114 protein-coding genes, 1 pseudogene and 1 riboswitch (2 of these 116 running past the window's edge) are annotated in these 111,514 nt (G+C 68.5%); of the genes and pseudogenes, 53 read left to right on the forward strand and 62 right to left on the reverse strand.

Translation table 11 applies throughout. The annotated features are described in order from the left end of the window. A protein-coding gene (locus tag FHU38_RS02535) for a DUF305 domain-containing protein (protein ID WP_167166113.1) crosses the window boundary here: on the forward strand, window positions 1-38 show its end. Its footprint begins 586 nt before the window's first position; the window shows 38 of its 624 coding nt (coding positions 587-624); the start codon falls outside the window, past its left edge; it ends in the stop codon at window positions 36-38. Between the two features lie 6 nt (window positions 39-44). Here the strand turns inward: FHU38_RS02535 and FHU38_RS02540 are convergent, their stop codons facing one another. After that, window positions 45-1,217, reverse strand: a complete 1,173-nt coding sequence (locus FHU38_RS02540; RefSeq protein ID WP_167166115.1) for a DivIVA domain-containing protein — start codon at window positions 1,215-1,217, stop codon at window positions 45-47. Window positions 1,218-1,556: 339 nt separating this feature from the next. Between FHU38_RS02540 and FHU38_RS02545 the strand changes: the two genes are divergently transcribed. Together FHU38_RS02545 and FHU38_RS02550 are read left to right on the forward strand one after the other, a co-directional pair. Next, on the forward strand, window positions 1,557-1,916 hold the full coding sequence (locus tag FHU38_RS02545; RefSeq protein ID WP_167166117.1) for a BlaI/MecI/CopY family transcriptional regulator: 360 nt from the start codon (window positions 1,557-1,559) through the stop codon (window positions 1,914-1,916). Beyond that, window positions 1,913-2,854: a M56 family metallopeptidase gene (locus FHU38_RS02550; RefSeq protein WP_167166119.1), complete on the forward strand. Its 942-nt coding sequence runs from the start codon at window positions 1,913-1,915 to the stop codon at window positions 2,852-2,854. Before FHU38_RS02545 ends, FHU38_RS02550 begins: the two co-directional genes overlap by 4 nt. Here FHU38_RS02550 and FHU38_RS02555 read toward each other — a convergent pair. Further along, window positions 2,830-3,312, reverse strand: coding sequence for a hypothetical protein (locus FHU38_RS02555; RefSeq protein WP_167166120.1), 483 nt, complete (start codon window positions 3,310-3,312; stop codon window positions 2,830-2,832). The two genes, FHU38_RS02550 and FHU38_RS02555, sit on opposite strands and share 25 nt — an antisense overlap. 136 nt (window positions 3,313-3,448) lie before the next feature. Between FHU38_RS02555 and FHU38_RS02560 the strand changes: the two genes are divergently transcribed. Both FHU38_RS02560 and FHU38_RS02565 read left to right on the forward strand, forming a co-directional pair. Next, window positions 3,449-4,171, forward strand: coding sequence for a DsbA family protein (locus tag FHU38_RS02560; RefSeq protein ID WP_167166122.1), 723 nt, complete (start codon window positions 3,449-3,451; stop codon window positions 4,169-4,171). Further along, complete coding sequence (locus FHU38_RS02565) at window positions 4,168-5,013, forward strand: cytochrome c biogenesis CcdA family protein (protein ID WP_167166124.1); 846 nt, start codon at window positions 4,168-4,170, stop codon at window positions 5,011-5,013. The genes FHU38_RS02560 and FHU38_RS02565 overlap by 4 nt, the downstream gene beginning before the upstream one ends. Here the strand turns inward: FHU38_RS02565 and FHU38_RS02570 are convergent, their stop codons facing one another. Then, window positions 5,014-5,592: a class I SAM-dependent methyltransferase gene (locus FHU38_RS02570; RefSeq protein ID WP_167166125.1), complete on the reverse strand. Its 579-nt coding sequence runs from the start codon at window positions 5,590-5,592 to the stop codon at window positions 5,014-5,016. Between the two features lie 123 nt (window positions 5,593-5,715). On the opposite strand from FHU38_RS02570, the gene FHU38_RS02575 reads away from it, so the two are divergent. Both FHU38_RS02575 and FHU38_RS02580 read left to right on the forward strand, forming a co-directional pair. Beyond that, window positions 5,716-7,074, forward strand: a complete 1,359-nt coding sequence (locus FHU38_RS02575) for an MBL fold metallo-hydrolase (RefSeq protein WP_167175396.1) — start codon at window positions 5,716-5,718, stop codon at window positions 7,072-7,074. 137 nt (window positions 7,075-7,211) lie between these two features. Further along, window positions 7,212-8,027, forward strand: coding sequence for a sulfite exporter TauE/SafE family protein (locus tag FHU38_RS02580; RefSeq protein WP_208415527.1), 816 nt, complete (start codon window positions 7,212-7,214; stop codon window positions 8,025-8,027). A 6-nt stretch (window positions 8,028-8,033) separates the two neighbouring features. Here the strand turns inward: FHU38_RS02580 and FHU38_RS02585 are convergent, their stop codons facing one another. Then, the gene (locus FHU38_RS02585) at window positions 8,034-8,651 is read right to left on the reverse strand and encodes a hypothetical protein (protein WP_167166127.1); all 618 of its coding nucleotides are present in this window, start codon (window positions 8,649-8,651) and stop codon (window positions 8,034-8,036) included. Window positions 8,652-8,740: 89 nt separating this feature from the next. After that, window positions 8,741-10,453, reverse strand: coding sequence for an IlvD/Edd family dehydratase (locus FHU38_RS02590; RefSeq protein WP_167166130.1), 1,713 nt, complete (start codon window positions 10,451-10,453; stop codon window positions 8,741-8,743). A gap of 278 nt (window positions 10,454-10,731) precedes the next feature. On the opposite strand from FHU38_RS02590, the gene FHU38_RS02595 reads away from it, so the two are divergent. From FHU38_RS02595 to FHU38_RS02605, 3 genes are all read left to right on the forward strand, one after another. Beyond that, the gene (locus FHU38_RS02595) at window positions 10,732-12,348 is read left to right on the forward strand and encodes an amidohydrolase (RefSeq protein WP_167166132.1); all 1,617 of its coding nucleotides are present in this window, start codon (window positions 10,732-10,734) and stop codon (window positions 12,346-12,348) included. Window positions 12,349-12,415: 67 nt separating this feature from the next. Further along, window positions 12,416-12,988, forward strand: coding sequence for a dihydrofolate reductase family protein (locus tag FHU38_RS02600; protein ID WP_167166133.1), 573 nt, complete (start codon window positions 12,416-12,418; stop codon window positions 12,986-12,988). A gap of 58 nt (window positions 12,989-13,046) precedes the next feature. Further along, window positions 13,047-13,760, forward strand: a complete 714-nt coding sequence (locus tag FHU38_RS02605) for a sugar isomerase domain-containing protein (RefSeq protein WP_167166135.1) — start codon at window positions 13,047-13,049, stop codon at window positions 13,758-13,760. 1 nt (window position 13,761) lies between these two features. Here the strand turns inward: FHU38_RS02605 and FHU38_RS02610 are convergent, their stop codons facing one another. From FHU38_RS02610 to FHU38_RS02620, 3 genes are all read right to left on the reverse strand, one after another. Beyond that, window positions 13,762-14,802 (reverse strand): MBL fold metallo-hydrolase, encoded by a 1,041-nt coding sequence (locus tag FHU38_RS02610; RefSeq protein ID WP_167166137.1) that lies wholly within the window; start codon window positions 14,800-14,802, stop codon window positions 13,762-13,764. Window positions 14,803-14,882: 80 nt separating this feature from the next. After that, entirely contained in the window at window positions 14,883-15,968 is a 1,086-nt protein-coding gene (locus tag FHU38_RS02615; protein ID WP_167175402.1) for a sigma-70 family RNA polymerase sigma factor, read from the reverse strand. A gap of 95 nt (window positions 15,969-16,063) precedes the next feature. Further along, window positions 16,064-16,462, reverse strand: coding sequence for a hypothetical protein (locus FHU38_RS02620; RefSeq protein ID WP_167166138.1), 399 nt, complete (start codon window positions 16,460-16,462; stop codon window positions 16,064-16,066). A gap of 155 nt (window positions 16,463-16,617) precedes the next feature. Between FHU38_RS02620 and FHU38_RS02625 the strand changes: the two genes are divergently transcribed. Then, on the forward strand, window positions 16,618-17,004 hold the full coding sequence (locus FHU38_RS02625; RefSeq protein WP_167166140.1) for a hypothetical protein: 387 nt from the start codon (window positions 16,618-16,620) through the stop codon (window positions 17,002-17,004). Further along, window positions 17,001-17,891 carry an amidohydrolase family protein gene (locus tag FHU38_RS02630; protein ID WP_167166142.1) on the forward strand — a complete coding sequence of 297 codons (891 nt, stop codon included), beginning with the start codon at window positions 17,001-17,003 and terminating at the stop codon, window positions 17,889-17,891. The genes FHU38_RS02625 and FHU38_RS02630 overlap by 4 nt, the downstream gene beginning before the upstream one ends. A gap of 308 nt (window positions 17,892-18,199) precedes the next feature. Here FHU38_RS02630 and FHU38_RS02635 read toward each other — a convergent pair whose 3' ends face one another. From FHU38_RS02635 to FHU38_RS02660, 6 genes are all read right to left on the reverse strand, one after another. Next, window positions 18,200-19,090, reverse strand: coding sequence for a PaaX family transcriptional regulator (locus FHU38_RS02635; protein WP_167166145.1), 891 nt, complete (start codon window positions 19,088-19,090; stop codon window positions 18,200-18,202). 260 nt (window positions 19,091-19,350) lie between these two features. After that, window positions 19,351-19,668, reverse strand: a complete 318-nt coding sequence (locus FHU38_RS02640; protein WP_167166146.1) for an STAS domain-containing protein — start codon at window positions 19,666-19,668, stop codon at window positions 19,351-19,353. Next, a complete protein-coding gene (locus FHU38_RS02645; RefSeq protein ID WP_167166148.1) occupies window positions 19,665-21,278 on the reverse strand; it encodes an ATP-binding SpoIIE family protein phosphatase in 1,614 nt (537 codons plus the stop codon). The genes FHU38_RS02640 and FHU38_RS02645 overlap by 4 nt, the downstream gene beginning before the upstream one ends. A 189-nt stretch (window positions 21,279-21,467) precedes the next feature. Beyond that, window positions 21,468-22,373: a non-homologous end-joining DNA ligase gene (gene ligD / locus FHU38_RS02650; protein ID WP_167166150.1), complete on the reverse strand. Its 906-nt coding sequence runs from the start codon at window positions 22,371-22,373 to the stop codon at window positions 21,468-21,470. After that, window positions 22,370-23,797, reverse strand: a complete 1,428-nt coding sequence (gene ligD, locus FHU38_RS02655) for a non-homologous end-joining DNA ligase (RefSeq protein ID WP_167166152.1) — start codon at window positions 23,795-23,797, stop codon at window positions 22,370-22,372. Before ligD (FHU38_RS02655) ends, ligD (FHU38_RS02650) begins: the two co-directional genes overlap by 4 nt. 47 nt (window positions 23,798-23,844) lie before the next feature. Then, window positions 23,845-27,087, reverse strand: a complete 3,243-nt coding sequence (locus FHU38_RS02660; protein WP_167166155.1) for a S8 family serine peptidase — start codon at window positions 27,085-27,087, stop codon at window positions 23,845-23,847. A gap of 169 nt (window positions 27,088-27,256) precedes the next feature. Here FHU38_RS02660 and FHU38_RS02665 point away from each other — a divergent pair, with 169 nt between their 5' ends. Then, complete coding sequence (locus FHU38_RS02665) at window positions 27,257-28,042, forward strand: metal-dependent hydrolase (protein WP_167166157.1); 786 nt, start codon at window positions 27,257-27,259, stop codon at window positions 28,040-28,042. Here FHU38_RS02665 and FHU38_RS02670 read toward each other — a convergent pair. The 15 genes from FHU38_RS02670 to paaI form a co-directional block, all read right to left on the reverse strand. Next, window positions 28,039-29,571 carry an amidase gene (locus tag FHU38_RS02670; RefSeq protein ID WP_167166159.1) on the reverse strand — a complete coding sequence of 511 codons (1,533 nt, stop codon included), beginning with the start codon at window positions 29,569-29,571 and terminating at the stop codon, window positions 28,039-28,041. The two genes, FHU38_RS02665 and FHU38_RS02670, sit on opposite strands and share 4 nt — an antisense overlap. Window positions 29,572-29,696: 125 nt before the next feature. Next, complete coding sequence (locus FHU38_RS02675; protein WP_167166161.1) at window positions 29,697-30,908, reverse strand: type III PLP-dependent enzyme; 1,212 nt, start codon at window positions 30,906-30,908, stop codon at window positions 29,697-29,699. Continuing rightward, the gene (locus tag FHU38_RS02680) at window positions 30,901-32,586 is read right to left on the reverse strand and encodes an IucA/IucC family protein (RefSeq protein WP_167166163.1); all 1,686 of its coding nucleotides are present in this window, start codon (window positions 32,584-32,586) and stop codon (window positions 30,901-30,903) included. The genes FHU38_RS02675 and FHU38_RS02680 overlap by 8 nt, the downstream gene beginning before the upstream one ends. Beyond that, a complete protein-coding gene (locus FHU38_RS02685) occupies window positions 32,583-34,121 on the reverse strand; it encodes an IucA/IucC family protein (protein ID WP_167166165.1) in 1,539 nt (512 codons plus the stop codon). The genes FHU38_RS02680 and FHU38_RS02685 overlap by 4 nt, the downstream gene beginning before the upstream one ends. Next, a complete protein-coding gene (locus FHU38_RS02690; protein ID WP_167166167.1) occupies window positions 34,115-35,728 on the reverse strand; it encodes an IucA/IucC family protein in 1,614 nt (537 codons plus the stop codon). The genes FHU38_RS02685 and FHU38_RS02690 overlap by 7 nt, the downstream gene beginning before the upstream one ends. Then, on the reverse strand, window positions 35,728-36,720 hold the full coding sequence (gene sbnB, locus FHU38_RS02695) for a 2,3-diaminopropionate biosynthesis protein SbnB (protein WP_313886646.1): 993 nt from the start codon (window positions 36,718-36,720) through the stop codon (window positions 35,728-35,730). Before sbnB ends, FHU38_RS02690 begins: the two co-directional genes overlap by 1 nt. Window positions 36,721-36,730: 10 nt before the next feature. After that, window positions 36,731-37,720 (reverse strand): 2,3-diaminopropionate biosynthesis protein SbnA, encoded by a 990-nt coding sequence (gene sbnA, locus FHU38_RS02700; RefSeq protein WP_167166169.1) that lies wholly within the window; start codon window positions 37,718-37,720, stop codon window positions 36,731-36,733. A gap of 205 nt (window positions 37,721-37,925) precedes the next feature. Continuing rightward, window positions 37,926-38,123 carry a hypothetical protein gene (locus FHU38_RS02705; RefSeq protein ID WP_167166171.1) on the reverse strand — a complete coding sequence of 66 codons (198 nt, stop codon included), beginning with the start codon at window positions 38,121-38,123 and terminating at the stop codon, window positions 37,926-37,928. A gap of 256 nt (window positions 38,124-38,379) precedes the next feature. Then, entirely contained in the window at window positions 38,380-38,580 is a 201-nt protein-coding gene (locus FHU38_RS02710; protein WP_167166173.1) for a hypothetical protein, read from the reverse strand. 243 nt (window positions 38,581-38,823) lie between these two features. After that, entirely contained in the window at window positions 38,824-39,024 is a 201-nt protein-coding gene (locus tag FHU38_RS02715; RefSeq protein WP_009156415.1) for a hypothetical protein, read from the reverse strand. 265 nt (window positions 39,025-39,289) lie between these two features. Beyond that, complete coding sequence (locus tag FHU38_RS02720; RefSeq protein ID WP_167166175.1) at window positions 39,290-39,490, reverse strand: hypothetical protein; 201 nt, start codon at window positions 39,488-39,490, stop codon at window positions 39,290-39,292. A gap of 251 nt (window positions 39,491-39,741) precedes the next feature. Continuing rightward, window positions 39,742-40,059, reverse strand: coding sequence for a hypothetical protein (locus FHU38_RS02725; RefSeq protein ID WP_167166177.1), 318 nt, complete (start codon window positions 40,057-40,059; stop codon window positions 39,742-39,744). Window positions 40,060-40,223: 164 nt separating this feature from the next. Beyond that, window positions 40,224-40,832: a TetR/AcrR family transcriptional regulator gene (locus FHU38_RS02730; protein WP_167166179.1), complete on the reverse strand. Its 609-nt coding sequence runs from the start codon at window positions 40,830-40,832 to the stop codon at window positions 40,224-40,226. A gap of 12 nt (window positions 40,833-40,844) precedes the next feature. Further along, window positions 40,845-42,134, reverse strand: a complete 1,290-nt coding sequence (gene paaK / locus FHU38_RS02735; protein WP_167166181.1) for a phenylacetate--CoA ligase PaaK — start codon at window positions 42,132-42,134, stop codon at window positions 40,845-40,847. After that, the gene (gene paaI / locus FHU38_RS02740) at window positions 42,134-42,520 is read right to left on the reverse strand and encodes a hydroxyphenylacetyl-CoA thioesterase PaaI (protein WP_167175408.1); all 387 of its coding nucleotides are present in this window, start codon (window positions 42,518-42,520) and stop codon (window positions 42,134-42,136) included. Before paaI ends, paaK begins: the two co-directional genes overlap by 1 nt. A 239-nt stretch (window positions 42,521-42,759) precedes the next feature. Here paaI and paaZ point away from each other — a divergent pair, with 239 nt between their 5' ends. The 6 genes from paaZ to paaE all read left to right on the forward strand — a co-directional run bounded on the left by paaZ (window position 42,760) and on the right by paaE (window position 48,600). Next, complete coding sequence (gene paaZ / locus FHU38_RS02745; protein WP_167166183.1) at window positions 42,760-44,790, forward strand: phenylacetic acid degradation bifunctional protein PaaZ; 2,031 nt, start codon at window positions 42,760-42,762, stop codon at window positions 44,788-44,790. Window positions 44,791-44,911: 121 nt separating this feature from the next. Continuing rightward, window positions 44,912-45,865, forward strand: coding sequence for a 1,2-phenylacetyl-CoA epoxidase subunit PaaA (paaA, locus tag FHU38_RS02750; protein ID WP_167166185.1), 954 nt, complete (start codon window positions 44,912-44,914; stop codon window positions 45,863-45,865). Then, on the forward strand, window positions 45,862-46,143 hold the full coding sequence (paaB, locus tag FHU38_RS02755) for a 1,2-phenylacetyl-CoA epoxidase subunit PaaB (RefSeq protein ID WP_009156406.1): 282 nt from the start codon (window positions 45,862-45,864) through the stop codon (window positions 46,141-46,143). Before paaA ends, paaB begins: the two co-directional genes overlap by 4 nt. Before the next feature lie 6 nt (window positions 46,144-46,149). Beyond that, window positions 46,150-47,016 carry a 1,2-phenylacetyl-CoA epoxidase subunit PaaC gene (paaC, locus tag FHU38_RS02760; RefSeq protein WP_167166187.1) on the forward strand — a complete coding sequence of 289 codons (867 nt, stop codon included), beginning with the start codon at window positions 46,150-46,152 and terminating at the stop codon, window positions 47,014-47,016. Further along, window positions 47,010-47,513 (forward strand): 1,2-phenylacetyl-CoA epoxidase subunit PaaD, encoded by a 504-nt coding sequence (gene paaD / locus FHU38_RS02765; protein WP_167166190.1) that lies wholly within the window; start codon window positions 47,010-47,012, stop codon window positions 47,511-47,513. The genes paaC and paaD overlap by 7 nt, the downstream gene beginning before the upstream one ends. Window position 47,514: 1 nt before the next feature. Then, window positions 47,515-48,600, forward strand: coding sequence for a 1,2-phenylacetyl-CoA epoxidase subunit PaaE (gene paaE / locus FHU38_RS02770; protein ID WP_167166192.1), 1,086 nt, complete (start codon window positions 47,515-47,517; stop codon window positions 48,598-48,600). 33 nt (window positions 48,601-48,633) lie between these two features. Here paaE and FHU38_RS02775 read toward each other — a convergent pair whose 3' ends face one another. Next, window positions 48,634-49,083: a MarR family winged helix-turn-helix transcriptional regulator gene (locus FHU38_RS02775; RefSeq protein WP_167166194.1), complete on the reverse strand. Its 450-nt coding sequence runs from the start codon at window positions 49,081-49,083 to the stop codon at window positions 48,634-48,636. Between the two features lie 110 nt (window positions 49,084-49,193). Between FHU38_RS02775 and FHU38_RS02780 the strand changes: the two genes are divergently transcribed. The 4 genes from FHU38_RS02780 (at window position 49,194) to FHU38_RS02795 (ending at window position 52,153) form a co-directional block, all read left to right on the forward strand. Then, the gene (locus FHU38_RS02780) at window positions 49,194-50,159 is read left to right on the forward strand and encodes a ring-cleaving dioxygenase (RefSeq protein ID WP_167166196.1); all 966 of its coding nucleotides are present in this window, start codon (window positions 49,194-49,196) and stop codon (window positions 50,157-50,159) included. Further along, window positions 50,156-50,779 carry an alpha/beta hydrolase gene (locus FHU38_RS02785; protein ID WP_167166198.1) on the forward strand — a complete coding sequence of 208 codons (624 nt, stop codon included), beginning with the start codon at window positions 50,156-50,158 and terminating at the stop codon, window positions 50,777-50,779. Before FHU38_RS02780 ends, FHU38_RS02785 begins: the two co-directional genes overlap by 4 nt. Before the next feature lie 249 nt (window positions 50,780-51,028). Beyond that, window positions 51,029-51,349, forward strand: a complete 321-nt coding sequence (locus tag FHU38_RS02790; RefSeq protein WP_009156399.1) for a hypothetical protein — start codon at window positions 51,029-51,031, stop codon at window positions 51,347-51,349. 75 nt (window positions 51,350-51,424) lie between these two features. After that, entirely contained in the window at window positions 51,425-52,153 is a 729-nt protein-coding gene (locus tag FHU38_RS02795; RefSeq protein WP_167175411.1) for an Abi-alpha family protein, read from the forward strand. On the opposite strand, the gene FHU38_RS02800 is transcribed toward FHU38_RS02795, so the two are convergent. The 3 genes from FHU38_RS02800 to ggh form a co-directional block, all read right to left on the reverse strand. Next, window positions 52,102-52,923 carry a mycofactocin-coupled SDR family oxidoreductase gene (locus tag FHU38_RS02800; protein ID WP_167166200.1) on the reverse strand — a complete coding sequence of 274 codons (822 nt, stop codon included), beginning with the start codon at window positions 52,921-52,923 and terminating at the stop codon, window positions 52,102-52,104. The two genes, FHU38_RS02795 and FHU38_RS02800, sit on opposite strands and share 52 nt — an antisense overlap. Before the next feature lie 30 nt (window positions 52,924-52,953). Continuing rightward, the gene (mftD, locus tag FHU38_RS02805; RefSeq protein ID WP_167166202.1) at window positions 52,954-54,183 is read right to left on the reverse strand and encodes a pre-mycofactocin synthase MftD; all 1,230 of its coding nucleotides are present in this window, start codon (window positions 54,181-54,183) and stop codon (window positions 52,954-52,956) included. A 66-nt stretch (window positions 54,184-54,249) separates the two neighbouring features. Beyond that, entirely contained in the window at window positions 54,250-55,665 is a 1,416-nt protein-coding gene (ggh, locus tag FHU38_RS02810) for a glucosylglycerate hydrolase (protein ID WP_243852185.1), read from the reverse strand. A 164-nt stretch (window positions 55,666-55,829) separates the two neighbouring features. Between ggh and FHU38_RS02815 the strand changes: the two are divergent. Then, a pseudogene (locus FHU38_RS02815) lies at window positions 55,830-56,872 on the forward strand (ROK family protein). Window positions 56,873-56,880: 8 nt separating this feature from the next. Here FHU38_RS02815 and FHU38_RS02820 read toward each other — a convergent pair. Next, a complete protein-coding gene (locus tag FHU38_RS02820) occupies window positions 56,881-57,603 on the reverse strand; it encodes an alpha/beta fold hydrolase (protein ID WP_167166203.1) in 723 nt (240 codons plus the stop codon). A 63-nt stretch (window positions 57,604-57,666) separates the two neighbouring features. Between FHU38_RS02820 and FHU38_RS02825 the strand changes: the two genes are divergently transcribed. From FHU38_RS02825 to FHU38_RS02835, 3 genes are all read left to right on the forward strand, one after another. Next, complete coding sequence (locus tag FHU38_RS02825) at window positions 57,667-58,338, forward strand: winged helix-turn-helix transcriptional regulator (RefSeq protein ID WP_313886647.1); 672 nt, start codon at window positions 57,667-57,669, stop codon at window positions 58,336-58,338. A gap of 79 nt (window positions 58,339-58,417) precedes the next feature. Beyond that, a complete protein-coding gene (locus FHU38_RS02830) occupies window positions 58,418-58,897 on the forward strand; it encodes a YciE/YciF ferroxidase family protein (protein ID WP_167166205.1) in 480 nt (159 codons plus the stop codon). Between the two features lie 15 nt (window positions 58,898-58,912). After that, window positions 58,913-59,422 (forward strand): mycothiol transferase, encoded by a 510-nt coding sequence (locus FHU38_RS02835; protein ID WP_167166206.1) that lies wholly within the window; start codon window positions 58,913-58,915, stop codon window positions 59,420-59,422. A gap of 15 nt (window positions 59,423-59,437) precedes the next feature. Here the strand turns inward: FHU38_RS02835 and FHU38_RS02840 are convergent, their stop codons facing one another. Further along, complete coding sequence (locus FHU38_RS02840) at window positions 59,438-59,827, reverse strand: cupin domain-containing protein (protein ID WP_167166208.1); 390 nt, start codon at window positions 59,825-59,827, stop codon at window positions 59,438-59,440. 52 nt (window positions 59,828-59,879) lie between these two features. Between FHU38_RS02840 and FHU38_RS02845 the strand changes: the two genes are divergently transcribed. The 6 genes from FHU38_RS02845 to thpD all read left to right on the forward strand — a co-directional run bounded on the left by FHU38_RS02845 (window position 59,880) and on the right by thpD (window position 65,026). Next, on the forward strand, window positions 59,880-60,926 hold the full coding sequence (locus tag FHU38_RS02845; protein ID WP_167166210.1) for a helix-turn-helix domain-containing protein: 1,047 nt from the start codon (window positions 59,880-59,882) through the stop codon (window positions 60,924-60,926). A gap of 4 nt (window positions 60,927-60,930) precedes the next feature. Next, on the forward strand, window positions 60,931-61,497 hold the full coding sequence (locus FHU38_RS02850) for an HhH-GPD-type base excision DNA repair protein (RefSeq protein ID WP_167166212.1): 567 nt from the start codon (window positions 60,931-60,933) through the stop codon (window positions 61,495-61,497). 258 nt (window positions 61,498-61,755) lie between these two features. Further along, window positions 61,756-62,307: a diaminobutyrate acetyltransferase gene (ectA, locus tag FHU38_RS02855; RefSeq protein WP_167166214.1), complete on the forward strand. Its 552-nt coding sequence runs from the start codon at window positions 61,756-61,758 to the stop codon at window positions 62,305-62,307. A gap of 46 nt (window positions 62,308-62,353) precedes the next feature. Further along, window positions 62,354-63,607, forward strand: a complete 1,254-nt coding sequence (gene ectB, locus FHU38_RS02860; protein WP_167166216.1) for a diaminobutyrate--2-oxoglutarate transaminase — start codon at window positions 62,354-62,356, stop codon at window positions 63,605-63,607. Window positions 63,608-63,640: 33 nt separating this feature from the next. Continuing rightward, window positions 63,641-64,042 (forward strand): ectoine synthase, encoded by a 402-nt coding sequence (locus FHU38_RS02865; RefSeq protein WP_167166218.1) that lies wholly within the window; start codon window positions 63,641-63,643, stop codon window positions 64,040-64,042. 81 nt (window positions 64,043-64,123) lie between these two features. Further along, window positions 64,124-65,026, forward strand: coding sequence for an ectoine hydroxylase (gene thpD, locus FHU38_RS02870; protein ID WP_167166220.1), 903 nt, complete (start codon window positions 64,124-64,126; stop codon window positions 65,024-65,026). A gap of 254 nt (window positions 65,027-65,280) precedes the next feature. Here the strand turns inward: thpD and FHU38_RS02875 are convergent, their stop codons facing one another. The 5 genes from FHU38_RS02875 to FHU38_RS02895 form a co-directional block, all read right to left on the reverse strand. After that, window positions 65,281-66,156 (reverse strand): hypothetical protein, encoded by an 876-nt coding sequence (locus FHU38_RS02875; RefSeq protein ID WP_390623223.1) that lies wholly within the window; start codon window positions 66,154-66,156, stop codon window positions 65,281-65,283. After that, window positions 66,153-66,644 (reverse strand): DUF6932 family protein, encoded by a 492-nt coding sequence (locus FHU38_RS02880; RefSeq protein ID WP_167166222.1) that lies wholly within the window; start codon window positions 66,642-66,644, stop codon window positions 66,153-66,155. The genes FHU38_RS02875 and FHU38_RS02880 overlap by 4 nt, the downstream gene beginning before the upstream one ends. 57 nt (window positions 66,645-66,701) lie before the next feature. After that, window positions 66,702-67,070, reverse strand: a complete 369-nt coding sequence (locus FHU38_RS02885; RefSeq protein ID WP_167166224.1) for a hypothetical protein — start codon at window positions 67,068-67,070, stop codon at window positions 66,702-66,704. Window positions 67,071-67,111: 41 nt separating this feature from the next. Next, window positions 67,112-67,774: an OmpA family protein gene (locus FHU38_RS02890; RefSeq protein ID WP_167166226.1), complete on the reverse strand. Its 663-nt coding sequence runs from the start codon at window positions 67,772-67,774 to the stop codon at window positions 67,112-67,114. 114 nt (window positions 67,775-67,888) lie between these two features. Further along, window positions 67,889-68,698, reverse strand: coding sequence for an SGNH/GDSL hydrolase family protein (locus FHU38_RS02895; RefSeq protein ID WP_167166228.1), 810 nt, complete (start codon window positions 68,696-68,698; stop codon window positions 67,889-67,891). Window positions 68,699-68,914: 216 nt separating this feature from the next. Here FHU38_RS02895 and FHU38_RS02900 point away from each other — a divergent pair, with 216 nt between their 5' ends. Continuing rightward, a complete protein-coding gene (locus tag FHU38_RS02900; protein ID WP_167166230.1) occupies window positions 68,915-69,601 on the forward strand; it encodes a DUF3159 domain-containing protein in 687 nt (228 codons plus the stop codon). Between the two features lie 37 nt (window positions 69,602-69,638). On the opposite strand, the gene FHU38_RS02905 is transcribed toward FHU38_RS02900, so the two are convergent. Beyond that, the gene (locus FHU38_RS02905) at window positions 69,639-70,574 is read right to left on the reverse strand and encodes an N-acetylglucosamine kinase (protein WP_167166232.1); all 936 of its coding nucleotides are present in this window, start codon (window positions 70,572-70,574) and stop codon (window positions 69,639-69,641) included. Next, the gene (locus FHU38_RS02910) at window positions 70,571-71,587 is read right to left on the reverse strand and encodes an SIS domain-containing protein (protein WP_208415890.1); all 1,017 of its coding nucleotides are present in this window, start codon (window positions 71,585-71,587) and stop codon (window positions 70,571-70,573) included. The genes FHU38_RS02905 and FHU38_RS02910 overlap by 4 nt, the downstream gene beginning before the upstream one ends. Window positions 71,588-71,752: 165 nt before the next feature. Here FHU38_RS02910 and FHU38_RS02915 point away from each other — a divergent pair, with 165 nt between their 5' ends. Then, window positions 71,753-72,487: a GntR family transcriptional regulator gene (locus tag FHU38_RS02915; protein ID WP_167166236.1), complete on the forward strand. Its 735-nt coding sequence runs from the start codon at window positions 71,753-71,755 to the stop codon at window positions 72,485-72,487. A gap of 338 nt (window positions 72,488-72,825) precedes the next feature. Next, window positions 72,826-73,590: a hypothetical protein gene (locus tag FHU38_RS02920; protein ID WP_167166238.1), complete on the forward strand. Its 765-nt coding sequence runs from the start codon at window positions 72,826-72,828 to the stop codon at window positions 73,588-73,590. Window positions 73,591-73,666: 76 nt separating this feature from the next. Here FHU38_RS02920 and thiE read toward each other — a convergent pair whose 3' ends face one another. After that, on the reverse strand, window positions 73,667-74,344 hold the full coding sequence (gene thiE, locus FHU38_RS02925) for a thiamine phosphate synthase (protein ID WP_167166240.1): 678 nt from the start codon (window positions 74,342-74,344) through the stop codon (window positions 73,667-73,669). Window positions 74,345-74,362: 18 nt separating this feature from the next. Then, window positions 74,363-74,468: riboswitch (TPP riboswitch) on the forward strand. On the opposite strand from thiE, the gene thiO reads away from it, so the two are divergent. The 4 genes from thiO (at window position 74,462) to FHU38_RS02945 (ending at window position 77,074) form a co-directional block, all read left to right on the forward strand. Beyond that, window positions 74,462-75,580 carry a glycine oxidase ThiO gene (gene thiO / locus FHU38_RS02930; RefSeq protein WP_167166242.1) on the forward strand — a complete coding sequence of 373 codons (1,119 nt, stop codon included), beginning with the start codon at window positions 74,462-74,464 and terminating at the stop codon, window positions 75,578-75,580. Its footprint overlaps the riboswitch before it by 7 nt. Beyond that, a complete protein-coding gene (thiS, locus tag FHU38_RS02935) occupies window positions 75,580-75,780 on the forward strand; it encodes a sulfur carrier protein ThiS (RefSeq protein ID WP_167166244.1) in 201 nt (66 codons plus the stop codon). Before thiO ends, thiS begins: the two co-directional genes overlap by 1 nt. Window positions 75,781-75,782: 2 nt before the next feature. Further along, window positions 75,783-76,550, forward strand: a complete 768-nt coding sequence (thiG, locus tag FHU38_RS02940) for a thiazole synthase (RefSeq protein WP_167166246.1) — start codon at window positions 75,783-75,785, stop codon at window positions 76,548-76,550. 92 nt (window positions 76,551-76,642) lie between these two features. After that, a complete protein-coding gene (locus FHU38_RS02945; protein WP_167166248.1) occupies window positions 76,643-77,074 on the forward strand; it encodes a MarR family winged helix-turn-helix transcriptional regulator in 432 nt (143 codons plus the stop codon). A gap of 141 nt (window positions 77,075-77,215) precedes the next feature. On the opposite strand, the gene thiD (FHU38_RS02950) is transcribed toward FHU38_RS02945, so the two are convergent. The 6 genes from thiD (FHU38_RS02950) to FHU38_RS02975 form a co-directional block, all read right to left on the reverse strand. Then, window positions 77,216-78,088: a bifunctional hydroxymethylpyrimidine kinase/phosphomethylpyrimidine kinase gene (gene thiD, locus FHU38_RS02950; RefSeq protein WP_167166250.1), complete on the reverse strand. Its 873-nt coding sequence runs from the start codon at window positions 78,086-78,088 to the stop codon at window positions 77,216-77,218. Between the two features lie 43 nt (window positions 78,089-78,131). Further along, window positions 78,132-79,838: a PstS family phosphate ABC transporter substrate-binding protein gene (locus tag FHU38_RS02955; protein WP_167166252.1), complete on the reverse strand. Its 1,707-nt coding sequence runs from the start codon at window positions 79,836-79,838 to the stop codon at window positions 78,132-78,134. Between the two features lie 153 nt (window positions 79,839-79,991). Continuing rightward, complete coding sequence (gene thiD / locus FHU38_RS02960) at window positions 79,992-80,822, reverse strand: bifunctional hydroxymethylpyrimidine kinase/phosphomethylpyrimidine kinase (RefSeq protein WP_167166254.1); 831 nt, start codon at window positions 80,820-80,822, stop codon at window positions 79,992-79,994. Beyond that, a complete protein-coding gene (gene thiC / locus FHU38_RS02965) occupies window positions 80,819-82,465 on the reverse strand; it encodes a phosphomethylpyrimidine synthase ThiC (protein WP_313886648.1) in 1,647 nt (548 codons plus the stop codon). The genes thiD (FHU38_RS02960) and thiC overlap by 4 nt, the downstream gene beginning before the upstream one ends. Before the next feature lie 161 nt (window positions 82,466-82,626). Beyond that, window positions 82,627-83,556: a S1C family serine protease gene (locus FHU38_RS02970; RefSeq protein ID WP_313886649.1), complete on the reverse strand. Its 930-nt coding sequence runs from the start codon at window positions 83,554-83,556 to the stop codon at window positions 82,627-82,629. 112 nt (window positions 83,557-83,668) lie between these two features. Continuing rightward, complete coding sequence (locus tag FHU38_RS02975; protein ID WP_167166256.1) at window positions 83,669-84,220, reverse strand: peptide deformylase; 552 nt, start codon at window positions 84,218-84,220, stop codon at window positions 83,669-83,671. A 131-nt stretch (window positions 84,221-84,351) separates the two neighbouring features. On the opposite strand from FHU38_RS02975, the gene FHU38_RS02980 reads away from it, so the two are divergent. Then, window positions 84,352-84,666 carry a DUF3263 domain-containing protein gene (locus FHU38_RS02980; protein ID WP_167166258.1) on the forward strand — a complete coding sequence of 105 codons (315 nt, stop codon included), beginning with the start codon at window positions 84,352-84,354 and terminating at the stop codon, window positions 84,664-84,666. Next, window positions 84,663-85,268 (forward strand): LytR C-terminal domain-containing protein, encoded by a 606-nt coding sequence (locus FHU38_RS02985; RefSeq protein ID WP_167166261.1) that lies wholly within the window; start codon window positions 84,663-84,665, stop codon window positions 85,266-85,268. The genes FHU38_RS02980 and FHU38_RS02985 overlap by 4 nt, the downstream gene beginning before the upstream one ends. A gap of 133 nt (window positions 85,269-85,401) precedes the next feature. Here the strand turns inward: FHU38_RS02985 and FHU38_RS02990 are convergent, their stop codons facing one another. The 5 genes from FHU38_RS02990 to moeA all read right to left on the reverse strand — a co-directional run bounded on the left by FHU38_RS02990 (window position 85,402) and on the right by moeA (window position 91,023). Beyond that, window positions 85,402-87,636: an AAA family ATPase gene (locus FHU38_RS02990; RefSeq protein ID WP_167166262.1), complete on the reverse strand. Its 2,235-nt coding sequence runs from the start codon at window positions 87,634-87,636 to the stop codon at window positions 85,402-85,404. 90 nt (window positions 87,637-87,726) lie between these two features. After that, window positions 87,727-88,704: a CDP-diacylglycerol--serine O-phosphatidyltransferase gene (pssA, locus tag FHU38_RS02995; RefSeq protein ID WP_167166263.1), complete on the reverse strand. Its 978-nt coding sequence runs from the start codon at window positions 88,702-88,704 to the stop codon at window positions 87,727-87,729. 11 nt (window positions 88,705-88,715) lie between these two features. After that, complete coding sequence (locus FHU38_RS03000) at window positions 88,716-89,405, reverse strand: phosphatidylserine decarboxylase (protein WP_167166264.1); 690 nt, start codon at window positions 89,403-89,405, stop codon at window positions 88,716-88,718. Window positions 89,406-89,545: 140 nt separating this feature from the next. Continuing rightward, window positions 89,546-89,806: a GlsB/YeaQ/YmgE family stress response membrane protein gene (locus tag FHU38_RS03005; protein ID WP_167166265.1), complete on the reverse strand. Its 261-nt coding sequence runs from the start codon at window positions 89,804-89,806 to the stop codon at window positions 89,546-89,548. A gap of 11 nt (window positions 89,807-89,817) precedes the next feature. After that, window positions 89,818-91,023 carry a molybdopterin molybdotransferase MoeA gene (gene moeA, locus FHU38_RS03010; RefSeq protein ID WP_167166266.1) on the reverse strand — a complete coding sequence of 402 codons (1,206 nt, stop codon included), beginning with the start codon at window positions 91,021-91,023 and terminating at the stop codon, window positions 89,818-89,820. 77 nt (window positions 91,024-91,100) lie between these two features. Here moeA and FHU38_RS03015 point away from each other — a divergent pair, with 77 nt between their 5' ends. The 6 genes from FHU38_RS03015 to FHU38_RS03040 all read left to right on the forward strand — a co-directional run bounded on the left by FHU38_RS03015 (window position 91,101) and on the right by FHU38_RS03040 (window position 96,938). After that, window positions 91,101-91,778, forward strand: a complete 678-nt coding sequence (locus FHU38_RS03015) for a TIGR00266 family protein (protein WP_167166268.1) — start codon at window positions 91,101-91,103, stop codon at window positions 91,776-91,778. A gap of 6 nt (window positions 91,779-91,784) precedes the next feature. Next, a complete protein-coding gene (locus tag FHU38_RS03020) occupies window positions 91,785-92,378 on the forward strand; it encodes an AIM24 family protein (RefSeq protein ID WP_167166271.1) in 594 nt (197 codons plus the stop codon). 142 nt (window positions 92,379-92,520) lie between these two features. After that, window positions 92,521-92,727, forward strand: coding sequence for a cold-shock protein (locus FHU38_RS03025; protein WP_040926752.1), 207 nt, complete (start codon window positions 92,521-92,523; stop codon window positions 92,725-92,727). A 75-nt stretch (window positions 92,728-92,802) separates the two neighbouring features. Continuing rightward, the gene (locus tag FHU38_RS03030) at window positions 92,803-94,275 is read left to right on the forward strand and encodes a serine/threonine-protein kinase (RefSeq protein ID WP_167166273.1); all 1,473 of its coding nucleotides are present in this window, start codon (window positions 92,803-92,805) and stop codon (window positions 94,273-94,275) included. A gap of 200 nt (window positions 94,276-94,475) precedes the next feature. Then, on the forward strand, window positions 94,476-96,107 hold the full coding sequence (groL, locus tag FHU38_RS03035; protein ID WP_167166275.1) for a chaperonin GroEL: 1,632 nt from the start codon (window positions 94,476-94,478) through the stop codon (window positions 96,105-96,107). A gap of 258 nt (window positions 96,108-96,365) precedes the next feature. Then, window positions 96,366-96,938 (forward strand): type 1 glutamine amidotransferase domain-containing protein, encoded by a 573-nt coding sequence (locus FHU38_RS03040; RefSeq protein ID WP_313886650.1) that lies wholly within the window; start codon window positions 96,366-96,368, stop codon window positions 96,936-96,938. A gap of 12 nt (window positions 96,939-96,950) precedes the next feature. Here FHU38_RS03040 and FHU38_RS03045 read toward each other — a convergent pair whose 3' ends face one another. The 3 genes from FHU38_RS03045 to FHU38_RS03055 form a co-directional block, all read right to left on the reverse strand. After that, on the reverse strand, window positions 96,951-97,805 hold the full coding sequence (locus FHU38_RS03045; protein ID WP_313886869.1) for a DUF72 domain-containing protein: 855 nt from the start codon (window positions 97,803-97,805) through the stop codon (window positions 96,951-96,953). A 648-nt stretch (window positions 97,806-98,453) separates the two neighbouring features. Then, complete coding sequence (locus FHU38_RS03050) at window positions 98,454-99,176, reverse strand: alpha/beta hydrolase (RefSeq protein ID WP_167166277.1); 723 nt, start codon at window positions 99,174-99,176, stop codon at window positions 98,454-98,456. A 707-nt stretch (window positions 99,177-99,883) separates the two neighbouring features. Then, window positions 99,884-100,459 (reverse strand): MarR family winged helix-turn-helix transcriptional regulator, encoded by a 576-nt coding sequence (locus tag FHU38_RS03055; RefSeq protein WP_167166280.1) that lies wholly within the window; start codon window positions 100,457-100,459, stop codon window positions 99,884-99,886. Between the two features lie 17 nt (window positions 100,460-100,476). Between FHU38_RS03055 and FHU38_RS03060 the strand changes: the two genes are divergently transcribed. Beyond that, complete coding sequence (locus FHU38_RS03060; protein WP_208415530.1) at window positions 100,477-100,881, forward strand: VOC family protein; 405 nt, start codon at window positions 100,477-100,479, stop codon at window positions 100,879-100,881. A 9-nt stretch (window positions 100,882-100,890) separates the two neighbouring features. Further along, window positions 100,891-101,487, forward strand: a complete 597-nt coding sequence (locus FHU38_RS03065; RefSeq protein ID WP_167166282.1) for a YdeI/OmpD-associated family protein — start codon at window positions 100,891-100,893, stop codon at window positions 101,485-101,487. 286 nt (window positions 101,488-101,773) lie between these two features. Here FHU38_RS03065 and FHU38_RS03070 read toward each other — a convergent pair whose 3' ends face one another. Then, window positions 101,774-103,420, reverse strand: coding sequence for a DNA repair helicase XPB (locus tag FHU38_RS03070; protein ID WP_167166284.1), 1,647 nt, complete (start codon window positions 103,418-103,420; stop codon window positions 101,774-101,776). 373 nt (window positions 103,421-103,793) lie between these two features. Between FHU38_RS03070 and FHU38_RS03075 the strand changes: the two genes are divergently transcribed. From FHU38_RS03075 to FHU38_RS03085, 3 genes are all read left to right on the forward strand, one after another. Beyond that, window positions 103,794-106,319, forward strand: coding sequence for a sensor histidine kinase (locus FHU38_RS03075; protein WP_167166286.1), 2,526 nt, complete (start codon window positions 103,794-103,796; stop codon window positions 106,317-106,319). A gap of 172 nt (window positions 106,320-106,491) precedes the next feature. Further along, the gene (mdlC, locus tag FHU38_RS03080) at window positions 106,492-108,072 is read left to right on the forward strand and encodes a benzoylformate decarboxylase (RefSeq protein ID WP_167166288.1); all 1,581 of its coding nucleotides are present in this window, start codon (window positions 106,492-106,494) and stop codon (window positions 108,070-108,072) included. A gap of 133 nt (window positions 108,073-108,205) precedes the next feature. Further along, entirely contained in the window at window positions 108,206-108,529 is a 324-nt protein-coding gene (locus tag FHU38_RS03085; protein WP_167166290.1) for a YciI family protein, read from the forward strand. A 20-nt stretch (window positions 108,530-108,549) separates the two neighbouring features. Here FHU38_RS03085 and FHU38_RS03090 read toward each other — a convergent pair whose 3' ends face one another. The 4 genes in view from FHU38_RS03090 to FHU38_RS03105 are tightly spaced (at most 1 nt apart) and all read right to left on the reverse strand, a layout consistent with a single transcriptional unit that may run on beyond the window. Next, window positions 108,550-109,344, reverse strand: a complete 795-nt coding sequence (locus FHU38_RS03090; protein ID WP_167166293.1) for an ABC transporter ATP-binding protein — start codon at window positions 109,342-109,344, stop codon at window positions 108,550-108,552. Window position 109,345: 1 nt separating this feature from the next. Beyond that, entirely contained in the window at window positions 109,346-110,155 is an 810-nt protein-coding gene (locus FHU38_RS03095) for an ABC transporter permease (RefSeq protein WP_208415532.1), read from the reverse strand. After that, window positions 110,152-110,925, reverse strand: a complete 774-nt coding sequence (locus FHU38_RS03100; protein ID WP_167166295.1) for an ABC transporter permease — start codon at window positions 110,923-110,925, stop codon at window positions 110,152-110,154. Before FHU38_RS03100 ends, FHU38_RS03095 begins: the two co-directional genes overlap by 4 nt. Before the next feature lies 1 nt (window position 110,926). Then, a protein-coding gene (locus tag FHU38_RS03105) for an ABC transporter substrate-binding protein (RefSeq protein ID WP_167175437.1) crosses the window boundary here: on the reverse strand, window positions 110,927-111,514 show its 3' portion. The gene runs 438 nt beyond the window's last position; only the last 588 of its 1,026 coding nucleotides appear in the window; its start codon lies off the right edge, out of view; it ends in the stop codon at window positions 110,927-110,929.

Consider the following 111,514-nt stretch of genomic DNA (forward strand, 5'->3'; position numbering starts at 1 on the left):
GCGAGCTGGCCGAACTGCGGAGCCTCGCGGCGGGCTGAGCCGGCTCAGCCGTCGAGGCTGTACTCGATCAGGTCCAGCAGGGTGTCGACCTCGTCCTGGTCGTAGCCACCGGGCACTTCGCCGAACCTGACTTGCCGCACGTCCTCCGCGGTCAGTACATCCTCACCTTCCAGCGTGGCCTCCACCCGGTCGAGGAACGTGTCGACCTCGTCCTCGGAGTAGCCGAGTTCGTCGGGTGGGGTCTGGTGGAAGCGGACGTTGTTGATCTCGTCGGCGGTCAGCCTTGGCGCCGCTGGGGGCGAGGGTGCGGCAGCAACCGCGGGCGCGGCGGGTACAGCGGGAGCCGGAGGTGCGGCGGGCATGGCAGGCGCGGCGGGTACAGCGGGAGCCGGAGGCGCGGCGGGCATGGCAGGCGCGGCGGGAGCAGGGGGAGCCGGAGGCGCGGCGGGCATGGCGGGCATGGCAGGCGCGGCCGACTGTACCGCCCGCACCGCCTGGGCAGCCCCGCCCTCGGCGTTCTTCAGGCTCTCGGCCACCAGGTAGAGGAACTCCGTCTCCCGGTAGCCGCGCTTGCCGGGAGGCGGGGGATTGAACCTGGCCGCCAGCACATCCTGCGCGGTGACGCGGTCCCTTCCCGCCACCGTCGCCTCGATCCTGGCGAGAAAGGCGTGTACCTCGTCCTCGTCGTAGACCTGCGCCTGCGCGGGCTCCTGCTGTGTGGCAGGTGCCTCGTGTCGCGGCGGCTGGGTGTGCGTTGCGGGGGCCGGCGGTGGTGCCACGAGTGAATGCCCGTTGGCGGGATGCGGTCGGGTAGAGACCGGCGGGCGTGGCCTCGGAACGGCGTTGCCGTGCGGTGGCTGCCGTGGGGGTGCCGGGGCAGCGGGCGGCGCCGGGTAGGTCGCGTGCGCGGGTGGTGCGGGGTGTGCCACCGGAACCGCGGGCTCGCGTTCGGCGGTGGGCACGGCCGTGCTGCGCTCCATCAGGGTCAGCGCGACCTCTGCGAAGAACGCGTCGACGGCATAGACCGCGTAGCCGCCCTCCTGGCGTTTCGGCGGGGTGAAACCGAGCACGTCCTCGGCGGTCAGTGAGTCCCTTCCGGCGAGTGTCGCCGCGACCCGATGGAGGAAGACGTCCACCTCGTGCTTGTCGTAGCCCGGCCTGCCGCCCTGCGCGTCCTTGAATCTGGCTTCCCGCACGTCGCTTGGGGTCAGAGCCACCGTTCCTCCTGGAGCCTGTGCACGGGAGCAGTTCCCGTACGAAAGCGGCATCAACCTCCGAGCCCCCGACCGCCCGTTCACGTTTGCGCGAGTCACTTTGCCGGATGGCGCGCGGGCAAGGCAAGACTCGTGCCCAGGCTTTCGGTTCGAACGAACATCACAGGCCGCGCGCTTGCGCGTAACGAGTTGGTCATTTCGGTGACGGGGCAGTCGTGGCACTGGGCCATTCGCACGCACCGGACCTGGCCGAACGGCCCAGCGCCAGCGCGAAGCGCCTCGCTCGCGTCCGACACGCGCGAGCGGCAACTATCATCGGCCGAGGCTGGAAAGGTGGTCCGCATGCGAGGACTCGGTGAGCTCGAGGCCAGGGTCATGGACGTGCTGTGGTCGGTGACAGAACCACTGCGCGTGCGCGACGTGTTACAGCGACTGGACACCGAGCGCCCGCTCGCCTACACGACGGTGATGACGGTGCTGGACAACCTGCACGGCAAGGGCTACGTCCGCAGGCAACGAGCAGGCCGCGCCTACGAGTACACCGCCGCCGAATCGCGGGAGGAGGTCGGCGCGCGGCTGCTGCGTGAGGTGCTGGACGCCAGCGGAGACACCGAACGGGTGCTGCTGCACTTCGCGCGCTCGGCGAGCCAGGAGGAATCCGACATCCTGCGGCGGGCACTGCGCAAGGACAGGTCACGATGACCTTGGCGGTTGGCCTGCTGCTCGCGGCCGCGATGATCGGTTGGGTGGCGCCTCGCTACCTCTCGCTCGCTGTGACCCCGGGACTGCGTCCGGGGCTCGCGCTCGCGGGTTGGGTCGCCTCTGCGGTCACGATGCTGTTCGCGATCGCGGCCGCGGCGGTGCTGCTGGTGCTGCCCGGCTCGACGGACTTTGACCGCATGATCGGAGTGACCGAGAGCTGCCTGCATGTCTTTCGCGCGGGTGGCGACGTGACGTGGGGGCACATGGCCGCGCTCGGCGGCGCGGCCATGCTGACAGGGCTGCTCGGTTGGACGGCGGTCGTGGCCGTGCGCAGGTTGCGCGGGCAGCGGCGGTGGCGGCGAAGGCATCTGACCCTGCTGCGCATGGTGTGCCGTTGTGACAGCTCGGTGATCTGGTTGGAGGAGCCGGCTCCCGTCGCATACAGCATCGGCGGCCGTCGTGGGGCGATCGTGGCGACCGCGGGGCTTCACCAGCTCACCAAGGGTGAACGTGAGGCGGTGCTGGCGCACGAGCGGGCACACCTGCGTGGTCGTCACCACCTGCTGGTGCTGGCCGCTGAGGTGCTCGCCGCCGCGCTGCCGTTCGTTCCGCTGTGCCGCAGGGCACCCGCGACCGTGCGGGTGCTGGTGGAGTTGGCCGCCGATGCGGCGGCCGCCCGCCGTCACGGGCCCGACCCGGTGCGCGCCGCGTTGCTGGCTGTCAGTACGTCCGGTGCCCCGCAACCCGCGCTGGCGATGTCGCGGGAGGCAGTAGAGGTGCGGTTGGCGTGGCTTTCGCACGAACGCGCGGCGGTTCGGCGGCTGCCGGTCCGGCTCGACTACGCGCTGGCCGCCGTACTGGCGGCATTGCCCGCGTTCGCCGTGGTGGCGGCGACGGGGCTGGCGGTGGCGCTCTACTGCCTCGGCGTGGCGGGCTGAGACACCTCAGGGACCCCGCAGCGATCGCCGTCGCAGTCACGGCGCCGCCAGCGTTGCGCGACGGCCGCGCCTAGCAGGCCGATCGAGATGAGCGCGAGGAAGGGCTGCACGGGTGCCCAGATGCCCAGCGCGCCGGAGGTGCCGAGTGCGAGCAACACCAGCTTGTTGCACACCGGGCAGCCGACCGCGAACACCGACAGCACCACGCCCGCCAGCGGTCGCCGTGACTCCCGCTCCTGTGGCGGTGGTGCCTGGATGGCGAACCAGGACCAGGTGAGCAGCACGGTCGCCGCCAGCACCGGGTACTCCCACCACCTGACCGGGACCTCGCGGGAGAACACCGGGTTGGCGATGATGTCGGTTGGTACACCGACCAGCACGAGTGCCAGCGCCGCCAGCAGCGTGGCCTTTCCGAGGCGATGCCATTTCGCCCGCCTGGCCGGTTCGGTCGTCACCACGTCTGCTCCAGTCGCGTTCGGTCCACGGTCACCAACGAGCAATACTAATCAACATAGTAGTGGGCGTGGAATGTCGAGCGGGGACTTCATTACTATGGCCTCTAGTAGTTAAAGCTTCGATCGAGTTGGAGTGCCGATGCCAGGTACGCGCTCGGCGTCCACGGCAAAGCGCGACGTCGTCCTCGTCGTCGTTCTCGTGCTGGTCGCCACAGGTCTCATCACCTACTTCGCCGCGAAGCCCTCCGGTGACAGCACGGCGACGGAACAGTCGCAGTCGCGCACGGAAGGCACCCAGGCGGGCCCGCTTGACACCCTCGCCCGCCGAGCCGAGGGCGACCCGATGGCCGTCGGCAGGGCGGACGCGCCGGTGACAATGGTCATGTATTCGGACTACCGGTGCCCGTTCTGCGCCAAGTTCAGCCGCGACACCGAGCCGGAACTGCTCCAGCGCTACGTGGAGCCCGGCGTGCTGCGCATCGAATGGCGCGACCTGCCGATCTTCGGCGAGGAATCCCTCGTCGCCGCGCGGGCGGGCAGGGCTGCCGCGGAGCAGGGCAAGTTCTGGGAGTTCAACCGCACGCTCTACGCCGCCTCGCCAACGAACGGGCACCCCGATCTCACCAGGGAGGCGTTGCGAGGGTTCGCGCGCGAAGCCGGGGTGGCTGACTTGGACCGGTTCACCGCCGCACTGAGTCAGACCCGATTCGACGCCGCGATCAAGGCCGACATCGACGAGGCCACCGCGCTCGGTGTGTCCAGCACTCCGACCTTCGTCATCAACGGCAAACCGGTACTCGGTGCCCAGCCGCTCGAGGCGTTCACCTCGGCCATCGACGAGGCCGCCGCCGCCAAGTCATGATCGAGGTCGGGCTACTCGGCGCCTTCCTTGGTGGGCTGCTGTCACTGGTGAGCCCCTGCTCGGCGCTGCTGCTGCCGTCGTTCTTCGCCTACGCGTTCGACGGCGTCGGTGCGCTCGCCAGGCGTACCGTGGCGTTCTACGCCGGTCTGCTGGTCGTGCTTGTGCCGCTCGGCGCGGGCGTGGCCGCCGTTGGCTCACTCGTCACCCGCTACCGCGACGTCACCACGACCGTGGGGGGTGCCGTGTTGATCGCGCTCGGCCTCGCCATGATCGCGGGCATCGGGTTCGGGCTGGCGTCGGCGGGGCGGGTCGCGGCGAGGATCAAACTGTCCTCCGGCGCTTCGGTGTTCGCACTCGGCACCGTCTACGCGCTGGCTGGATTCTGCTCGGGACCGCTGCTCGGCAGCGTGCTCACCGTGTCGGCTGCGGGAGGGCAGCCCGGCTACGGCGCGACGCTGCTCGCGCTGTACGCACTCGGCATGGCGGCTCCGCTGTTCGCGCTTGCACTGCTGTGGGACCGCTTCGACCTGGGCAAGAAGGCGTGGTTGCGCGGAAGGGAGATCCGGCTCGGGCGGCTGCGGACGCACAGCACCAACCTGGTGTCCGGCATCCTGTTCGTCGGCATCGGGCTGCTGTTCCTGCTCACCGACGGCACCGCCAACCTGGGTGGTTTCACCAGCGTCGACACCCAGTTCTCGCTGCAGGCGTGGCTGCAGGACCTCACCGGCCAGGTTTCCAACGCCGTACTGCTGCTCGTGCTGATCGGTCTTGCGTTGCTCGTGCTCGTGGTGCGGTTGCTGCGGTCGCGTTCCCGACGCCTCGACCGCCTGCCCCCTGACTGATCACCACGTTCGCGCGTCGAGCAGCACGTCGATGGCCGTCCCGTTGCCGGTATCGCGCAACACGTGGTGCAGCGAATCCACCCGAAGGCCCTCGGCGGCCAGGGCCAGGTCCGCCACACTGGGCAGCACGCGTGGGTTCGGCGGGCCGCCGACCCCACGCTCGTAGTTCTCCCTGGCGTGGCCGAGGTAGAGCAGCCGTCCGCCGTCGCCGAGCCAGCCGCCCGCCCTGCGCAGTGCCGAGCCGAGCCGGTCGACGTCGATCTGCAGGAACCCGACGAGCACGAGATCCACCGGTAGCCGCCCCGGCCGCCACGTCGTGACATCGCCAAGTTGCCAGTCGATATCCGAGCCGAACTCCTTCTCCCGTGCCGCATCCAGCGCCACCTGCGAGAAGTCCACGGCCGTGACCTGCCAGCCCCGCGAGTACAGCCACCTGGCGTGCCTGCCGTCGCCGCAGCCGAGGTCGATGGCGTATCCCGGGCTCGCCTCCTCGAGGCGGGCACGGATCGTGGCCGCTGGTTGTGGGCCCCACGGGTGCGGCTCGGCGCGGTAACGCTCGTCCCATGCTTCTGCTTCCATGCCACCTTCATACCCCGAGGGCGAAGCGACCGGTCCCGGCGACGCGCGGACCTGGCCTGGTTTGCGACCAGCGCAGCGGTGGTACGGCCAAGGCCGCACACCGACGAAACCGGGAGGCTCGTGGTGCAAGTCGAGGTGATCAAGACCGACGCGCTCGGGGATCGCAGTTACGTGGTGCACGACGGCGAGGTCGCGCTGGTGGTCGATCCGCAGCGCGACGTCGACCGGGTCGAGGCACTGGTCGCCGAACGGCGCCTGCGGATCACCCACGTCGCGGAGACCCACCTGCACAACGACTACGTCACCGGCGGAGCGGAACTGGCACGGCGGCACGGCGCGGCCTATCTGGTGGCGGAGGGGGAGGGCGTGCGGTTCGACCACCGGCCGGTGCGCCCCGGCGAGCGGATCGGTGTCGGCGGGCTTTCGGTGCGTGCCGTCGCGACCCCGGGTCACACCGAGCACCACGTTTCCTACGTCGTCGAGGACGGCGCCGAGCAGGCCGTCTTCTCCGGTGGCAGCCTGCTGTACGGCTCGGTCGGTCGCACCGACCTCGTCGATCCGAACAAGACCGCCGAGCTGACTCGCGCCCAGTACCGCTCCGCCCGCGAACTCGCCGAGCAGGCGCGGCCGGACGCGGCGCTGTATCCGACACATGGCTTCGGCAGCTTCTGCTCCTCCGGCCCCGCCGCCGAGACGGACATCTCTACGGTCGGCGAGCAGCGCGAGCGCAACCACGCGCTCACCGAGCACGACGAGGAGCGCTTCGTCGAGCAGTTGATCGCCAACCTCACCGACTACCCGGCCTACTACGCCCACATGGCGCCGCTGAACAAGGACGGTCCAGGCGTGCCGGAGCTGACCGTGCCGGAACCGGTCGACGCCGCCGCCCTGCGCGAACGAATCGTCGCGGGCGAGTGGGTGGTGGATCTGCGCAACCGGGTGGCGTTCGCCAACAAGCACCTCGCGGGCACGGTCAGCTTCGAGTACGGCGACGGCAAGCACTTCACCACCTTTCTCGGTTGGACGGTGCCGTGGGGCGAGCCGCTGACACTCGTGGGTCCCGGAGGTGAGGTGCGGGCCGCCATCCGTGACCTCGCACGGATCGGCATCGACCGGCCGGATGTCGCCGTCGGCGACCCGGCTTCCGGGCTGGCGGGCGATCATCCGAGGTCGTCCTTCCCCAGCGTCGGCTGGGAGGAGGTGGCCGACGAGTTCGCCAAAGGCAACCCGCCCACCGTGCTCGACGTGCGCCGAGCAGACGAGTTCAAGTCGCAGCACGTCGAGGGTGCCCTCCACATCCCGCTGCACGAACTGCTGTCCCGGATGGACGAACTGGAGCGGGGAAGGCGGCTTTGGGTCCACTGCGGATCGGGATACCGCTCGGCGGTGGCCGCGAGCCTGCTGGAAAGCGGCGGCCACAGCGTCGTGCACATCGACGGTGACTACTCCGAGGCAGCCAGCGCCGGGGTACCGGTGACCTGACCCCGCGAGTCCCCCGTTCCCGCCCGCGAGTCCCCCGGTCCCGTCCGCGAATCCCCCGTTCCCGTCCGCGAGTTCTGCGTTCCCGCCCGTTCGGATCGATCCGGAGTAGCCATGCACGAGAGGGCAGTACGCCAACGGTGCGCGCCACCAGCCACCCGACGGTACGAGCGAGTGCGCTGACCGTGTCGCTGCTGGCCCTTCCGCTCGGCCTCCTGGTGGGGCTGGTGCTCGGCGCGCTCGGCGGCGGAGGCTCGGTACTCGCCGTGCCTGCGCTGATCTACCTGCTCGGGCAGGACCCGGTGCAGGCGACCACCGGATCGCTGCTCATCGTGCTGGCGACCAGCGTGGCTGGGGTCGCCTCACACTCAGGTGCCGGACACGTGGACTGGCGAACCGGCGTCGGTGTCGGACTGGCGGGCGTCGCGGGCGCGATCGGCGGCTCACTGCTCGCCGAGCGGATCAGCAGGCAGGTACTGCTCACCGGGTTCGCGATACTGGTGTTGATTGCCGCCGCGACGATGTGGCGGGAGGCAGGGCGGTCGAAGCTGCGGCGGCGCCGTCCTCGGAGCAGGTCGCTGTGGTCGACGCTGCTGCGGGCGCTGGTGGTCGGCACGCTGATCGGCGTGCTGACCGGGCTGTTCGGCGTGGGCGGAGGGTTCGTGGCGGTTCCCGCGCTGGTGCTCGGCCTCGGGATGGACATGGCGCTCGCCGTTGGGACCTCCCTTGTCGTCATAGCCATCAACTCGGTCGCGTCGCTGCTGGTGCGGCTCGGCGGGAGCCTGGAAGTGCAGTGGCAGGTGGTGCTGCCGTTCGCCGCGGCGGGAGTGGTCGGTGCCTTCATCGGGGAGCGTGGCGCGCGCAAGGTGTCGAATCGTCTGCTACAGCGATCCTTCGCGGTGTTGCTCGTGGGCCTGGCGGGCTTCCTGCTCGCCGAGCAGTTCCTGGTGCGCTGACAGCGGTCACCACCACGCCGTGCGCACCGGTACCGGCCGCGTCCGCTCGGCGCCCTTCGCCTGCTGCCGGACGAGCCACACCTCGTCGGCCGAGTCAGGAGGTCCGTAGACGAAGCTGCCGTCGTCACAGCCGTAGCTCATCGGCAGCCCTTCCAGCGTCATCCCGACGTCGCCCACCACCTCGCAGCGGGCCCCGCTCTCCAGTTCGACGAACCACGGCAGTGCGTTGTCCGCGCTGTTCGGCTCCGGTGGTCGCTGATCGGTGACGTCGAGTTGGACCGCGTTGCGGCCTGACGGATCGGGCAGGCACACCGCCTTGGTCTGCTCCCCTTCCGCCTGCACGAAACACGGGTCGAGCGCTGTCGTCGTCTCCCCCGTGAAACACAGCCGCGCGTTGAGGTTGCCCTTGTCGAACAGCGAAGGTCTGCAGGACGCGGTCTGCCTGTCGTCGACGCTGACCCACGGAGCGAGATCGCCGCTCTCGGTGAACGGTTCCAGCACCACGGTGTTGGTGAACGCCACCGGACCGAGGTCCACATCGCCGTCGGTATCCGCAGTGCAGCCCGCGAAGGCGGTCGACGTCGCGGCGAGCGCTACGAGCAGGAGGGCGACTTTGCGGCGCACGACGCTTCGGGCCTCTCTGTGTGAGCGGGCGAGATCGGGACCCAGCGTATCGGCCGGTACCGACGCGGCGCGGTCCACCCTCTGGCCGGTCAGTGCGACTCGCGGGGCACCTCGTGGCCGCGCGAGCCGCGAAGGAAGTCGAAGTCGGCACCCTCGTCTGCCTGTAGCACGTGCTCGGTGTAGAGCCAGGTGTAGCCGCTGGTGTACACCGGCGGTGTGGGCCGTAGCCGCGCCTCGCGCCGCCGCAGCTCGGCGTCGTCCACCTCCAGGGTCAGCCGCCGTGACGGCACGTCGAGCTCGATCCAGTCGCCGGTGTGGACCAGCGCGAGCGGTCCACCGAGCGCCGACTCGGGTGCCACGTGCAGCACGACGGTGCCGTACCCGGTGCCGCTCATCCTCCCGTCGCAGATACGCACCATGTCGCGGACCCCGGCCGCGAGGAGCTTCGCGGGCAGCGGGACGTTTGACACCTCCGGCATGCCGGGATAGCCCTTGGGTCCGGCTCCCCTGATCACGAGTACCGTATCGGCGTCGACGTCGAGGTCAGGGTCGTCGCAGACAGCGTGATAGTCCTCCACGGAGTCGAACACCAGCGCCCTGCCACCGTGCACCAGCAGCTCTGGCGAGGCGGCCGACTGCTTGAGCACGGCTCCTCGCGGGCACAGGTTCCCCCGCAGCACGGCCGTGCCCGTGCCCGGCGGTTGGAACGGTTCGTCGAACGTGGTGATGACCTCACGGTTCCAGCACTCCGCCCGCGCCACCACCTCGGCGATCGCCTTGCCGGTGACGGTGACCTGCTCGCCGTGCAGCAGCCCGGCATCGGCGAGTTGGCGAAGCACCACGGGAAGCCCGCCCGCGTAGCAGAAGTCCTCCATCAGGAAGCTCCCGCTTGGCATGAGGTTCACCAGCGTGGGCACCCGCGCGGCGAGCCGGTCGAAGTCGTCGAGGTCGAGTTCCACGTCGACCCGACCCGCCAGCGCCAGCAGGTGCACTATCGCGTTGGTGGAACCGCCGATAGCGGCGTTGGTCCTGATGGCGTTCTCGAACGCCTGCCTGGTGAGTACCCGCGATGGCCGCAGGTCTTCTGCGACGAGCTCGACGATGCGCCGCCCCGCCTGCTCCGCCGTACTGAACCGGCGCGCGTCCACCGCGGGCCAGGTAGCCGAACCGGGTAACTGCATGCCGAGCGCCTCGGCCAGGCAGGCCATCGTCGAGGCGGTGCCCATGGTCATGCAGTGCCCGTTGGAGCGGGCCATGCAGCCTTCGGCGAAGAAGCATTCCTCCTGCGTCATCCTGCCGGCCTTGAGGTCTTCCTCGAACCGCCACACCGCGGTCCCCGAGCCGACGTCACGTCCCCGGTACTTGCCGTTCAGCATCGGGCCGCCCGTCACCATGATCGCGGGAAGGTCCGCACTCGCGGCGCCCATCAGCATGGCCGGGGTGGTCTTGTCGCAGCCGGAGAGCAGCACGACGCCATCCAGCGGGTTGGCCCTGATCAGCTCTTCGACCTCCATGGCCATGAGGTTGCGATAGAGCATCGCGGTGGGCCGCATCAGCGTCTCACCGGTGGCCATCGTCGGGAACTCCAGCGGGAAGCCGCCAGCCTGCCACACCCCACGCTTCACAGCGTCGGCGACGCGATGCAGGTGGGCGTTGCACGGCGCGAGTTCGGAGGCGCTGGTAGCGATGCCGATGACCGCCCGGCCGTCGAATACCTCGGGGCCGTATCCCTGGTTGCGCATCCAGGATCGGTAGATCATCCCGGACCGGCCCTTAGCGCCGAACCACGCCGCACTACGCATCGTGACTCCTCGCCCGCTGTTCGTGAGGCAGACGGTTGACGTTAGGTCACCGGGCGCGCGGAAGTCCACAGAACCAAGGCGAAATGGGCGAAACCCAGGCCGTGTAGCCACAGCGTAGGCACAGCCTGGGGTTCTGAGCCGCCTCCGAGCAGTGGGGCACCGAAGCGACCTGCGCTCGGTTACCCCCGCCCACACCCGCGCTAATCCTTCGTCTCCAGGCTTGAGAGCAGCGTCACTTTCAGGTGATTGTGGGAGCAGCCGACCGGAGGAGAACCGCTGTGCTTGATCTGCTGCTACGTGACGTACATGCCCTGACCATGACCGAGCGGCGGCCGGTGGCCCACACGGTCGGGGTGTTCGACGGCCGGATCGTCGGACTCGACGAGCAGGTCGAGGACCTGACGGCACGGCGGGTGGTCAGCGGCGGCGGGGCGGTACTCGCGCCCGGCTTCGCCGACGCGCACAACCACATGGTGTGGTTCGGACTGTCGCTCGCGGAACTGGACCTGTCGGCGTGCACCAGCCTGGAGGAGGTGTACGACCTGGTCGCGCGCCGTGCCGCCGCGTTGCCGTCCGACGGCTGGGTGATCGGTTCCGGCTACGACGACTTCGTACTCGGTGGTCATCCGAGCAGGGCGGCGTTGGACAGGGCGGGCGGCGGGCGAGCGGTGTGGCTCAAACACCGGTCCGCGCACATGTGCGTGGTGAGCAGCGCGATCCTCGCGGAGACCGGCGTGCTCGACGGCACCGCGACCGTGCCGGAGGCGGGGGTGGTCGGCAGGGACGAGGCGGGAGAGCCAACGGGGCTGCTTGCCGAGCAGGCACAGCAGCTGGTCGACGGTCTGGTGAAGCCCTACCCCGTGGAGGAGTTGGCCGCGGCGGTGGCACGGGCGGCTCGCCGCTACGTGGCCGAAGGGCTCACCCACGTCACCGAGGCGGGGGTGGGTGGTGGCTGGATCGGACACAGCCCGGCGGAGGTATCGGCCTACCAGTTGGCGCGGCAGCGCGGTGAGCTTCGACTTCGTGTGGAGCTGATGCCCGCCAGCGAGGTGTTGCGCCCGTTGCCTGGTGACACCGTCGGCCTCGACCTTGGGCTGCGGCCCGGATTCGGCGACGACCTGCTGAGCATCGGCCCGATGAAGATCTTCACCGACGGCGCGCTCAGCAGCCGAACTGCGGCGGTGACCGAGCCGTTCATCGGCCACGGGGGGCTCGGCGTGCTTGGCGACGACCCCGAGGTGCTGCGCACCCGAATGCTCGCCGCGCACCGCAGCGGCTGGCGCATCGCGGCGCACGCCATCGGCGACCGCGCGATCGACCTCACCCTGGACACGCTGGAGGAGGCGCAGCGGACACTGCCACGGCCCGGCGTGCGGCATCGCATCGAGCACGCCGGGATGGTGCGGCCCGACCAGTTGCCACGCATGGCGCGGCTCGGTGTCGTTCCCGTGCCGCAGGCGCGGTTTCTCCACGAGATCGGCGACACGATGGCGGAGTCGGTAGGGCCGCGGCGGGTGCCGTGGCTGTACCGGCACAGGTCCTTTCTGGAAGCCGGGTTGCGCGTCCCTGGCAGCTCCGATCGCCCCTGCGTCGGCACGGGCGCCCCGCTGTCGGGAATGCGGTCGATGGTGGAGCGCAGGACCAAGGCGGGCATCGAGCTAGGCGCGCAGGAGCGGGTTACCGCGAAGGAGGCGCTGCGGGCCTACACCACGCACGCCGCGTACGCCTCCCACCAGGAACACCGCAGGGGCAAGCTCGCCCGTGGTGCGTTGGCCGATCTTGTGCTGCTCGCCGAGGACCCGACCACGGTCGCGAGTTCCAAGCTCGCCGACATCGAGGTGCTGGCGACGTTCGTGGCGGGTGAGCTGGTGCACGGCACGCTACCCGGGCTGTGAGCGATGAGTTCACCGGTCCGCGGCGGTCAACACTGTCGCGCGACGCCACGGACGTAACGGAGCGAAGATGGGTTCACTGTTCTCGTTCATCGCCACGACGGTGGACGGATACCACGAGGGGCCGGATCGGGAGATCGACTGGCACAACGTCGACGAGGAGTTCACGGACTTCTCGCTGCGCCAGCTGGCCGAGACGACGACGCTGGTGTTCGGCCGCGTCACCTACGAGATGATGGCCGCGTACTGGCCGACGCGGCAGGCTGGTGAAACCGACCCTGAGGTCGCGGAGCGGATGAACACGCTACCCAAGGTGGTGATCTCCGGCACACTCACGCAGGCAGAATGGGCCAACACCCGGGTGGTGTCCACCGGCATCGCCGTGGAGATCGCCAAGCTCAAGCAGAGCAGCGACGGCTCCATCGCGGTTTTCGGCAGCGCCGCGCTGACCCGCTGGCTGCTGCGGAAGGGCCTGCTCGACGAACTTCGGCTGATGGTGATGCCAGTGCTACTCGGCGCGGGACATCCGGTTTTCGACGGTGGCACCGGGCGGATCGGACTGCGCTTGGCCGACAGCACGGCGTTCGCGTCGGGCAACGTCCTCAACACCTACCTGCCGCAGCGGATTGGTCTGGATGAGTAGCAGCCAGCCGGTGCCTACACTGCTGCGGTGACCTGCCAATATGGAGGGAGTCGCGCTGATGCGCCAGCGGGTTCGAGCGCTGCTTGACGGGATCGACGCGCGGGAGACCGAACTGAGGCGCGCCGCGCGGCTGGTGCTGGACTGCTTGCGGCGCGACGGGATCGTGTTCACGGCCGGAGCCGGGCACTCGCTGGCGATGGTGTGCGAGACGTTCTACCGGGCTGGCGGCCTCGCCGCCGTGCGACCGCTGTGGGACCCGGGGGTGCTGCCACTTTCCGGCGCGGCTCGCAGTTCGGCCGCAGAGCGGGAACCCGGGCGAGGGCGGGCCGTGCTGGCGGAGGCCGACCCGGCCCCACCCGATCTGGTGGTCGTGTTCTCCACGAGCGGACGCAATCCGTACCCGGTGGAGATCGCACGGGAGGCGTTGGCGCGCGGGGTGCCGGTGGTGGCCGTGACCTCGGCTGCCGCCTCCGCCGCGGCCGCCGACCGCAGCGGCACCCGGCTGGCCGAGCACGCCACCGTCGTGCTCGACACGGGCGTGCCCGCCGGAGACGTCATCTGGCCTGTGGAGCGGCCACGCACGGCCGCGGTGTCGACGGTGCTCGCCGCCTACCTGTGGGCGAGCCTGCTGGCGGAAGTGGCCGAGCTGGCGCGAATGCACGACGTCGATCTTCCACTGTGGACCAGTTCGAACGTGCCGGGTGGAGACGAACGCAACGCCGAGTTGATGGTGCGCTACGCGGGCCGTGTTCCGCAGTTGCGGCACGGCTGAGTCAGTTGCCGACTTCCAGCTGTTCCAGATCTCGGCCCACCACCACCCGGCCGGAGTAGCCGCGCCCGGCCTCCAGCCACCGGGAATGTGGGGTGGACACGGGAACGAAGTGGTTGAGCACCAGCGTCGCCACTCCCGCCCGCTCGGCGAGCGGGCCGACCTGCTCGATGGTGGTGTGTGCGCCAAGCACGTGGCGCAGCACAGCCTCCTGCTCCGGGCTGCGTCGTTTCGGCGCCGCCCGTTCGATGGCGAGACCGTCGATGACCTCGTGCACAAGTACGTCGGCACCCGTGGCCAGCTCCACCAGGTTCTCGCAGGGGCAGGTGTCACCGGAGAAGACGACCGAGCCGTCGTCGGTGTCGAAACGGAACGCGAGCGCGGGAAACACCGGTGCGTGGTCGACGAGCGTGGCCGAGACCCGCACGAGATCGTCCTCGTAGAAGGTGAACGGGCGCATCCGCGGTGCTGGGTCGCCGTTGGGGTCGGCGAGGAACTCCGGCGGCACCGGCACGTCGCGGCCCTCGAACAGTTGCGAGGGGACCTTCCTGCGGTTGTCGCGGGCGCGGTCGTTGAAGTCGGTCGCGAAGGCCCTTGTGAGTAACTCGACGGTTTCGCGCATGCCGGGTGTCGGGTTGTCGGCCGCGACAACGGGGGGCTCCTCGGCGGAGCCGAACGCGGGCGGTAGCACGCCGCGATTGCCCGGCCCCCAGACCACGAGCGGGCCTTCGATGGCGTCCAGCCCGTTGAACAGGCCGGGGTTGAGCAGGTTGTTCAGGTCGACGACGTGATCGGAGTGCAGGTGCGTGATGAAGATGCCCCGCAACGCGTCCAGCGGGCCGGTCCGGCCGGGCGAGCCGAGGCCGCTCAGCCGCAACTGTCTCGCCACGCCGTGACCCGCGTCGATCAGGTAGTAGCGATCACCGACCGCGAGTGCGGAGGAGACGCCCGCACCACCTTCCGCGTGCCAGCCGGGACCGCCCGCGGTGCCTAGCAGCACCAGGCGGGTCCGATGGTCGGCAGCCGACGTCGACGCACCAGTCACGTGCCCTCCGATCCCTCGCGCGGCCACGGCGCCGCCGGGGAGAAAGCTAGTCACCAACGTGACGGCTGTCAAAGATGTGACTAGAAAGTTCGGGGTTTCTCGGTTGCCGGAACGCAGAACTCGCGGTCGGGAGCGCAGGACTCGCGGGCCGGAGCGGGGGACTCGCGGTCGGGAGCGGGGGACTCGCGGGTGAGGGGGAGGCCGAACAGCTCGAAGACCTCGGTGTCCATGAAGTTGGCGACGTGGCTGATCCCCTCGGTGGTGAGGGTCAGCAGCTGAAGGGTGAACGCGCGGTAGGTGCCGTCGGCCGGGTCCCGCAGATACTGCGCGAACCCCGGCTGGGAGTTACCCCGCACCGGGACTAGCAACACGCCGCCGGGTCGCGCTGGGCAACGGTTGGCGAGGTGGTTCGCGACGTCGGCGCTACCTCGGTACCACGCGGCGTACGGCGGCATCTCCCAAACGATGTCGTCGGTGAACAGCCGCACCAGGGCATCGACATCCTTGCGCTCGAACGCGCTCAGGTAGCGATCCAGCAGGTCCCGCTGCTCGCTCTCCGTGGGTTCGGCGACTTCGTCCGGCCTCGGTGACACCTTGGCCAGTTGCGCCCTTGCCCGTTGCAGCGTGCTGTTGACCGCCGCTGTCGTGGTGCCGACCGCCTCTGCCACCTCCGAGGCCTTCCACTTCAGCACGTCACGCAGTATGAGCACCGCGCGCTGTCGTGGCGGCAGGTGCTGCAGGGCGGCGACCAGCGCCAACCGCACCCCCTCCTTCGCCGCGACGATCGAGGCCGGATCGGACGTGGAGTCGGCTTCGGCGTCCGGTAGCGGCTGTAGCCACGGCACGTCGGTGCGCTCGGCGAGGTCGGCGGAAGGGTCTGCGCTGGTGCTGCCGAGGCCGGTGGGCATCGGCCTGCGTCCACGAGTCTCCAGCGCCGTCAGGCAGGCCGTTGTGGCGATGCGGTGCAGCCAGGTCCGCAGCGAGGACCGGCCTTCGAAGCGGTCGTATGCCCGCCATGCCCGCAGGTAGGTCTCCTGGACCAGATCCTCGGCGTCGTGCGCCGAGCCGAGCATTCGGTAGCAGTGCGCCAGCAGTTCGCGGCGCAGCGGGTTGGCCTGGCGGAGGAACTCGTCGTCGAGTTCGCGGCCGTCCGCGCCGGTGAGCATCGAGTTCGCGACTTTCTCCACCGCCTCATTCTCCTCCAGCCACCGACACGCACCGAACGGTTACGTTGCGGCCGCGTGGCGTTACGGTCCGATGTTCACAGCGGCGGGGTGAACTCGATACGCCATCGCCCACCGGCTTCGCCGACCGCGATGTCGTAGGAGAACGGCGCCCCTTCCGCTCGCCTGCCGCTGACGGTGGCGAGAGTGGGTCGTTGGGCGTTCGGGCGCAGGGTCACAGTGATGTCGTGGGCTCGTACCCGCCGAAGCTCGTCCAGATACGCGGACGCGAACTCGTCCAGCTCTCCCGGCGGGTATGCCGTGAGCCGCGCGAACCGTTCGATCTCTCGCGAGTTGAGCGCGCGCTCCAGTTCCTGGCGTAGCTGCGCCGGTGTGGCCACACCCGGGTCGGGCTGCCTCGCGATGAGCACGGTGACGACCACGATCCACACCACGACGATCACCACGACGCCCGCGAGAAGCCTGTTCCTGCGCATGCGCTCGACGCTACCCAGCCGGGGCCCAGCGAGGTGGTCAGCTCGGCAACGAGCTGCGCCGCCGGGTGGGGAAACCGAGCTGTTCCACAGCTCGTTGACGATCGTCACCAATATGGCTAACGTCTGCCGGGTCGCGGTAACGGGAGAGGGTGGCAATGCTTGAAGGCAAGGTGGCCGTGGTCACCGGCGAGGGCAGGGGGCCGGGCCGGGCGTACCCGGCCGCTCTCGCCGCCTTCGGAGCGTCGGTCGTCGTGAACGACGTCGATGGCGAGGTGGCCGCGGAGACTGTCGAGCTCATCACGACGGCGCGCGGGGTGGCGGTGGCCGGCCCCGTCGCCGTCGGCGACGTCGCACCCGTGGTGGTCTACCTGGCCTCCGAGTGCGCCGGCGAGCGCATCTCGCTGTGGTCGCACCCCACCGAGGTGGTCACCGCCGTACACGCGGGCGGTTGGGCGTCCGCCGACGTCACGGTGAGGTTCGCCTCGACGCCGGCAGCCCAGTCACAGGACTACAAGTCGACCATCATGGGAGCACCGAAATGACCGTGTACGCCAAGCCCGAGATCGACGTCTCCGCCGTTACGGCGATCGACGTCCATGTTCACGTGCACGCCTCCGTCCGCGGGTCGGCCGTGAACGAGGCGGCAATGAAGGAGATGGCCGAGTACTTCCGCAACGACGACGTGCGGCCGAACAACACCCGTGACATCGCGAACTACTACCGCGAGCGCGGGATGGCCGCGGTGGTGTTCGGTGTGGACTCCGCGGACAAGGAAGGAGCCGTCAGCAACGAGGAGGTCGCCGAGATCGCGGCGGAGAACTCCGACGTGCTCATCCCGTTCGCCAGTATCGACCCCGCGCGTGGCGCGGAGGGAGTGGCGATGGCGCGGCGGCTCATCACCGACTACGGTGTCAAGGGGTTCAAGTTCCATCCGAACACCCAGGCGTTCTACCCGAACGACCCGGATGCCTACCGGCTGTACGAGGTGATCGCGGAGCACGGTCGCATCGCTTTGTTCCACAGTGGACATACCGGAGTCGGCGCCAACACGCGTGGTGGTGGGGGAATCCGGTTGAAGTACTCCAACCCGATGCATGTCGACGACGTCGCCGTTGACTTCCCCGACATGCCGATCATCCTGGCGCACCCTTCGTTCCCGTGGCAGGACGAGGCGCTTTCGGTGGCACTGCACAAGCCCAACGTCCACATCGACCTGTCCGGATGGTCGCCGAAGTACTTCGCGCCGCAACTCATCCAGTACGCGAACACCCTGCTACGGCACAAGATGCTGTTCGGCTCGGACTACCCGGTGATCACACCGGAGCGCTGGCTGCGGGACTTGGACAAGATCGACATCCGGGAAGAGGTCCGCCCGCTGATCCTGAAGGAGAACGCGGCCAGGCTGTTCGGGCTTACGGCCCGCGACTAGCGAACGGGTGCCGACCCGGCCACACCGACGGGCTGGAGATCACGCAGGACCGGATCAACGAGTTCGCCGAAGCCACTGGCGACCACCAGTGGACACTCGGCGCGCGAAGGACGGGCCGTTCGGCACGACCGTCGCGCACGGCCACCCTCGACGAGGTCACCGAGAACCAAGGTGGCGTGCAGTCACGAGTCACCCCGACCTTCGAGGCGCAGGGGCAAGAAGAGCGCGCGTACGCGGCGACGATCGTGCTGCGCGGCTACTGGCTGAAGCAGAAGTTCCGCCACGCGGGTTCTGAGGGCTCGGAGCCGCTACGCGGTTCGCTTACCCTGGCGGTCTCTCGGGTCGGTCGCGTCGCGTGTGGGCAGTGCGATGCGTTCCACGAGCGCATCCACTTCACGCTCGGCCTGCGGGGCGAACGCCGAACGCATCCGCAGGAACACGTGCTCGGCGCGCACGGCGGGCCAGTCCCTCGGCAGGTGCTCGACCGGAAGGCCGGGGTCCTTGCGCAGCAGTAGCGTCCATTCCGTGTGCATGAGCAGTTGCCGGGGCAGCACGTCCTGTGACGAGGCCAGTGGATCGGCGATGTCCCAGCGGTGCAGGAAACCCCGGTAGCCCTCGGCGAGCTCCTCGAGGTCCCAGGTTTCCGCGATCATCTCCTGGATGTCCGTGGGATGAAGCGTCGTGGCACGGAAGGCCTTCACGTGGTCGGCTACGTCGAGCCCCTCGAGCAACTGGTCGAGGTCGACCTCCCTCGGCGTGATCCACAGGCCGTTCTGCAGCGGGCCGAAACCGGCCCAGGCCAGCCGCGAGCGCAGCAGGTGACGGTCGGACCTGCGGGTTTCCGGCAGGGAGAAACCGAGCACGGTCCAGTGCCCGTCCCACTCCCGGTTAACCGCCTGCCGGACGCGGGTTCCGCCTTCCTGAAGGACGCCTGCGGTGTACTCGGTGAGCCCGAGATACACACGCTTGCCGCTGCGGTGTCGTTCCAGCAACCCGCGACGGGTCATCCTGGAAAGGGTGGAGCGGGCGGCGTGCTCACCGACACCCACCTTGGCGAGCACGTCGATGAGGCTGGCCGAGTAGACGGCTTCGTCGCGGCCAAGCAGGTGAGCGGCGAGGAAGTTGAGCAGCAGTGCCTGTGGCCGCTGCCACGGTGTAGCGGTTGATCCGGCCTCGTCCGCCGTGTCCTGCGAATCCATCCGCCCTCCCCCGTGGGTAGGTACCCCGCCACTCTGGTGTCGATGGTAGGTCAACCGTCTCGTGCCCCGACCTCGGTGCCGCGCGCGGGACGGCGCTGTGACCTAGTCATCTGTTTGACGTCCGTCACAGGGGAGAATAACATTGGCAGCCGCCGCCCCGCCGGGCCGCGGGTCGGTGGAGTGATCGCGGGGTGCGAGTCCACGTAGGACCCTTCGACCTGTGGGCGCCTGCGAGTTGGACGGGCTTGCCGCAGGCGTGGTCAGCCTCGCACGTTGACGACGGAGGCCAGGCCGGAAAGCTCGATGACGCGGCGGACGGGTGAACCGTACGGAGCGATCACGGTGCAATCCGTTTGCAGCAGCCGTAGCCGTTCCGCCAGCGCGAACAGTATGCGCAGGCCCGCGCTGTCGATGTAGGTGAGGCCACTGAGGTCTACACACACGCCCGCCAGCCGGTTGCTGACCGCCGCGAACACCTCCTGCTGCACAGCTTCAGAGTTCGCCAGGTCAACCTCGCCGTCGATCACGATGTCGACCGTGGCATCGCGGGTGTGTGCCCGGACACTGGCATTCGTCATTCCGGGTCAGCTCCGTGGAGCCGCTTGCCCAGGTACACATCCGTACCGGCGCCGTCGTGGTGCAGCACCGACATCTCGTCGCAGAGCTGGCGCATCAGCTCGGTGCCGCGCCCCCGGTGCGCGCCTCTCGGCGAACGCCAGGTACCGCTGTCGCTTACCGTGATACGGACCTCACCATCACGGTAGTGCGAGCACACCGTGTACTTCCCGCCACCGGGCCCGTAAGCGTGCTCGATCACGTTGGCCGCCGCTTCCCCGACCGCCACCAGCAGGTCGGAAACGTCGTCCTCGGAGGCGCCGACCGTCGGCAGCCATCTGCGAAGCGCCGTGCGCAACTCGGCCAGGGATTCCGGCACCGCCTCCAGTTCGAGTTCCATTTGATGCAGGTTGTGCAGGTCCTGCCTTCGCATCGCCAGGACGGCGATGTCGTCGGTCGCGGGCCGGTTACCGACGAGCCCGCTCAGCACCCTCGCGCACGTCGCCTGCGCGGGCCCGGCCCGCACGTGCTGCCGCAGCAGCCTGAGGCCGTCCTCCAGCGGCTGGTCCCTGCGCTCCACGAGGCCGTCGGTGTAGAAGCAGACCGTCGTGCCATAGGGGATGTCGATCGTCGTGGTGCGGCGGCGATATGTCGGAAAGCCCGCGCCGATGGGCGGGTCGACGGGCACCTCCGGCATTGTCGACTCCTCGCCGGGCACGGCAAGCACGGGCGCGGGGTGCCCTGCCAGTGACAGGTGTATGCGTTCCAGCGACGGTTCCCACATGGCATAGGCGATCGTGGCCATGGAGCCAGGCTCGAAATGGCGCATGTGCCGGTCGAGTCTAGAGAGCACGTCGGCGGGGTCGCTCGCTTCGAGAGCGTAGGAACGTGTTGCCGTGCGCATCCGGCTCATCACTGTCGCGGCGGGCAACCCCTTGCCCACCACGTCCCCGATCGCGACGCACAGCCAGCCCGACGGCAGCGTGAAGGCGTCGTACCAGTCGCCGCTCACCCCGACGGCCTCGCCCGGCACGTAGCGCGAGCAGAACTCCAGCCCGGAGACGTCCGGAAGCCGCCCAGGCAGCAGGGACCGTTGTAGTGCCGAAGCGGCGGCGCGCTCCGCCTGGGAAATCCGCGTCTTCGCGGCGAGCGCGATACGGTCGGCTACGAGCCGCAGCAGTCTCACATCCTCGTCGGTGAAGGTCCTTGTCCGCAGCGTGCCGACATGCAGCACGCCGATCAGTTCGTCCGCGGCGAGCAGTGGAACACCGGCCAGTGACACCAAGCCCTTGTCCCACAGTAACGAGTTGACGACGGTTTCCGGGTTGATGTGTTCCAGGACGAGTGGTTTGCGCTCGGCGGCGACCCTGCCCGCGAACCCCTCGCCGATGGGAACGCGAACACCCTGGTGTACCTCTTCCTCGATGCCGGAGGATGCCGTCGCGAGCAGTTCCCCGCCGTCCCCGTCGACAAACAGTACGGTCGCAGTGTCGGCGTCGAGGACATCGCGCACCCGGTTCAGCAGTTCCTGCAGCAGCTGCTCCACGCTGAGGTGGGCGAGCGCTGCGTCGGTGACCGCCTCGATCCGGCGCAGGCGGTCCTCGGCGCCGTCTGTCTCGACCGCCCATGGCATGTGGGCGAGCATAGTCCCGTCAGGGGTTCACGGCAGGCTCGAACTCCCGCCGGATGGAACGGGATCACACTTTTGCCGCGAGGACATAACGGACGGTCCTTCCAGTAGTACGGATGGCGACGAACTGATATTGATCTGCGGTATGTGTCACACCATTCGGCCGAATCCGCCAGGCCATGGAGCGTGCCCTCACAGTCGGGGCCGATCGTCGGTGAGCAGCGGCTCGAACAGGTCGCCGAACTCCTCGATACGAGCCAGCACGTCCGCCGCTGTGAAGACCACATCGGACGCATGCCGGACGGCGGCCACCTCCTGCCAGCTCAACGGCGTGGACACGGTCGGAGCAGGCCCTGCCCGCAGCGAGTAAGGGGCCACCGTTGTCTTCTTGGGGTTGTTCTGGCTCCAGTCGATGAAAACCTTGCCCGGACGCAGGTTCTTCGCCATCCGGGAGACGATCAGGTCCGGCTGCTCCCGCGCGAGCACCTCGGCCAACGCCTTGGCGTACTGGCTGGTGCGCTCGGGCGAGCTGGTTCGCACCGGCGAGTAGAGTTGCAGCCCCTTCGACCCGCTCGTCTTCGCGAGCACCGTAAGCCCTTCCGCCTCGAGCACCTCCCGCAGTCGGACCGCTACCCGGCAGCATTCGACGATGGTCGCGGGAGCGCCAGGGTCCAGATCCAAAACGAGCAGGTCCGGATTCTTCCTGCCGTCACGTGGCCCGACAGTCCACTGTGGAATATGTAGTTCCAGGCTCGCGAGGTGGGCGACCCAGACCAGGGTGGGCAGGTCTTGCACGAGCGCGTAGTCGGAGGACTCCGAGCCCCGAGAGCTGCCCGGAGTCTCGATGCGCACCGTGCGCACCCATTCCGGCGCGTGCCGTGACACGTCCTTCTCGAAGAACGAACCCTTCTCGACGCCGTCCGGGTAACGCTTCAGCGTCAACGGCCGGTCTCTGATGTGCGGTAGTAGTACCGGCGCGACGCGAACGTAGTAGTCGATCACCTCGCCCTTGGTGAACCCGGTTTCCGGATACAGCACCTTCTCCAGGTTGGAAAGCCGTAGCCTGCGGCCCTCGATCTCGACAAGCGGCCCGGTCACCGGATCAACTCCTCCGCGCGGCGGTCAGGGCGCAGGCCGCGCCACACCGGTGCGCGAAGCCTCCCGTCACGGGTCCAGTCCTTGAAGGTGACCTCGGCGACGAGCCTGGGGCTCACCCAGTGGGCACCCTTCGCCCGTTCCCTCGGCAGGCTCGACCGAAACGGTGAGGTCTTGCGTTCCAGGCGACGCAACCTGGTCGCCAGCGTGCGCAGCACGTCCTCGCTGAACCCCGAACCCACCAGGCCGATGTAACGTAGGCCGCCCTCTTCGGGCAGGCCTAGCATCAGCGAACCGATGGTTTCCGCCCGGCTGCCCTCGCCTGGCCGCCAGCCCCCGATCACGACCTCGAGCGTTCGCAGGTCGGTGATCTTCAGCCAGCACGCGCTGCGCTTGCCGGGCGTGTACGGGGAGTCGAGTCGCTTGGCCAGTACGCCCTCGAGTCGCTGCTCCGCGGCCGCCTCCACCACCGCGGCGCCGCCGCCGGCGAAGCTCGGCGACACCTGCCAGTTCTGTCCCGCGAGTTCGAGGCCCTCGAGCAGTTCCCTGCGCTGCCGGTACGGCAGCGACAGGGTCGAGCGGCCGTCCAGATGCAGCAGGTCGAAGATCAGGTAGGTGACGGGCCGGTGCTGGGAGAGTTGCCTCGCCCTGCGCTCGCGTGCGTGCATTCTGCTCTGCAGCGCCTCGAAACTCGGCCTTCCTTCGTGCAGGGCGACGATTTCGCCGTCAAGCCAGGCCTGCGTGCTTCCGAGTTGCTCGCCAAGCGCCTTCAACTCGGGATAGGTGGCGGTGATGTCCGAACCACTGCGGGAGAGCAGCGTCAGCCTGCCGCCCTCCACCCTGGCGAGGGCGCGGACCCCGTCCCACTTGAACTCGTAAGCCCACAACGCGTCGGCCTCGGTGTCCGGAAGTGTGCCCTGGACGGCGAGCATGGGCACCAGCTTGCCAGGAAGCGGAGTCCAGTCGGGGTCGTCGGTTTCCCCCGAGCGGATCACCTGCCAGTTGTCACCGCTGCGGAAGAAGACGAACTTGCCACGGGCCCGAGTTCCGTGCAGCACGACCGACACCTCGTGGTCGCTCCATTTCAGTGTCTCGTAGCGCCCCCTGTCCCAGATGGTCATCCGGCCCGCGCCGTACTCGCCCTTCGGAATCTCGCCGGAGAACGTCGCGTACTCCATCGGGTGGTCCTCGGTGTGCACGGCGAGGCGAGGAGTGCCCGGCTCGGTGGGCAGCCCCTTGGGGACGGCGAACGACACCAGCACCCCTTCGCGCTCCAGCCGCACGTCCCAGTGCAGCCGGCGGGCGTGATGCTCGTGGATCACGAAGGTGTCGTCGCCGCCCCCGTCCGGGCCAGCACGGTCCGGCAGCGGTTCCGGCGTGCGGCCCGCACGCCGTTTGCGCCGGTACTCCTCCAACTTCGCGGCCATACCTCGCGGGTACCCAGCTACCGGCGATAGCTAGCACCGGCAGGGTGTCACGTACTCGGCGTCACGGACTCCACGATCACCACCCCGGAACCGACCCGCTGGTCGTCGGCCGTCCGCACCGTCACCAACCCCCGCAGCACCCGGCCGTCGCCCGGTTGACCGTTCGCGGTGACCTCGCCCGGCACGGTCCAGGTCGAGCCGGTGGGTCGTGCCGCGTCGGCGTCGGTGACCTTCACCTCGCCGAGGCCGGGGGCGGCGAACAGGTCGAGATAGTCGTACTCCGTGCTCCCTGCCGGTACCGCGTAGCCGTCAACAAGGACCCGCCACGCGCCGGGCGCCGGGTCGCTGACCGTCACCGACTCCTCGGAGTCGCCGTCGGCACTGAACCCGGCCAGCTCGCACGTGCCGCTGGTGCAGTCGTACACGATCAGATCCAGGTCGGCTCCGCCGTCGGAGGTGCCGCCGATCGTGGCCGTCAACTCCGTCGCGCCCTGCGGCACCGTGAGCTCGTACGACTGGGACTCGCCGTCGGCGATCGTCGGCCGCGCCACGCGGGCGCTGTCGAGTGGGCCGCCGGTGAGCCGTCCTGTGAACTCGCCGAGCGTGTTGGTGACCGTGTACTCGCGGGCGACCGGCTCACCCTGCACGGCCTCACCGAGCACATCAGGGTCCGGGCTGATCGTCGTGCCCTGCACGGCCGCGGTCAGTCGCCATGGTGCCGAGTCGGTGTCCGACGTCCGCCGTGCCTCGACAACCAGTTCCCACACGCCGGGCATCGGGTCGGTAACCACCCGGCTGGTCGCCGAGCCTGTTGGGCAGCCACCCCCGGCGTCGGGGTTGTAGCAGACCAGTGACGATGTCGAGTCCACCGGGACCCCGGTGGGGTCGTAGCGCACGAACCGCACCTGGCCCGCGTCGGGCGGACCGCCAGCCGCCATGTCGATCCGCAGCGAGCTGGTGCCCTCGGGAACCCGCACGAACACGCTGCCCACCTGGTTTCGCTGGATCGTCCCGGACGCCGTGGCGGTGAAGCCGTTGTCCTCGGTGAAGTCCAGCGGCGCGAACACGGTGTTCATCGTCTGCACGTCGATGCCGACCGTGCGAGGATCGTCCAGCCGCAACAGCGCTGAGTGGGTGCCTGCCGAGGTCGGGTTCACGCGCACGTTCAACTTCACCGGCTGGTTCAGCGGCAGCCGCACGCTACGCGGCGCCGCGAACGTGCCGTCGTTGCCCACCCAGCTCACGCGGTAGCGCGGCGATCGGTCCGGACCCGTGGTCCTGGTAAGGGTGTAGGTGCGCGTGTATGCCTTGCCCACGGTCACGCCCTCCCGGTCGTGGATTCCCACCCCGGTGTCGGGTGTGGCGAGCTGGTCGGAAAGCACCGTGTTGACCGGCACCGACGTGACCACCGTCTGCTGCCGCTCACCACGCAGCGAGGTGAGCGCCCGGAAGGTGTCGATCAGTCCCGCTCCCTGCGCGTACGCGGGGACGCCGTCGACGAACCTCGCGGTGGAGGCCAGCGCGGAGCGCAGCGTGGCCACTGGCGGACGGTTGCCCTTGTGCGTCGCCTTGTACGCGCTGACCAGTAGTGCCGCCGCGCCGGTCGCCTGCGGGGCCGCCATAGACGTGCCGTTGAACATGCCGTACCCGGCGGGCAGCTCGTAGGTGCCTGGCACCGGCGAACCTTCCTGCCAGCGCGGAATGGTCGAGACCGCGGCACCGGGCGCCACCAGGTTGGGCTTGAAGCCACCGTCCTCGCGCGGGCCCCGCGAGGAGAACGGGTGCAGGCTTTCCGGGCGCGGCGAAGCCGAACCGTAGTTCGACAGCCAGGTGTCGTCGGTGATGTAGGAGCCGACGCTCACAGCGTCGGTGGCCACGGATGGGTCACCGACGGAGTTGGCGCCCGCCCCGCTGTTTCCCGCCGAGATGAACAACTGGACGTTGTAGGTCTCGATGACCCGGTTGTACAGCTCGGCACGGGCATTGTTGCCGTCGTTGAGCGCGGGCAGCCCGCCGATGGAGATGTTGACGACGTCCGCGCCGTTGGTGGCGGCATAGACCACGCCGTCGATCAGCCCGCTCGCCGTGCAGGAAGGAGTGGTCAGGCAGACCTTCACCGACATCAGCCGCGCGCCGGGGGCCGCGCCGTCCATAGCGCCGCCGAACAGGTCGTTACCCGCCGCGATACCCGCGACGTGCGAGCCGTGCGCCGCACCGGCGATGCCGATGTTGACATAGCCGGGCTGGTCGGTCTGCACCACGAACGGGACCCGGTCGAGCACCCCGGTCGCCGGGTTGTCGACACCGAAGAAGCCGACGTCGTGGTCGTTCTTGTAGTCGGTCATCGGCCGCTCGTCGGTGAAGTCGCCGTCGCCGTCGAGGTCGACCCGCACCGCCGCGGTTTCGGTGTCCAGCAGCACGCCCCAGCTGTCGGCGCTGTCACCGTCGCGGTTCACGTCACCCCCTGTCTCGCTCTGCGCCGAGCCGAGGTCACCGGCGACCTCGGAGAACAGCCCGAACCGGTGCGAGCCCGCAGGCGCGACCCACTCGCGTCCATCGGAGGTGAAGGCGCCGGAGACCGGCTCGGCCGACAGCCGCACCCACGTGCCGTCGCCGGATGTCGGCGAGTTCGCCGTGTACCAGTCCACGATCTTGCGCTTGCCGGTGCTCGTGGTCGCCAGCGCGGGATGTTCCAGGTCCACACCCGTGTCCAGTACCGCGATGGTGGTGCCCCTGCCGTCCCAGAACGGGAAGCGCTCACCGAACTGCGCGGCGTTGGTGTCCTGCGTCGGCAGGTAGGGGTTGGCCCTCGGAGTGTCCGCGTCCGGCGCGGGCTGGGGCAGCGGGTCGGTCGCGCCGACGGGAGCGGGCTCGTCCCTTCGGATGAGCCCGTCGACGTCAACGGCTGCCACCGAACGCAGCTTCGGCGCGCGTTCGGCCTCCTCGATGGGAACGGTGACCTTCAGGTAGTCGAGCTTCGCGTCGGTGGACCGGACCACGCCGCCGATGGAACGCAGCTCACCCGCCGCGGCGTCGGCACGCCCTCGCTGTGCCGCGACCAGCAGGGTGACCCGCGTCTTCCCGGCTCGTTCCGCCTGCTCGACGAGCATCCGATCCTGCTCGTCGAGTTGCCGCTCGTCTCCGGGACCGGGCGGCCGATCCTGCTGACCGAACACCGGTGCCGCTCCCAGCCCGAAGGTGGTGGCGGCCGCTACCACCGTGACGGCCGTGGTGACACCGGCCCGTCTCAACCAACGTCGTTTCGTCACAACGTGACCTCCCGCCAGCATGCGCCCGAGTGATCTCCACGGGCCCGATCAACGTTTCACATCTGGGCGCGAAAAGCCGAAATTTCCGACTTTCGTAGGGCTTTCGACCGCCCCGGTGATCATCTGGACGGCCGGCTCGGGGACACTGTTGCTGATCTTGGCGTTCTGCTGTGCCGGAGGGTGTCCAGCCATGATGGGTCGAACCCACGCGCTCACCGGCTGGTGTGCCGGGCTTGGTCTCGCGCCTGCCGTCGGCCTCACCTCGGTGGCGCAGGTGGTGGTGTTCGCGTCGACCACCGCTGGATTCGCGTTGCTGCCGGACCTGGACCACCCGCATGCCAGGGCATCGAAACTGCTCGGGCCACTGACCGGTGCCCTGTCGTGGCTGCTGCGCAAGGCTTCGGCCGGGCTGTACGCGGTGACGAAGGGGCCGAGGGACGAGCGGGTGAAGGGCACTCACCGGCATCTTTCGCACACACTGCTGTTCGCCGTCGCGCTCGGTGCGGGGACGGCGGCGGCGACGGCGGCGGGCGGCCCGTGGGCGGTGGCCGGTGTGGTCGTGCTGGGATTGCTGCTCGCCGAGGACGCGCTGGGCGACTGGCTGTTCCCGGTCGCGGGAGCCGGTGTGGTGTGGTGGGTCCACGAGAACAGTCCCGGCGTGCTGGCTCAGCTCGACACCGTGTCGGGCTGGCTGGGTATCGCGGTGGCGGCGGGCTGCTTCACGCACTGCCTCGGCGATGCCCTCACCGAGTCCGGTTGCCCGTTCCTGTTTCCAGTTCCCATCGCGGGAGAGACGTGGTATGAGCTGCGTCCGCCCGCGTGGTTGCGGTTTCGCACCGGAAAGACCGTGGAGACGAAGGTGCTGTTCCCAGCCTTCGCTGTGCTCGGCGTGCTGCTGTTGCCTGGCGTGTGGAACGCGCTTGTCGGGTTCGTGCAGGACGTCGTCGCGGCAGGCGCCACCGAGGCTGGTGGCTAGGCCCGCGACGGCTTGGGAAACCCGCCGACGAGTTGCTCGAAGGCGTGTGCCACCCGCAGTGGCGTGGCGTCGTCGAACCGCTTGCCGACGAGCATCAACCCCACAGGTAGCCCTTCGCTCAACCCCGCGGGAACGCTGATGGCCGGATGACCACTCACGTCGAGCGGCGCCGTGTTCGCGATCATCGTGAGCGCGCGCTCCACGTAGGTCTCGCGGCTGTCCTGCTCCGTGACCAGCGGGGTCGCGGTGTAGGGCAGGGTCGGCATCGCGAGCACGTCGAAGGAGCGCAACGCGCTGTCGTAGTCCTCCCGCAGCGAGTTCGCCAGGTTACGGGCCATCGCGTAGTGCCTGCCCTGGTAGTTCGTGAGGCTGTAGTGCCCGCACATCGCCACCAACTTGACCGTCTCGGAGAGTTGGTCCGCGCGCTCCACCCGGTTGCGGCCGTAGTGGGCCATCAGTTCGGGGTCGTAGCTGCCGTCCCAGTTGAGTCCGTAGCCGTTGCCGTCGAGCATCTGGTATGCGGCCCCCTCGGTGGCCACCACGTTCCAGATGTGCAATCCGTGCCGATGCCACGGGACGCTGACCGTCGACACCTCCATGCCCGCCTCGCCCAGCCGCGCCACCGCCGCGCGCACTACCTCGTCCACCGCGGGGTCGGAAAGGCCGGGAATGCCGAAGCCTTCGTCGACCACCCCGACCCGCAACCCGGCGACCCCGGAATCCAGCGCGGCGACGTAGTCCTGTGGCCGCACGTCGGCAGGCTGGCGGGGATCGTGACCGTCGGTGCCCGCCAGCACCGACAGCATCAGTGCGGCGTCGGCCACCGTGCTGGTGATGGGCCCGAGGTGGTCGATCGTGAGTTCGATCGGGAAGGCTCCCGTGTAGGGCACCAGTCCGTGGGTGGGTTTGTGCCCGACCGTGCCGCAGAACGAGCTCGGGATGCGCACCGAGCCGCCCTGGTCACCACCGATCGCCAGGTCGACCTCGCCCGCGGCGACGAGTGCCGCGCTTCCGCTCGAGGAGCCTCCGCTGGTCCGTGCCGGGTCCCACGGGTTGCGCACCGGGCCGGTGGCGCTGGTGTGGCTGGCGCCGGAGAAGCACAGGTCCTCACACACGGCCTTGCCTGCGATGGTCGCTCCCGCCTCCAGCAGCCGTGTCACCACTGTGGCGTCGCGGGAAGGGACGAAGCCCTCCAGCGACCTGGAGCCGTTCATCATCGGGACGCCCGCCACCGCGATGTTGTCCTTGATCGCCACCCGGCGGCCGCTGAGCGGACCGTCTATACCGGACGCTATGTCGGTCTTGACGTACCAGGCGCCGAGGGGATTCTCCGCGTCCGCGACCTTCTCGTGGTCGCGCCGCGGTGGCCGTGGTGACTGGACGGCGTACAGTTCCTCGACGGCGTCGTAGGAAAGCAGGGACGCGTCCACGAGCGCGGAGAACGACTCGACGGCGTCGGCGTCCAGGTGCAGGCCGTAGTGCTCGGCACTTCGACGGAGCTGCTCGGGAGTGGGGCGTTGAACCGGCATGGCTGCCTCCTGGCGAAACCCGGTGATCAGCGGATAGTAGGAAGCCCGGCGCGCGGCCGTCAACGCGCTCACCCCGAGCGCACGGTTCGCTTCGCCCCGGCACGGCCTCGACCGGGCGCCGGTGTCTACTGCCGACGTGGCGGCGAGGTGTCGGGAGCGGGGGACTCGCGGGCAGGAGCGGGGGACTCGCGGGAATGGAACAGCTGTTCGGGGTGGGGGTGGCTGAGGAAATCGTGGTGGGAGATATCCCAGCCGTACGCGCCCGCGAGGCGAAATTCCAGCACGTCACCGGCGCGAACGCGATCGACGACCACATCACGGGCCAGTACGTCCTTCGGCGTGCACAGCTCACCGACCACCGTCACGGCTTCGCCGGTCAGCTCCGGGCGGGGCAGCCGCGTCGGCCACCGGTCCACCGGGTGAACGACGAACGGGTGGCTGTGCTGCCACGAGGCCGGCAGCCGGAAGTGGTGCGTCCCGCCGCGCACCAGCACGTAGTTGACGCCGTGGTTGCGCTTGACGTCCAGCACCTCGGTGAAGTAGCTGCCGCAGTCGGCCACGAGGAACCGGCCGCATTCGAAGTCGATCTCCTTCCAGTGCGCGGGGAAGGTGCGCACCAACTCGGCAAGGCCCTTCGTGAACGCCGTCCAGTCGAACACCTCGCCGTCATCGGCGTAGTTGACGCCGATGCCCCCTCCGACATCGACAGCCTCGCAGCGCAGGCCGAACTCGGCCTCCCAGCCGCAGATCTTGCGGCGGTACAGCTCGAGCAGTTCCAGGTGCGCGGCGGCGGAGAGGTTGTTCGAAAGCGAGTGCAGGTGGAACCCGGCGAACCGGATACCGGGAAGTTCGATCACGGTGCGCACCGCCTCGCCGAGCCGCGCCTCTTCGATACCGAACTGGGTCGGCCTGCCCGCCATCGCGAGCGTGGCGGGAGGGAACCCGGCTGAGAGGTTCACCCGTAGCAGTACCCGAGCCGTGCGGCCGGTGCGCAGGGCGGCATCGGAGATCCGGTGCAGTTCGAGCACGCTTTCGGCGTGCAGGCGCGAGACACCCTGCCGCAGCGACTGGCTGATCTCAGCTGGAGTCTTGGCGGGTCCGCCGAACAGTGTCTCCCGTGCGCCGGCTGCGCTCGCCTTGGCCAGCTCTCCGCCGGAGGCGACCTCGAACCCTGCCACGATGGGTGCGAGCGTGCGAAGCAGCGGCGGCGCGCTGTTGGCCTTCATCGCGTAGAACATCCGGCAGCGCGGCGGCAACGCCGCAACCACCGCGCTCGCGTGCCGGGCCAACGCGTCGAGGTCGTAGCGGTAGCGGCAGATCGGCTCGTTGTCAGTCATGGTGCGCGAGCGGGTTGGGTGCTGGGTGCAGCCGGGGCTCGGTGTCCGGAAGCAGCCTTCGGGTGGTGAGCTTCTCCACCGACACGGTGGGCTTGTGAAGGTCGAAGATCGCGCTCGGGAACCGTTCCCGGTAGGTGCGAAGACATCCGCGCACGACGGCCCAGAAGTCGCGTTCGTCCAGTCCGTAGTTGTCGGCGAGGAACATCGCGAGCTCACCGAGGTTGACGAAGCAGAACGCGTCGAGCAGGAAGTCGGCGACGAGGTCGGGGTCGTCGGTCTCGACGAAGGAGTTGCGGTTGCCGTGATGCGCCGGGGTGGCCCGCAGCGTCGGGCAGCGGCTGGGCTGGGCCAGGTGTGCGCGACTGAACCGCACACCGTCGTGGAAGTCGCGCAGTGCCACCCTTGTCGGCAGGCCGTCTCGGTGCAGCAGCACCATGTTCTGCGCGTGTGCCTCCAGCGCGACACCGTGTTCGCACAGCAGCCGCACCAACGGAAGCACGGCTACCTTGCTGAGCCGACGCAGCCAGCTTTCGAGCCCGTGCTCGCTCACCCAGTCGTCGATCAGCGGGCTGCCGTCGGCGGCCCTCGCGGTCAGCGCGGTGAACGGTGCGGCCTGCTCGCCGGGGTCGAGCCGGGGGTGCAGGCTCTCCCGCCACACGCAGCCGAGCGTGCCGTAGCCGGCTTCGCGGAGCAGGCCCTTGTCGGCGGTGACGGCCGTGCCGAGCAGCTCCCGTAGCAGCACCGGCCGCCATTCGTCTCGCAGCACCGGGTCCGTGCACACCAGCTCGTACAACCAGTCGGAGATCAGCGGTGCGTTGTGCACGGTATGTGGAGCCAGCACCCGGCTGGTGGAGGTGTTCACCAGCGACATGGCCAGCTTCAGGTAAGGCCGGTCCGGATTGTCCACACAAGACAGCGTGCGGATGGACTGCTGAGCTGTGAAGGTGTCCGGGTCCTCACCGAGCACCACCAACTCGTCGGTGCGTAGCTGTTCGGCGTAGGTGTGGCAGATGCGCTCGCGCCACTGCCACGGGTGTACGGGCAGCAATGTGTAGTCGTCGCCGGGCAGCGGGTCGAACGCTGAACCGAGCTGCGCGCGCAGGAACCCGGATTCCTCGACGCCGCGTGAGGCGTTGACCTCGGCGATGTCCCGGTTCACCGCCAGCCACAGTGGACGGATTGGCTGGGCGAACTCCGGACCGTAGGCAAGGTTGTCGACGAGGTCGAACCCGATCCGTGACTTGTAAGCCGGGTGGTAGCGATGCCCCTCGATGACTTGGCTCTCCAGCGTGTCGTAATCGGTCTTGACGGTCTCCCCTTCGCGCAGGTGATGTGCGACGGCGTCCTTGAGAAGGGTCTCTTCCAGCTCCTTCGTGAAGCGGGCGAGATGTTCGGGGTCGGCTTCGATGTGCTCGGCGAGCTCGGAAAGCAAAACCCCTACCGAGGTGGGCTCCTCGCCGTCGCGGAGCAACTCGTCCACCGTGACCCTGCCGAACGTCTCACGTCGCCGTGCGGTGTAGGTGTAGCGCACGCCGTTCGCGCCGATCAGCGTGCCGTTCACGCCCTGGTCGATCGCTTCCTCGTACAGCAGCGACTCGAACAACTGCCGCAGCACCCTGCGGCGCACGTGCGGGTAGCTCGGCGCGGTGAGCGCGGCTCGCAGTAGCTCCGGGTTCATCGCGTCTCCCGCAGTGGGTTGGGAATCTCGACGTATAGCGGGCGTTCGGCTCTTCCGGTGAACCTGCTGACTAGGTTCGCCTTGGCAGGCAGCGTCGGCATGGCCAGCAGTCGACCTGCCTGCGGTACGTCGAGCAGCACTCGCCTCGCAACGGCCCACAACCGCTCCTCGCCCGCGCCGCTGTACCTGCCCAGCACGTGCACGAGATGGCCGAGCTGGTTGGTCACCGCGTGGTAGCACAGCCGCTGCCATGCCTCGGCGTCGGAGTAGCCAAGCGGGCTGCCCGGGGCGAGCGGTCGGCCCGCCTGGCTGCTCACCGCCACACCTTCCAGGTCGCGTACCCACAACCGCGAAGGTTGCCCACCGTCGGTGCACAACAGCGAGTTCTGCACGTGCGCCTCGAGGCTCACCCCGTGTTGTTCGAACAACGACAGCAACGGCACCAGCGAGATGGCCAGGTACCGGCGCAGCCACTCGCCGACATCTCCCGCAGCCCGAACATCGCGCACGAGCACGCCCGGGTCCTCGAGCACGCCCGCGAGCACGCGTGGTGCCTCGCCGTTGTGGGCGAAGGGGTTCTCCCGGTACAGCACGGCGAAGTCAGCGGCGAGGTCGGGCCCTACGGCGTCGGGGTTCAAGGTGCGAAAACCGCTCTCGAGAAGTACGCCGAAACCCTCGTGCGTGGGCAGCGTGCCGATGAGGCCGCTGGCTTCCATGGCTCTGCGCAGGTGCTCCATGGGGTTGTTGCGAACGAAGTTCGTGATCCGTACCCGCAGCGGCAGCTTCCATGCCGTCGGGAAACCGGGGTCGCAGACCGTGCGCGCCGACGATGTCGCGTAGACGGGCCTGCCGAGCGGGCCGAGCGGTACCAGCCCACCTTCCCTGATCAAGGCGGTGACCTCCGCGCGATCGAGCAGGTACCGCGCCTGCCACGGATGCGCGGGAAGCGGTAGGTAGCCCCGAGGTACGCGGGCCGCGACCTCGCCGGGCTCCCACGGTCCCGGCCAGACGCGCTGCTGCGACACCAGTTCTCGTGCCACGGCGAAGTAGTGCGGAACGAACGTGGCGCCGAGTTCCGGTGCGTAGCGTTCGAGGTCGGCGTCGCTGAATCCCTCCGCGCTCTTGGGCGTGGGGTGGAAAGGGTGGCCGAGTAGCACGCTCTGCTCGGCGTGTCTGGTGATCGCGTGTGCTTCTGCCGGGCGGCGCGGCCTCGCCCTGGCGAGATAGCGCGCGGTGCGCGCGGTGCTCTCCTCGATCTGCGCGGCCAGTTCGAACCCGTCGTGCCCTGTCCCTGCGGCGAGCTCGGCGAGCAGTGCGGCCACGAACTCCTCGTGCGGCACCGAGGTGTCGTCGGCGTAGTCGTGGTGACCGAGTGTGCAGCGGTGTACCACCTCGACCACCAGTTCCCCGCAGGTGGCTGGCAGCGCGATCCGCAGCGAGCCCGTGCCCCGCACCGGCGTGCCTGTCTCGCGCAGGTATGCGTTGAGCAGCCGACGCCGGGTCGCGCGCCGTGCGGCGGCCCGCGCGCTCAGCACAGCAGCGGGTTCGGCACCGTGCCCGCGGCCGCGGGCATGCTCGCCCCCGGCGAGTTGCCGCTGCGCAGCAGTGGTCCGAGCACGTGGCGGCTCGGCCACGTCGGTTCCCGTAGCAGTAGCGTGCTCACCTGCCTTGGCAGGCGTACCAGGTCCATGGCTTCGGTCAGCGCCACTCGAAGCTGTTTCCACAGTGTCCTCTCCGCGATGCCGAAGGAGCGGGCGAGTGCGTCGGCGATTCCGTACAGGTTCACCTGGACTCCCAGGGTCTGGAAGTATCCGACGAGTTCGGTGGGGTCGTCGAGCCGAAGAGACTGCCGCGCGCCCTGCCGCACCCGATACTCGGGGTCGGCGATCCCAGCGTCCGCAAGCCACGGCGGGTGCACGCGGACGGTGTCGTGGTCGCGCAGTACGAACAACGAGGGCATGCCATTTTCGAGCGTGACCGCGACGTTCTGCCCGTGCACTTCGGGGAGCATGCCCTTGCTCAGGAAACCGAGAGCCAGCAGGCAGAAGCGATGGCACAGTCGACGGAAGAACGGCAACGGGCCCTCTGGCAGCCGGATACCGTGCGGGTACAGCCGCGGTGAGGCGAACGCCGCCATCGGGACGGCACCGCGGGCTTGCGGTGGATAGCGGCGCAGTTGGGCCGCGAGCTGGCCGGGACGGTCGGCGAACTCGTCACCGTTCCAGCCCACCCAGCCACGTTCGTCACAAACCGTCACGACGCTTCGTAGCAGCGGATCGCTGGCCAGCGCCGCTCGCAGGGCGAGTTCGGCTCGCTCACCGTTGTCGAGGTAGCGTGGCGGCAGTAGCCGGGTAGCGCCGAGTGTCGCGACGCCGAGCGGCAGTTTGACGTGGGTCGCCGGGTCGGGCGAGGCCAGCGTGCGCAGCGACGCGGTGGGCCGGAACTCGCCCAGACCCCGCGCCACGGGCAGGATCAGCCCCGCGTCCAGCTCCGAGGCGAATTCCCGCGGCAGCACGTGGCGTGACTGCCAGGGATGGACGGGCAGCAACACGAAGCCGGGCCGCGTCTCAGCGGCGAGCCGGTGCGCTTCGGCTTCGCCGAGCAGCAGCCGCGCCAGCTCCGCTGGCGGCGTGCCTTCGCCGTGCCGCAGGTGATCGGCGCGAACCGCGATCCAGTCGAGGCCGAGCGGGTCGCGTCGGGTGGGACCGTAGGTTGACAGCTCCTCGGTACTCCAGCCCGCGACCGCCCTTGCCGTGGGATGGAACGGCCGGTTTCGGGCCCAGGCGAGGCGCTCGGCCGTGAGCGGGTCGAGCACCGCGCCCCCGTCGAGGTCTTCCTCCGCCGCGCGCGCGAGCTCGGCGTTCGCGACGGCGGTACGCAGGTCGGTGGCGACCTGACCGACGTGTGGCTGGTCACGGGCGAGGTGGCTGATCAGCTCATCGGGCGATGCCTGCCGTCCGGCGATGAGTACCGGCCCGCGGGCGAACCGGTGTGATTGCAGTGCCCCGCCCGCGCGCACCCGGACGCTGACCTGCCCCACGCGATACCAGCCGTCCTCGAGCACCCCGTCGCCGAAGCCGAACAGCCGTTCCTGGATCAGCGCGTCGACCAGGTCGGCCAGCACGAGTTCCTCGGGGGCCACTAGTAGAGGTCCAACCAGGTCCCGACCCCGCGGCTCCTGGCGCGTTCGTACACCTCGGCGGCGCACGCGATGTCCTCCACAGCCATGCCCATGGGGTTGAGCAGGATGATCTCGTCGTCGGTCTCGCGTCCCGGCCGCGTTCCAGCCAGCACCTCGCCAAGCTCGGCATGCAGCCGCTGCCTTGAGAACGAGCCCTCCTCCACGAGCTGATTGATGATCTTCTTCTCCCGGTTGCACTGGTCCCAGTCGTCCACGACGACCTTGTCGGCGCCGAGGAAGACGTCCTTGTGCACGTCCATGATCGACACGTTGCACAGGAAGGTCCCCGGCTTGAGCCAGGACAGCGAGATGTAGGGCTCGTCGGTGACGGTGCACGGCACCACGACATCGCCGGAGCGGACCGCGTCCTCGGCGCTGTCGGTCACCCGCACGCGCACCCGCTGTCCCAGCCGCCGCGCCAGTTCGCGGGCGGCTTCCTGCCTCACGTCGTAGGCGTGCACGGTGTGGACGTTGGGAAACCGCTGCAACAGCGCGGTGACCTGGGTGCGGCCGATGACGCCGCAGCCGATCAGCGCGACATCGGTGAAGCCCACCGGGGCGAGATGCCGTGCGGCCAGGCAGGTGACCGCCGCGGTTCGCCACGCGCTGATGAGGCTGCCTTCCATGACGGCGACCGGATAGTTGGTCGCCGGGTCGTTGAGCACGATCAACGCGCTCGCCCGCTCCCGCCCGGACAGCGGGTTGTCGTGCTTGCTGCCGATCCACTTCAGCCCGGAAACGCCAGGGTCACCGACATGGGCGGGCATGGCGATGATGCGGTCGGCGATGTGGCCCTTACCCACTCGCAGGTAGGGCTTGAGCGGCTGCACGGTCCTGCCCTCCGCGTGCGCGATGAGCGCGGACTGTAGCGCGTCGACGTAGAGCTGGCAGCTGTCGCCCCCGACTGCCGCGACGTCGTGCCGGGCGAGGTACAGCATGCGGGGTTTGGGCACGGCCATCTCCTCACACCGTGCCGCGGCGGCGGGTCGCCGCGGCGAGCCAGTTGTCGTCGTAGACGAGGTCCAGGTAGCGGTCACCGCGATCGGGGAAGATCGCCACGACCCGGCACGGCCTCGGCAGCTCGGGCATCGCCCTTGCGATGGCCGCGACCACCGACCCCGTCGAGCCTCCTGCGAAGATCCCTTCGGCGGCCAGCAGCCGTCTGCATCCCAGCGCGGCCTCGACATCGTCGACGTGGATCACCCCGTCGATCTCCTCGGGCCTGCACAGTTCGGGCACCCGGCTCGCGCCGATGCCGGGCAGGTCGCGTGGCCCCGGGGCGCCACCGAAGATCACCGACCCGACCGCGTCGACGGCCACCACGCGCAGCGCGGGGAAGCGTTCCCGTAGCCGACGGGCGCAGCCGAGAATGCTTCCGGTCGTGCTCACCGGCGCGAACAGGTAGTCGGGTGCACGGGTGAGTTGTGCGGTCAGCTCGGCACCGGTGCCGTGGTAGTGCGCCTGCCAGTTGCGATCGTTGGCGTACTGGTTGATCCAGACGGCCCGCGAATCCTTAGCGAGCAGTTCCCTAACCCGGCGGATGCGGGACAGCAGGTAGCCGCCCGTTTCGTCGGGTTCGGAGACGAGCTCGACGTCGGCGTGCAGGTTGCGAAGGATGGCGAGGTTGGCGCTGGTGGTTTTGGGGTCCACCACGCAGGTGAAGGCCAGGCCGTGCACGCGGGCGGCCATCGCCAGCGCGATGCCGAAGTTGCCGGAACTGCTCTCGATCAGCCGCGACCCCGCGGCGATGGACCCTTCGCTCAGCCCCGACTCGACGATGTGCCTCGCGGTGCGGTCCTTCATGCTCCCGCCGGGATTGAGCAACTCCAGCTTGGCGACCACCTCCGCATCCGGATCGGGGAACAGCCTTCGGAGCGCGACGATCGGGGTGTTGCCGACGCAGTCGAACACTGACTCACGGACGGACTCGGCCACGGTCGGGGCGGCGGTCACTGGACTCCCTCGGCTCGAGGACTGGGTAAGGTAAGTCTTACCTTATTTACCCCATGGCTGCCAATAAGGGGCCGGACACCTTCGGTCACACTTTCGGGGATTGGGGCACCGTGCTGGTCGGCACCGAGGCTCGTCGCATGAGCTGCCCCGGGGACCGACCGGTGCCCGGGGCAGCTCTATCGCAAGCGCTGTCGTAATGACCGATTCAGTCCCACATCACCCCGCCTGCCTCGGCGCTGACGCCGCCGACGACGGCACCGTTCGGTCCTGCTGCCGCGAAGAACGCCTGGTACTCCGCACCCCAGGCAACGCCGCCGTCATGGGCGGAGGCGACACCCGCGGTGCCGAAGGCCAGTGGGACCGCCAGTGCGGCGGCGACCATTCCGCGTCGAAGTGTGCGCATGGCTGTGGTTCCTTTCTTCCGTGTCCACCAACGCTTGGTTCGGCCTTCTCGTGCTATGGCTGGCCGTTGAAGACCGGACCGCCGTGCGAGGCGGTTGCCTCGGCACCTCGGGTTGGTACCCCGGCCGTGTGGGGCTAACCAACCTCGCTCTCCTCGAAAGTGGACGGCCACGCCAAGGCAGGGAGCACGCGCGTGAGGATGCCCCGGGGGCGTTGCCCCCGGGGCATTCCTGGTGACGGACTGGTTGGTTACCAGGTCAGTCCCACATGATCCCGCCTGCCTCGGAGTTGACGCCGGCGACGATGGCGCCGTCGGGGCCTGCCGCGGCGCCGAACAGCTGGTACTGGGCGCCCCAGGCGGCACCGCCGTCATCGCAGGCCGACGCGATACCGGTGGCACCGAAGGACAGCGGCAGGGCGAGCGCGACCGCCACCATTCCGCGACGAAGTGTACGCATGAGAGAATTCCTTTCTCTGTGTTCACCAGAGGGGTTGGGTCTGGCCTTCTCGTGCTCTGGCTGGCTGTTGAAGGCCAGACCCGCCGGATCGAGGCTCGGACGGCCTCTCTCTTCCCTTACCCTGCGGGTGGTGGTCTAACCGGTTGCGGTCGACAAAGGATTCACCCACATCGTTGTGTGCGCTGAGAATGCCCCGGCGACCTCGGCCGCCGGGGCATACTCGTTCGCTGGTCTACAACCAGGTCAGTCCCACATGATCCCGCCTGCCTCGGAGTTGAGGCCGGCGACGATGGCGCCGTCGGGGCCTGCCGCGGCGCCGAACAGCTGGTACTGGGCGCCCCAGGCGGCACCGCTGTCGTCCCAGGCCGACGCGACGCCGGTGGCACCGAAGGACAGCGGCAGGGCGAGTGCGACCGCCACCATTCCGCGACGAAGTGTACGCATGAGAGGAGGTCCTTTCTGTACTTTCTGCCTGTTCACTACAGGAGGTCTGGACTTCCGAGGTTATGTGGTTCACCACGAACGCCAGACCACTACTTGCGCGGGCCCGAACGGGCCTCAAGGGTTTTCCTACCCTGCCCGTCGTGGTCTAACCGGCTCCGGTCGGCAACGAAAGTCACCCACATCGTTGTGGACAGCCGAAAAATGCCCCGGGAGCCAACTAGGCCCCCGGGGCATTCCTTGTCGCAGGCGCTGGTCTACAACCAGCTCAGTCCCACATGATCCCGCCTGCCTCGGAGTTGAGGCCGGCGACGATGGCGCCGTCGGGGCCTGCCGCGGCGCCGAACAGCTGGTACTGGGCGCCCCAGGCGGCGCCGCCGTCGTCGGTGGCCGACGCGATACCGGTGGCACCGAAGGACAGCGGCAGGGCGAGTGCGACCGCCACCATTCCGCGACGAAGTGTACGCATTTGTTGATCCTTTCTCTGTGTTCCCGAAGGGGGCCGACCCGGCCTTCTCGTGCTTGGGCTGGCTGTTGAAGACCGGATCGCAATCGAGGCCGACGGCCTCGCCACGACTGGTACCCGCCCCCGCTCGCGACTATGCCGCTGAGTCGACAAAGGACCTGTGCGATGTCACCCGTTGGTGCGTCGAACAGGGTGATGCCCCGGGGAGTCCGCTCCCCGGGGCATCACCGTGCCCTACCTGGTGCACCGCCGAATCACCAGCGGTGCCACCACGATTCGGAGTGGATACCGAACGTGGCAGCGCCCTGCGGGCCGGCGAACGCGCCGAAGGTGGTGTAGTCCGCGCTGCCGCCGCTGCCGTTGTTCCAGCGCCCCTCGTTCATGAATCCGTCCGCTTCGGAGTGAATTCCTCCGACAACGGCTCCCTCGGGGCCCGCGACGGCGAACTCGGAGCCGTACTCGGCGCCCCACGACGCGCCGCCGTCGTCGGTCGCGGACGCGATACCGGTGGCGCCGAAGGACAGGGGGAGGGCGAGTGCGACCGCCACCATTCCGCGACGTACTGTGCGCATGAGGAGTTCCTTTCTCCGTCTTCACGAAAGAGCAGGGTCCGACCGTCACTCGTGTTCGCGGCAATGGAGGCCGGACCGGGATTACGCCGAGGCTCGCCTCGCAGGTCCGCTGTGCGACCCGCTTTACGCTAACCACATGTCCGGTTCGGGCGCATTCCGCTTCATCAGCTCGGGCGAACCCGGATTCCGTCGAATGCGACCCTGGCCACGGCTTCGACGATGTCGTCCGCACCGTTCCGTGGCCGATACCACTCGATCAGGGAGTTGACCATTCCGAAGAGGAGTCGAGCCGTGGTGGCGGGGTCGATGTCGGGCCGGATGTCCCCGTCGCTTTCGGCCTCCGCGACCAGCTCCGCCACGATCCGGTCGAACTCACGCCGCCTCGTCAGCGCTGCGCGTTCCACATCCGTGTTTCCCCGCACCCGCAGCAGCAAGGTGACGAACGGCAACCGATCGTGCAGTACCGAAACGCTGCCGCGCACGAGCAGCTCCAGCCGATGGATCGCTCTACCGTCGGCCTGCTCGGCCTGTTCGACGACGGCGAACAGGCCGTCGAGCGCCCTGTCGACGGCGAGTCTGAGCAGTTCTCGCTTGCTAGGGACGTGGTGGTAGATGGCGGATTTGGTGATTCCGAGCTTGCGGGCGAGATCCTCCATGCTCGTGCCGTCGTAACCGCGCTCGTTGAACAGCTCCACGGCGACGCGCAGCACCGACTCCAGGTCGTAGCCCGGCCTGCCCCTGCGCGTGGTCTTGGTCCCCGGCGCTGCTGTCATGCGGCCAGTATCTCAGTCGGCGCGGTTGTCGATGACGCGGCGCATCTTGCCGACCGAACGCTCCAGAGTCTCCGGGTCCACGACAGCGACGTCGACGCCGACGCCGATGCCCTCGCGTACCGCTGAGACGATCTCGGCGGCGGCGGCCTCCCTGCGCTGTTGTGGTGTGTCGGCATTCGCCTCGACGTGGACGGTCAGCTGGTCGAGGCGGTCCTTCTTGGACAGGACGAGCTGGAAGTGCGGGGAGAGCCCTGCGGTGCGCAGTACGATCTCCTCGATCTGGGTGGGGAACAGGTTCACCCCGCGCAGGATGATCATGTCGTCGGAGCGTCCGGTGACCTTCTCCATCCTGCGGTAGGCGGGGCGCGCGGACCCCGGCCGAAGGCTGGTGAGGTCGCGGGTGCGGTAACGGATCAGCGGTAGCGCTTCCTTGGTCAGCGAGGTGAACACCAGCTCACCGTGTTCGCCCTCGCCGAGCGGGTTCTCGTCGATGGGGTCGATCACCTCGGGATAGAAGTGGTCCTCCCAGATGTGCAGGCCGTCCTTGGTCTCCACGCATTCCTGCGCGACACCTGGACCCATCACCTCGGAGAGACCGTAGATGTCGACCGCGTCGAGTCCCGCGCGCTCCTCGATCTCGACGCGCATCCGCTCTGTCCACGGCTCGGCACCGAAGATGCCGACCCGCAACGAGCTCTGCCTCGGGTCGAGGCCCTGCCGTTCGAACTCGTCCAGCAGGGTCAGCATGTAGGAGGGCGTCACCATGATGACCTCAGGACGCAGGTCGGTGATGAGCCGCACCTGCCGCGCCGTCATGCCGCCCGACGCCGGTATCACGGTGCAACCGAGCCGCTCTGCACCGTAGTGCGCGCCGAGCCCGCCGGTGAACAGTCCGTACCCGTATGCCACGTGAACCTTGTTGCCAGGTCGTCCTCCGGCAGCGCGGATGGACCGGGCCATGAGTATCGCCCAGTTGTCCAGGTCGGTTTCGGTGTAGCCAACAACGGTGGGGGTTCCGGTGGTGCCGCTTGAGGCGTGCAGCCTGCGCACCTGTTCCTGTGCCACCGCGAACATCCCGAACGGGTAGTTCTCTCGCAGATCGCTCTTGGTGGTGAGCGGGAACTTCGCGAGGTCGGACAGTTCGCGGCAGTCGTCGGGGTGCACGCCGGCGTCGTCGAATCGCTTGCGGTAGAAGGGCACGTTCTCGTAGGCGTGCCGCAGCGTCCAGCGCAGTCGCCGGAGCTGGAGTGCCCGCAGCTCGTCGGTGCCGAGCCGCTCGTTCGGGTCGGTGAATGCCGCCATCAGACTTCCTTGTCAATGACTCGACTGCGACCGCGGAACTCCGCGATGACCGCGCGTCCTGCCGCGTCCTCGCGGTGCACGGTGACGTCGTAGATGCCGTTGCGTCCGTATCGGGTCCGTTCCTGCGCCGTGGCCACCAGGTAGTCACCGAGGCGGGCAGCGGCGACGAAGGTGATCTCCGCACCAGCCGCGACCGTGACCGGACCATGGCTGTTGCACGCGCACGCGAAGCTGGTGTCGGCGAGCAGGAAGACGTATCCGCCGTGGGCGATGTCGTGTCCGTTGACCATGGCTGAGGTGACCCGCATCGCCGCGACAGCACGACCGTCACCCGCCTGTAGTAGCTCGATGCCGAGGGAGCGGGATGCTTCGTCGACGGCGAACATGTCGTGAGCCGCGTTGCCTGTCACTGGCCGCCAATCCTGCTAACTGACCGAATGGACGGTTAATACTGGTCGCCCTGTCCAGGAGGTGTCAAGAGAACGCGACCCGCGACCGTCCCGCGCATCGGTTGTGGAAACTCTTCGCGGCGGAATCGCGAGCCGGTCACGCATTGCCCCCCGGGCGACCACGCGCCTAGAATTACCGAACGGACGGTTAGTAATTCGACGAGGAGGTCACCAGCATGGGTCCGTTGCCCAGCTACGTAAGCGGTGAGTGGCGCGCACCGTCCGGCCAGGGAACACCGCTGCTCGACGCGGTTACCGGCGAGCAGGTCGCCACCGTCTCCTCCTCGGGGCTCGACCTGGGCTCGGCACTGCAGTACGGCCGCTCGGTCGGCGGCCCCGCGCTGCGCGAGCTGACCTTCCACCAGCGCGCGGGGTTGCTGAAGGCGCTGGCCTCCCACCTTCGCGAACACCGCGGCGAACTCTACGAACTGTCCGGGCGCACGGGTGCCACGCTTGCCGACTCGAAGTTCGATGTCGATGGCGGCATCGGCGTGCTCTTCGCCTACTCGAGTAAGGCGAGGCGGGAACTGCCCAACGACACCGTCTACGTCGAGGGGGACGTGGAAACCCTCGGCAAGCAGGGCACGTTCGTCGGGCAGCACATCGCCACCCCGCTTCGAGGCGTCGCCGTGCAGATCAACGCCTTCAACTTCCCCGTGTGGGGACCGCTGGAGAAGTTCGCCCCCGCCTTCGTCGCGGGCGTGCCGAGCCTCGTGAAGCCCGCCAGCCAGACCGCCGACCTGACCCACCGCCTCGTCGAACTAGTCGTCGGGTCCGGTCTGCTGCCGCCGGGCTCGCTGCAACTGGTCTGTGGCGGCGCGGGCGACCTGCTCGACCACCTCACCGAGCAGGACCTGGTGTCCTTCACCGGCTCGGCGGCCACGGCACAGCGGCTTCGGGCGCACCCGGCGATCGTGCGTAACTCGGTGCGGTTCAACGCCGAGGCCGACTCGCTGAACTGCTCCGTACTCGGGCCGGACGCGACCCCGGGAACCGCCGAGTTCGACCTCTACGTCAAGCAGCTCGTCACCGAAATGACCGTGAAGGCAGGCCAGAAATGCACCGCGATCCGGCGCGCGCTCGTACCCTCGGCGTTGATCGACGAGGTCGCGGAAGCGGTGAGCGGGAAACTGGCCTCGGTCACCGTCGGCAACCCGGGCAGTGACGGTGTGCGCATGGGTGCGCTGGCCAGTCTGGAGCAGCGTGAGGAGGTGCGCCGCAGCCTGAAAGCGTTGCTCGACGCGGGGTCGATCGTGTTCGGCGACCCGGAGCACGTTGACGTGGTGGATGCCGACCCGCGGCGCGGCGCGTTCATTTCCCCCGTGCTGTTGCGCGCCGACGATCCCGGACGCGCGGAGCCGCACGAGGTCGAGGCTTTCGGTCCGGTCAGCACGCTTGTGCCGTACGGGTCCACCGAGGAGGCCGTACGGCTGGCCGCGAGGGGCAGCGGCAGCCTCGCGGGGTCGATCGTCACCGCCGACGCGGACTTCGCGCGGGACGTGGTGCTTGGTGTGGCGCCCTGGCACGGCAGGCTGCTCGTGCTCGACGCCGACGACGCGGGCGAGTCCACCGGCCACGGCTCGCCGTTGCCCGCCCTCGTGCACGGTGGCCCCGGCCGCGCGGGCGGTGGTGAGGAGTTGGGTGGCATCAAGGGCGTGCTGCACCACATGCAGCGCACGGCCGTGCAGGCGAGCCCGCGCGTACTCGGCGCCGTCACCGGGCGCTGGGTGCCAGGGGCTCCCCGGTCGGAGGGTGGGCATCCGTTCCGCAAACCACTGTCGCGGCTTCGCGTCGGCGATACCGTCGTGGCGGGCCCGCGTGTGGTGACAGGGGAGGACATCGCGCACTTCGCCGAGTTCACCGGCGACACCTTCTATGCGCACACCGACGAGGAGCAGGCCAGGGCCAACCCGCTGTTCGGCGGCATCGTCGCTCACGGCTATCTCGTGGTGTCGTTCGCCGCGGGGCTGTTCGTCGACCCGGCACCCGGGCCCGTGCTCGCCAACTACGGGTTGGAGAACCTGCGGTTCCTCACCCCCGTCAAGCCGGGTGATGAACTCACCGTCACCCTGACGGCCAAGCAGATCGTCCCCAGGGAGAACGCCGACTACGGCGAAGTCCGCTGGGACACCGACGTAACCAACCAGCGAGGTGAGTCGGTCGCGAAGTACGACGTGCTCACACTCGTCGCGAAGGAGGCCCGATGAGCGAGAGTCGCGGAGCTTGCGCAGCGGTGCTCATTGGGGCCGACCGGGGTGGGCCCCCGCTGTGGCAGGTTTTTGGGCCACGGCAGGGGAGGGTGTCCCGCAAGACGCAGAAGGAGGCCCGATGAGCCCCGCGACGCTGCCCCAGCCCGACCTGCAGCGGCACTTCGAGCGCACCATCGAGCGCGACCAGCGCATCGAGCCACGGGACTGGCTTCCCGAGGGTTACCGGAAGACGATGATCAGGATGATCGCGCAGCACGCGCATTCGGAGATCATCGGTATGCAGCCGGAGGGCAACTGGATCACCAGGGCGCCTTCGTTGCGGCGCAAGGCGATCCTGCTCGCCAAGGTGCAGGACGAGGCTGGGCACGGGCTGTACCTGTACTCGGCTGCGGAGACGCTCGGCGCAGACCGGGCCGAGCTGACCGAGAAGCTGATTTCCGGCAAGCAGAAGTACTCCTCGATCTTCAACTATCCGACGCTGACGTTCGCGGACGTGGGTGTGATCGGTTGGCTTGTGGACGGTGCCGCGATCTGTAACCAGGTTCCGTTGTGCCGCAGTTCCTACGGCCCGTACGCGCGGGCGATGATCCGGATCTGCAAGGAGGAGTCGTTCCACCAGCGGCAGGGTTACGAACTGCTGCTGACGATGATGCGTGGCACCCCTCGGCAACGGGACATGGTGCAGGAATCGGTTGACCGCTGGTGGTGGCCTTCGCTGATGATGTTCGGCCCGCCGGACGCGGAATCACCACACACCGAGCAGTCGATGGCCTGGAAGATCAAGCGACACACCAACGACGAGCTGCGCCAGCGGTTCGTCGACATGACGGTTCCACAGGCCGAGATGCTCGGGGTGAGCCTTCCCGACCCGGATCTGAAGTGGAACGCCAAGCGTGGGCACTACGACTTCGGTGAGATCGACTGGTCGGAGTTCAAGCAGGTGGTCTCTGGCAACGGGCCGTGCAACGCGCAGCGTGTGGCGCATCGGCGCGCGGCGCACACCGACGGTGCCTGGGTGCGGGAGGCCGCGGCCGCGTATGCGGCGAAGCGAGCAGGCAGGAGCGCGGCATGAGCGAATGGCCACTGTACGAGGTTTTCGTGCGAGGCAAGCGAGGGCTCAATCACGTACACGTCGGCTCGCTGCGCGCGGCCGACGGTGAGATGGCGTTGCGCAACGCGCGTGACCTCTACACGCGTCGAAACGAGGGAGTCAGCATCTGGGTGGTGAAGGCCGCCGACATCACCGCGTCCTCTCCGGACGAGAAGGACCCGTTCTTCGCGCCGAGCGGCGACAAGGTGTACCGCCACCCCACTTTCTACGACATTCCCGACGATGTTCCACACATGTGAGCGACCATGTCATTCGACAACGCCTACGAGGCGGTAACCGCCGACAACGACTCCAGGTGGGCGTTCGGCACCGGATTCACCGACCCGCTGTCCGGAGTGGACAAAAAGGTGCCGGAAGGGGTTCACGTTGGCGAACTGACCGCCTACTGCCTGATGCTCGGCGACGACGCGCTGATCCTCTCCCACCGGGTGCAGCAGTGGTGCACCAACGCCCCCGAACTTGAGGACGAGGTCGCGCTGGCCAACATCGCGCTCGACCTGCTGGGGCAGGCCCGGCTGCTGCTTTCCCGGCCGGGCGACAGGTCGGAGGACTCCTACGCCTTCTTCCGAGAGGAGCGGGAGTTCCGCAACGTCCGGCTCGTCGAGCTGCCACGGGGTGACTTCGCCGAACTGATCGCCAGGTTGCTGGTCTTCTCCACGTGGCGGCTCGCCGTGGCGAACCGGCTGACCGGGTCGCGCGACCAGGTGCTCGCGGCCGTAGCCTGCAAGGCCGTGAAGGAACTCGCCTACCATCGCGACTACGCAGCACAATGGACGGTCCGGCTCGGCGATGGGACCGGTCACTCACGGCAGCGCATGGCGGCTGGGTTGAGTGCTGTCTGGCCGTATGTTTCGGAACTGTTCAGTCCACATGAGATCGAACTGTCGCTCGCCGATGCCGGAGTCGCCGTTGACCCGCGTAGTGTGCGGGGTGAGTTCGACGACGTGCTCGCGACCGTACTTTCGGAGGCCACCCTTCAGGTGCCCGACGTCGCTCCGGTTCCTGGTGTGGCGGGCAGAGCCGGACGCGGCGGTGTGCACAGCGAGGCGATGGGTTACCTGCTCGCCGAGTTGCAGAGCGTCGCCAGAGCGCACCCGGAGGCGACATGGTGACGGCACTCCGAGACGCGCGGGCGGTGGCCGAGACCGTGACCGACCCGGAGCTGCCGATGTTGACACTGGCCGACCTCGGTGTGTTGCGGGAAGTGCGGGAGGTCGACGGCAGTGTGATCGTGTCGATCACCCCCACCTACACCGGCTGCCCCGCCATGGACACCATGCGCGACGACCTGGTGCACGCGCTGCGTCGGGCCGGCTACCCCGATGTCGAGGTACGCATCGTACTGACTCCCGCCTGGAGTTCCGACTGGATCAGTGAGCGGGGCAGGCTGCGGCTCGCGGAGGCGGGCATCGCGCCGCCTGGTGACGCACCGCGAACGCCTTCCGGGCCGGTCCCGCTGAACCTTCGACCACCGAACCGAGTGGTGCGGTGCCCTCGGTGCGGTAGCGGCGACACCGAGGAGGTGTCGCGCTTCGGTGCCACGGCGTGCAGGGCGCTGCACCGTTGCCGCGCGTGTGCGGAGCCGTTCGAGCACGTCAAGGAGATCTGAAGTGATCGCGTCAACTATTTCCCGGCCTCGCACGGTGTTTCACCAGCTGACCGTCGCGAACGTGGCGCGGCTGTGTGACGACGCGGTCGCCGTGACGTTCGAGGTGCCGCCGGAGCTCGCGCAGGCCTACGAGTTCGCTCCCGGACAGTCGCTGACACTGCGGCGCACTGTCGAAGGACGCGAGGAACGCCGGTCGTACTCGATCTGTTCGCCCCCTGGAACGCCGCCAAGGGTCGGAGTGCGGGAGATCCCAGGAGGGTTGTTCTCCACGTGGTTGGTGCGGCAGGTGCGGCCGGGTGACCGCATCGAAGTCGGAACCCCGACGGGCACTTTCACCCCGCCGGCAGGCCTGCCCGGCGCTCACCACGTGTTCGTGGCGGCGGGGTCGGGGATCACGCCTGTGCTGTCGATCGCGGCAGCCCTCCTCGGCGAGCCCGGTACGACGGTGACTCTGTTCTACGGGAACCGACGGGCGAGCACGGTGATGTTCGCCGACGAGCTGGCCGACCTGAAGGACCGCTACCCGGCGCGGTTCGAACTCATCCACGTGCTCTCCAGGGAGCCGAGAGAGGTGGAACTGTTCAGCGGAAGGCTCGACGCGCGAAAGCTCACCCAGTTGCTGAGGCTGGTCCCCGATCCTCGGCAGGTGGATCACTGGTGGCTGTGCGGCCCGTTCGGGATGGTGACCGACGCCCGCGAGGTGCTGAGCGAACTGGGGATCGCCAGGTCGAAGGTGCACCAGGAGTTGTTCTTCGTCGACGACGTGCCGCCCGCGCCGGTGCGCCACGCCGAGGTGCCGGAGCGCGGCGCGACGAGCGAGGTGACGGTGAAGCTCGACGGGCGCACCACCACGGTCGCGGTCAGCAAGGAAACGGCCGTGCTGGACGGGGCGCAGCGATCCCGTCCCGATCTACCGTTCGCCTGCAAGGGCGGGGTTTGCGGCACCTGCAGGGCAAGGCTGGTCGAGGGCGAGGTCGACATGCGGCGCAACTTCGCGCTGGAGGACGAGGAGGTGGCGGCCGGGTTCGTGCTCACCTGCCAGTCCCGGCCGGTCAGCGACCGGGTGCGGGTGGACTACGACGCCTAGCCAACCGCCGAACGTCATCGCGGCCGTCGCGGTTCAGGAGCGGTTGACCTCACGCAGTGTGCGCATCGCGTCCGCCAGCGCGGCGGTGGTCTGCGGTCCAAGTGGGCTCAGCACGGTCCTGCGCAGAATGTCGGCACTGGCCTTTCTGGCCTGCGCGGCGATGTCCACTCCGTGCGTTGTCAGGCACACATAGGTGACACGGCGGTCCTGCGGGCTCGGCAGCCGCCGGACGAGACCCGCCGCGACGAGGCGATCCGCTACCTTGGTGAAGCCCCCGCTTGACAGCGCGGCCTCCTTCGCGAGGCGGGTCATCGGCATCCGGTGCTGCGGTGCACGTGCCAGCCGAAGCAGGATGTCGAAGGAGGCAGGGGCGAGTCCGAACCGTTGCGCGATCTCACCCAGCAGCCGGTCCTGCGTGGCGAGGTAGCCCTCGGTGACCAAGCCCCACAAGGCAACGACCTCGTCGTCGGGTTCGTTCGGCACGCCCGCGAGTGTACCCACCACAATCTTGCGTGGAGAAATCTTTCTGGCAAGAGTTTATCGGGTTAGTGTGGGAGGTATACGGCTCGGCAAGGAGGCGGCGAGGAGGAGCCATGCCGTTCAGGACCAGCGGACTGCACCACGTCACAGCCATCGGCGGTGACCCGCAGCGCAACGCCGACTTCTACCTGCGCACCCTCGGGCTGCGGCTGGTGAAGACCACGGTCAACTTCGATGACCCCGGCACCTACCACCTCTACTACGGCGACGAGTCGGGCAAGCCCGGAACGCTGCTGACGTTCTTCCCGTGGCGTGACGCGCCCAGCGGGCGGATCGGCACGGGACAGGCCACCACCACGTCCTTCTCCGTTCCGGAGAACTCGATCGGTTGGTGGAAGCAGCACCTGGAGGTCTCGGGGGTGGAGACCGGGCAGGTCAGCAACCGCGAGGGCGAGGACGCGCTGACTTTCCGCGATCCCGACGGGCTGCGACTGGCGCTGGTCGCACATCCGCAGGGCGATCCACGTAACCCGTGGGACACGCGGCTGGTTCCGGCGCAGCACGCGATTCGTGGCCTGCACTCCGTGACGCTGTCGGTGTCCAGAGAGGACGCCACGGCGGGCATGCTCACCGAGGGCCTCGGACTGAGCTTCGCGGAGGAGGACGGCAACCGCTTCCGGTTCATCGCGGGTGAGGGCGGCCCCGGTGCCACCGTGGACGTGCAGGTGACGCCGGACGCACCAAGGGGCCTGGTCGCGGCGGGCACCGTGCACCACGTCGCCTGGCGTGCTCCCGACGAGGAAACGCAGGCAGCGTGGCGCGAAGAGTTGATCGGCCGCGGTGTCGGCGTCACCTCGATCATGGACCGGCAGTACTTCCGCTCGATCTACTTCCGAGAGCCTGGCGGCACCCTGCTGGAGATCGCGACCGACCAGCCGGGGTTCTCGATCGACGAACCGCTGCTGGAACTGGGGCGCGCGCTGAAGTTGCCGCCGTGGCTCGAACCCGACCGGCAACAGCTCGAAGCCGCGCTGCCGAGGCTGCACCTGCCCTCGGAGAACAACCCGGTGCTGGCATGACCGGCTTGTCGCTCGAACACCGTTACGTAGAGGGCGATCCCGCCTCCCCGGTGCTGCTACTGCTGCACGGAACCGGGGGCACTCCCGAGGACATCCTCGCGCTCGGCAAGGAACTTCTACCGTCCGCTTCGATGCTCGCGCCCGCCGGGCCGGTGTCGGAACACGGCGCGGCCCGCTGGTTCAGACGACTTTCAGAGGGTGTGTTCGACACCGATGACGTCGTCGCACGCGCGGAGCAGCTCGCCGACTTCGTCGCCGCCGCCACGCGGCGGTACGGCCTCGCCGAGCGCAGGTTGGTCGCCGCCGGGTTCTCCAACGGGGCGAACATCGCCGCCGCCGTGGCGTTGCTTTCCCCGACGACGCTCACCGAACTGGTGTTGTTCGCCGCCATGTCGCCGCTGCCCGACCCGCCTCGACACGACCTCAGCGGCACGCGGGTACTACTGCTCAACGGCAGGCACGATCCGATGGCGCCGAGGGAGTCCGCCGAACGGCTTGTGGCCACCTTCCGGGAACGCTCGGCGGAGGTCACCGAGCACTGGCACTCCGGCGGCCACCAGATCACGGTGGACGGGCTGGCGGCCGCGAAGACGTGGCTGACGGGCCCGTCCGGTCGGTGAGCCAGGGCGGTGGCGCGGTGTCACTCCTGACCTCGCTGGCGAAAAGCGCACCAGCTCAGACGGTGGAACCACTGCCACTGCTTCGAACGGCCTAGTAGCAATGGCGGATGGAGTATTGGCCCGATTCCGCGATTTAGGATGGTTTGACTTTCGGGAAGTGTCGGGGAAGGTGCACGATGAACTTCGGTGACATGGTCGACTGCCCGCGCTGCCACGGCTCCGGGCTCGCACCCAACCGGAAGGATCCTTGTGGCAACTGCGGAGGGCTCGGGCAAGTCCCCAAGTAGCGGCGACTGTGGGCTGTGTGAGGGCTCCGGCACGCTCGCCTGGCAGCAGCCGCAACCGTCCGGGATTCTGCGGACCATGGAAATGCCGTGTCCGAACGGCTGCGGTGAGTACTGGAAACACCCGCATGCCGAGCGCGATCGTGTCGTCGAGCAGCCCGATGACAGTCCGGCGCGCGCCGAGGGCAATACCGACGAGGCCAACCGGATCGGCGCGGACTTCATCCGCAACGCGCTGGAGAACTGGGGGTTCCTTGAACAGGACAAGGACGGAACCAACAGGTGAGGCCTCGCCAGTAGCATCGCAGGAGTGAACTCCGAGGTTCTGGTGCGCCGCGCGGGCAAGGCCGCGGGCTTGGCGATGCGCGCGGGGTCCGCGCTGGGCAGGCGCCTTCCCGGTGCGCACGCCGCGCAGGCAGGCATGCGGTCCTTCGAACGCAAAGCGATCGACCAGCTACGCAGGCGGCTGGACCCCACGGCCGCCTATCCGGCCACCGTCGCGATCTCGACGCCCAAGGCGCTCCTCACCGACGCGACCATCACAGTGGGCACCGGGGCCTCCCACCCGCTTCGCGCAGGTATGGCGGAACTGCTGCGCAGATCCACCGCCTCGGACGCCGAAACGGCAAGGGAGCAGCTCTACGCACTCATCCTCCGGCAGTTGGCTCCCGACGAGGCACGCATGGTTTCGCTGCTGGTCACCGGCTCCGCGTTCCCGGTGATCGACGTCGTCGAGCGTACCGGCTTCGGTGCGGCGAGGGCGGTGCTGTACAACGCCTCCACGCTCGGCAAGGCCGCGGGAGTGTCGCTGCCGGACCACGTACCCGCCTACGTCACCAGGATCGTCGCTCTCGGCCTCGCGTTGCTCGGCCCGGAGGACGCCGCGCTGAGCACCGAATACGAGATCCTGCTGACCGATGAAACCGTGCGGGAAGCGCAACGCGGGCTTTCCCGGCCCAGGTTCGTCCGGCGCAGCGTGCGGATATCTTCGCTGGGAGCGCAGTTCTGGGCCGCCTGCGATCCCGGTGACGGCTGGCGCTACCTGACCGAGAACCCCGCGTCGACCGGCAACATCACGCCGGTGACGTAGCGGGCTTGGTCGGAAACCAGCCACGCGATCGCGTTGGAGATGTCACTGGCCTCCACCACCTCAACCGGAAGCAGATTCGACATCGCCGCGCCGGCATCGGGGTAGTGCTCCAGGAACTCCTGAATCGCGTCGTTGTTGACCATCGGGGTGTTGACGCCCGTGGGATGCACGGTGTTCACGCGGATGCCGCGAGGGCCGAGCCAGTTCGCCCACGACCGCATCAGCCCGACCAGGCCGTGCTTGGCGGCCACGTAGCCGTCCATCGCGCCGGTTCCGTTGCCACCCCTACCGGAAAGGCCCTGGGTGGAGCTGGTCAGCACGATGCAGCCGCCCTCATCCTGTTCGAGTAGTGTCGGCACGGCGGCGTGCACGGTGTGCCGCACACCGGCGAGGTTTGTCGCGATCACGTCGTTGAACGCGGCGACGGGGTCGCTCTCGCGAGATGTGAGTGGCGCGATACCGGCATTGGCCAGCACGATGTCCAGCCTGCCGAGTTCGGAGACGCCCTGGTTGACGACGTCCTCCATCGCCTTCGGCTCCCGCACGTCGCCTTCCCTCGCGACGATCCTCCTGCCTAGGCCCTCCACCGCACGCACCGTTCCCGCGAGGTCTTCCGGGGTCGCCATCGGGTACGGCACGGTGTCGATCTGGGCGCAGATGTCCACCGCGATGATGTCCGCGCCCTCCGCAGCGAGCCTGACGGCGTGGCTGTACCCCTGTCCTCGTGCTGCGCCGGTGATGAACGCGACCTTGCCCTCGAGCGATCCCATGGTGCGTCTCCCTTCCGGTGGTCGCGCGGCTCAGCGGCCGCGTAAGGGCGAGTTCGGATCGCGAAGTGGAAACCCCGCCTTGTCGTTGATGACGCGGGAGAAGTCCGGCGGCACCAGCACGTCGTCCGGCGAAAGCTCGTGAACGGACCCTCGGCGCAAGCCCAGCAGCGTTTCGTCGATGCCACTACGGAGGATGTCCAGCACGTTCTTGACTCCCGCCTCGCCATTGGCGGCGACACCCCACAGGTAGGCGCGGCCGATGAACACCGCTTTCGCCCCTAGCGCGAGCGCCTTGACCACATCGCTTCCCCTGCGGATGCCCCCGTCGAGCAGGACCTCCACCTGGTCGCCGACGGCCTCCACGACCGGGGGCAGCGCGCGAACCGAGGCGATCGTGCCGTCGAGATTGTTCCCGCCGTGGTTGGACACCGAGATGGCGCTGGCACCGATGTCGACGGCTCGCCTGGCGTCGTCGGGATGGATGATGCCCTTGATCACGAACGGCCCGTCCCACTGCTTACGCAGCCAGCGCAGGTCCTCCCAGGTCGGTGGAGGCGTTCGCATCCACCTGCCGTACGCCTCGAAGAAGGTGGGGCCGGGCTCGCCCGCGGCTGGCGCGAGGTTGGGGGTAGTGAGGTCGGGCAGCTTGCCGCTACGTAGGTAGTCCAACAGCCATCTCGGTCGGAGTAGCACCTCGGGACCGAACTTCATCGCCGCGCCGAGGTTCAGCTTCTCGGGAATGGGTGGGCTTCCCCAGTCGCGCCGGGTGCCGAACACCCAGTCCAACGTCAGGATGAGCGCCTTGGCGCCTGCTTCCTTCGCACGCCGCACCCTGGACAGCAGCTCGTCCCTGCTACCCACCCAGTAGGTCTGGAACAAGGTCTGCGGGTTGGCCGCCGCGACCTCCTCCACCGACTTGCTGGCGAACGAGCTCAGCCCCATGGCCGTTGCCGCGGCCGCGGTGGCGCGAGCGGCCGCGACCTCGCCCTCCGGGTTCACCGCCTGCACGCCGACGGGGGCGACCATGACGGGCAGCGAGATGTTCTGGCCGAGCACCGTGGTGGCCAGTTCTCTGGAAGCGGGAAGATCCGCGATGTGCGGTCGCAGCCCCAGTTCGCTGAACGCCGCCACGTTGTCGTCAAGTGATACCCCGCGTTCGGAGCCCGCCAGTAGCGCGTAGTAGACCGACCTCGGTAGGCGCTTGCGAGCCCTGCGCTGGGCCTCGGCGACGGTCTCGAACCAATCCTTCGTGCTGGCCATGCCGCTCCAACCGCGCTGCCGCGAAAACTTCCTTCATCGCGACTACCCGTGCTCGGCGCGCGGAAACTACAGTGCGGAAGGCCACTCCGAGGCCAGCCAGTCGAGCACCACGGCGGCCGTCCACGACTGGTTCGTGCTGCCGAGCGGGCTGCCCGTGAAGGGTTCGTAGTATTCGCCGAAGCTGCCGTCCGCAGTCAGCCGAAGGCCCTGCTCACGCAGCCTGGCAGCCTGCGCGGTCCAGCCTCTGCGTGCGAACGCCCAGCTGAACAGCCACGCCAGCACCGGCCACTGCGGCCCGCGCCAGTATCGGCGTTGGTCGAACCGCCTCGCACACGGTGAAACCGACGGGACGACGGCGGCGAACAGGTCCGGGTGTCCCGACCAGTCCGGACCGTCTAGAGTGGACAGTAGGGCGGCCTCGGCCCGGTCGCCCGCGCCGCCGCACAGTAGCGGCGAGAAGCCTGCCAACGTCGGCGTGGCGATCCAGTTGCCGTACCGGATGTCGCGATCCGCGGCCATACCGGTGTCCGGTCGGCAACTGAGCGCTACCGCACGGCGGGCTCGCGCCGCCCATTGCCTCAGCTCGGCGACCTGGTCGCGGTCGCACGCGAGTTCCTCGCCGAGTTCGGCGAGCACATCGCTGGCGAGTGCGAACAGCGCCGTGGCGAAGGTGTCGGCGACCAGGAAGTCGGAGGTGTTCACGACAGCCTCGGGCTCGTAGTTGACGCCGCGCAGTTGCTCGATAAGCCACAGGTAGCGGTCGTAGTCATCGTCGCTGGGCCGCTCTGCCGGATCGTCTACCCGCAGCACATCGAGCCGCGCATACGGCGGCAGATTCGTGCCGGGAACCACCCTCGAGTAGGGCTCGTCCCAGCGTGGCGAGTTGTCCATTCCGGATTCCCAGCCGTGAACGATGGCGACGAGCCCGCTGGCGTCGACAATCCGGTACCGGATGATCCAGCGATGCCAGCGGTAGAGCCGCTGCCACACCCTGGCGGCGAAGCCTTCCGCCAGTGCGGCATCCACTCGCGAGGTTCGCCTTGCCACGTCGACGATGCGACGTATCGCGATCGCGTGGACGGGAGGCTGGCAGATGCCCGATGTCCGGACGTGACGCGGCCGTTGTGGCGCCGCGTCCGTTCCCCAACGGTCCGGCCCGGGAAAGTAGCCCGTCGCGGAGGTGAAGACGATGTGCGGGATCATCCCGTCGCTCCACTGCGCGGCCAGCAGTGTGTCCAGTTCGGCCACCGCCCGCCCGATGTCGAGCTGAGCCAGCCCGATCGCGATGAACGCGGCATCCCAGCTCCACATGTGTGGGTAGAGCTTCGGCGACGCGGTGACGAGTGAGCCGGTGTCGTTGTCCCGCAGTACCACCGCGGCGCGCTCGGCGAGCGCCGAGGTTGGCAACGTCTTGGGTCGGGCTTCCGCGGTGGTGATCACCGGACCTCCAGCGGCTGTACCCGCGGCGCGGGTGGTGCCCATGTTACATACTTTTGTCAGAACAGTTAACGGAAGTTGGGCAAGGGATTCACGGCATGGTCGAGACCGCTGCGACGTCACCGGGTCAGGTGCTCGCGGTGTTGCGCGCCGAGGGCCCGCTGACCCGCGAGCAGTTGCGGGAGCGGGTCGGGCTTTCCAGGGTGACGATGGTCGAGCGGATCGACGCTCTTCGCAGGCTCGGCCTGCTGCGACAGGTCGGGCACCGGCAGTCCAGCGGCGGTCGCAGGGCGGAGTTGCTCGCCGTCAACGACACCGGCCGTACCGCGCTCGTCGCCGACCTTGGACAAGGCCACGCGACGCTGGCCGTGGTGGATCTGCGTGGCACCGTATTCGCCCGCGAAGACCGGCGGCTGCGGGCAGGACACGAACCGGGCAAGGTCATTCCGATGCTCCTCGAGGCGAGCCGCAGGCTGCTGCACGAGGCGCGCCGCGCGGACACCCTTTGCGCCGTGGCGCTGGCTGTTCCAGGCCGCATTGACTACGAGCGCGGCCGTGCCGTCACGCCGCCGACGATGCCGGGTTGGAGCGAAGCCCCACTGCGGGACAGGTTCGCCGACGAGTTCGGCGTGCGGTACTGCTGGAGAACGACGCCAACGCGGCCGCGCTCGGCGACTACTACGCGATGGGCCGTCCGGACGCGACGCTGGTCGGGATCAAGGTGGGCACCGGGATCGGCGCGGGCCTGGTGATCGCGGGCCGAGCACACCGCGGCGAGACCGGCGCCGCCGGCGAGATCGGTCACATGCGAGTCGAGGGCCGCGATCGGCGGTGCTCCTGCGGCCGCCGCGGTTGCGTCGCCGCCGAGGCGAGCGGGCACGCGCTGAGCAGGTTACTGCGGCCGGTCGGCGTGCGTTCGGTCGACGACGTGGTGAGCAGGGTCGCCGAGGGGCAGCGGCAGGCCGTGCGTGCGGTGACCGAAGCGGGCAGGCTGGTTGGCGCGGTCCTCACCACGGTGGTCACCATCCTCAACCCGCGTTACGTGCGGTTCGGCGGAGCGATTGGCGTGCTGGAACCGTTTCTCGCCGGTGTGCGCGCGACGGTGGAGGCCAGGGCGAGCGCGGGCGTGCTGAACGGCCTCGACATCGGCGCGTCACAGCTTGGCGAGAACGGGGCGTTCGCCGGACTGGCCTGCCTGGTCGCCGACGAGCTGCTGGCGCCGCCCGCGGTCGACGCGCTGTGCGGGCCGTGATCATCACGTCAGCGGTTGGGCAGCTCGGCGTGGTAGGCAAGCAGCCGCCGGGTGAGTTCGTCAGGACGGCTCAGCGCGGGTAGGTGACCCGCTTCCAGCTCGTGGGGCACGATCCCCAGACGCTGCCGAACCACCCTGCGCTGGAACTCGGCGGGGAACAGCCGGTCACGGCTGCACAGCAGGAACCTGGTGGGTACGTCGGGCCACCGCTGTAGCGGCCAGGGCCGCTCGAACGGCGTGTGGGACTGTGGCTTTTCGCCGCGTTCGAGGGCTCGGGCCACCACCTCTTGCGGCACGTCGTGGAAGAACAGCTCCAGCAGGTCCGGCCCGGCTTCGGGGTCTCGCCCCTCGCGCAGCGCTTGCTCCCACTGCGCCGCGGGCTGCCCGGTGTTGTCCCACCACTCGCCGGGAGACTCGCCAGGTGCGGGCGTCATACCGGCTACCAGCACCAGCAGCTCGACCGGTAGCCGGTCGCACACAAGTGGCGCGGTGAACGCTCCCATCGACTGTGCGACGACCACCAGCTCGCTGCGATCGCCGACGGCGTTGGTCACGGTCTCGACGACCGTGTCGGCGTACTCGGCCAGCCCTGCGGAGTCGTCGTCGCACGGCAGGTCCACCGCGACGACGTCGTGGCCGTGCGCGCGCAGCCGTGGGACCACCAGGTGCCAGTACCAGGAATCGGAGCCCGCGCCAGGCAGTAGCACGAACGCCGGTACCTTCGGATGCATGGTCCTAAAATAGTACCAAAAGGTTGCAAACTAGAAGAGGGACTTCGATTACGCTTGCCAGGCGTGGTGAGTAGGCGCCGCTACGACGACCCGTGCGGGCTCGCCCGCGCTCTCGACCTCATCGGTGAGCGCTGGGCGCTACTGGTCGTGCGAGAACTGCTGCACGGGCCGAAGCGGTTCACCGACCTTCGCGAAGGGCTGCCGACCGCGAGCCAGAACGTGCTTTCCCAGCGCCTGCGCGAGTTGGTGGAGGCGGGCATCGTGCGGCGCCGCAAGCTCGCGGCACCGGCGGCCTCGTGGGTCTACGAACTCACCCAGCACGGAGCGGCACTGGAGCCCGCACTGCTGGCGCTGGCGCGATGGGGCAGCAGGACCCCGCTGACCTCGACGGCCGAACTCAGCGTCGACGCGCTCGTCCTCGCGCTGAAGACCACTTTCGACGCACGGGTTGCCTCCGATTTGCGGGATCGCTTCGAGCTGCATCTCGGGGAGGTGGTGCTCCACGCCGAGGTCGGCGGGGGCGGGTTCGGTATCGCGCGTGGCGCGGCCGAGGGGCGGGACGCGGTGCTCGAGACCACCGTGACGACACTGCGCTCACTCGTGTTCGGCGGTGCGGAGTTGGCCGACGCGATCGCCCGAGGAACCGCCCGAGTCAGTGGTGACGAGGAAGCCTTGCGGCGCTTCCTCACGCTGTTTCCCCGACCTGCCGTCGCCCCGTTGTCTACTTCGGACTGATTGGGCCGGGGGGCGGGTTTGTCCCCGCCGTAGCCGGGTAGCCCGCGCCGGGAGAGCAAAGCGTGCAGGAGGTGCGAGGATGACCAGCCGTGACAAGGTGATTACCTGGCTCAACGACGCGTACGCCATGGAGCAGGCACTGGAGGAGACACTGCTGGCCCACGCCAAGGACGCCAAGGCCGACCCGGAAGTACGGGACCGCATCGAGCAGCACATCGAGGAGACCCGGTCACAGGCGCGAACCGTCAAGGAGTGCATCGAGGATCTCGGTGGGACGGTTTCCGGCACCAAGGCGGCCTTCGCGAACATGTTCGGGGCCATCCAGGGTGTGGCCAACAAACCGATGGGCGACACCATGGTGAAGAACGCGCTCGCCGACTACGCGGCTGAGCACTTCGAGATCGCCTCCTACCGCGCGCTCATCGACGCCACTAGGGAACTGGGCGAGGACGAGATCACCAGGAAGCTGACCGAGATCCTGCGTCAGGAGGAAGACATGGCCCGCTTCCTGGAGACCAAGCTTCCCGGAGCGGTTCACGAGGCCATGGCGGCGGCATGATGCCAGGATGGGGCCATGGGAAGCGTTGAGCTGCTCACCGACGCGTTCGGCCGCCTCCGCGAGGAGGTGCACGACACCGCGCGTGGTCTCGGCGCCAAGGCGTTGAACTACCGGCTCGACGCCGAAGCCAACTCGATCGCGTGGTTGCTGTGGCACCTCACCCGGGTGCAGGACGACCATGTCGCCGGTGTGGCGGACATCGAGCAGGTCTGGCTGTCGCAGGGTTGGGCCGACGAGTTCGGACTCCCGCTTTCGCCGCTCGACATCGGCTACGGGCATACCAGCGACCAGGTGGCGGCGGTGCGACTGGAGTCGGCGGAGCTGCTCACCGACTACCACGACGCCGTGCACAAGCAGACGGTCGAATACGTCAGCGGTATCACCGACGCCGACCTGGACGTGGTGGTGGACGCCGCGTGGGACCCGCCGGTGACGCTGGGCGTACGACTGGTCAGCGTCATCTCCGACGGGCTGCAACACGTGGGCCAGGCCGCGTTCGTCAAGGGCATCGTGCTGCGGCGCTGACCTGATCCGGGCGCCTCAGCCCAGCGAATGCCCGGTGGTGACGTCGACGTGTGCGGGTACCGGGTCGTGCCGGTCGCCGACGGTCGAGGTACCGGACGGCTCGAACAGCAGGATCGAAGCTCCCGTGGGCGAGGAGGGCTTGTGCCGCGTGCCTTGTGGCACGACGTACACCGAGCCCTTGGGCAGTGTGACGGTCTGCTCTCCATCGGCGTCACCGAGCGAGATGACGAGTTCCCCGGAAAGGACGAGGAAGAACTCGTCGGTGTGGTCGTGTACGTGCCACACGTGCTCGCCCTCGACCTTCGCGATCCGGACGTCGTAGTCGTTCACCCTGGTGACGATGCGCGGACTCCACAGTTCGTCGAAGCCACCCAGCGCCTGTTCCAGATCAATGGGTTTCGTCATGCCGTCCATACTCTTGCGGCGAAGTCGCGGGCGCGAGTGCTAGAAATCGCACATGTCGGCAGGATTCTCGCACCGGGTCGTCGCGATCGTCGACGACGGCTCCAACCCGTTCGAGATTGGCGTGGCGACCGAGTTGTTCGGGTTGCGCAGACCGGAACTGGGGTGTGCGTGGTACGAGTTCGAGGTGTGCTCGGCTCAACCCGACGTGCGGATGCACGACGGGATGTTCACGCTCTCCTCGGTGGCGGGGTTGGACGCGGTCGAGCGCGCCGACACGGTGCTGGTACCCAACCGACCGGACCCCGAGGTGGGCCCATCGGGCGAGGTGATCGAGGCCGTGCGCCACGCCGCACGGCGGGGAGCACGACTGCTGAGCTTCTGCACCGGGACGTTCACGTTGGCCGCCGCGGGCGTGCTGGACGGCCGGAGAGCCACCACTCACTGGCGTTGGGCCGACCTGTTCACCGCCAGGTTCCCGCTGGTGCGGCTAGAGCCCGACGTGCTGTACGTCGACGATGGCGACGTGCTCACCGCGGCGGGTAGCGCGGCGGCGCTCGACCTTGGCCTGCACCTCATTCGCCGTGACCACGGTGCGGAGGTAGCCAACGCGGTGAGCAGGCGACTGGTGTTCGCCGTCCACCGCGACGGCGGGCAGCGGCAGTTCGTGGAACGCCCCGTGCCCGCCGTGTCGGACGGGTCCTTGACTGTGTTGCTCTCGTGGGCTCGGAAGCGGCTGGACCGCTCGCTGACCGTGAACGACCTGGCACGGTGCGCGGCGGTGAGCCCGGCGACGCTGCACCGGAGGTTCCGTGCGGAGCTCGGGACCACACCACTGCGGTGGCTCACCGGGGAGCGGGTTGCGCTGGCGTGCACCCTCATCGAGCGCGGTGAGCGGCGGCTGGATGTGGTCGCACGCGCGAGTGGGCTGGGTTCCGCGTCGAACCTGCGTGTCCAGCTGCGCAGGCACACCGGCCTCAGCCCGGCGCAGTACCGGCAGCGGTTCGCCCGTGCGGAACTCGTGGGCGAGAACGCAGGACTCGCGGGCGGGAGCGGGGGACTCGCGGGCGGGAGCGGGGGACTCGCGGACGTGGGACGATGACGCCATGCCAGCCAAGCTTCGACTTACCGGGGACGCCGAGACCGACAAGCTGCTGTCGCAGGACCCGTTCGCGCTGCTCACGGGGATGCTTTTGGATCAGCAGATAGCTATGGACTTGGCGTTCGCGGGCCCGAGAAAGATCGCCGACCGGATGGCGGGCTTCAGTGTCACCAAGATCGCGGAGTCGGACGAGGACGAATTCGTGGAGCTGTGCGTGCGCAAGCCCGCGATTCACCGATACGGCGCATCGATGGCTCGCCGCGTGCACACGCTGGCCCGCTACGTCGTGGACAACTACGACGGCGCGGCCGAGCGGATCTGGCGGGAAGGCGACCCGGACGGCGCCGAGGTGTTGAAGCGGTTGAAGTCGCTGCCCGGATTCGGCGACCAGAAGGCGCGCATCTTCCTTGCGCTACTCGGCAAGCAACTGGGCGTGCGCCCTGCGGGCTGGCGCGAGGCGGCGGGCGCGTACGGCGAAGCGGACTCCCACCGCTCGATCGCCGACGTCACCGATGCGGAGACGCTCGCGAAGGTCAGGGAGTTCAAGAAGGCGGCCAAGGCCGCGAAGTAGCACCCCGGTCGCGACATCGATCGGTGCATTAGTCCGCACGGACTCTCGCGTCACGTGCGCTTCGCCACTACCGTGCAAAGTCGGGAACCGCTGGGAAGGCAGCGGTTCGCCGTGCTGCGCTTGTAGCATATTCGACGCCATGATCGGTATACTTTTGTCGGCATTGTCACACGTGTTTCTGCGTTGTTGCAGGTAGGTCGGCTGCGGCGACGTCGGCCGGGCTGAAAGGCGTAACTCACTCTGTTACGTTGCTTGAATATGTCCGGAAAGCACTCAAAGCGTGCCAACGGCGACAATCAAGCGGCGGGCCACGTTGTGATCGAATCGCCGACCATGGCGGATGGCGCGGCCCTCTGGCGAATTGCGCGTGATTCACAAAAGCTGGATCTCAACTCGTCATATGCCTACTTGTTGTGGTGCCACGATTTCGCTGATACATCCGTCGTAGCCCGGGTCGGCGCGGAAACTGTGGGGTTCGTCATCGGGTACCGCAGGCCCGCCGTGCCCGATGCCGCTCTGGTGTGGCAGGTGGCCGTCGACGAGTCACAGCGCGGCCGAGGTCTGGCAGGCAAGCTGCTCGACGCGCTGTTCGATCGGCTCGTTGACGAGGGCGTACGGTACCTGGACACCACCATCACGCCCGACAACGAGGCGTCGATTCGGTTGTTCGAGTCCTTCGCCAAGCGTTGGAATGCCACGCTTGAGCGGTCGGCGCTGTTCGCCGCGGCCGATTTTCCGGACCCGCACGAGCCCGAGGACCTGTTCCGTATCGGTCCGCTCGTGCCCGCCCAGCGACCATCGGGGCGATAATGAAAGTAGCCGAAAATTCGCCCGACAAAGCAGGAGACGAAGCAAGGTGAGCATCTTCGAAACGCTCGAATCCGAAGTGCGCAGCTACAGCCGTGGCTGGCCTACCGTGTTCGATCGGGCGCAGGGCAGTTGGCTGTACTCGGAGGACGGCAAAGCCTATCTCGACTTCTTCGCCGGTGCTGGAGCTCTCAACTACGGACATAACAATCCGGTGTTGAAGAAAGCGCTGCTCGACTACATTTCGCGCGACGGTGTGACGCATGCGCTCGACATGTTCACCGTAGCCAAACGCGACTTTCTCGAGGCCCTCGACGAGGTGATCCTCAAGCCGCGCTCGCTGGACTACAAGGTGATCTTTCCCGGGCCGGGTGGCGCGAATGCCGTCGAGGCCGCGCTGAAACTGGCTCGAAAAGTGACCGGCAAGGAATCGGTCATCAACTTCACCAACGCCTTCCACGGAATGACGCTGGGTGCCCTTTCGGTCACCGGTAACTCCATGAAGCGCGGTGGTGCCGGTGTGCCGCTCGTGCACGCCACCCCGATGCCCTACGACAAGTACTTCGACGGTGCCTACCCCGACTTCCTGTACTTCGAGCGGCTGCTCGAGGACTCCGGCAGCGGGCTGAACGAGCCTGCCGCCGTGATCGTGGAGACGGTGCAGGGCGAGGGCGGCATCAACGCGGCCCGACTCGAATGGCTGCGCGGGCTTTCCGACCTGTGCAAGCGGCACGGCATCCTGCTAATACTCGACGACGTGCAGATGGGTTGTGGCCGTACCGGCCCGTTCTTCAGCTTCGAGGAAGCCGGAATCGAGCCCGACATGGTCTGCCTGTCGAAGTCCATCGGTGGGTACGGCCTCCCGCTGGCCATCACGCTGATCAGGCCGGACCTCGATGTGTGGGCGCCCGGCGAGCACAACGGCACCTTCCGCGGCATCAACCCGGCGTTCGTCACCGCCACCGAGGCCCTCAAGACCTACTGGCGCGACGACGAGCTGGAGAAATCGACCAAGGCGAAGGGTGAGCGCGTCGGCGCCGTGTTCAGCGAGCTCGTCGATCGCTACCCGCAGGCGAACCTGGTGGCCAAGGGCAGGGGGCTCGCTCGCGGGCTGGAGTTCGAAAGCGGTGAGGTCGCGGGCAAGGTCTGCGCGGCAGCGTTCGACCGTGGCCTGCTCATGGAGACCTCGGGGCCCGACGGTGAGGTCGTGAAGCTGCTTCCCGCGCTCACCACGACCGATGCCGAGATCGAGCAGGGCCTGGAGATCATCTCCGAATCCGTCGACTCAGTGCTTTCGCACTGAGCCGTTCAACCAAGCGCACGAAGGGAGACATCTTTGATCGTCCGCAACCTCGACGAGATCACCGATACCGAGGCCGACATCAAGGAGCCGAACTGGCGTAGCAAGCGCATCGTTCTCGCCAAGGACAAGGCGGGATTCTCGGTACACGAGACCACGCTGTACGCGGGCACGGTGAACGACTTCTGGTACGCCAACCACATCGAGGCGGTCTTCATCGTCGAGGGTGAGGGCGAGGTGACCGACAAGGCCACCGGCGAGACCTACCAGTTGCGGCCTGGTTCGCTTTACCTGCTGGACAAGCACGACAAGCACCAGGTACGGCCGAAGACCGACATGCGAGCGGTCTGCGTGTTCAACCCTCCGATCACCGGGCGCGAGGTGCACGACGAGAACGGCGTTTACCCGCTTGTGGTGGAGGACGACATGGCCTCGTGAGGTCGCCCGTGGCGTAGCGGCCCGGCGCGACGCTCACGACAACGCAAAAAAACACAGTGGCACTCGTAGGAGGCGAGTAACTTGACTCTCACAGAGAGCCGGATCAAGGACGCTTACCCGACCCGTGTCGCCGGAGACGCGAAACTGCTCGACAGGACGGATCCGACCGTGTGGGGCAGTGAGCACGACGGCCCGTTCGACGCGGCCGGTCTCGCGGCGCACGACGCGAAGGGGTACACGATCATCGAGGGACTGCTTTCCCCTGCCGAAGTGCAGGGGTACTGGCAGGAACTCGTGCGGCTCTCGTCGGATGAGAAGCTCAAGGCCGACGAGCGCGTAATCACCGAGAAGGAGTCGGGCGAGGTCCGTTCGATCTTCGAGGTGCACCTCATCAGTGAGTTGATCAGCGAGTTGGCGCGTGACCCGAGGGTGCTCGACCGCGCCCGCCAGATCCTCGGTTCCGAGGTCTACATCCACCAGAGCCGGGTGAACTACATGCCCGGCTTCAAGGGCAGCGGTTTCTACTGGCACTCCGACTTCGAGACCTGGCACGCCGAGGACGGCATGCCGAGGCCGCGCGCCGTGAGCTGCTCCATCGCGCTGACAGACAACTATCCGTTCAACGGCGGCCTGATGGTGATGCCGGGCTCGCAGCGCACGTTCGTACAGTGCGTCGGCGAGACGCCGGACGATCACTACAAGGCGTCGTTGAAGGAGCAGGAGATCGGCGTTCCGAGTGAGAACGACATCACCAAGCTGGCGGCCGAGCACGGCATCGACCAGTTCACAGGGCCCGCGGGCTCGGCGCTGTTCTTCGACTCCAACATCATGCACGGGTCGGGCAACAACATCACCCCGTACCCGCGCTCGAACATCTTCCTGGTGTTCAACAGCGTGGAGAACACGCTGGTCGAGCCGTTCGCGGCCGATAAGCCGAGGCCGACGTTCATCGGCAGCAGGGACTTCACCCCGCTGACCCGCTGACGTGGTGAGTGAGCGACTGGTATCAGATCGCAAGGGGCGGTTGTAACCGCCCTGACGCGATCTGTTACCGTGTCGCCACTTGCTCGAACAAGTTCGGGTGGGTAGTCGTTGCCGGTGCTGGTGCGGGTAACTCCTTGCTCGGGGTGAGGCTCGGGCCAGGCGCGGTAGCGACGTGGTTTTCGCGAGTACGGCCCCGCGCCGCCAGATCGGGACTGGTGGCACGGGGCCGTATTCGCGCGCTCGGCCCGCGCTCGTCAGTCGAAGAGGCTGGACTCGGAGTGGATCTCGAGTAGTTCGTACACCGGCCTTCCGCGCCTGCCGTCGATAGTCGTCGTGCGGACCACCCGCAACCGCGCCGTGACTGGCCGGTCCAGGTTGAGTTTGATCTCGTCGAGCAGATCCGGGGCGACGGCTCCCTGGATTGTGCTGCCGGTGTCGCGCTCAAGGTAGAAGATCCGCCGCCTGGTGCGAACGCCGTCGAGCCGTCCCGTCACCGTCTCGTAGCCGACGTCCTCGCGAGACTCCCGCAGGCTGTTCTGCAATACCTTCGCCTGCTCGGTGGTCATGCTCCTGGTGATCTCGTCGCCGTAGGTGGGCGTGAGAGACAGCCCGATGCTGGACGTCTTCATCACGGCGTTCACGATGTCGCTCACCGCGTTTCGCACGGTGTCACGCTGCAACAGCACCGCGTCGAGTGCCCCGTCGTCGGAGCCGTTGACGGGCAGGAAGTCGCACAGTTCCTTCACCGCGCGCTCCGAGAGAGTCTCGATCCCGTCGTTGATGAGCGCGTCCGGCGCGCTGGTCTCGGGGAAACCGAAGAACATCGCGTTGCCCGCCAGCCCGCGCTGGATGAGCGGTGCCTTCTCGCGGTCGGCCGGTTGCACGTAAGTGATCTCGCCCTGCGGGTTTCGCACGATATGCCCGATCTTGGCCGTGGCGTCCTGCAGGGACTTGCTGATGTCGGAGAAGGTGTAGGCGTCCAGCCTCGTCGACCCGAGCAGCGATACCCGCAGCAGCGGCGAGCGGCAGGTGCGCTCGAACTTGGCGTGGGCGGCCAGAGCCGAGGCGCGCGCGAGGTCGTCGAGCCAGGTGCCACCCGGGATGTTCTCGGCCACCTTCCGCAGGTTCACCAGGTCACCTCCGCGAAGCCCTTCGCCGTCCCCGCCACCGGGCCCCTTGCCCAGATCGCCGCCCACTCGTCCTCGTCGCCCGGGTGGCACAGGAAACCGTCGAGCAGGCCACTGACGGGCTGTACCTGCTCCAGGTACATCACCGGCTGTTCGGCGATCACACCGCGCAGCGTCAACATGCCGTACAAGGTCGCCCTGGCGGCGCCGTCGAGGCGTTTCAACGCGCCCCATTCGTCGGGGATCAACACGACATCGACGTCTCGCGGGGCATGTGCGGTGCGGTTGGTGAGTTCGCCGCCGACCCAGGCCCTGCCTGAAGGGATCAACCTGCACACCACACCGAGGTAGCCGCTGAGCGCGCTGAAGATGATCTCCCGCTCGTTGCGGTGCGGCGCGTCCCACACGAAGCGTTCGTAAAGATCGGAGAGATCGGCCGGATGCCGCCCGGGCGGGAGAACGTGCTCCGGCGTCCAGTGCGGAAGCGGCATTGACTGTCCTTACCTGCTGCCGTGACCGGGGGGAACTGTGAACCTATCAGCCCGCGTTCAGCCACGTTGGTGTGGCTGCCACTCCTCCTCGGGAACGTCGTACTCGTCGGGCCATTCGTTGCGCTCGTGCCATTCGCGGTGATTGGGCAGCACACCCTCGCGGTAGCCGAGGTCGGGCGGGCCCGCGTCGTCTTCGTCGTCTTCCTCGAACTGCCGAACCGGCACCCGCACTCGGGCGATGCGCTGGGTCTGCTCGTTGTCGTCTTGTTCCGAGGGCTGCCGAAGGGCGGAGGTGGACGGCGGGGCGGTGTGTTCAGCCTGCTCGGCGCGCCGCTTGAGGATGACGAAGATGAACGCCGTCACCCCCGCGCCGAGCGCGAAGGCGAGCAGCAGCCACAGCCAGATCTGCCCGAACAACCACAGCATGTGCCCTCCTTCGTCACGCCTTCTTCGCGAGCTGCCCCGGTTCAGCGCACCGTGATCTCCACCCTGCGGTCCAGGTTCGGGTCTCCACCGGCGGGTCTGGTGTCGCCGTATCCGATCGGCCACACGCGTTCCTTGGCGATACCCTCGCCGACCAGGTAGTCGGCCACCGCCCGCGCTCGCCTGTTCGACAGCTCCTTCGCGCTCGCCGGGTCGGCACCCGGGACCTTGGCGGCGTGCCCCGCGACCTCGACGCGCAGGTCGCCGCGTGCCGCGTCGATGAACGCGGCGGCGGCTGCCACTGAGCGCTCCGCCTGCGGCGTCAGGACGTCGCTGTTGGGGTCGAACGTGATCGGTGCGCGGGCCAGAACCTCGTCGAGGCGCTGTTGCAGCCGGTCGCGCGCGTCGTCGCGCCGGGTGTCGCGGTCGGCCGCGAACACCTCAACCGTGCGCACGCCGACTACTCCCGCCACCGCCTCGTGGGCCTTACCCACCTGATCCGCCGGGGCCTCACGCACGGTGGCGTCGCGACCATCGAAAGTAACTTCGGCTCCACGCACATCAGCCGAGTGCAGGGCGGCCGCGGAGCGGCCCGCCAGATCGGACTCGATGTGGTCCACGCTCACCCAGGTCACCGCCAGCGCGAGCGCGCCCGTCACCAGCAGGGCGATCGGGACCAGCACAAGCCAGCCGCGGTCACCGGACATAAAAGTGACTTTAAGCGCGGGCGGCCTCGCGCGCGAAACGAAGTGGGCGCGACAGTGCGTGCTCCGCACGCCGTCCGGGCCACGAGGGCGGCCCGGACGGGCTCGGAGCGTGGCTCAGCTCTCCGCGGGTTCGGTGAGCCGTGCGCCGCTGACCTGCTTTCGCACCAGCGGTTCCAGCCTCGGCCGTTTTGCCACAAGGCCGTCGCCCATCGATTCGCCGCGCAGGTGCCTTCGAATCCACGGCAGCAGGTGCACCCTTGTCCATTCCAGGTCCGAGCGGCGCAGCGTGAGCCAGTTGGCGTGCTCGGCGGTTTCCGGCCACGGCTCGCGCCAGTCCTCGGCCGTCGGCACGCCCAGCACTTCGGCGGTACGCAGTGCGATCCTGCGGTGTCCCTCCGATGTGAAGTGCAGCCGGTCGTCGCTCCACGCCCGGTTGTCGTGCAGTACGTCCATCGCCCACAGGTCCACGACCTTTGCCTTGTGCCGCTCCGCGATGGCCCACAGATGCGCGTTGTAGATGCCCACCTTGCCCCGCAGGATGCTCATCACCGACATTCGCTTGGTGTCAGGGCCGGTGAAGATCAGCACCTCGATTCCAGCCCCCCGCAACGCGGCGATGGTCTCTTCGAACCTCGCCGCGATGTCGTCCACGTCGGCTCCTGGCACGATGATGTCGTTCCCGCCAGCGCAGACCGTGACCAGATCGGGCTTGAGGTCAAGCGCGAGCGGTAGCTGCTCCTGCATGATCTCGGCCAGCATCTTGCCCCGCAACGCCAGGTTGGCGTACTGGAACTCGCTTCGCCCCGCACCGAGGATCTCGGCCAGCCGGTCCGCCCACCCCCGGTACGTCCCGTCGGGAAGCGGGTCGTTGAGTCCCTCGGTGAAGCTGTCCCCGATCGCCACATAGCTGTCGAACCCGTTCACGAGTTCTGTCTCCTCCCGCCAGCAACCCTGTGAAGTTCCTGCTGTCGATCAACGTCCGAGGGTGCCCCCGATATGCCCACCTACGCCACCGTCGGTTGATCGGAAGTCATAGTTTCTTCCCGTGGCGTGCACCGTGCAGCCGGTTTTTCGGATCATGTGGTGAACCTCTCCGACAAAGGGTGCCCTAACCGCTGGATGTGAGGCAGGCTGGACACCGTGCAGGAGCGCCCGACCACCGAGCCCAACCGCGAGTCGTTGGCCAGCCTGCTCGGCGGAAGCAAGGGCGCGATCGACGCCAGCCTGCCGCCGGTCGCCTTCGTGCTCGGTTGGTTGTTGGCCGATTCCTCTATCGGTTGGGGAGCGGTCACCGCGATCGCGGTCAGCGTGCTGGTCGGCGCTTTCCGGTTACTTCGGGGCGACCGGGCGAGGGCGGTGCTGGTAAGTCTCGCCGCGGTCATCGCGGCGGCGCTGGTCGCTTTGCACACCGGCAGGGCCGAGGACTTCTTCCTGCTGCAACTGCTGTCCAATGTGGCCAGCTCACTGGTATGGGCGGCGAGCATCGCGCTGAGGTGGCCGCTGCTCGGCGTCGTCGTGGGGTTCGCGCTCGGGCAGCGCACCAAGTGGCGACGGGATTCGGCGCTGCTCGCGGCCTACTCGGTTGCCAGTTGGGTGTGGGTCAGCCAGTACGTGCTGCGAGTCGTTGTGTACGGCTCGCTGTGGTGGGCAGGAGAGGTCGTCGCGCTGGGGGTGGCGCGCACGGTGCTGTCGTGGCCCCTTGTGGCGCTGACTATCGCGGTGAGTGGCTGGGTGCTGTACCGCGCGCTGCCCGACGATCACCCGGGGTTGCGGCAGCCGCAGCCACGACGGGCGGCGGGCGAACCGGTGGCCACCTCCGACGAGTAAGGGCCCCCGGCGAGGGGGAGGTCCGGGGGCCCGCTACCTACGGTACTCGTCTCGGACGCGCTGCGCCGTCACCGAAGGCTCGTACCGCGGCCAGCCATGCGGCGCCGAGCGCACCGTCCCCGCTGGACAGCGGATGCCACTTTGCCAACCCCTCTCGCACCAGCGTGCCGACCGGGCTGCCAACGCCCAGCACGCTGCCCGCGAGCACGACGGGGGTGCGCTCGCCTTCGTCCCTTGCCGCTATGGCGGTGTCCATGAGCAATCCCGCCGCACGCTTGACGATGGCCAGCGCGACCGGATCGCCCTCGGCGTGGGCCCGGCTCACCAGCGGTGCGAACCGGTCGAGGCGAACTGGCGGTTGCCCGTTGACCTCGGTGATGAGCCGGTTAGCGGCGTGTGGGTCTTCTGGGTGTACCGCCGCGCTGCTGAGCACGGCGTGCCCGAGTGCACCGAGGCAACCGTGGGCAAGGCCGTCGAGCGTTGCCCTGACGGCTTCGCGCCCCAGCCAGAAGCCCGACCCCTCGTCGCCGAGCAGCCAGCCGTAGCCGCCCACGGTGGCAACGGTCCGTCTGTCCCGGATGCGCGCGGCGATCGAACCGGTGCCTGCCACGAGCACGGTTCCGTCCGGTTGTGCCGTCGCCGACGCGAACGCGGCATCGGCGTCGGACACCACGGCGGGTGACACCGGGAGGTCTGCCATCGCCCGCTGGAAGATCGCTGCGACGGTCGGGTCGGTCAGCTTGCTGCGCCCGGCCAAGCCGACCACGCATGCTCGCAGGTCGGAGGCGGCCAACCCGGCCGAGGCCCCCGCGATCGCGGAGCCGATCGCCTCGGCGGCTCGGCTCGGCGGGCAGGAGTTGGGATTGCCGCCGCTCGCTGTCGCGAATCCGAGCACCTCGCCGCTTTCGTCGACAGCGAGTGCCCTGGTCGCGGTTCCGCCAGCGTCGACACCAACGACGAAACCCGCTGTCACCTGGTCCTCGTCACCTTGTGCAGGCCACGCGGTCGGTCGGGGTCGAACCCCCTCGCCAGCGCGAGGCCCAGTGCGAGCCGTTGCACCGGCAGCACCTCCAGGATCGGGGCGATTTCCTCCGTCGTTTCGGGCAACGGGATGCACAGCGACGCGGGCATGCTGGCGGCGGCGGAGCCCACCGTGAGCACGTCGGCGCCGCGCCCGGACACGGCGTCGAGCACGTCCCACATCGCGCCGCCACCCCTGCCTTCGCTCGTTACCGCCAGCACGGCGGTGTCGGTGTCGACGGCGGCGACCGGCCCGTGCAGCAGGTCGGCACCGCTGTAGGCGCGGGTGGTGAGGTAGCTGGTCTCGGTGAGTTTGAGCGCGGCCTCCAGCGCGGTGGCGAATGAGTAGCCTCTGGCCGTGGTTATCAGTCGGTCGGCGAAACGGTAGCGCTCGACGGCCCGTTCCACCCCTTCCGAGGACTCGACCAACGCCTGCCGTGCCAGCTCGCCGATGTCGCGCACGTGCTCACCACTTCCCCCTCGCGCCGCGTCGACCAGCAGGTAGAGCGCGAGCAGCGTGGCGGAGTACGTCTTCGTGGCGGCCACGGCCAGTTCCTGCCCAGCCCTGATCTGCACGGAGAACTCCGCGACGTCGTGCAGTGGTGACGACGGGGTGTTGGTGACCGCGAGTGTCAGCGCGCCACCAGCCTTGGCAGAGACCGTGGCCTCGAGCAGGTCGGGCGAGCTGCCGCTCTGGCTGACGGTGACCACTAGGACGTCTCGCAGGTCGGGGTGCGCGTCGTACAGCGTTGTCGTCGACGGCGACGCGAGCCCGGCTGGCAGACCCAGCAGGATCTCGATGAGGTACTTCGCGTACAGCGCCGCATGGTCGCTGGAACCGCGGGCAACCAGCAGGGCGAACCGGGGTGAACGCTCGGCGATCGAACGCGCCACGGTGGCGATCTCGGCCCTCGTCTCGACCAGTGCGGCGAGCACCTCGGGTTGCTCGTTGATCTCCGCCGTCATTCGCTCGCCGGTTCTGCCCTCTTTCACGGTGGTCCCTCCGGTCGGCCAGCCGGGTCACCCGACCCGGTCAGGCTGCGGTCTAGACCAATAGTAGGCACGTTCAACGTAGTATTCGAAGGGTACTTTCCACGGTAGGTGGGTACCTATTCAGTGAGGGAGTCGGTCATGTTGGAGGCAGTTGCGAGCACCCGCGGCCAGCGCGAGCCCAAGTACTGGTCGCTGAAGCAGCATCTGCTCGATCTGCTGGAGTCGATGCCAGCGGGATCTCCTATCCCCACCGAGCGTTCGCTCGCGGGGGATTTTCACGTCTCCCGCACCACCGTGCGCCAAGCGCTGGCGGACCTCACGGCAGAGGGCAGGCTTCACCGGGTGCAGGGCAAGGGCACATTCGCGGCCGAGCCGAAGATGGCGCAACGGCTGCAGTTGTCCTCGTACACCGAGGACATGCGGGCGCAGGGCAGGGAGCCCTCCTCGCAGTTGCTGGAGATCGAGGAGATCGTCGCCGAGGGCGACCTGCCGAAGCTACTCGGTGTCCGTACCGGGGCAAAAGTGCTCAAGTTGCGCAGGCTGCGGCTCGCCGACGACGAGCCCATGGCGCTGGAGACGACGCACCTGCCACTGGCCAGGTTCCGTGGCATCCGAAAGCAGATCGCGCAGGGCGGTTCCCTGTACGAGGCGTTGCGGGAGCGCTACGGCGTGCGGCTGGAACGTGCGGAGGAGACCATCGAGACGTCGCTGGCGGGTCCGCAGGAGGCGGAGCTGCTCGGGGCTGACGTCGGAATGCCGGTGTTGCTGCTCTCCAGGCAGACCTTCGCCTCCGACGGCAAGCCGGTGGAGTTCGTTCGCTCGATCTACCGTGGTGACCGGTACAAGTTCGTCACAACGCTGACCCGGCCGTGACGGCTGGCTCCCGGCGGAACCGGAGCGCACTCGCGGCCGGGCAACGCGCCGTCGGCGTGGTGCGGCCGACACGTTCGTGGGTGGCCCATCCGGGGTAATCGATGCTGTCGCTCGAATGGGCGCCGACAGTGGGTCGCCGGTCGTCCGTCGTGGTGGTGGCTCACCGCCGGGGGCATCCCCGCGCGGTGACCCTGGAGTCCACATCAGACGTAGTGGCAGTGTCACTGCGGGCTCACTGCTGGCTCACTGCGGGCTCACTTCGGGCAACGTGGGGAGCATTCCGGACGTGCTTCTCGTTGCCATACCGAGAGACCGGCGAACGCGAGTGAATCGAGATCATGGTCGGGGAGAAGGAGACGAAGACGGCGGAGCAGCCGACCAAGGGTGGCCTCAGACCGGCACAGGTGATCGCGGCGGGACTGGCGGCCACCGCGGCCGCGTTCCTCGGCTCGACCCTCGGCGTCTACGGAACGGTGCTCGGTGCGGGACTGTTCAGCGTCGTTTTCACGGTGGGCAGCGAACTGTTCCTGCGCTCCATGGAGCGCACCCGGGTAGCCGCTCGAGCGCTCACCGAGGCGGGGGGCAGGTTGCCCCACAGGCACGGCCAGTCCGAACGGGCCACGCATGCCGAGGCGCCGCTGACCGAGCAGCCGACCCAGCCCGCCGGACCACTGCCCGACCCCGGAGGGGAGCCGCAGGAGCCGAATGAACACAAACAGTGGTGGAAGCGACGCTGGCCGTGGCTGCTCGCCACCAGCGTCGTCGCCTTCGTGATCGGGATGGCGCTGATCACCGGCTTCGAGGGTGTCACCGGCAAGTCGCTTTCCGGTGAGGGTGCCACCACTGTGGGCAGGCTCGTAGGCGGAGGAGCAGGCCAGCCGGGGCAGGACCAGCCAGACCAGCAGGACCCGGACAGCACACCTTCGCCGTCGGTGACCGAGGAGTCGGAGCCGGGCTCTACCGAAACCTCACCGACCGAGGACACCACGTCCACGACCGAGCCGACCGAGTCGACCACACGAGAGCAGCAACAGCCACCGCCGACCGCCCCGTCGGACGACTCCGTACCCGATCCCGGCGACGCGTCGGTGCCGGGCGGTTAGGCCGTTTCCGGCCGTGAAGGGCAGCCATGCAGGCAGCCGACCTGGTCGCGAGTTGACGTGCTGACCAGCGCCTTTGCTAGCTGTCGTGGGGTTGCAAGGCCTGGCGCAAGGTGGTCGCGGCCGCAGCCGGGTCCTCGGCTTCGGTGATGGCCCGCACCACGACCGCACGTCGTGCACCCGCGGCCACTACCTCGCCGACGCGCCGCTCGTCGATGCCACCGATCGCGAACCACGGGCGGGTGGTGTCGATCCCTTCCGCCACTGCGCGAACCAGCTCCAGTCCGGGCGCTGGCCTGCCCGGTTTCGTCGGGGTCGGCCAGCACGGCCCCACGCAGAAGTAGTCCACGCCGTCCTCGGTGGCCGCCCGGCGAGCCTCTTCCAGCGAGTGCGTCGACCTGCCGATCACCGGATCGTCGCCGAGAATCCGCCGTGCCACGGATACCGGGAGGTCGTCCTGCCCCAGATGCAGCACATCGGCCTGGACGGCGAGCGCGATGTCGGCGCGGTCGTTCACCGAGAGCAGCGCACCGTGTTTCGCGCAGGCCCGCGCCAGCACCTCCAGCGCCTCGATCTCCTCGCTGGCCTCCAGCGTGCCGTCGGTCTTGTCTCGCAGTTGGATGATGTCGACGCCACCCGCCAGTGCCGCGTCGGCGAACTCGGCGAGATCGCCACGGGAGCGGCGGGCATCGGTACACAGGTACAGCCTGGCTTCGGCTAGTCGCTGCCTTATCTGGTCACCGTTGAGCCCGGGCATGGGATCACTGTACGGTGGTGACGTCCGCACGGGAGCCCGAGGCACGGGCTGAGAGGGAGCCGCCGCTCCGACCGTGGAACCTGATCCGGGTCATGCCGGCGCAGGGAGCGTGATCTCATGACTGACACCACAGCCGTCGCGATCGTGGGCGCGGGCGTTATCGGCCTGGCCGTGGCGTGGCGAGCGGCCGCGGCGGGCCACCAGGTCACCATCTTCGACCCGCGACCGGTGCGCGGCGGCGCGTCCTGGGTCGCGGGCGGGATGCTGGCGCCGGTCACCGAGGCCTGGCCGGGCGAGGAGGACGTGCTTGAACTCGGTGAGGAGTCCCTTCGACGCTGGCCTTCCTTCGCGGCCGACCTTGCTGCCGAGGGCATGGACCCTGGGCTGTCCACTGCCGGGACGGTCGTGGCGGCCTTCGACAGCGCCGACGCAGGCCAACTCGACATACTGGCCGGTTACCTGCACCGGCTGGGCAGGCAGGCGTCACTTGTGCCGGGGCGGCAACTGCGAAAGACCGAACCCGGGCTCGCAGGCGCGGTGCGGTCCGGTTTGCTCGTGCCTGGTGACCTCGCCGTGGACAACCGCGCGCTGCTGCGGGCACTGCACGCGGGAGCCCGGCGCCGAGGCGCTCACTTCGTCGCCGAACGCGTGACCGGCCTCGACGGCCGTACGGTGCGCACGGAGACGGCCGAGCACCGGTTCCGCGCCGTCGTGCTGGCAGCCGGTGCCTGGAGCGCGAGACTGCATCCCGAGCTCTGCGGCCAGGTACGGCCGCTGAAGGGCGAGATCCTGCGGCTGCGGGCGCGCAGGGCAACCCTGCCGCCCCCGAGCGGCACGATCCGCGCGATGGTCGAAGGCAGGCCGATCTACCTGGTGCCACGCGCAGGCGACGAACTCGTGCTCGGCGCGACCCAGTACGAGGCCGGATTCGACGAGACGGTCACCGCAAGGGGAGTCCGGGAGCTGCTCGAAGGGGCCGAGCGGGTCTTTCCGAGTGTGGCCGAGTACGAGCTCACGGAGGCAAGGGCGGGGTTGCGGGCGAGCAGTGCCGACAACCTGCCCTACCTCGGCGTGCTCGATGACGGGGTGTTCGCGGCGACCGGGCACCACCGCAACGGCTTGTTGCTGGCTCCGGTCACGGCGGACGCGGCGCTCGCGTGGCTGGCCGGTGCCCCGACACCCCCGGGAGTCCACCGAGCACATCCGGGCCGGATGCGAAGTGAGGAACGAGTGTGATGCGCGTTCACGTCAACGGCGATGAGCGGGAGTTTCCGGAGGGCAGCACCGTCACGGACCTGCTCATGGCCATGGGTACCGAGAAGCAGGGTGTGGCGGTGGCGCTGGACGGCGAGGTCGTCCAGCGACGCGACTGGGCCGATGTCGTCGTGCCGAGTGGTTCACACCTGGAGATCCTGACCGCCGTGCAAGGAGGCTAGGCATGACCGACGACTTCGGCGACCACCTGGTGATCGGTGAGCACAAGCTGACCTCACGGCTGATCATCGGCACCGGAGGGGCGAGCAACCTGAAGGTGCTTCGACGGGCCCTGGTGGCTTCCGGCACCGAACTGACCACCGTGGCGATGCGGCGCGCCGACGCCGAGGGCGGCTCCGGCGTGCTCGACCTGCTGCGCACGCTCGGTATCCGGCTGCTGCCCAACACCGCGGGCTGCCGAAACGCGGCCGAGGCCGTGCTGACGGCGCGGCTGGCACGGGAGGCGCTCGACACCGACCTCATCAAGCTGGAGGTGCACGCCGACGACCGCACCCTGCTGCCCGACCCGATCGAGACGCTGGAGGCAGCGGAACAACTGGTGGCCGACGGGTTCACCGTGCTGGCCTACACCAACGACGATCCGGTGCTTGCCCTGCGGCTGGAGGAAGCTGGTTGTGCCGCCGTCATGCCGCTTGGTGCTCCGATCGGCACGGGACTGGGCATCCGCAACCCGCACAACATCGAGTTGATCGTGGCGAGGGCAGGTGTGCCGATCATTCTGGACGCGGGCATCGGCACCGCCTCCGACGCGGCACTGGCGATGGAGCTTGGTTGCGCCGCCGTCCTGTTGTCGACGGCGGTGACAAGGGCGCAGGACCCCGAACGCATGGCGGCCGCCATGCGCTCTGCGGTGGTCGCGGGCAGGCTCGCTCGTGACGCGGGCCGCGTCCCGCAACGGTTCTGGGCACAGGCATCCAGCCCGCCACGCTGAACCGCCGCCGGTGGGTTCACGCTAGTGGCGCACAGCCCGCCACGTATGGTGAACCGCGATCTCGAGCCGTGCGTGGATCTAAGGAGTTCCAGGTGACCGCGTCGTCACAGGACGTACCCGGCAGGCTGTTCCTCGCCATCGGCAGGCTGTCGCGCTCGCTTCGGCAGGCCGGTGCGCCCGGGCCCGGACACGGTGCGATCTCGGCACTGGCCACACTCGCCGCCTACGGCCAGTTGCGGCTCGGTGATCTGGCTGCCAAGGAGGGCGTGGCCGCGGCCACGATGTCGCGCATCGTCGCCGCGCTCGTCGACGCCGGGTACGTGCGCAGGGAGTCCGACCCGGCCGACCGCAGGGCGTGGCTCGCGACCGTGACCGAAGAGGGCGAGCGGTTGCTCTCCGGGGTGCGCTCCACCCGGATCGAAGAGCTGGACCGGCGCATCGCCCGGCTCTCGCCCGAACATCGCGAAGCGCTGACCGCGGCGCTTCCCGCGCTGGAGGCGCTGCTGACCGACGAAGAGTCGTGAGCCGCTCCTGCCCGCGAGTCCCCCGCTCCTGCCCGCGAGTCCCCCGCTCCTGCCCGCGAGTCCCCCGCTCCTGCCCGCGAGTCCCCCGCTCCTGCCCGCGAGTTCTGCGTTCCCGTCCACGAGTTCTGCGCAGCTCACCGCTCAGCCCCTCGCTTCTCGCCTCCGGATCGGGCCCTCGCCTTCCGGACCCGATTCGGAGGCGAGCCGCCAGAAGGCCGAGACGGGACCGACCTCGGCACCCATGGGATAGGAGTGCCGGACGGCATTGCTGACGTACCACTTCCCGTATCGCACGGCCTCGGGAACCGCCATCCCGCGCGCCAGCCCCGCGGTCAGTGCGGCGGCCATCACGTCGCCCGCGCCGTGCGTATGCCGAGTGTCGAACCGGGGCCCCCGCAACTCGGTGTACGTCTGACCGTCGTAGAGCAGGTCGACGCATTCCGGGTCACCCTCGAGATGACCGCCCTTCACCAGCACGTACTCCGGCCCCATCGCGTGCAGTGCCGCCGCGGCGGCCCGCATCGAGTCACGGTCGGTCACGGCACTTCCGGTCAGCAACCGCACCTCGTCGAGGTTGGGAGTAAGCACGGTCGCCATCGGCAGCAACTCCTCCCGCAGCGCGGCCAGGCCTTCGGCGTCGAAAAGCGGGCGGCCGTGCATGGAAGCCGCCACGGGGTCTACCACCAACGGCATCGCCGCTGCCCGTCCGATGCCCGCCTTCTCACACGCCCGCCGCACCGCGGTGATGATCTCGGCTGAGGCAAGCATTCCGGTCTTGGCCGCCTGCGCGCCCATGTCGGAGGTGACGGCCTCGATCTGCCCCGCGACGATGTCCGCTCCGATGTCGCTGCGCGCGTGCACGCCGAGAGTGTTCTGCACGGTCACAGCCGTCACCGCGACCAGCCCGTGTACCCCGCAGGTGAGAAACGTGCGCAGGTCGGCCTGCAGCCCGGCCGCACCGCCGGAGTCGGAGCCGGCGATGGTCAACGCGGCCGGAGGTCGCTGCTCGCTCATCCGAACAGTGTGGCGCACGCATCCCGGTTCGCCGCCGCCCCTGTCAACCGCGACACAGCCGATGCGGCACACCGTTCCTGCCGATACACGGCGTGTACCCGGTCTCGCGAAGCTCCGCACGGGCGGTGCCGCTGCGCAGGTAGTCGATGAAGCCTCGCAGCACCGATCCGTCGTCGGGCGCGCCCCTGGTGTAGAGGTACTCGATCGCCCAGAACGGGTAGCCGTGCTCGATGTTGTTCGCGTCCGGATACCTGTCGCCGAGCCGGACAACGGTGAGCGGGTGACCATCGGTTCTCGCGTCGATCGCCGACGGCAGGTCGACGTAGCCGATGGCACCCGCCGTGTCCGCGACCTCGGCCACCACCTGCGCCTCGGTGCTTCGCTCACAACGGATCAGTGGTGAACCGCTTCCCCGGTCGGCATCCTCACAGGAATCCGAGGAAAGCCCTGCTTCGGAGGCACCGAGCACTGTGGCCTCGAACGTCTGTCTCGAACCGGATTCCTGGCCTCTGCCGACGATACGGATCGGCAGCGAAGGCCCATCGCGAAGTTGATTCCAGTCGCGGTAGCGGCCCTCGTGGATGCCTCTGATCTGCTCGATGCTCAGGCTGTCGACGCCGACCGAGTCGTTGACCACAACGGTGTAGACGATGACGGCGATCGGCTGGGCGACGAGTTCGGGAGTGGCCGCTCCGCTCTCGCCGTCGGAGAGCGCCGCGAGCTCGTCCGGCTCGTCCTGAGCCGCCGCCAGCATGCGTACCCCGCCGATACTGCCCGTGGCATCGGTGTCGATTTCAGCGCCCGCGCAGGTGCGGGTGTACTCGGTGGCGATTCGCTCGACGACCGGGATGAAGGCGCTGGAGCCGACCACCCGCAACCGGCCGTCAGCACACGGAATGTCCGAGGCCGCGCCCGGTTGTGACGCGTTCACCAGCAGCGTGGCGAGCAGCGCACCGGTAAGCAGCACACCGAACGTAGCGGTGAGCCTTGGCCAGGTGATTCGCCGCTGTCGCCGCTCGTCGAGGATGCGGCCGCCCGCCACATGCCCGGAACAACGCACCTCCTTGGTGAGTTCGCCTTCGATGTTGCCGTCCGGTTCCCGCAGCACGACAACGAGCTTGAACTTCTCCTTGCGCTGCAGGGAAATTTCCCGGAATCGGACGCCGTGCCATCGCGGTGCGGGCTGGCTCGCGCTGGACTGAGCCGCCCTGTCCACCGGTTCGCCACGCAACCACGCCGACAGCCGCCTGCCCAACGAGACCCGGACGTTGTCGAGCGTGTTGTCTTCATAGCCGTTGCCGTTGGTGTCGGTAGTGAAGAACTCGAGGCTGTTCTTCAGCTTCTTGCGGTGCGTCTCGATCGAGGGTTCGGAGATACGAGCGTTCCAGATCACCCGGCCGCCGAAGGTGAACTCGATGGGGTCGTCCTTCAGGTCCGCCGCCGAGATGTCGTCGATTCCGGTGTTGCGAACGCGGATCACCACGATGCTCATCCGGTCGAGCAACTCGGCGATGGGCTGCAACTCGGGGTCGGCGTGCTTCACGGAGTCGTCGTGGTCTTGCAGGTCAACCGGGCTCAACCCGAGTTTCGAGTTGTACTGAACCCGGTAGTACAGCCGTTTGCGCCGGATGAGGTAGCGGTCGGCGAACGGTGCCGCGATCGCGAGCAGGGCAGCGATTCCGAGGACGAGACTGCCCTGGTTGGAGAGCAGTAGCTCGGCGACGGCCTCCAACCGTTGGCCTGGACTCATGCGTGGCACCCGTTTCCGTTGGCGGGACGGACAAGCCTACGAGTGGATCAACGGTGCCCACGGTGAAAACGTCGTTCGTTCACGCTCCGTTCATCGAGTCGATGCTGGGTGACCGTGGCTTGCCGAGCCCGGATTTCGACGCCTGACGGCCGCTCAGTCGCTTTGCGAGAGCCGCCAGAACGGGGAGACGGGACCGACTCCAGCGCCAAGCGGATACGCCTCGGCGACGCTGCGCTCGATGAACCGCTTGCCCGACGACACCGCGTCGGGCACCCCGAGACCCTTCGCCAGCCCCGCAGTGATCGCGGAAGCGAGTGTGTCACCTCCGCCGTGCGTGTGCTCGGTCTCGTAGCGAGGCCCGCCGAGTTCCACGATGTGCGTGCCGTCGGAGAGCAGGTCCACGCACCGCGGGCTGTTCACCAGATGCCCGCCCTTGACCAACACCCACTGCGGGCCGAGTTCCAGCAGTGCCTGCGCCGCCTCGCGCTGGCTCTGCCCGTCACTGACCCGCACACCGGTGAGCAGCAGCACCTCGTCCAGGTTCGGGGTGGCCAGCGTGGCGCGTGGCAACAGTTCCGTGCGCAGCGCCTCGAGAGCGTCCTGCCGCAGCAGAGCGTCACCGTGCATGGAGGCGGCCACGGGATCGACGACGAGCGGTACGTGGGACTGCGTGCCTCTGCCGATGCCGACCTCGTCGAGTGTGCTCGCGACGGCCTCGATGATCTCCACCGTCGCGAGCATGCCCGTCTTCGCCGCGTTCACTCCCATATCGCCCGCGACCGCGGTGATCTGCGCGGTGACCACGTCCACGGGGATCTCGCTGAATCCCGCCACTCCGAGCGAGTTCTGCACGGTCACGGCCGTCACCGCGGTCATCCCGTGCACCCCGCAGGCGAAGAAGGTGCGCAGATCGGCCTGCAGCCCTGCTCCACCACCGGAGTCGGAACCCGCGATGGTGAGCGCGGTCTTGGGCGTCGGAGTCACTCGCGCTCGACCACCGGCAGGTAGACCTGGTTGCCGTGCTCGTTGAACTCCCGTGACTTCTCCCGCATCCCGGCATCGATCGCCTCGACGCTGGACAGCCCGTGCTCCTCGGCGTACTTGCGCACGTCCTGGGTGATCCGCATGGAGCAGAACTTCGGTCCGCACATCGAGCAGAAGTGCGCGGTCTTGGCCGGTTCGGCAGGCAGCGTCTCGTCGTGGAACGAGCGTGCGGTGTCGGGGTCGAGCGAGAGGTTGAACTGGTCGTTCCACCTGAACTCGAACCGGGCCTTGGAAAGCTCGTCGTCCCACTGCTGCGCGTAGGGGTGTCCCTTGGCGAGATCGGCGCTGTGGGCGGCGATCTTGTAGGTGATCACACCGGTCTTCACGTCGTCGCGGTTGGGAAGGCCGAGGTGCTCCTTCGGAGTCACGTAGCAGAGCATGGCGGTGCCGTACCAACCGATCTGGGCGGCGCCGATCGCCGAGGTGATGTGGTCGTACGCGGGCGCGATATCGGTCGCGAGCGGGCCAAGGGTGTAGAAGGGCGCCTCGCCGCAGAGCCGCTCCTCCAGTTCGACGTTCTCCTTGATCTTGTGCATGGGCACGTGACCAGGTCCCTCGATCATCACCTGGACGTCGTGTTCGCGAGCGATGTGGGTGAGTTCGCCGAGCGTCTCCAACTCCGCGAACTGGGCGCGGTCGTTGGCATCGGCGATGGAGCCGGGCCGAAGACCGTCGCCGAGCGAGAACGTGACGTCGTAGGCACGCAGGATCTCGCACAGCTCTTCGAAGTGGGTGTACAGGAAGGACTCCGTGTGGTGCGCCAGGCACCACGCCGCCATGATGGAGCCTCCTCGGGAGACGATTCCGGTGACCCGGTTCGCGGTGAGCGGCACGTACCGCAGCAGCACGCCCGCGTGCACTGTCATGTAGTCGACGCCCTGCTCACACTGTTCGATGACGGTGTCGCGGTAGATCTCCCAGCTGAGTTTCTCCGGCTCGCCGCCGACCTTTTCCAGCGCCTGGTAGATCGGGACGGTGCCTACGGGAACGGGCGAGTTACGCAAGATCCACTCGCGAGTGGTGTGAATGTGCTTGCCGGTGGACAGGTCCATGATCGTGTCGGCGCCCCACCGGGTAGCCCACACCATCTTGTCGACCTCTTCCTCGACCGAGGACCACACGGCCGAGTTGCCCATGTTGGCGTTGACCTTCACCAGGAAGTTCTTGCCGATGATCATCGGCTCGGACTCGGGATGCTTGCGGTTGACCGGGATGATCGCACGCCCGCTGGCCACTTCGGAGCGAACGAACTCCGAATCGACCCGTTCCCTTGCCGCGACGAACTCCATCTCGCGGGTGATGACACCCGCCTTGGCCCAGCCGAGTTGGGTGTTGTGCTCCCGACCGTCCGCCCAGCCGGACCGTGTCGGGTGGAGTCCACTGTGTACGTCGATCACGGCATCGGGGTCGGTGTAGGGCCCCGAGGTGTCGTAGACGTCGAAGTGACCGCCAGTGGACAGGTCGATTCGCCTAGCGGGCACCCTGAGCCCGGATTCGGTCAGGTGGTACACCTTGCGCGAGCCGGTGATCGGTCCGGTGGTGACGGTGGGCTGGACGTCGGCGCCGCTTTCCAGTGTGGTCACGCGAAAATCACTCCCTACGCCGGCATTACCCGGTCAGGTTCATGCGGTCGGCGGCACCGGGTCCACGAAACGGACACCAGCCGCCCTCTCAGCCCGCCAAGGCGCGAGCTCCCGCGATGTGTAATTGTCCCCTGCGACCATGCCACGACAGGTGGCAGACCTCAACCCACCAGTTCGGTCGGAATGGCGAACACGTCCACCATCGCGCCGTTTCGTAGCACCGTGATCGCCAGTCGCACACCGATGACTTCGGCGAACAGTCGCCGCTGGATGCCCTGTGCGTCGCTGACTTGCTCGCGTCCCACGGTGAGCACGAGGTCACCCGCTCGGAGTCCGGCCCTTTCCGCGGGCCCGCCCACGATGACCTCGACGACCCGAAGCCCCGCGCGCTGCCCGGTGCGCCGCGCGACGTCGTCCGGAAGCGGGGCAGGCACGCCGACCACACCGAGATAGGCGCGTCGCACCCTGCCCTCGACCAGCAAGGTGTCGATGATCCGCCTGGTCGTGGCGTTCACAGGTACGGCGAGCCCGAGGCCGAGCCCGGCGACGGCCGTGTTGATACCGACGACCTTGCCCGTCGAGTCGGCCAGTGCACCACCGGAGTTGCCGGGGTTGAGCGCCGCGTCGGTCTGGATAACGTCCTCGATCACCCTGGCGGCTCGCCCCTGCCGTGCGGGGATGGCTCTGCCGAGCGCGCTGACGACCCCCGCGGTTACCGAGCCGGAGAAGCCGAGTGGGCTGCCCACCGCCACCACAAGTTGCCCAACCACGAGCCGGTCGGCGTCGCCTAGCGCCGCGGGCGGCGGTGTTCGCCCTCGCGAGCGCAGCACCGCCAGGTCGGAAAGCGGGTCGGCGCCGACGACGTCGAAGTCCGACTCGCCGCCGTCGGAGAAGGTCGCCGTGCCGGTTCTCGCACGGCCCACGACGTGCGCGTTCGTCAGCAGGTGGCCTTCGTCGTCGAGGACCACGGCGGAACCGCCGCCCATGCCCAGCCGAACACTCGCGACACGAGGTGTAACCGACCTCGCCACGGAACTCACCGCGCGGGAGTAGGCATCCAGCGCTTCGATATCGGGCGTCGCTTCGGACACCGCAACCACCGCCAGCCGATTACACCGTTACGTTAACTACTCGATTGTGCGTCCGTAACGGCTCGGAAGGCCTTGTGTTCGCCCTGGGCTTAGCAGGGCGACCTTGCCGGGCTCAGTCCTCGGGCAGCCAGCTGTTGCCGGGAACGCCCCAGTTGTTCGCCTTGAGCATCTTCTTCGCGGCGCGGGCGTGACGTCCCACGAGACGATCGAGGTAGAGGTAGCCGTCGAGGTGGTCGGTCTCGTGCTGCAGGCAACGCGCGAAGTAGCCGGTGCCAGCTACCTCGATCGGCTGACCCTCGATGTCGTAGCCGGTGACCTTGGCCCAGTCGGCGCGACCAGTCGGGAACGACTCGCCGGGCACCGAGAGGCAACCCTCCCAGTCGTCGTCGGGATCGGGCATCGTCTCGGGAACCTGCGAGGTCTCCAACCTCGGATTGACGACGACACCCTTGTGCCGGACCCCCTCGTCGTCAGGGCAGTCATAGACGAACAGTCGCAGGTCGACACCGATCTGGTTGGCGGCGAGACCGACCCCTTCAGCGGCGTACATCGTCTCGAACATGTCGTCGACGAGCGTGGCGAGCTCACCGTCGAACTTGTCCACCTCACGGGTGGGCGTGTGCAGGACGGGGTCGCCTGCGATGCGGATGGCGTGCACGGTCACGACTCGTAAGCCTACCGAGTTCCCGCCCCCGGACGCGCCGGGCGGCCTACCCGGGACTGTCGGCCCACCGTGGTCTAATGACGCTGCGGTACGACAACCGCGTAATTCGCCCCGGAATCGCGAGGAGTCAGATGGACGCCGCGGAGTCGATGGCCTCGGCAGGCCAGCCGCCCCCGCCCGCCCAACCCGCTGACGGGCTCTCGCAACGGGAACAGGACGTGCTCGCCTTCGAGCGCCAATGGTGGCGGTACGCGGGTGCCAAGGAGCAGGCCATCCGGCAGGCATTCGGCATGTCGTCCACCCGCTACTACCAGATCTTGAATCGGCTCATCGACAAGCAGGAAGCCATGCGTGCGGACCCGATGCTGGTGAAGCGGCTCAGGAAGCTGCGTGCCGCCAGGCAGCGCAACCGCGCGGCACGGCGGTTGGGGATTGAACTGCCATGAGCATCTTCGACGGGCTGTCCCGGCCGGTACGGGCCGCCGGCCTTGGCCTGCTCGCGGTCGCGGTGGTCGCCGCCGTCATCGGTGGAGTGACACTCGTGGTCGGCGACGACGACCCGGGCGAAACCGCGGGGGAAGCCACCTCGCAGGCGCAGCCGACGCCCGGCGGTCCGTCGCCGGACTCGCGGAGTCAGTCAGCTGCCCCTACCTCGGAAGGCGAGTCGACCGGCAAGCCGTCCGCACCCGCGACATCCAGCTCGCCCCCAGATGGTGGTGACAAGGGTGGCGACGATCAGGCCTCCACCCGTGACGTCCCCGTTCGCGTCTACAACAACAGCACTGTCCACGGTCTGGCCTCCCGCGCGGGCGACGACCTGCGGTCGGCGGGCTGGAAGGTCGTCGAGACCGGAAACTACTCGGGCGGCATCATCCCGACCACCACCGTGTACTACCGCGAAGGTACCGACGAGAAGGCCGCCGCGACCGTGCTGGCCAGCCAGTTCGGTATCAGGGCGGAGCCGCGGTTTCATGGGATCGCGGACTCCTCGCCAGGGCTGATCGTGATCGTGACCAGGGACTACGACGGCACGGCCAACGTGAAGTAGGCCTGATCCTCGCTGTCGATCTGCCGTTCAGGATGCCAAGCTCCGGGCGGTTCGTTTCCAGGTGCGCCGGGAATGCGGAACTCGCGGGCGGGAACGCGGAACTCGCGGGCGAGAGCGGGGGACTCGCGGGGCGTCAGCGACGGGTATTGGCGTACGCCTCCAGCGTGGCCAGTTGCTCCGGGTCCAGCGAAGGGCGCACCGCGTCCCTCGCCTTCGCCAGGTGCGCGGCCGTGACCTCTGCCGCCTCCAGTGACTCCCGCATGGCGGTCAGCGCGGCTTCCCGGATCAGCGCGGCGCAGTCGGCCGCGGAGTAGCCGTCCAGGGTACGGGCGAGCTGGTCGAGATCCACATCCAGCGCCAGCGGGGTGTTCCTCGCGCTCGCCCGCAGGATGGCCGCGCGCGCGTCGGCGTCCGGCGGCGGCACATACACCAGTCGCTCCAACCTGCCCGGCCGCAGCAGCGCCGGGTCGACCAGTTCCGGGCGATTTGTCGCTCCGAGCACGACGACGTCGCGCACCGGTTCCACCCCGTCCAATTCGGTCAGCAACGCCGCCACCACCCGATCGGCGACACCGGAGTCCGCGGACTGCCCCCTGCGAGGCGCTAGGGCGTCCACTTCGTCCAGAAAGATCAGCGACGGCGCGGCTTCGGCCGCTCTGCGGAACAGTTCGCGCACGGCCCGCTCCGACTCGCCGACCCACTTGTCCATCAACTCCGCGCCCTTGACCGCGAACACGTTCAACGCACCGGTGCCGGCGAGGGCACGCACCAGGAACGTCTTCCCGTTGCCTGGCGGGCCGTAGATCAGCACGCCTCGCGGCGGGGCGACACCGAGTCGCGCGAACGAGTCGGGATAGCGAAGCGGCCACAGCACGGTCTCGGTCAGCGACTGCTTGACCGCTGCCATGTCGCCCACATCGTCAAGGGTCAACCCGCCGGTGGCCAGGGTGTCCGATGAGGACATCGAGATGGGCCGGACCGACTCGAGCGCGTCGAGCAGGTCCTGCTGGCGGATGCGAGGGTCGGTTTCACCGCCGCGGTGCCGCAACGCGGCTCGCAGGGCGGCGTCGCGCCGCAGGGCGACGAGGTCGGCGGCCACGAACCCGGGTGTCTTCTCGGCGACCGCGCCCAGGTCGACACCCGGCTCGACGGGGGTGTCGCGCAGCAGGATTCGCAGCAGTTCGGTGCGCGTCCCGGTGTCGGGCAACGCGAGCGTGAGTTCGCGGTCGAGCAGGTCCACCGACCGCAGCCGGGGGTCGACCGACTCAGGATGTGCGCTCGTGGCCACAACCGCGAGGCCGGGCCGTCCCAGTGCCGCTCGCAACTTCTCCAGCAGCACCGTGGCTACCGGCGGCGGCTGACTCGCGGGCAGTGCCGCGTCGATGTCGGTGATCAGCAACACGGCGGCGGTCTCGCCCGCCTCGGCTCGCCGCACGGCCTCGGTGAGCCGGTTGGTCGCGGCTTCGGGCTCCAGCACGGCCAGCGTCGGTGCCGCCAGCGTCACGACGGGGATGTCTTCGGCACGTGCGACCGCGCGGACGAGCGTGGCCTTTCCTACCCCTTCCGGTCCGGAGAGCAGCACGCCGAGCCGCTGTGAGGTGCCCAGCCTGGCCAGCAGGTCGGGACGGTGGAAGGCCAGGTCGAGCCACTCGCGAAGGCGCCGTGCCGCTTCCTGCGCCCCGGCGAGGTCGGCAAGCGGCGGTGGCTGCTCGGCAGGGTCCTCCTGCGTGTTCATGGCCGTGGGTGTCGGTTCGGCCCGCGCTGCGGACGGCTGTGCGGTCTTGTCGGCCCCGCCGTCCCGCGTCACCTCGTCCCGCCAGTTGACCACTGTGGACTGTCCGACGGCCACGGGACCCGCCGGGTCGGTGCCGGTGACGGTGAGCAGTTCGCTGGTCCACGTGGCGCCGATGGCGCGGGAAAGCTGACCGCGCACGGCGGAGGTGTCAGCGCCCGGCGGCGGGGCGAGGTCCTGCGGCAGCAGCGAAACCGCGTCGCCGACGGTGAGTACCTTGCCGATGAGCGCCAACCGCAGCGTGTGGCCGCTCAACGACAGCCTGGCCAGCCGTGAACCGGATACGGTGACCGAACGGGCCGCCGCCACTTCGCACGGGGCGACGACCACCTCGGCGCCCTCCCTGACACCGAGGTTCGCCATGGTGACATCGTCCAGCAGCGCCACGCCCGGAGAACCGCCGTCGTGCGAAGGGGCGGCCAGCGCGGCGCTGATCCTGGCCCCGGTCAGCCGCACCGCGTCCCAGGCACGCAAGCCCAGTGCGTCGAGTACCTCGCGATGCAGCCGGACGACCCCGCGTCTGGAGTCGAGTGCGGAGGGGGTGTGGCGGACGGTGAGCGTGAGCTGCGCGGTCACGCCTCCACCCTATGACCCGGCGCTGAGGTGGGTCGCTCTCGGAGCCGGAACGTGGTTCGTGACCGGTCTGCCCGCCCCCTAGCCGCGCGGTCAGTCGCTTCGGCGCAGGCCGATCCGCCGCCAGTTCCTGCGCCTTGGACCGCGGGTGCTCACGCGGGACGGCGGCGCGGTCACCTCGGGCGGGTACACCCGTGGCACGTGCTGGGCAGCGCGCGGCCGCAGTACCGCCCGCCTTGCCGCGCCCGCGACCCTGCGGAACTGCGGCCTGCGAAGGCCGAGCCTGCGCTGGCTTCGGGCGCGCCTGATGGCTCTGCGTTCCCTCGGCGGTACGTCCCACGCCTCGGGGTGCTTGGCCAGCCAGCGGTACCGGTGTACCGAGTACGGGATGTGCACCAGGTACAGCAGCAGCGCGGCGATGAGTGCGATCAGCGGGTACTGGATGATCGCCGCGGCCACCAGGCCCACGCCGACCAGTAGCGGGGCGACCGCCTTGGCGGGCGCTCGTAGCTTCTTCAGCGACAGCGTGGGGATGCGGCTGATCAGCAGGCCCGCCACGGCGACGGTCCACAGCCACACCGCCGCCTGCGAGGACCACCAGCCCTCACCGAACTGGAGCGTGACGATCACCGGCAGCAACACCAGCAGTCCGCCTGCCGGAGCGGGTACGCCGACGAAGAACTCGCCCGCGTACGGCGGCTGCTCGGTGTCGTCGAGCAGGGTGTTGAACCGGGCTAGTCGCAACACTATGCACACCGCGAAGATCAGCGCGGCGACCCAGCCCAGCCTGCCTGCCTCGGCGAGCCAGATGTAGAGCACGAGAGCGGGCGCGACGCCGAACGAGATGGCGTCGGAGAGCGAGTCCAACTCGGCGCCCATCTTGGAGGTGGCGTCGAGCAGTCGCGCGATTCTGCCGTCCAGGCTGTCGAGCACCGCCGCGACCCCGATGGCGCCGATCGCCAGCACATGCTGGCCGACAAGCGCGAACTGGACGGCGGAAAGGCCCGCACACAGGGCGAGCACGGTGATCGCGTTCGGCAGCAACCGGACGCCGGGGGTGGTCCGGGCCATGGATCAGTCCTTCAGACTCCTAGCTCGGCGAGTGGGGTCTCGCCACCGATGGTGCGCTGGCCCTTGCTGACCAGCACCCGGCTTCCGGGTGGTAGGTAGGTGTCCACCCGTGAGCCGAATCGGATGAGGCCGTAGGTCGATCCGGCCTCGACCCGGTCGCCCTCACCGACCTGGCAGAGGATACGCCGTGCCACAAGACCCGCGATCTGCACGACGACGAGTTCGTGTCCTTCGTCGGTACGCAGCAGCAGCGAGTTGCGCTCGTTGTCCTCACTCGCCTTGTCGAGGTCGGCGGAGACGAACTTGCCCGGCCGGTAGGCGACGCGCTCGACCTTGCCGGAAGCGGGAGCGCGCTGGACATGCACGTCGAACACCGAAAGGAACACGCTCACCCGCGTGCGCGGTAGTTCGGGTAGGCCGAGTTCAGGCGGCGGGCTCGCCTCCTCGATCAACGAGACGACACCGTCGGCGGCGGCGATCGCCAGCCCGTCGCGCTGCGGCGGCACTCGCTTCGGTTCACGGAAGAACGCGGCGGTGGCGAGGGTGCCGAGGCCGGCGAGTACACCCAGCGGGCGGGAGTAGCGGCGAAGCACGAGGGTCGCGGCGGCCGCCCCGAGCACGAACGGCCGCCCTGCTGGATGCATCGGCGGGAGGGTTTCACGGGCGAGCCGCACGGCATGGCCGAGCGAGTTGGAGCTCATCTGGCTGATTGTCCCCCATTTGGACGGGCCGGGTGGCGTCCGCCCCCCGACGTCGTACGCCACCCGGCCACGGACGGTCGATCCTAACCGCGGCTTACAGCGCTGATAACCCCCTGTGCGGAAAACGTTACGATGAGTCGCTAGCGCCGTGTCGCCAGGCGCAGTACGGCGAGCAGCAGCACCGCACCGAGCACGGCGACACCGAAGCTGGCGAAATCGAAGCCGAACGCCTTCTCCTCGCCGGTGGTCGCGCGGTACAGCAGGCCGCCGAGCGCGGCGCCCACGACGCCGACGAGCACGCTCAGCAGGCAGCCCTGTGGGCGGCGCTGCCTTCCACCCACGATGAGGTTGGCGGCCCAGCCCGCCAGCGCGCCGAAGACGATCCACGAGAAGAAGCCCATAACGGGCGAGCCTAGAACAGCAACACGTCGACCTCGGAGTTCTGTTCGACCTCGGTGACGTCCGCGTCGATCACGATGAGGCAGTTGGCCTGTGTGAACGCGGCGAGCAGGTGGGAACCCGGCCCGCCACGTGGGCCGACGACTCCGGTCACCTCGCCTTGCTCGTGGGTGTAGTAGCCGCGGCGGAACTGACGCTTGCCCTTCGGCGAGCGAAGCGTCTCGGTGAGCCGTGCCCGCACTCGCTGCCGGTCGACGTCGGTGTGTCCGAGGGAGGTCAGCAGCGCGGGCCGCAGGAACGCCTCGAACGACACGAGCACGCTTACCGGGTTGCCTGGCAGCGTCACCACCGGAACGCCGTTCCAGCGTCCGCAGCCCTGCGGGCCACCGGGCTGCATCGCGACCTTCGCGAAGCTGACGCCCACATCCGCCAAGCTGTCCTTGACGACCTCGTATGCGCCCGCGCTGACCCCGCCGGAGGTGACGAGTAGGTCAACCTGCGCGAGCTTGGGTTCGACACTGGCGCGGAACTGTTCGACGTCGTCGGCGACGCTGCGCACCGACTCCACCTGGCAGCCCAGCGCGCGGAGCGCGGCGACCAGCATGACGCTGTTGGACTCGTAGATCTGGCCGTGCCGAAGCGGGTTAGGCGGCAGCACCAGTTCGGTGCCCGTCGAGACCACGAGCACCCTTGGCGGGGCGTGGACGGGCAGGCGGTCGAGTCCGACGGACGAGGCCAGGCCCAGCTGCGCGGGTCCGAGCACGGTTCCCCTGGCCAGCGCGACGGAGCCGCTCGCCACATCCTCGCCGGTACGGCGGATGTGGGCGCCAGGTTCGGCCGTGCCGAACACGCGGACCCGCTCGACGCCACGGTCCGTGCGTTCCACCACCACGACACTGTCGGCGCCGGGTGGTACCGGTGCGCCCGTCATGATCCGGTGTGCGGTGCCGGGCGGCAGCGTGGGTACGTCCGTGCGCCCGGCGGGGATGTCCTCGGCCACGGGCAGCTCGACGGGCGTCTCCTCGCTCGCGCCCGCGACATCGACGGCTCGAACGGCGTAGCCGTCCATGGCCGAGTTGTCGAACGGGGGCAGCGAGACGCCGGCACGCACGTCCTCGGCCAGCACAAGTCCCGCACAGTCGGCCAGGGGCAGTTCCACTGCGGGGCGGGTACCGAGCAGTTCGATGATGCTTGCTCGGTGCTCTTCGACGGAGATCACGACGACCATCCTCTCTCGCGTTCGGGCTCGTGCAAGACTCTCCCCGCACAACACAGGCGCGTGTCAGGGGAGGGTCCATGCAGGTTCAGGTGCGGCACCAGCCATCGTTCGCGGTCGCCAGGTTGCTGCTCGCGCCGGGGGAGCCGGTACAGGTCGAGGCGGGGGCGATGGTGGCGACCAGCTACGGGGTTCATGTGCAGTCGCAGGCGCAGGGCGGTGTGCTGAAGGGGCTCGGCAGGGCGCTGCTCGGCGGGGAGTCGCTGTTCGTTTCCACGTTCACCGCGCCGCAGAACGGTGGTTGGGTCGACATCGCGGCCCACCTGCCCGGTGACCTTCAGACGATCAACCTGGACGGTCGAACCGGCTGGTGTGTCACGCGGGGGTCGTGGCTTGCCTCCGCCTACGGGGTGCAGACCGAGACCAGGTGGGGCGGGTTCGGTCAACTGTTCGGCGGTGAGGGCGGCTTCCTGACGCACGCCACCGGGCAGGGACAACTCGTCGTGGCGTGTTACGGCGCGCTCGACCTGGTGACGCTGCAACAGGGCGAGATGATCACGATCGACTCCGGACACGTCGTGGCCTATGCCGACACGGTGCAGTCGCAGTTGCGGAAGGTTTCCTCCGGGGCCATCCAGTCGTTGAAGAGTGGTGAGGGCTTCGTGTTCGACTTCGCGGGCCCCGGTCAGGTTCTGACGCAGACCCGCAATCCGTCGGCGCTGTCGGCATGGGTGGTGGCGCAAGTGCCGTCCAGGTAGGCGGCGATGCGGGTACACACTCGGCACACGCCCAGCTTCGGCGTAGCCAGGATCTCGCTCGCGGCGGGGGAGGCGGTGGAGGCCGACCCCGCCACGCTTCTGGCGAGCAGCTTCGGCGTGACACCGACTAGATCGGGGCGGGGCAGGCAGGCTTCGGTGTTCACGGCACCCGCCGAGGGTGGCTGGCTCGATCTTGCACCGGCCGTGCCAGGCGATGTTCATCCGCTCGAGTTCGACGGCAAGATCGGCTGGTCGGTAGTGCGCGACAGCGTGCTCGCGCGGCCAGCAACCGTGCGCAGGGATCATCCGTGGCCCGCGCTGCAAGCCCTGTTCGGCGGCGACGCCGGTTTCCTCGAGCACTTCAGCGGCACCGGTCTCCTGCTGCTCGCCAGCAGGGGACCGGTGGACTCGTTCACGTTGCGGGCGGGTGAGGTGATCACCGTGGTGCCTCGATTCCTGCTCGCCTATCCGGACACGGTGCAGGTCCGGCTGCGGGCTGTCGACCCGTCCGGTCCGCAGTCCGTGCGTACCGGAGAAGGGCTCGTGCTCGACTTCGCCGGACCTGCCACGTTGCTCGTGCAGGCTCGTGGCCGTGACTGAACCGCGACCTGAACGGCGAATGCGGCCGCCGTTTACCACAAATTGACCATTGCCCACGGCCCTGATTCGGGTAGCGTGATCGACGCTTGGGACGCGGCAGGCGGGACTGCTCGTGTTTGTGGTATGTAGCAAGGAGGACGCCGTGGCTGTCGGCACGGTCAAGTGGTTCAACGCGGAAAAGGGCTACGGGTTCATCGAGTCACCTGACGGCCCGGACGTCTTCGTACATTACTCCGCCATTCAGGCGGACGGTTTCCGGACCCTCGACGAGGGTGACCGGGTGGAATTCGAGATAACGGCGGGACGCGACGGTCGCAGCCAGGCCGCTGACGTTCGCAAGGTCTCATAGTCCGGGGCGGGAGCGCCCACACCGAACAGGGCGACTGCTCGTCGTGCGATCGGCGTGGGCGCTAGGCTGCGCTCCGTGACAGGCGATGTGTCGGGGGACCTCACCGGTCGCAGGCTGGGCAACTACCGCATCGACGGTGTGCTGGGCCGCGGCGGCATGAGCGTGATGTACCGGGCCACCGACGTGCGGCTCGGCCGCAAGGTGGCGCTGAAGGTCATCGGTGAGCATCTCGGCGCGGATGCCGAGTTCCGTGAGCGTTTTGTCGACGAGGCGCGCAACACCTCGGCCATCGATCACGCCAACATCGTGCCGTTGTACGACTTCGGTGAGCTCGACGGCATGCTCTACATCGCCATGCGGCTCGTCGACGGGTCCGACCTGGCCAGCCTCATCGGTGGCGAGCCGATGAAGCCGCAGCGGGCCATCGGTCTGCTCGAACAGGTCGCCGATGCCCTCGACACGCTGCACAACCGCGGGCTGGTGCATCTGGACGTCAAGCCCGCGAACGTGCTCGTGACGAGCAGGGAGTCGGCACGGGAGCACGTCTACATCGCCGACTTCGGCCTCACCAGGCGTGGCACGACGGGCCACCGCACCCGTGGTGGCGATTTCCTCGGCTCGCCGACCTACGCGGCGCCGGAGCACCTGCGAGGGGAGCCGCTGGACGGTCGCACCGACCAGTACGCGCTGGCGTGCATGCTCTACGCCTGCCTCACCGGGGGCCCGCCGTTTCGCGGTGACGTGCAGGCGGTGATCAAGGGGCACCTCGGTGGCGAGCCGCCTTCGGTCTCGCAGGCGGTGCCCGAACTGTCGCCCGCCGTCGACGACGTCGTCCGCAAAGGCCTGGCGAAGAACGCGGCCGACCGCTACGAAAGCTGTGTCGCTTTGATCTCGGCAGCACGTGAGGCACTGCAACCGCGCCCTGCGCTGTCGACCACCATGCCGGGCAGGCGGCCGGTCGCCGTCGGGCAACACGGAGAGGGGAAACCCGTGCACAGCTACGGGCAGCAGCCGGGGCCGCAACAAGGGCCGCAACAGGGACAGCCCGCGCAGCAAGGGCCAACGGTGCAGCCGGGGCAACCGGCGCCGCAACACGTCCAGCAGCCCGGCTTCGGGCAGCAACCGCAACACCCAGTCCCGCCTCCCGCGGGATTCGGGCAGCCAGGACCGCACCAGCAGTACGGCACGGCGCCCGGTATGCGGCCGCCGGGTATGGGTGGGATGCATCCGCAGGGACCGCCGCCGGGCTTCGGTGGGCCGCCGGGCTACGGACCTCCCGGTGGCCCGGGGGGAAGTGGCAAGCGGGGAAAGGCATGGATCGCATGGCTGCTCGCCGCCGTGGTCGTGGTGGGCGGCGGGGTCACGGCGCTGGTGCTCCTGCTGGGGGGCGACGAGAAGGGCCCTGACCAGCCGGCGACCCGGACGAGCAGCACCTCGGCACCTGACATCCCGGTGGGTCCGGACACCGGCGAACCCACGGCGCCGGAGCCCAGTGGTGACAATCCACCTCCCACGTCGATTCCGGTCGTGCCCGGTTCCGGAGGGTGACCTTCAGCTTGCACTCTCCCCCTGAGAGTGCTAAACACGAAATTGGCACTCGGCACCGTTGAGTGCCAGGCGGCTGGTCGCCGACCGCCGCCTGAAGGTCGGGACGGTGAGGCCACGTTCGGATAAGCCGAACTGGTCGTCCGTCGCGGGCACCGAGCCTGGCCGAGGACGTGTCCTGACTACCGGAGGACCACACCGCAATGGCCAAACTGATTGCGTTCGACGAGGACGCCCGCCGCGGTCTTGAGCGCGGTTTGAACACCCTCGCCGAGGCCGTCAAGGTGACGCTCGGCCCCCGTGGCCGTAACGTCGTGCTCGAGAAGAAGTGGGGCGCGCCGACGATCACCAATGATGGTGTCTCGATCGCGAAGGAAATCGAGCTCGAGGATCCGTGGGAGAAGATCGGCGCGGAACTCGTCAAGGAAGTTGCCAAGAAGACCGACGACGTGGCTGGTGACGGCACCACGACCGCCACGGTGTTGGCTCAGGCCCTGGTCAAGGAAGGGCTGCGTAACGTCGCGGCGGGTGCTGACCCGATCGCGTTGAAGCGCGGTATCGAGCAGGCCGTCGAGGCTGTCACAGAGCAGCTGCACAAGATGGCTCAGGAAGTCGAGACCAAGGAGCAGATCGCTGCCACGGCCTCGATCTCCGCGGCCGACCGCACCATCGGTGAGCTGATCGCCGAGGCGCTGGACAAGGTCGGCAAGGAAGGTGTCGTCACCGTCGAGGAGTCCAACACCTTCGGGCTAGAGCTGGAGCTCACCGAGGGTATGCGCTTCGACAAGGGCTACATCTCCGGTTACTTCGTGACCGACGCGGAGCGCCAGGAAGCTGTCCTGGAGGACCCGTACGTCCTGCTGTTCGGATCGAAGATCTCGAACGTCAAGGACATGCTGCCGGTCCTGGAGAAGGTCATGCAGTCGGGCAAGCCGCTGCTGATCATCTCCGAGGACGTCGAGGGCGAGGCTCTGGCCACCCTGGTCGTCAACAAGATCCGCGGCACCTTCAAGTCTGTCGCAGTGAAGGCACCGGGCTTCGGTGACCGTCGCAAGGCGATGCTGCAGGACATGGCGATCCTGACCGGCGGCCAGGTGATCAGCGAGGACGTCGGTCTGAAGCTGGAGAACGCCGACATCTCGCTGCTGGGTCGTGCCCGTAAGGTCGTGGTGACCAAGGACGAGACCACGATCGTCGAGGGCGCTGGCGACGCGGACCAGATCCAGGGCCGGGTCAACCAGATTCGCGCCGAGATCGAGAACAGCGACTCCGACTACGACCGGGAGAAGCTGCAGGAGCGGCTGGCGAAGCTGGCCGGTGGTGTCGCCGTCATCAAGGCCGGTGCCGCCACGGAGGTGGAACTCAAGGAGCGTAAGCACCGCATCGAGGACGCGGTGCGTAACGCCAAGGCCGCCGTGGAGGAGGGCATCGTCGCCGGTGGTGGCGTTGCGCTGCTGCAGGCTTCCAAGGCCGCCTTCGAGAGCCTGAAGCTGACCGGTGACGAGGCGACCGGCGCCAACATCGTCAAGATCGCCGTTGAGGGCCCGCTCAAGCAGATCGCGGTGAACAGCGGTCTCGAGGGCGGCGTCGTGGTGGAGAAGGTCAAGGGCCTTCCGCAGAGCCACGGCCTGAACGCGGCGACCGGCGAGTACGAGGACCTGGTCGCCGCCGGTGTCATCGACCCGGCCAAGGTCACGCGTTCGGCACTGCAGAACGCCGCCTCCATCGCGGGCCTGTTCCTGACCACCGAGGCCGTGGTCGCGGACAAGCCGGAGAAGGAGAAGGCCGGTGCGGGCGCGGACCCGACCGGTGGCATGGGCGGCATGGACTTCTGAGTCCAGCTCACCCTTCGACCCCCGGGCTCACCGACACTTCGGTGGCCCGGGGGTCACTTTTTTTGCCACGCCACGCCAAGTGTCCGCCGCACCGAAATTCCGGTATGGACGGTCGGTGTCGCCTGGTCGCTGCACGCGGTGAGTGACAGCACACCGGCACCGCCGGTGAATTCTCAACCGGCCACGCATCGCGTTTCGGCTGCGCGACGACCTGGGTATCCACCGATCGGACCACGAGTCTGAAAGGAGTGATGACGCGTGGCTGACACACTGACCGGTCGCAGGGTGGCCTTCGTGGTGGCACCTGAGGGCGCCGAGCAGGTGGAGCTGACGGAGCCCTGGAAGGCCGTCAAGGAGGCGGGAGGAACCCCCGAGCTGATCTCCATCCAGCCCGGCAGTATCCAGGCCTTCAACCACCTCGACAGGGGCGACACCTTCCCCGTCGACAAGGTCGTCACCGAGGCATCGGTGGACGATTACGACGGGCTCGTGTTGCCCGGCGGCGTGGCCAATCCGGACATCCTGCGCACGAACCCGAACGTGGTGCGCTTCGTCGGTGAGTTCTTCTCGCGGCAAAAGCCCGTCGCGGTGATCTGCCACGGATCGTGGACCCTCATCGAGGCCGATGTCGTGCGCGGGCGCAGGCTCACCTCGTGGCCGAGCCTGCAGACCGACCTGCGAAACGCCGGTGCCGAGTGGGTGGACGAGCAGGTCGTCGTTGACGGCGGGCTCGTCTCCAGCCGCAAGCCGGACGACCTGCCCGCGTTTTGCGACAAGCTGGTTGAGGAGATCTCCGAGGGCGCGCACGCCCGGCAGGCGAGCAGCGTGTAGACGCGCCGACCACTAACTCAACGCGCCCGGTGACGCCTTGTGGAGGCCGAGCTTTTCGGCCAGTGCTATGGCGTCGCCGGGCGCCTTCGCCTTGACGTCGTTGTCGAAGTAGACGTAGGTGTCCAGCCCGGCCGCGTGCCAGCCGGTGATCTTGCGGGCCCATGCCGAGAGCGCGCGATCGGAGTAGCCGCTGGTGTAGAGCTCCACATCGCCATGGAGGCGCACGTAGACGAAATCGGCCGTCACATGCTCGAGGTACGGCCAGGTTCCGGCCGTGTCGGCGACAACCAGCGCGACGCCGTGGGCACGCAGCAACTCCAGGCACGCCGGGTCGGCGAAGCTGGGATGGCGAGCTTCGAGCGCGTGCCGCACCGGGCGGTCGGGCCCAGCATCGAGGTAGGGCTCGCAGCTGAGTTTGCTGTCGTGGCGCGCCGCCAGCCGGGAAACGGCGGTGGTGCTGCCGGGCAGCAGTCGCAGGAAGTTCTCCACGCGTTGCGCATCGAAGGTCAGCCGTGCGGGCAGTTGCCACAACACCGGCCCCAGCTTGTGACCGAGCGCCAGCACTCCCGAGGCGAAGAAGTTGGCCAGCGGTACTTCTGGATCGCGTAGCTGCTTCAGGTGCGTGATGAAACGCCCGCCCTTGACAGCGAAGCGGAAATCCCGCGGTGTCTCGTCGTACCAGTGCCGGTACCGCTGTGGTCGCTGCAGTGAGTAGAAGGAACCGTTGATCTCGACGGTGTTGACGCGACGGGACAGGTACTCCAGTTCGCGCCGGTGGGCGAGGCCAGGCGGGTAGAACGTGCCGCGCCACGCCGGGTAGAGCCAGCCCGACGTGCCGATCCTGATATCGGCTCCGATTAGCGGAATGGGCTACCTCCAACGGTGGGTGAACACACTGTCGTTGAAACACTGCTGGACAACGCCACCACTCGCCACGTTATCCGGCGGTAGCCGGTTACCCAGGTGGTACCGCATCTGATGCGGACTGAACGCAGCGTGGTTTCCGAGCGGATACGGCCCCGAACTGGAGCGTTACGACGCCGTCGTGACTCGACCTAGCGGACTCACGGCATGCCTTGGTCAGCGCACCAGGGTTCCAGGCACCGAATTTCACGCGAAATATCGCGTTGAACGCGCTCGACCGAGGGAGGTTCAGCGGTGGTGGTTAGCGGAAGTTGGCCGGTTCTGGCAGCCCGCATCCCACCTCCGGGGTGCCGTTGGCGCACCCGGAGAGCAGATCTTCGCCGCGATACTGGACGCCTGCCGCGATCAACAGCTGGCACGTAACCTGGCGTACCCGGCGACAACCGCCTGCGCGGGCCTGAGTTCCGCACGGGTGGGGCCAGTTGATGGCGGCGCCGGTGGGCCGCGCGCCGCCCCGACCGGCCGGTACCGCCGGTGCGCGGTCGGGGCGGTTGTGCATCCGCGGGCAACGCCATCGAGGAGGGCCTGTCCTCGATGAGCGGCTCTTTGCCGACAGCTCCTATTGTCTGCTGCCGACCTGACGGCCAGGCCTCACTTCAGGTGCCGGGTGAAGAACCTGTTCACATCGTCCCCCTCGAACTGCGGGACCCCGATGTGCCCGCCCATATTGGCGTGCAGCGTTTTCTCTTTGGAGCCGAAGGCGTCGAACAGGTCCAGGGTCAGCTGCCGGTCGTTCCATTCGTCGTCCCACTGCAGCAAGACCAGTAGCGGAATGGTGACTTTCCGGGCCTCGTCGAACATGCTGCGGGGCACGTAACTCCCGGCGAACAGACCGGCGGCCGAGATGCGCGGCTCGACCACCGCCAGCCGGAGGCCGATGGCGATTACTCCTCCCGCATATCCGACCGGCCCACCGATCTGGGGCAGCGAAAGGAGCGCGTCAATGGCGGCCCGCCATTCCGGGACCGCCTTTTCGACCAGCGGAAGGACGAGCCGGTCGACGATCTCGTCGATCGGCTCGCCTGCCTCTAGTGCCCGGCGCAGGTCGGCGCGCGCCTCCTCAGCGGCGGCGGAACGGGGCCGGTCACCGCTGCCGGGGAGTTCGATGGCGGCCGCGGCGAAGCCCTCTGCCGCGGAGTGCCGGGCTCGGGCCACCAGTCGGGGGTACAGCTTGTGCAGCCCGCCGGGATGGCCGAGCAGGATCAGCGGGGTGGGTGCGGATGCGGGCGTCCACAGGATGCCGGGGATATCGCCGAGGGTGAATTCGCGTTCGAGGACACCGTCGTCGAGGCGCTGTTCGGAAGTGAATTGCATGGTCGTGCCTTTCGGGAGTGCTTGTGAACGGCGCTCCCGGACGACCTATTGCCCGACCGTGACCCCGGAAAGGAGCACCCATGTTGATACGTTCACGGGTACCACCTCCTCGGTCTCTCGCACGGCCCTCGGAAAAGTAGCAGTGGTCGCTTTGGTTCACCAACGGCTTTCCGTGGAGGATTCGTGGTCGGATGACACGGAGACCGACGCTGTCCGTGTGCCGCCTACCTGAACGGCTCTTCCCAGATAAGGGTGTAGATCCTGGCGGCGCGTCGGCCCCGGAGTAGGCGTCGAGGTCTCCCGAAGATGCAGGTTCCTACACGCCTCTTGCGGAAGACCTCGATCCGCTACCCCGCAGGCTGGCTTCGCCCGCCCTGATCTGACCACCTTCGCCGGGCTCGGCGGCCTTGGCCTGGCCGTCGTGGGGCAGCGATTCGAGCCCGACCGGGCGGTGCTCGCGGGGGAACCCGGCTCCAACCGGCCGATGCGTTCGCCCAGCTCAACTGAGCGATACAGACTCGCAACCAGGAGGAGACCGATGCCGATCCGCGACCGGTGTGGAGAGGGACGGCGGTTCGATTCTCGGCACGCGTCGCCGACTTCTCGGTGCTGTGTAGACCCGGAGCCGACGGGGTCCATGCATGGAGGACTTCATCGCGTCCCGTCTCTGTTCTACTACCTCCCCTAGGCCGAGGTGCGGCATCGTGTTAACTCCTGTTGCTGGCGGTAACCACGTTGGCAACTGGGCAGTTGCCCTCGCTACGGCCACACGCGGCGAAGTCGCAGAGGCGACACAGCCAAGGCTGTGGACGGTCGTTGGTGCGGGCGGAGCGTTCCTCGGCTCTGGCGAGGGTCACTGTGGTCAGCATCGTGTCCAGCGCTGCCGCAAGATTGTCGACCTCCTCCTGTGACAACGCGGACAGTGTGCTCGCCAGTGACTTCTCGCGCGTTTGAAGTATCCGTGCCGCCGTGCGCCTGCCACGCCGGGTCAGGACAACGGAGACAGCCCGCCCGTCCTGTGCTCCGACGCGCTCGACGAGACCTTCGGCGGCGAGGCGGTCGACGAGGCGGACGGTGCCCGAGTGAGTCAGGCCGAGCACGGAGCTCAGCTGCGTTACCGATCCGCCGTCGAGGAATTCGTGCATCGCGGCGAGGGCGGCCGGTGCCGACGGGCCGAGCATCGCAATCGCTTCGACGGCGGTGTTCATCCGGTCGGCGACCACGAGGCTCAAGGCGCCAAGGACGTTGGCTGCGTGCTGGCGGCTTGACATGGTTTGCGACATGGCTCTAGTTTATATGTATGAGTCACACACAGTCTACGGCGGAACACAGGAAGGCGACGGCGACGCTGTCGATGGTCAACATCGACAGCGCCGACCCAGCGAGGCTGGCGCGGTTCTACGCGGCCGCACTGGGTTGGGAGGTCACCTACAGCGACGACAGTTACGGGATGATCGAAGGCAACGGCATCAAGATCGGCTTCGGCAAGGTCGAAGGATTCCGGCCGCAGTGGCCTGATGAGGCTGGCGGCAAACGCTTCCACCTCGACCTGCAGGTGGCCGATCTCGACGAGGCGGCCGAGAGCCTGTGCGCGATCGGAGCCAGTCAACCTGACTTCCAACCCGGTGCAGGCCGCTGGCGGGTGCTGCTCGATCCCGACGGCCAACCGTTTTGCCTGAGTCCGCGTCCAGCGGCCACACCGTAGCGCCGCGCCGTGTCCGATCTCGCGGAGCTTCTTGTCCAGGACGCCGAGGCGTGGCGCGCCTGGTTGGACAGCCATCACGCCGACCACCCTGGGGTCTGGCTGGTGCTGCACAAGAAGGGCGGTCAGACGACGGCCCTGACCTATGCGCAAGCGCTTGACGAGGCGCTGTGCTTCGGCTGGATCGACGGGCAGATCGCTCGACGTGACGACGACAGCTACCGCCAGCGCTTCACCCCCCGTCGACCGAACAGCCCTTGGTCCGCGCGAAACGTCGAACACGTCACCCGCCTCACCAAGGCCGGACGGATGCAGCCAGCCGGAATCGCGGCCGTCGAGGCGGCCAAGGCGCAAGGACGGTGGCAAGCGGCCTACCGCGGGCAGGCCGACATGCAGACCCCGCCCGACCTAGCTCAGGCGCTGGCGGCCAATCCCGCCGCAGCCGCGACGTTCGACCAGTTGGACGCGGCCAACCGCTACGCCATCGTCTACCGACTCAACGCCGTCAAGCGCCCGACGACCAGGGACCGCAAGCTGGCCGAGTACGTCGACATGCTCGCTCGCGGCGAATCCATCCATCCCCGCAAGCCCCGCAAGGACCGTCGGTGACTGCTCCCGTCCCGCCCGGCGCCGAAGGCACACCGCAACCGGGTGGTTGTTGCTGCCGTACCGATTGAAGTCCTCGGCGATCGCCTCGCGATGGGGCGCACGGAACTGGCGGGCGCCCGTCGTCATCCCCCATGGCGGCTCTTCCCGGTTGAGGCTGTAGATCCAGGTGGCGCGTCGGTGCCGGGGTAGGGGTCGAGGTCTTCCGAGGGTGGCGGTTCTCACTCTCACCATCTGGAAGACCTCGACGTGCCCGACGCTACCTCGCCGCGGTCCGGCCGCTTCCCGGCTACAGCGGCCGCAGCAGGTCGTCGGCGTCGATGATGCGGTAGGCGTAGCCCTGTTCGGTCAGAAAGCGCTGCCGGTGCGCCGCGTAGTCGGTGTCCACGGTGTCGCGCGAGACGACCGAGTAGAAGTGGGCCTGCCGACCGTCGCCCTTGGGTCGAAGCAGCCTGCCGAGCCGCTGAGCCTCCTCCTGCCGCGAACCGAACGTGCCCGACACCTGGATCGCCACCGACGCCTCAGGCAGGTCGATCGAGAAGTTGGCCACCTTCGACACGACCAGCTTGTCCAGCTCGCCACGGCGGAAGGCGTCGAAGAGCTTCTCACGCTCGGCGTTCCTGGTGGAGCCCTGGATGACCGGAGCGTTCAGTTCGGCGCCGAGTTCCTCCAGTTGGTCCAGGTAGGCGCCGATGACAAGCGTGGGCTCGCCCGCGTGTCGCTCCACGATCGACTTGATGACGGCCACTTTCGTCCGTGCCGTCGACGCAAGTCGGTAGCGCTCCTCGCTCTCCGCCGTGGCATAGCCAAGCCGTTCGCTGTCGGTGAGTGTCACCCGGACCTCGACGCACTCGGCGGGCGCGATCCAGCCTTGCTGCTCGATGTCGCGCCACGGTACATCGAAGCGCTTGGGCCCGATCAGCGAGAACACGTCGCCCTCGCGGCCGTCCTCGCGCACCAGCGTCGCCGTGAGCCCCAGCCGCCTTCGCGACTGCAGGTCCGCCGTCATCCGGAAAACCGGTGCGGGCAGCAGGTGCACCTCGTCGTAGATGATCAGCCCCCAGTCGCGGGAGTCGAACAGTTCCAGATGCCGGTACTCACCCCTGGTCTTGCGCGTGACGACCTGGTAGGTCGCGATGGTGACCGGTCGGATCTCCTTCTTCTCTCCGGAGTATTCGCCGATCTCGTCCTCGGTCAGCGACGTGCGGGCGACGAGTTCACGCTTCCACTGCCTGCCCGCGACCGTGTTGGTCACCAGGATCAGCGTCGTTGCCTGAGCCTGCGCCATCGCGGCCGCACCGACGAGCGTCTTGCCCGCGCCGCACGGCAGCACGACCACACCCGAGCCGCCGGCCCAGAACGCCTGCGTGGCGTCGCGCTGGTAGCCGCGCAACGCCCAGCCGTCCTCGGCAAGCGAGATCGGGTGCGACTCCCCGTCGACGTACCCGGCGAGGTCCTCGGCAGGCCAACCCACCTTCAGCAGTGCCTGCTTGAGCCTGCCGCGCTCGGAGGGGTGCACCACGACCGTGTCGTCGTCGATGCGTGCGCCAAGCATGGGGCTGATCTTCTTGCTGCGCAGCACCTCTTCCAGCACGGCGCGGTCGGTGGTGGCCAGCACCAGGCCGTGCGCGGGACTGTTGAGGATCTGCAGCCTGCCGAACCGGCCCATCGTGTCGACGACGTCGATCAGCAGCGGCTGCGGAACCGGGAAGCGCGAGTACGTGGTAAGCGCGTCTACCACCTGCTCGGCGTCGTGGCCCGCCGCGCGGGCGTTCCACAACGCGAGCGGAGTGACGCGGTAGGTGTGGACGTGCTCTGGCGCACGCTCCAGTTCGGCGAACGGCGCGATCGCGATGCGGGCGTCCTCCGCCTGCTCGTGGTCGACCTCGAGCAGCACGGTCTTGTCCGACTGGACGATCAAGGGGCCATTACTCACATCGTCCTTTATACGTCGCCGACGCGACAACGTTGCGGTTCGGGCGGTGGCGAGCAGGTCGCGGGCTTCGCAATACCCGAATCGGATTCGGGTAGACGGGCAGGCTCATTCTCGCCCAAAAGCCGGGAGTTCGCCCGCGAGCAGCGGAATTGACTCCAGCAGTCGGAGTAGCAGGCCTAGGCCGGGCGGAATCGGCCGCGAAATCTGGAGGTGGTTTTCGCCATTGTGGTGGAGTCGGCACTGGCGGTGCCAATACCATCGGCGGCAATCGTGCTGAATCTGCGGGCGTCTTCTGGGGCACGGCGGTGTGTCGCTACTCTCGAGTCGTTTCTGGGGACGTGCCCCCTGACTGCGGTTCGACAAAGGAAGCCAGGTGACCCGTCGCAGCGAGCGTCCCCCTGCTGGTGGCGCGGCGGAGCATCGACACGTGGGGGGCCGGTGGTGGCTTCGCAACTGGCGACTGCGCACCAAACTGATCGTGGTGCTGGTGGTGCCGACCCTCGCCGTGGTGGCGCTACTGGGCCTGCGGGCCATGGCGGACCTGCAGCGTGCCAGCCGGTTCGCCGAAGGTGCCGAGCGAGTACGCGTGGACAGCACGGTCGCCGACCTCGTACATGAACTGCAGCGCGAACGGGATCTCACCGTCGGCTACGTCGCCGCGGGGCGCACCGGCGACACCGACGAGATGGCGCGGCAACGAGAGCGAGTGGACGCCACCGCCGGTGTGTTCGAGCGCACACTGGTCGCTTCGGCTCCATCGCTTTCGGTGCGGGCCACCGCGAGCTTCGAGCGGATGCGCGACCGGCTCGACGTGCTCACCGAACTTCGCTATGCGGGCCAGCACTCCCGGCAGCCGTCCGACGCGGTGGCGCACTCCTACAGCGAGCTGATCTCCGGGTTGCTCGACGAAGGCGACCAGGCGGCCGCCAACGTGGTGGACGACACGTTGGTCCGCACCCGACTCGCGGGCGGGGCGCTGGCCCGAGTCAAGGAGCAACTGTCGGTGAGAAGGGCACTCGTCGCCGAGGCGCTTGAGCGGGGCAGTGTGCCGCCGGACACCGAACGCGCGTTGCTGGCCGCCGCGACGATGCTGCAAGCGTCCCGCGAGGAGTTCCTGAAGTACGCCACCCCTGGGCAGCGAGGTGACTACGCCGACACCGTGATCGGTCCGGAGGTGGATGCCGCCAACGACATGGCCGACTCGGTGCTGGCGAGCGCGCGGTCAGGAGCAGACCTCACCGAACTGTCGGCCCCGGCCTGGGACGAGGCCTCGACCACCACGGTGGACTTGGTCAAGCGGGTGCAGGACCACCTGCTCATCGGCATCCAGCAGCGCTCCGACGCACTCGCCGCGCAGGCCAGGCGCTCCGCGGTGAAGGACTCCGGAATCGTGCTCGGGGTGCTGCTCGGCGCGGGATTGCTCACCGTGGTGATCGCCAGGTCGCTGCTGCGGCCACTGCGGACTCTGCGGTCGAGCGCTCTGGAAGTGGCGAAGTACCGGCTGCCCGAGGCCGTGCAGGACATCCTCGCCGATCCGAACCCGCGCCCTGAGATCACCTACAGCAGGAAGATCGAGCCCGTTCCGGTGTTCACAAGGGAAGAACTCGGACAGGTCGCACGGGCCTTCGACGCTGTACACGGGCAAGCGGTGCGGCTGGCGGGTGAGCAGGCGTTGCTGCGCGAGAACGTCAACTCGATGTTCGTCAATCTGTCCCGGCGCAGTCAGGACCTGGTGGAACGCCAACTGTCGGTGCTGGACCGCATGGAGCAACACGAGCAGGACCCTGACATTCTCGGCGGGCTGTTCGAACTCGATCACCTCGCGACGAGGATGCGGCGCAACAGCGAGAACCTGCTGGTGCTCGCCGGGCAGGACGCGGGGCGGCCACTGCCCGAGTCCGTGCCCGCGGACGAGGTCATCGGTGCGGCGCTCTCGGAGGTCGAGCACTACCGCCGGGTCCAGGTGGGGACACCGCCTAGCGTGGCCGTTCACGGTGAGGCAGTGAGCGATGTCGTCCACGTGATCTCGGAGTTGCTGGAGAACGCCACCGAGTACTCCGGCCCGCGGGCTTCGGTGTCCGTGGTCAGCACGGTGACCGCGCACGGCGAGTGGCGCATCGACATCACCGACCACGGACCTGGCATGCCGGAGGTCGAGATCCGCAGGGCCAACGCGCGGCTCGCGGAACCGCCCGCGGTCGACGTAGAGGTCTCCCGGCGGATGGGGCTCTACGTCGTCGCGAGACTTGCCGCGCGGCACCACATCCGGGTGTGGCTGGCGACAGCCGACGGTGGGGGTATCACCGCGAGCGTGGTGGTGCCCGCGACTCTCGTGGAGTTCGTGTCGCCGCTGCCACCCGGCGTGGTGGACCCCGCTCCGATCGCACCGATCCAGCAGCCGCAGCCGGCCCGGGCAGCGCGATCGGAAGCGTTGCCGGTACCGCCGCCACGTCCGGTGCCGGGCCCCGAACCGGAACTTGAGCAGGAAGGCGAGCTGGAACCCGAACCCGAACCGGCGCCGGTGTCGTGGCCGCGGGGTGAGCGGTACGGCGACCACCCCTGGCCCGAACCGGCACCAGCGGGGCGACACGCCTACCGGGGCGCCCAGGTACCGGACCCGGCGGATGCCGACACCCTGCCGTCGTGGCCCGTCGACGACGGCGACCAGCCCGGGGAGTATCGCCACCCGCTGGAGGAGGACACCCCCACCGACCGGATGCCTGCCTACCAGGCCGCGCTGTCGCAGTGGTTCCGCACCGGACCCGGCAGGAATTCCGCGGCGCGCTCAGCAGAGGGGCAACGGCACACCAGGGTCAGCCGCGCACCCGAGGACGTGAGGGCGAGGATGACCCGGCTGCAAATCGGAGTCAGGCGAGGACGCGAGGACCGCGCGGACTGAGCGTTGGGGGAAGCCACCGCGACGGCGGCGACGGCAATGCCCATCACCGCCCATCACCGGCGGCGAGTCGGCCCGTACCGCACGTGAGCGCCGGGTGGTGACGGCCATAGCGGGATCATCACGATCGCGCCGCGGCTTCCGAGGCGAGGGGCTGAGCGGATAGCGTGCAAGCATGGGATCGGTACGCGATGTCACGCGAGACCTGCTGCGTGAATACGGACTCACCACCGTTTTCGGGAACCCGGGCACCACCGAGATCCCGTTTCTGACCGACTGGCCCTCCGACTTCCGGTACGTGTTGGGGCTGCAGGAGTCGGTGGTGGTCGCGATGGCCGACGGCTACGCGCAGGCCACCAGGCGGCCGGTGCTGGTGAACCTGCACTCCGCGGGCGGTGTCGGACACGCACTCGGCAGCCTCTACACCGCGCACCGCAACCGATCGCCGCTGATCATCATGGCGGGCCAGCAGACCCGGTCGCTGTTGCTGGAGGACCCGTTCCTCGGCGCCACGGACGCCGCGGAGTTCCCCAAGCCCTACGTGAAGTGGAGCAGCGAGCCTGCCCGCGCGCAGGACGTGCCCGCCGCGCTGGCACGCGCGTATCACACGGCTGCCCAACCGCCTTACGGCCCGGTGTTCGTCTCCGTTCCCGCCGACGACTGGGACAGCGAGTCCGCTCCGGTCGCGGCCAGGCGCGCGCTCGCGGGGTTCGCCCCCGACCCGGAAGCGCTGGCCGAGTTGGCCGATGCGTTGTCGGCCAGCGTTTCACCCGCGATCGTGGTCGGCGCCGCAGTGGACCAGGACGGCGCGGTCGACGATGTGGTCGCACTCGCCGAGAAGGTGAAGGCGGGGGTGTACGTCAGCCCGATGTCGGGCCGATGCTCCTTCCCCGAGGACCATCCGCTGTTCCTCGGCTTCCTGACGCCCGAACGCATCGCGCTGGCGCAGTCCCTGGCCGGGCACGATCTGGTGGTCGTCCTCGGCGCACCCGCGTTCACCTACCACGTCTACCGTGGCGAGCCGGACATCGCGCTGCCACCGATGTTCGTGGTCAGTGACGACGAGCAGGTACTGGCGAGGGCGCCGTACGGAACCGGTATCCGGTCGACGACCAAGCCTGCCGTGACCCAGCTCGCGGCCGCCGTTTCGGGTTCTCGTGCCGCCGCTCCCGCGCCACTGGAGCGCCCGCCGCGACCGGCGCAGCAGACTCCGGTGTCCGGCGGCTACGTCTACAGCGTGCTCGCCGAATTGCTGCCGTCCGACGCGATCGTGGTGGAGGAGGCGCCCAGTCATCGCAACGTGCTGCACGACCACCTGCCGATCACCGCTCGTGACACCGGTTTCCTCGCCGCCGCGAGCGGCACGCTCGGTTGGGCGGTTCCCGCCGCTGTGGGAGCCGCCATCGCCAGGCCGGGGCGCAAGGTGGTGTGCGTTGTCGGCGATGGTTCGAGCATGTACAGCATCCAGGCACTGTGGACAGCGGCGGTGGAACAGGCGCCGGTGACGTTCGTGATCCTGGACAACACCCAGTACGCGGCGGTGCGCATCCTTGGGGAGGCGATGGGCGGCCAGAAGTTGCCCGGCGTTGATCTCGGCGGAATCGACTTCGGCGCACTCGCGTCCGGGATGGGTTGCTCCGCCTACAAGGCCGAGCGGCCGGACGAACTCAAGCCCGCGCTCGGTGCGGCACTGGCCGACCCTCGCCCGAGCCTCGTGCACGTTCGGGTAGACCCCAGCCCGGAGCGGATCTACTGACCGAGGCGGTTTCCGGGCCTGCGGCTACCTCGCCGACTCATCGCGCGCACGCGATGAGTTCTGCCGCCTCGCGAAGTCAACACTTCCGACGGGACTGACGTGGTCAACTGACCTCGCGCGGAAGGGCGGTGTCATGGCGAAGTTCGTGGCGATCGGATACGGCGATCGGGAGGGTTACGAGCGGACCGACCCCCGGCTGCGAGACGATGCGCACGCGCACGACCAGCGGCTGCGGGACAACGGCGTGCTCATCGGGATCGCGGGGACGGCAGTGCAGGTGCGCAACCACGCCGCGGAGGGGGTCGAGACGGAAACCGGCCCGTTCCTGCGGTCCTCGCTGCCCTTGGCCGGGTTCTCGGTGTTAGCAGCGGCGACGATCGCGGAAGCCGTCGAGTTGGTCGCGCACACACCGTGCGCCGTCGCCCACGGTGTCGTCGAGGTCTGGCCGCTCGAGTAGCCACCAACAGGGGCTGGTTGTCAGGCCGACGGCTTCGCGGTGGCTGGGGCGCCACCGTGCAGCAGCCTGGCCACCTCGCCGCGCAGCGAGACGAACTCCGGCGCCTCCCTGGTAGCGATCTGGTCGCGCTCCGCGGGCAGGTTGACCGTGAGGTCGGCGACGATCGAAGCCGGCGATTTCGACAGCACGAGCACCCGGTCACCGAGGTAGACGCTCTCGTCGATGTCGTGCGTCACCAGCAGGACCGTGCTGTGGTTTTGCACCTGCACCCCGCGCAGCAGGTCCTCCAACTCGAACCGGGTCTGCGCGTCCACGGACGCGAACGGCTCGTCCATCAGCAGCAGGGCGGGCCGCCGCGCCAGTGCCCTCGCGATCGAGACCCGTTGCTGCATGCCACCGGAAAGCTGCCACGGGTACTTCCCGCCGACACCGGGCAGGCCAACCCACTCAAGCGCTTCCTCTGCCCGTTGCCTGCGTTCGGTTCGGCTGAGCTTCTTCCAGCGCAGCGGGAACTCCACGTTCTGCCGCACGGACAGCCACGGGAACAGCGAGCGGCTGTAGTCCTGGAACACCACGGCCAGGTCCTCCGGTACCCCGTCCACCCTGTCACCGTGCAGCTTGACCTCACCGCCCGAAGGGCGGATGAGCCCGCTGATGCAGCGAAGCAGCGTCGACTTGCCACAGCCGGAGGGCCCGACAATGCAGGCCAACTGCCCCGTTTCGACGCTGAACGTCAGTTCGTTCACCGCGAGGTGATCGCTGTCCGCGCCACCATAGCGGTGGGTGAGGCCGGTCACCTCCAACATCGTTGCCATATCAAGCTCCTGCGGTCTTGGCGTTCGCGGCGACACTGGTGTGCTGCCAGCCGAGCATGCGACGCTCGACCATGAGTAGCAAGGCGTTGAGCCCGTAACCGAGCGCGCCGAGTAGTGCGATCCACGCCCACATCGCCGCGAAGTCGAACCGTTGCTGCGCGAAGATCAGTTCGTAGCCGATGCCGTCGGTAGCCCCGACCATCTCCGAGACCACCATGAGGATGAGGGCAAGCGAAAGGCTCAACCGCAACCCCGCGAAGATCTTGGGCGACGCGGCGGGCAATACCACCATAGCGATCCAGTACGGCCGTGGCGTTCGAAACGATCGCGCCGTCTCCTGCTGCGTGGTGCTGACCGAGCGCACGCCGTCCACAGTGTTCAGCAAGATCGGCCACACCGAACCGAAGACGATGGTGGCCAGCTTCATGGGTGTGCCGATGCTGAACAGCACGAGGAAGACGGGGATGAGCGTCGGGGGCGGCACGGCGCGCATGAAGGCGAACAACGGCCCGACATAGTCCATGCCGGTCCTCGACCTGCCGAGCACGGTGCCGAGGCCGACACCGACCAGCACCGCGATCGCCCAGCCACCGAATACCCTGCCCAGGCTGGGAAGCACGTCGTCGAACACGCTGTCGCCGAGGAACAGCCGGGTGGCAGGGCCGGAAAGCCAGGTGTCGGCGGCGCTGCCGATGATCGTCGTCGGCGGGGGGAAGAACGGGCTTTCCCCGAGCCGAGCCGCCACCTCCCACAGCGCCACGGCCACGAGAAACAGCGCCCATCTGCGGACGAAACCGAGCAGCGAGTTCATGCCGCCTCCTGTGCGGTTGTCGCCGTGTGCCAGCGGAACAACCGATTGCCGAGGCGTTCGAGGCCGTCGTTCACCAGGTATCCGAACACTCCTGCCACCACCGTGCCCGCGAGTACGAGGTCCATCCGCCCCCCGCCGGAGGCGGACTCGAGAATGAACTTCCCGATGCCGCTGCTGGCCCCCGCTATGAACTCGGTGCTCACCACGACGATCAGCGCGACGGCCGCCGACATCCGGATGCCGGTGAACACGAACGGCGCCGAGTGCGGGAGCGCCACCGTGGCCAGTACGGCGGACCTACCGGCGCCGCACGAGCGTGCGGTGTCGATGAGCAATGGGTCGATCTCGTCGAAAGCGTAGATCGTGTTGTAAAGGATCGGCCAGATCGCGGCGTAGATCGCCAGCGCGATCTTGGACTCCGGTCCTCCCCCGATGACCAGGATCACCAGCGGGATCAACGCGACCGAAGGTATCGGCCGCAGGAATTCCACGATGGCCCTTGTCGCCACCCGCACCGCGGGCAGGCTGCCCAGCACGAGCCCGGCGGGCACGGCGATCGCGGTCGCCGCGCCCAACGCGATCGCCCATGCCAGCAGGCTGGCAATCACGTCACGAACGAAACTCTCCTGCCCGAGCAACTCCACCGTCCTGGTGAGCACGACGCTGGCAGGTGGAACGTCGCGCTGCGGTACCAGGCCGGACCTGGCCGCGAGTTCCCAGACACCCAGGAACGCGACCAGGCCGGCCAGGTTTCGTACTACAGGTCGCACGTCAGGTTTCGGAGGGTTGGACGATCATCGGTCCGACATCGATCTTCTCCTTGACGATGTCGAACTCGACCATGAGGTCGGCGACGCGTTGCAGTCTCGAAGCGTCCAAAGTGGCGTGGAACTGCGGCAGCTTCACCAGCGAGGCGATCGCGGGCTCCACCTTGGCCTGGTCCACCAGCACCGGTTCCACCTTGCTGCGGTCCTGGGCATCGTCACTCGCCTTCTTCATGGCGCGCTGGAACGCGGCGACCGTCTTGGGGTTTTGCTCCACGAAGCTGGAAAGCGCGCCGTAACCGGCCAGCGGGAAGTCCTTCGTTGGGCCGGTCGCGACGTCGATGACCGGTACGGTTCCCGTGGAGCTCGCCGAGGCGGTCAGGAACGGCTCGATCATCAGCGCCGCGTCGACGTCACCTCGCGACAGCGCGCCCGCCATGTCGGGGAAGGACACCGGGACCCACTCCACGGTCTTGAAGTCCAGTCCGTTGGTCTTCATCGCCGACTTGACCAGCGCGTCGGAGATCGTGTTGAGCGCAGAGACGCCGATCTTCTTGTGCTCCAGATCCTTCACGCTCTTCACCGACGAGTTGGG

This window comes from Saccharomonospora amisosensis, from assembly GCF_011761185.1.
GTDB classification, from domain to species: Bacteria; Actinomycetota; Actinomycetes; order Mycobacteriales; family Pseudonocardiaceae; genus Saccharomonospora_A; species Saccharomonospora_A amisosensis.

What these genes read in the sequence shown, in the direction of transcription:
- FHU38_RS02545 (WP_167166117.1), top strand. Translation starts at nt 1,557, where the DNA reads ATGCGAGGACTCGGTGAGCTCGAGGCCAGGGTCATGGACGTGCTGTGG.
- FHU38_RS02550 (WP_167166119.1), top strand. Translation starts at nt 1,913, where the DNA reads ATGACCTTGGCGGTTGGCCTGCTGCTCGCGGCCGCGATGATCGGTTGG.
- FHU38_RS02560 (WP_167166122.1), top strand. Translation starts at nt 3,449, where the DNA reads ATGCCAGGTACGCGCTCGGCGTCCACGGCAAAGCGCGACGTCGTCCTC.
- FHU38_RS02565 (WP_167166124.1), top strand. Translation starts at nt 4,168, where the DNA reads ATGATCGAGGTCGGGCTACTCGGCGCCTTCCTTGGTGGGCTGCTGTCA.
- FHU38_RS02570 (WP_167166125.1), bottom strand. Translation starts at nt 5,592, where the DNA reads ATGGAAGCAGAAGCATGGGACGAGCGTTACCGCGCCGAGCCGCACCCG.
- FHU38_RS02590 (WP_167166130.1), bottom strand. Translation starts at nt 10,453, where the DNA reads ATGCGTAGTGCGGCGTGGTTCGGCGCTAAGGGCCGGTCCGGGATGATC.
- FHU38_RS02600 (WP_167166133.1), top strand. Translation starts at nt 12,416, where the DNA reads ATGGGTTCACTGTTCTCGTTCATCGCCACGACGGTGGACGGATACCAC.
- FHU38_RS02605 (WP_167166135.1), top strand. Translation starts at nt 13,047, where the DNA reads ATGCGCCAGCGGGTTCGAGCGCTGCTTGACGGGATCGACGCGCGGGAG.
- FHU38_RS02615 (WP_167175402.1), bottom strand. Translation starts at nt 15,968, where the DNA reads ATGCTCACCGGCGCGGACGGCCGCGAACTCGACGACGAGTTCCTCCGC.
- FHU38_RS02620 (WP_167166138.1), bottom strand. Translation starts at nt 16,462, where the DNA reads ATGCGCAGGAACAGGCTTCTCGCGGGCGTCGTGGTGATCGTCGTGGTG.
- FHU38_RS02625 (WP_167166140.1), top strand. Translation starts at nt 16,618, where the DNA reads ATGCTTGAAGGCAAGGTGGCCGTGGTCACCGGCGAGGGCAGGGGGCCG.
- FHU38_RS02630 (WP_167166142.1), top strand. Translation starts at nt 17,001, where the DNA reads ATGACCGTGTACGCCAAGCCCGAGATCGACGTCTCCGCCGTTACGGCG.
- FHU38_RS02635 (WP_167166145.1), bottom strand. Translation starts at nt 19,090, where the DNA reads ATGGATTCGCAGGACACGGCGGACGAGGCCGGATCAACCGCTACACCG.
- FHU38_RS02640 (WP_167166146.1), bottom strand. Translation starts at nt 19,668, where the DNA reads ATGACGAATGCCAGTGTCCGGGCACACACCCGCGATGCCACGGTCGAC.
- FHU38_RS02645 (WP_167166148.1), bottom strand. Translation starts at nt 21,278, where the DNA reads ATGCCATGGGCGGTCGAGACAGACGGCGCCGAGGACCGCCTGCGCCGG.
- ligD (WP_167166152.1), bottom strand. Translation starts at nt 23,797, where the DNA reads ATGGCCGCGAAGTTGGAGGAGTACCGGCGCAAACGGCGTGCGGGCCGC.
- FHU38_RS02660 (WP_167166155.1), bottom strand. Translation starts at nt 27,087, where the DNA reads ATGCTGGCGGGAGGTCACGTTGTGACGAAACGACGTTGGTTGAGACGG.
- FHU38_RS02665 (WP_167166157.1), top strand. Translation starts at nt 27,257, where the DNA reads ATGATGGGTCGAACCCACGCGCTCACCGGCTGGTGTGCCGGGCTTGGT.
- FHU38_RS02670 (WP_167166159.1), bottom strand. Translation starts at nt 29,571, where the DNA reads ATGCCGGTTCAACGCCCCACTCCCGAGCAGCTCCGTCGAAGTGCCGAG.
- FHU38_RS02675 (WP_167166161.1), bottom strand. Translation starts at nt 30,908, where the DNA reads ATGACTGACAACGAGCCGATCTGCCGCTACCGCTACGACCTCGACGCG.
- FHU38_RS02680 (WP_167166163.1), bottom strand. Translation starts at nt 32,586, where the DNA reads ATGAACCCGGAGCTACTGCGAGCCGCGCTCACCGCGCCGAGCTACCCG.
- FHU38_RS02705 (WP_167166171.1), bottom strand. Translation starts at nt 38,123, where the DNA reads ATGCGCACACTTCGACGCGGAATGGTCGCCGCCGCACTGGCGGTCCCA.
- FHU38_RS02710 (WP_167166173.1), bottom strand. Translation starts at nt 38,580, where the DNA reads ATGCGTACACTTCGTCGCGGAATGGTGGCGGTCGCGCTCGCCCTGCCG.
- FHU38_RS02715 (WP_009156415.1), bottom strand. Translation starts at nt 39,024, where the DNA reads ATGCGTACACTTCGTCGCGGAATGGTGGCGGTCGCACTCGCCCTGCCG.
- FHU38_RS02720 (WP_167166175.1), bottom strand. Translation starts at nt 39,490, where the DNA reads ATGCGTACACTTCGTCGCGGAATGGTGGCGGTCGCACTCGCCCTGCCG.
- FHU38_RS02725 (WP_167166177.1), bottom strand. Translation starts at nt 40,059, where the DNA reads ATGCGCACAGTACGTCGCGGAATGGTGGCGGTCGCACTCGCCCTCCCC.
- FHU38_RS02730 (WP_167166179.1), bottom strand. Translation starts at nt 40,832, where the DNA reads ATGACAGCAGCGCCGGGGACCAAGACCACGCGCAGGGGCAGGCCGGGC.
- paaK (WP_167166181.1), bottom strand. Translation starts at nt 42,134, where the DNA reads ATGGCGGCATTCACCGACCCGAACGAGCGGCTCGGCACCGACGAGCTG.
- paaI (WP_167175408.1), bottom strand. Translation starts at nt 42,520, where the DNA reads ATGTTCGCCGTCGACGAAGCATCCCGCTCCCTCGGCATCGAGCTACTA.
- paaZ (WP_167166183.1), top strand. Translation starts at nt 42,760, where the DNA reads ATGGGTCCGTTGCCCAGCTACGTAAGCGGTGAGTGGCGCGCACCGTCC.
- paaA (WP_167166185.1), top strand. Translation starts at nt 44,912, where the DNA reads ATGAGCCCCGCGACGCTGCCCCAGCCCGACCTGCAGCGGCACTTCGAG.
- paaB (WP_009156406.1), top strand. Translation starts at nt 45,862, where the DNA reads ATGAGCGAATGGCCACTGTACGAGGTTTTCGTGCGAGGCAAGCGAGGG.
- paaC (WP_167166187.1), top strand. Translation starts at nt 46,150, where the DNA reads ATGTCATTCGACAACGCCTACGAGGCGGTAACCGCCGACAACGACTCC.
- paaD (WP_167166190.1), top strand. Translation starts at nt 47,010, where the DNA reads ATGGTGACGGCACTCCGAGACGCGCGGGCGGTGGCCGAGACCGTGACC.
- FHU38_RS02780 (WP_167166196.1), top strand. Translation starts at nt 49,194, where the DNA reads ATGCCGTTCAGGACCAGCGGACTGCACCACGTCACAGCCATCGGCGGT.
- FHU38_RS02785 (WP_167166198.1), top strand. Translation starts at nt 50,156, where the DNA reads ATGACCGGCTTGTCGCTCGAACACCGTTACGTAGAGGGCGATCCCGCC.
- FHU38_RS02795 (WP_167175411.1), top strand. Translation starts at nt 51,425, where the DNA reads ATGCGCGCGGGGTCCGCGCTGGGCAGGCGCCTTCCCGGTGCGCACGCC.
- FHU38_RS02800 (WP_167166200.1), bottom strand. Translation starts at nt 52,923, where the DNA reads ATGGGATCGCTCGAGGGCAAGGTCGCGTTCATCACCGGCGCAGCACGA.
- mftD (WP_167166202.1), bottom strand. Translation starts at nt 54,183, where the DNA reads ATGGCCAGCACGAAGGATTGGTTCGAGACCGTCGCCGAGGCCCAGCGC.
- ggh (WP_243852185.1), bottom strand. Translation starts at nt 55,665, where the DNA reads ATGGGCACCACCCGCGCCGCGGGTACAGCCGCTGGAGGTCCGGTGATC.
- FHU38_RS02820 (WP_167166203.1), bottom strand. Translation starts at nt 57,603, where the DNA reads ATGCATCCGAAGGTACCGGCGTTCGTGCTACTGCCTGGCGCGGGCTCC.
- FHU38_RS02830 (WP_167166205.1), top strand. Translation starts at nt 58,418, where the DNA reads ATGACCAGCCGTGACAAGGTGATTACCTGGCTCAACGACGCGTACGCC.
- FHU38_RS02835 (WP_167166206.1), top strand. Translation starts at nt 58,913, where the DNA reads ATGGGAAGCGTTGAGCTGCTCACCGACGCGTTCGGCCGCCTCCGCGAG.
- FHU38_RS02840 (WP_167166208.1), bottom strand. Translation starts at nt 59,827, where the DNA reads ATGACGAAACCCATTGATCTGGAACAGGCGCTGGGTGGCTTCGACGAA.
- FHU38_RS02845 (WP_167166210.1), top strand. Translation starts at nt 59,880, where the DNA reads ATGTCGGCAGGATTCTCGCACCGGGTCGTCGCGATCGTCGACGACGGC.
- FHU38_RS02850 (WP_167166212.1), top strand. Translation starts at nt 60,931, where the DNA reads ATGCCAGCCAAGCTTCGACTTACCGGGGACGCCGAGACCGACAAGCTG.
- ectA (WP_167166214.1), top strand. Translation starts at nt 61,756, where the DNA reads ATGTCCGGAAAGCACTCAAAGCGTGCCAACGGCGACAATCAAGCGGCG.
- FHU38_RS02880 (WP_167166222.1), bottom strand. Translation starts at nt 66,644, where the DNA reads ATGCCGCTTCCGCACTGGACGCCGGAGCACGTTCTCCCGCCCGGGCGG.
- FHU38_RS02885 (WP_167166224.1), bottom strand. Translation starts at nt 67,070, where the DNA reads ATGCTGTGGTTGTTCGGGCAGATCTGGCTGTGGCTGCTGCTCGCCTTC.
- FHU38_RS02890 (WP_167166226.1), bottom strand. Translation starts at nt 67,774, where the DNA reads ATGTCCGGTGACCGCGGCTGGCTTGTGCTGGTCCCGATCGCCCTGCTG.
- FHU38_RS02910 (WP_208415890.1), bottom strand. Translation starts at nt 71,587, where the DNA reads ATGACGGCGGAGATCAACGAGCAACCCGAGGTGCTCGCCGCACTGGTC.
- FHU38_RS02915 (WP_167166236.1), top strand. Translation starts at nt 71,753, where the DNA reads ATGTTGGAGGCAGTTGCGAGCACCCGCGGCCAGCGCGAGCCCAAGTAC.
- FHU38_RS02920 (WP_167166238.1), top strand. Translation starts at nt 72,826, where the DNA reads ATGGTCGGGGAGAAGGAGACGAAGACGGCGGAGCAGCCGACCAAGGGT.
- thiE (WP_167166240.1), bottom strand. Translation starts at nt 74,344, where the DNA reads ATGCCCGGGCTCAACGGTGACCAGATAAGGCAGCGACTAGCCGAAGCC.
- thiO (WP_167166242.1), top strand. Translation starts at nt 74,462, where the DNA reads ATGACTGACACCACAGCCGTCGCGATCGTGGGCGCGGGCGTTATCGGC.
- thiS (WP_167166244.1), top strand. Translation starts at nt 75,580, where the DNA reads ATGCGCGTTCACGTCAACGGCGATGAGCGGGAGTTTCCGGAGGGCAGC.
- thiG (WP_167166246.1), top strand. Translation starts at nt 75,783, where the DNA reads ATGACCGACGACTTCGGCGACCACCTGGTGATCGGTGAGCACAAGCTG.
- thiD (WP_167166250.1), bottom strand. Translation starts at nt 78,088, where the DNA reads ATGAGCGAGCAGCGACCTCCGGCCGCGTTGACCATCGCCGGCTCCGAC.
- FHU38_RS02955 (WP_167166252.1), bottom strand. Translation starts at nt 79,838, where the DNA reads ATGAGTCCAGGCCAACGGTTGGAGGCCGTCGCCGAGCTACTGCTCTCC.
- FHU38_RS02980 (WP_167166258.1), top strand. Translation starts at nt 84,352, where the DNA reads ATGGACGCCGCGGAGTCGATGGCCTCGGCAGGCCAGCCGCCCCCGCCC.
- FHU38_RS02985 (WP_167166261.1), top strand. Translation starts at nt 84,663, where the DNA reads ATGAGCATCTTCGACGGGCTGTCCCGGCCGGTACGGGCCGCCGGCCTT.
- pssA (WP_167166263.1), bottom strand. Translation starts at nt 88,704, where the DNA reads ATGGCCCGGACCACCCCCGGCGTCCGGTTGCTGCCGAACGCGATCACC.
- FHU38_RS03000 (WP_167166264.1), bottom strand. Translation starts at nt 89,405, where the DNA reads ATGAGCTCCAACTCGCTCGGCCATGCCGTGCGGCTCGCCCGTGAAACC.
- FHU38_RS03005 (WP_167166265.1), bottom strand. Translation starts at nt 89,806, where the DNA reads ATGGGCTTCTTCTCGTGGATCGTCTTCGGCGCGCTGGCGGGCTGGGCC.
- FHU38_RS03015 (WP_167166268.1), top strand. Translation starts at nt 91,101, where the DNA reads ATGCAGGTTCAGGTGCGGCACCAGCCATCGTTCGCGGTCGCCAGGTTG.
- FHU38_RS03020 (WP_167166271.1), top strand. Translation starts at nt 91,785, where the DNA reads ATGCGGGTACACACTCGGCACACGCCCAGCTTCGGCGTAGCCAGGATC.
- groL (WP_167166275.1), top strand. Translation starts at nt 94,476, where the DNA reads ATGGCCAAACTGATTGCGTTCGACGAGGACGCCCGCCGCGGTCTTGAG.
- FHU38_RS03050 (WP_167166277.1), bottom strand. Translation starts at nt 99,176, where the DNA reads ATGCAATTCACTTCCGAACAGCGCCTCGACGACGGTGTCCTCGAACGC.
- FHU38_RS03055 (WP_167166280.1), bottom strand. Translation starts at nt 100,459, where the DNA reads ATGTCGCAAACCATGTCAAGCCGCCAGCACGCAGCCAACGTCCTTGGC.
- FHU38_RS03060 (WP_208415530.1), top strand. Translation starts at nt 100,477, where the DNA reads ATGAGTCACACACAGTCTACGGCGGAACACAGGAAGGCGACGGCGACG.
- mdlC (WP_167166288.1), top strand. Translation starts at nt 106,492, where the DNA reads ATGGGATCGGTACGCGATGTCACGCGAGACCTGCTGCGTGAATACGGA.
- FHU38_RS03085 (WP_167166290.1), top strand. Translation starts at nt 108,206, where the DNA reads ATGGCGAAGTTCGTGGCGATCGGATACGGCGATCGGGAGGGTTACGAG.
- FHU38_RS03090 (WP_167166293.1), bottom strand. Translation starts at nt 109,344, where the DNA reads ATGGCAACGATGTTGGAGGTGACCGGCCTCACCCACCGCTATGGTGGC.
- FHU38_RS03095 (WP_208415532.1), bottom strand. Translation starts at nt 110,155, where the DNA reads ATGAACTCGCTGCTCGGTTTCGTCCGCAGATGGGCGCTGTTTCTCGTG.